Origin of the sequence: Cytobacillus firmus (genome assembly GCF_023657595.1) — a bacterium.
Lineage (GTDB): Bacteria > Bacillota > Bacilli > Bacillales > Cytobacillaceae > Cytobacillus > Cytobacillus firmus_B.
This window is the reverse complement of sequence record NZ_CP098323.1, coordinates 4,144,503-4,259,182: the sequence shown is the minus strand read 5'-3', so window position 1 is coordinate 4,259,182 and position 114,680 is coordinate 4,144,503. Positions and strand designations below refer to the sequence as shown.

The window sequence follows — 114,680 nt, the reverse complement described above, 5'->3', positions numbered from 1 at the left end:
TTGACTTCCGTTTAAAATCATTGGACCATTTCTACAACATGCCTATGCCGCAATGGGGCGGAGATTTAGCGTCATTAAACTTTGATGAAATTACGTATTATGTAAAGCCTTCTGAAAAAACTGAACGCTCTTGGGATGAGGTTCCTGAAGAAATCAAACAAACGTTTGATAAATTGGGTATTCCGGAAGCGGAGCAGAAGTATCTTGCTGGTGTTTCTGCACAGTATGAATCAGAGGTTGTTTACCATAACATGCAGGAAGACCTTGAAGCGAAAGGAATTGTGTTCAAAGATACCGATTCCGCTCTTCGCGAAAATGAAGATATTTTCCGTGAGCACTGGGCAAAGGTTATCCCTCCAACAGACAACAAGTTCGCTGCATTAAACTCAGCGGTTTGGTCTGGCGGATCGTTCATTTATGTTCCTAAAGGGGTTAAAGTTGATACGCCGCTGCAGGCATATTTCCGAATTAACTCTGAGAACATGGGGCAGTTTGAGCGTACCCTAATTATTGTTGATGAAGGCGCACATGTCCACTATGTAGAGGGCTGTACAGCACCTGTTTATACAACAAACTCACTTCACAGTGCTGTTGTTGAAATCATCATCAAAAAAGACGCATACTGCCGTTATACAACCATCCAAAACTGGGCAAACAATGTATACAACCTGGTTACGAAGCGTGCGGTTTGTGAATCAAACGCAACAATGGAATGGATTGACGGAAACATCGGTTCAAAACTGACAATGAAATATCCGGCAGTTATTCTTAAAGGAGAAGGCGCACGCGGCATGACCCTTTCCATTGCATTAGCAGGCAAAGGGCAGCATCAGGATGCAGGTGCGAAAATGATCCACCTTGCACCAAACACGTCTTCAACGATCGTATCGAAATCGATTTCCAAGCAGGGCGGTAAAGTAACATACCGCGGAATCGTTCACTTCGGCCGCAAAGCGGAAGGTGCACGCGCCAATATCGAGTGTGATACGTTAATTATGGATAACCAGTCAACTTCAGATACGATTCCATACAATGAAATCCTGAACGACAACATTTCTCTTGAGCATGAAGCGAAGGTTTCAAAAGTATCTGAAGAACAGCTATTCTACCTTATGAGCCGCGGAGTTTCAGAGGAAGAAGCAACAGAAATGATCGTAATGGGCTTCATCGAGCCATTTACGAAAGAACTTCCAATGGAATACGCAGTAGAAATGAACCGCCTGATCAAGTTCGAAATGGAAGGTTCTATTGGTTAATAATAAATTTTTAAAAAATGATTGAACGGCTATGCCGTTCAATCATTTTTTTGTTTAAGAGACTCTACTAAGGCAGTTAGTCAACCTGTATCTTTCCACTCCAAGTCCTGCCGATTTCTTTATGTCTTCATTTAGGATTTCCATCTTTTATAAAATGAATGATAACTAAAGTGTTAGGTGAAAATAAATAGCAGGTGATGAGTTTATGGAGAATATCATATCTTTCCTTCCAAAATGGGAACATTTATTAGGTGCATGTTTAGCTTTTATAATTCCCTATTCTATTTCCAAAGTTTCAAAATGGTTACGATCAATAAAATCCAGTTAAAGATTTAGCATCCTCTTAATCAAAATTTCTACACCTAAAGTGTAACTTAAAACTTACCAGTCTCGAAAAAATATTTTATGTAAGCAGGTGAGGGAGATGAATCAATGGGCTTGGCTGCAAAAAAAGAAAAAACAAACGAAAAATGCTCATCAACAAGTAAAGATACATGGGACAGATGTATTCTTTTCATCTAGTTTGGATTCTAACCTCGAGCAAATACAAAATATTTTAGGAAATAACCCTGATATCGCGATTCGCAGATTTAATATTGACTTATATAACGTTAAAGCAGCTGTCGTTTTTATTAAAGGGCTTGCCGATAAAGAGCAAATTCATGAACAAATATTAAAGTCAATCATGTTAGAACTTCAAATGCGAGAATGCTATGTAAAACAAGACAGGGCCACCGGCTCGCACATCAAAGAAATCATTAAAGACCATGTTGTAACGCTAACCGATGTCGAAGAAAACAACAAGATAGAAGACTGTGTGATAGGGGTTTTGAATGGAGATACGGCATTACTAATTGATAACGTCGATACATCCCTTATACTTGGAACAAAAAAATGGCCATCAAGACAAATTGAAGAACCAATTACAGAAGCTTCTGTAAGGGGGGCAAGAGAAGGGTTTGTCGAAAATATCTTTGTGAATATGTCTTTAATTCGAAAGCGAATTAGAGATCCCCATTTAGTTTTAGACAAATATACAATCGGACGCAGAAGTCAAACACCGGTTATCATGGCATATATAAAAGATATTACAAATGACAGCATCATCCAAGAAGCTAAAAAACGATTAGAAAAAATTGATATTGACCAAATACTTGAATCGGGGATTATTGAGCAGTTCATTGAAGATGATTTTTTATCACCGTTTCCACAACTCATAACAACTGAAAGGCCGGATAAAGTAGCAAGTGGATTATTAGAAGGACGTGTAGCCATCTTAGTTGATGGGACGCCTTTTGTATTGCTGCTGCCAGTCACGATTACCTCTATTATTCAGGGGCCGGAAGATTATTATGAACGATGGTTTGTTGGCACCCTCATTCGCTTCATGCGGTTTGGAGCAGCGTTTGTCTCTTTATTTGCTCCTTCATTATATGTAGCACTTATTTCGTATCATCCAGGGTTAATTCCAACTGATTTAGTAATTTCGATTGCAGGAAGCAGGGAAGGAGTGCCATTTCCAAGCATTGTAGAAGCATTATTGATGGAAATCACAATTGAAATACTGCGGGAAGCAGGTGTAAGGCTTCCTAAACCAATTGGACAAACAGTTGGAATTGTAGGAGGGCTTGTTATTGGGGAGGCGGCTGTTACAGCGGGCTTAGTCAGCCCAATGATGGTCATTGTTGTGGCAGTTACGGCAATTTCTTCCTTTTCTTTACCGCAGTATGGGGCGGCAATAGCTATTCGAATCTTACGCTTTGGAATGATGCTTTCAGCTGCTGTATTAGGGTTATTTGGAATTATTATGTTTGCGATGGCCATTACGATTCACCTTGTCAAGCTTAAAAGTTTTGGTGTTGAATATACCTCTCCATTTGTTCCGTATCAATTTAAAGATTGGAAGGATGCAATACTTCGATTACCATATAGTGTTCTTAAAGAGAGACCTGAAATGTTAAAACCCAAAGACTCCACTCGGATTAAATAAAGGAAGATCATAGTGAATGGTTCAAACGAAAAAATTACACCTACACAGGCTACAGTCGCTTTAGTAATGACAATCATTGGTGTGGGGATTGTAACATTACCCCGCGTAAGTGCAGAGGAAGTTCAAACGCCTGATATTTGGATCAGTATGCTTTTTAGTGGCGGAATCACATTTGTTGCTGCTTTTTTTATAACCAAGTTATGCCTTCGATTTAAAGGAATGACGATTTATCAATTTAGTCCTATATTGGTTGGCAAATGGGCAGGTCTTGTTTTTAATCTATTTATTATGATGTATTTTATATTAGTTAGTGGATATCAGGCACGATCAATGGCTGAAGTGCTTCGCGCTTATTTGCTGGATAAAACTCCGATAGAAGCAGTGATTATCGTTTATATCGCAGTAGGCGTGTATATCGTGATCAGCGGCATATATCCTATTGTAAAATTGCTTCAAATTTACTTTCCGGTTGTTTTGGTATTTATTTTTTTTATGCTGGGTCTTAGTGTGACAAATGTTGATCTAAATAACCTTCGCCCTGTCTTAGGTGAAGGATTTAAGCCAGTTGTCAACGGGATTAAGCCAACAACTTTATCTCTTGCTGGAATTGAAAGTTTTCTTATTTTAATCGCATATATGCAACGTCCACAACAAGCTATGAAAGCTGCAGCCGTGGGAATATTTATCCCGTTATTTTTGTATATCCTGATCGTAATAGCTGTTATTGGCTCATTAACAGTAGATGAGGTTAGGCAGTTAACATGGCCGACGATCGAACTGGTCAAATCAATTGAAATGAAATTCCTCCTTTTAGAAAGGTTTGAAAGCTTTTTTATCATTCTTTGGGTGATTACAACGTTTACATCCTTTATAATGAATTTTTATTTTGCTAGTTTAGGTTTGAGTCAAGTTTTTAAGAAAGCGTACAAACCTTTTGTGTATGGTCTTATACCATTCATTTATCTATGTGCGATGTATCCGGAAGATATAAATGGAGTTTTTAAATTAGCTGACTATATTGGCAACATGGCCATCATAATTACAGGAATTATCCCCATCCTTTTTTTAATAATTGCCTTCATAAGGAGGAAACGAAATGCGAAGAATTAAAAAAAGCATCTTGATATGCTGCTGCATCTCGATTCTTTTTATGGGAGGGTGTTGGGATCGCGTTGATATTGAAGATATAGGTCTGGCCTGTGGTGTCGGAGTGGATTATCAAGAATCTTCAGCAAAACACATAACTCCTGAATTTACAATTCAAACTGTAGTACCTAAAGTATTGGCTGGAGAGAATGGAGGCGGCGGCAGTCAAGCAGAGCCATTCCAAAACTTAACAATCGATGAGTCCTCTTTATTTGAAGCGGGCCGTGAAGCTTCCACGGCTACAAGTCGCAGTCCGAATTATTCCCATTTAAAAGTATTGGTCATTAGTAAGGAAGCAGCACAATCCATTAATTTGCTCCAATTATTGAATTTTTTCTTTCGCGACCATGAAATAAGACGGACAGTTCATGTATTGATCTCAGAGGAGAGAGCAAGCGAAATATTAAGCATAAAAGGAACAAAGGATCCAGTACCTGCTTTAAAGCTATTGTCTATAACTGAAAATATGAAAACGAAAACAGCAAAAATGCCCCCAAAATTATCCTTAGGCGATTTCTCGGAAAAAATGTCGGCCAGTTCAAGTTTTTTGGTTCAGAAAGTACAAAAATTTAAAGGTGGAGTTCAAATCATTGGGGCAGCAGTTATCAAAGGGAATACACAGAAAATGATTGGGGAGCTTAATGAAGATGAAACCTTTGGCATTAATTGTATTACAGGTGAAGCAAAAGCAGGTGCCGTAACAGGAGTCGATAAAGAAACGGACAAAATCATTACATATGAAATTGATCAGCTAAAAAGTTCAATTAGGCCTAAGGTTAATGGAGAGGACATTTCGTATACAGTAAACATTAATACTGAAGGCCGATTATCTGAAGATTGGATTCCAAACAGTGATGCTTTTAATGAGAAGTTTATTCGAGATGCAGAAAAAACAATTGAAAAAGAATTTATGCGATTAATGGAAGCTGGATTAACCAAGACCCAAAAAGAATTAAAAGTAGATGTCGCTGGATTTGGAGAGAGTTTACGAATCAATCAACCGAAAGTGTGGAAAAAAGTAAAGGGAAATTGGGAGGAACGGTTTCCTGAAGCTTCAATTAATATTAACGTGAAGGTTAACATTAAACAATTCCAGACTCAAGGCAGAAAAATGAATAAATCGAAATAATAAAAGTGCAAAAGGAGCAAAACCTTCAACTAGCTTATACTCGCCCCTTTAATTTATATAAGTAGCAACTTCCCAATATAGGGTAAAATCAGAGGAGTAACAAAATAAGAATACTTCACAGCCATAGGACGCTTTCTTAGAGTTAAGGAGGAAGCGTCTTGTTTTATATATGGCAAGAACTTGGAGTTCAATAAGATCAATGCTTAGCAATCAATTGTTTATTATTTTAAAGGAAGTTTAAAAAATCCTATGGTAAACTGGATTAAAAATCTTGGAAATTGAAACTTTTAATAAATTATAATCATATAGAGTTTCAGTACAAAATTTTCCGTTAAAAGAAAAGTAGAGTAAAAAAACGGAGGTGTTTCAATGATTATCATCGGCGTAACAGGCTGGGGCGACCATGATAGCCTATATACGGGCAATGTTTCACCTAGAGATAAGCTAAAAGAATATGCGGGCCATTTCCCTACTGTGGAGGTGGACTCTGCTTTTTATGCGGTGCAGCCAAAGCGTAACTCTTCCAAATGGGTAAAGGACACGCCTGAATCTTTTCAATTCATAGTAAAAGCCTACCAGGGCATGACAGGTCATCAGAGAGGTGAAATCCCTTTTGAAAGCAAAGAAGAAATGTTTGAAGCGTTTAAAGATTCATTGGAGCCTTATATCGAATCCGGCAAACTGGCTATGGTACTGTTTCAATTTCCGCCATGGTTTGACTGCAAAAAAGCCAATGTCGATTTCCTCCGCTGGTGCAAGGAGCAGATGGGGGATATCCCATGTGCCCTGGAGTTCAGGCATCAATCATGGTTTCGTCCGGAGTTCAGGGAAAGCACATTAAGCTTTATGAAAGAGGAAGACTGGATTCACAGCATCTGTGACGAGCCGCAAGCCGGTGAAGGTTCAGTTCCGACAGTTCTGGAAACAACCAGTACTGACAAGGTGCTCGTTCGTTTTCATGGACGCAATTTTCACGGCTGGCAGAAAAAGAATGCGGACAACTGGCGGGAGGTCCGCTATCTTTACCGCTATAACGAAAAAGAACTGACAGAATGGGCAAAACATCTGAAATTGCTCGAGAAAAAATGTAAAAATGTATTCGTCGTTTTCAACAACAACTCTGGCGGTGACGCGGCAGACAACGCTAAACAAATGATCGAAATGCTGGATATCGAATATCAGCAGCTTGCTCCAAGACAGCTTGATTTATTCTAAAGCGGGTGACAGGCACCTACACCACTTCAGCCAACTGGTATAGGTGCCTGTCACTTTCACCCTTTTCCTTGTCCGCACATATTGTGTAAGGGAAAAGGAAAGGAGTGGGTGCAGGTATGATTGATTTGAAGCCGATTGATATAGATGGCCACACTTTTTTGAGTGTTTCAGTGCAGCTGCCGAAGACCAATCTGCTGGTGGTAACGAATGATAAAGGGTATATCATGTGCGGAGCTCTGGATGTAGCTTTGCTGAATGAGAAGCTTAAGGACCGAAAAGTAATTGCCGGCAGGGCTGTCGGTGTAAAAACGATAGATCAGCTGTTAAATGCCCCGCTTGAATCTGTCACTTATGAGGCGGAGGAACTGGGTATTGTTAAAGGAACCATTGGAAAAGAAGCACTTCTAAAAATGATTTAAAGGCATGCCTGAATAGGGCTGTCTTTTTTTAATGCATGAGCGCTCTGCACATAAATTACTCTATCCGAACGTAAAAACAGGTTATCTTCATATAAATCTTTCTATCCGGAAATATATCATAAACTTACTCTCATGCCGGAAATTTTGTCGTATAATGTAAATAAAACCAAATAATTCCCGAAATATAAGGTAGCACCGAAAAAAGGATAATGGGAGATATATATGAGATTAGCAGCAACCAATACAATTGAGACTGGCAGTGTTTTGGCCAAAGCTATATATAATGACAAGGGTCAGGTCCTTTTGCAAGAAGGTGTGGAGCTGGCTGATAAATTAATACATAAACTGCAGGAAATGGGTATTACCTATGTGTATATTAAGGATTTGCGCACTGAGGATATCCAATATAAGGACCCTCTGACTCCCAAAATGCGCAAACAGGCTATCGAAACCATTGAAACCGTTCTGAAGGAAGTACAAGCAAATAAAGAGTTATCAGGCTCTCTGGTAATTGAGAATGCCTCCAAGCGGCTCTCAGGGCTGATACGTCAGCTACTCATTGAAATAAGGGGAAATAAAGAGCTTCTTACGATCCTATCAGATGTTTATACATATGATCACTATATCTTCACACACTCCCTGAATGTAACTCTGTATTCACTGGCAATCGGGATGAAGCTTCAGCTCCTGCCAAAGGAACTTGAAATCCTGGGGCTGGGTGCTATTCTTCATGATGTCGGAAAGATGAAGGTGCCTGCAGATATTCTTATGAAACCGGGTAAATTGACAGAGGACGAATTTGAATCAATAAAGAAGCATCCGGAAGATGGATTTAATATATTAAGAAAGGTAGAGACGATCCCTCTCCTCGTTGCGCATTGCGCCTTTCAGCATCATGAGAGATTAAATGGTTCAGGCTATCCGCGCGGCCTGCAGGGGAAGGAGATTCATGAATTCGGCAAGATAATTGCGATTGCCGATGTGTTTGACGCAGTAACATCCAACCGCATTTACAGACAGGCTATGCTCCCGCATGAAGGCCTGGAAGTTCTGTATGCAGGGGCCGGAAAATTATTTGATAAGAAAGTCATTGAAGTTTTCCGGCAGGCGGTTGCCGTGTATCCAGTTGGTGTTACAGTCGAGCTGAATGACGGAAGAAAAGGTGTTGTCTGCCGGCAGAATCCGGGTCTCAGCGACAGGCCTGTCATCCGCATACTTGAAGAAAAGGGCAGGAATGTGGAGCCCTATGAAGCGGATTTAGGGCTTGAATTGAATTCTGTTATTACAGGCTGTGATACGACTTTAGTACAACAATAAAGTGAAACTTTCTTCAGTGGGGCTTTTCTTATCCCCCACTGATTGATAGTTGAGGCCCACATGACAAGGAAGGCTTCGTCAGCATGAGCATCGCACGACCAAATGCGTCAGCTTTTGGGAGGAAGTGGGTCACAAAGACGTTGCCACAGGACAAGGAAAGCTACGGCAGCGATACATCGCACGACCGAAAGCGGCAGCTTTTGGGAGGATGTGGCGTTCTTAGTCTTTGTCCTTCTTACTGTCCGTTAGACTGCGATAAACTATTTTAAATTTTTGAGCCTAGTTCCCTCCTTTACAGCATACATATAGCTTGTAAAGGGGGGATTTGTTTTGGCAAAATTTCGCGGCCGGCTGCCCCGGAAAGGTCCTCTTCCATTTCGCTATGTATTTCTTCTGACCTTTGTATTTTTTGTTATTTCAACAGCTGCCGGCCTCTGGATTATCAATGAAGGGCTTAAGCCAACACTCATGAGCTATGCCGATTCACAGACAAGGAAAATTGCATCATTGGTGATAAACAATGCGATTAATAAAAAAATTACCAATGTGATGGATTTAGAAGATATGTTTGAAGCAAGCGAGAGCGGTGTTGTCAGCATAAACGTGGAAAAGCTGAACAGAGTCAAAGCGGAAGTAACCGAACTGGTTCAGGATAATATTAAGAAAGCGGAAAAGGGCGATTTGGATGCGTTGGAGTCCTTTACAGATGTGGAAATCAATACGGAGGAAATGCAGCACTCAAATGGAATTGTCTATTACGTGCCGCTTGGCCAGGCAACCAATAATGCCCTCCTTGGTAACTTGGGTCCCCGTATACCGGTGAAGTTTAATGCAGTCGGTTCCGTTACCTCCAATTTCATAACTGAGACAAAGGATCACGGTATAAATAATGTGGAAGTGAAGGTGCTGGTCCGCCTGGACGTACAGGTTCAAATTATCATTCCTTTTGCCACCAAAATTATCACAGTACAGGAGGATGTGCTGGCGGCTTATGGCATTTACCCGGGAAAGGTCCCGCAATTTTACAATGGCGGAGGGGGCACCTCGCCATCAATAGAAATACCGGCCGGCCAATAACTCTTGCTAATAGGTTAGTATTTTGATAAAATTCTACTATAATTTCATAAAAACCTTATCATATCCGATGGGGTAGAGGTGCAGGATTCAAAAGTACGCTGTGTGAGGATGACAACGACGACCGCAGCCGAAAGGGAATGTTGCCGAAGCAGAATTAGTGAGTCAAAACTAATCATGCTGGGGTTACTTCGAATAGGAGTAACACTGTCATTATGAGGGGAAAGTATGAATATACTTTGTCAAAGCCCATCATAATGGGGAGCTACAGATCGTGATGGAGAAACTAATTACTTCAAAAGAGTAATGATAGATTTTTCTCTATCGTTACTCTTTTTTTATTTTGGTTTTCGTCATCATCCTTGTTGTTTCCCCTGATTGCAAAACGGACATGCCGCATGGCGGTGATCCAAAAAAACAAGAGGAGGACAAGAAATGACTAACACGATTTTCTCCCTGCTGCCGCCTTTGGTAGCAATCGCTATGGTTATCCTGACCAGGCGCGTATTGCTGTCACTGGGAGTGGGGATCGTTACAGCCGCGCTATTGCTGGCTGAATTCAGCATCACAGAAACTTTCAGCATCATTTGGGATGCTGTAAAAGGAATTTTTGTTTCAGACGGAGAGCTGAACACCTGGAATGTATATATTATTCTATTCTTGCTTGTATTAGGAGTTATTACTGCGTTTATATCTATCTCAGGCGGAAGCCGCGCTTTTGGAGAATGGGCGATGAAGCGGGTCAAGACCCGTGCAGGCGCACAGATTGTCGGAGCTGTTTTAGGTATTATCATTTTCATTGACGACTATTTCAATGCTCTGGCAGTCGGTCAGATTTCGCGTCCGATTACAGACCGCCAGCGCGTATCCCGTGCAAAGCTGGCGTACCTGATTGATTCGACTTCAGCACCTGTTTGTGTGGTTTCACCGGTTTCGAGCTGGGGAGCATATATTATTGCGCTGATCGGAACAATCCTTGCTGCACATAATGTTACCGAGTATTCAGCTTTCTCGGCATTTATTCAAATGATTCCCATGAACCTTTATGTATGGGCTACTCTTGCTATTGTATTTATCGTGGCGATAAGAGGCATAGAGATTGGGCCAATGAAAGTGCATGAGAAGCGGGCGGTTGAAGAGGGGCTAGTAATGGATCCTGAGAAGCCGGCACCTGGTGAACTGAAGGACGACCTTCCAACAAGTTCTAAAGGATCTGTTGGTGATCTTGTCTGGCCGATTATAGCTCTTGTTATTGGTACAGTGGGCTCAATGTTTTGGACGGGTTCACAGGCGGTTGAAGGAAATGCGACCGTTTTACAAATATTTGAGAACACGGATGTCTCTAAATCCCTAATCCTTGGTGGCCTGGTGGGTCTATTGGTTTCGCTTGGTTTATTCTTCCGTCAGGCGTTCTCCTTGAAAGGCGTTAATCCAAATGTTTTTGGAAAAGGGGTATGGGAAGGCATTAAATCCATGCTTCCAGCTGTTTATATCCTGCTGTTTGCCTGGGCGATTGTTGATTTAATCGGCCGTTTGGAAACTGGAAAGTATTTAGCCGGTCTGGTGGAAAGCTCAAATATGAGCACATCATGGCTTCCGTTTTTACTTTTCGCCATAGCGGGAATTATGGCTTTCAGTACTGGAACCTCATGGGGATCTTTCGGAATCCTGCTTCCGATTGCTGGAGACATTGCTGCTGCAACAGATATGAATCTGCTATTGCCGGCTATGTCAGCTGTCCTGGCGGGTGCAGTATTCGGTGACCATTGTTCACCGATTTCCGATACAACGATCCTTTCCTCAACAGGGGCAGGCTGTAACCATATAGACCATGTGATGACTCAGCTTCCATATGCCTTGATTTCAGCAGGAATCGCTGCTGTTGGATATCTGGTCATCGGATTTACTGGCAGCACTGTTATCGCATTACTTACAGTAGCTGTTCTTGTAGCGGCATTTGCTTTCCTTGGCCGCGGTAAAAAAGAAGCCTGGCAGGAAAATAGGGCAAGTTAAACACTATAGAAAAAGGCTTTCTCTTTGAGAGAAGGCCTTTTTTTGGTGTTGTCCAACATAAATGAAAAGGTTCCCCCTGAGGGAACCCTTTTATTTATAGGTTATTATTTTTTCTATTTAAGTCTTCATCATCTGTAATGTGTTCACGGCCGCCCTCAAAATGCACTTCTTCTTTCTTGAGATTTTCCTTGACCTGCTGTGTTTCCTCAACTTCCCGTTTGCCTACGACAATTTCTTCGGTGACAACGGGCTTTTTGGAGACTTCCACACGCTCTTCTGTAATAGGAATCCTGATTGTTTCATCGTCCGATATTGGTGAGACGCCGGCGCCATCCGGATCATCCACTTTTCTTCTTTCTACATATACTTCTTCATGCTCGACAGGTATATTTATTGTTTTTTGTTCTTCTACAACGTCCTTCTGGATTTCAACTTCTCCGGCTTGTACACGTTCTTTCGACACATCGAGCTGTTCTTCCCGCAGTTTTAATGATTGCTCATCATCTGCAGTTGAATTTCTTAGTTCATCATATCCGCCTGTGTAAGTGCTGTCCTCTCTGATTTCTGCAGTCCCTGCACCGGAAAAGCCTTTTGGAGTATCCATACTTTCACTGTATAAAATGATTTTCCCCTCGTTCACATACGTTTCATACTTGCGGGCTTCATCCTCTGACATGCCCAGTTCTCTGAACTTTTCACCTGCAGAGTTGCTGCTCATGCGGTCATCATCAAACCAGGATGCCAGACTGTTTAAGAAACCTGCACTTTCACTGCTGTCTCTATTCTTAGTCTCGAAGGTTTCTGTATGAACACCCGTTTTATCTTCAAGAGATGTATCCAGATGTTCAGTCTGTGCAATGATCGAAAGCTCCTGAACAGGGTATCCGTCATTTTGCAGTTCTTGAATGGCATTTACTGCTTCCCTTTGTGAATTATAAACTCCGATAATATTGGTATCCATTTGTAAAAACCTCCTCAGTATTTCATTTATGCTTATGCTATATTTGGAAACTTTTAAGCACATTGGTTATATTCCCGGGGCCACGAAGAACAAACGAGGTTAATTTTAACATTCACAAAATATAATTTTGAATTATCTGAATAAAAAACGAAAGTTTTTAAGTTTTAGGAATAAATTTTACAAAGGAGGTGAGGACAGGGATAACGTGGTCAGTTTTGGTAGGATAACTCCTGACCGGGTGGAATCCAAATGGAAATTAAAATAGGAGTATATTAATTTTTATTGACGCTTTACTGTGGTATTGTACTAAAACTAATTATTTCGAAAAATATTACTATTAGGAAAATAATGTTTTGACAGAATAACAAAAACTAGCTATACTAGGCTTAGTCAGTTTTAATTATCTGAAAATATAAAAAGTTCCCATTGTTCTTTTTAATTGGGAGAATTTACAGGGGGTAGGATTTACTATGGATAATCGTCCGCAGTGGGGATCCAGAGCTGGGTTTATTATGGCAGCCGTGGGTTCAGCAATTGGTCTAGGAAACATTTGGCGTTTCCCGGCAGTTGCTTATGAAAATGGAGGGGGAGCATTCTTTTTTCCATATTTGTTTGCCTTGCTGACAGCAGGTATTCCGCTTTTGATCATGGAATTTACAATTGGCCATAAGTATCGCGGATCAGCGCCATTGTCTTATGCAAGATTAAGTAAAAAATACGAATGGCTGGGCTGGTGGCAGGTCGCCATTTCATTTGTGATTTCAACATATTATGCAGTTATCATCGCATGGGCAATGTCATTTGCAGGCTTCTCGTTTAACCTTAAATGGGGTGACGATCCAAATGGATTCCTCTTTGGAGAATATTTAAAGCTTGCAGAAACGCCTGGAGATGTAGGCGGAATTGTACCAGGAGTATTTATACCATTAGTTATTGTTTGGGTTGTGACGCTTGGAATCCTGTTTAAAGGGATCAAAAAAGGTATCGAAATCGCGAACAAAATTTTTATTCCTGTCCTTGTAGTTTTATTCTTAATTATTGTTGTTCGCGCATTGACACTCGACGGAGCTATTGCTGGTTTGGATGCATTCTTTAAGCCAAACTGGGAAATGATAGCGGATCCTAAAGTCTGGGTAGCGGCCTACGGCCAGATTTTCTTTAGCTTATCAATTGGATTTGCCATCATGGTAACCTATTCAAGCTACCTTCCAAAGAAAACGGATTTGACAAACAGCGCCTTCATTACCGGCTTTGCAAACTCCGGTTTTGAACTTCTTGCTGGTATCGGTGTTTTTGCGGCACTTGGATTTATGGCTGCACAGCAGGGTGTAGGCATTAATGAGGTAGTATCATCAGGTGTGGGATTGGCATTCGTTGTATTCCCGCAGATCATTAACGAATTCCCTGCTTTAAATGGCTTATTCGGTTCTTTCTTCTTCATCTGTTTAACACTGGCTGGCTTAACGTCGTTAATCTCAATTGTTGAAACATTTGTTGCCGGTGTACAGGATAAGTTTAATGTATCTCGTAATAAAGCTGTTCTTGTTGGCGGCGGTTTATCTGCTGTAATTTCCATACTTTTTGCGACTCAGGGCGGTTTATACTTCCTGGATGCGGCTGATTACTTTATCAACCAATTTGGTGTTGCGTTAGCAGGCCTGGTACAGGTTGTTATTGTTGGCTGGGTGCTAAAAGAGCTCAAGAATCTTCAAAATCATGCAGATGCTGTTTCTGATATAAGACTTGGTTCCTGGTGGAAGATATGCTTGACAGCTATTACACCAATCGTGCTTGGCTATATGATGGTTCAAAACATTATTACGAATATTAAAGAGAATTATGAAGGGTATCCTACCAGCTTTCTTCTCTTATCCGGATGGGGAGTAGCAATTGGAGCCATTATCTTAGGATTTGTGTTTATGGCTATTAAAAAGAATGATACACAGACTAAGCTTACAATACCAGCTGATAAGGAGGTATCTCAATAATGTCTATAAGTGCAATTACAATGATGGTGGTTGGGATGCTCATTATCTGGGGCGGCCTTGCAGCAAGTATCATGAATGCTGTGTCCAAAGCAAAAAAAGCTAAATAATAAATGAAGGACTGCCTGGCTAATGGGCAGTCCTTCATTTATTTTCTTCTGGCTTTAATCCGTTCCTGTCTTTCCCATAATCTTAAGTGTGGATATGGATCGTAGGACCATTCAGTATAGCCGTTGTCTTTGTAGATGCCATAATGAAGATGTGGCGGGAATTTGCCTGATGTACCCGGAGGCCCATATCCGGAGCTTCCTACTCCGCCTATCATCATGCCGGGTTCGACGATTTGGCCGACTCTGAGCTCCTTGGCAAACCCGCTTAAGTGGGCAAAATAATGGTAATTGTTATTAATGTCACGGATGCCAATTCTCCATCCTCCATATTTGTTCCAGCCCTTCATTTCCACTATTCCATAGGAGGTAGCCCGGACGGGTACCCCGTAATCAGCAAAAATATCGGTTCCCTCATGAATCCGTCTGCCGCCCCAGCCCCTTGCGTCACCCCAGGTATTTCTGTAGCTGTAATTGCTCCTCAAGGGGACGGGGAAGGCATGATCATCGAGATCAAGGCGGCCGAATTGTTTATAAATTTGGGCTTTGCCGATGACAATGCCAACAGCTTTATCCCGCTTATAATAATTCCACAATCCAATTTTTAAATTATCATGGTCTGTACCATAGGAGAGAAGGAAATTTGCAAAGGAATGAAGAACATCTTCATCACTTTTCAAGCTGGCTTTACCGTCCCCGTCCCCGTCAAATCCTATTCCATTGAAAAATTGAATGGATGCAGGGTTTTCATCAGCTGGATCCGGATTCAGAATTCCCGCCCATTCTTCAGGTTTAAAATAGATTCCTGTTATGCCTTCAGCCTTGGGAATGTCTCTTCTTGACTGCCGGACATTCCTTTCATATTGGTCAATCCCCGCAAGGTAATACCAGGGAATGTTCGTAACAGCTTCTACTCTTTTATATAAGGCCATTCTTTGTTTATATATATCAGCTGCATTTTCTTGCGCACTGACGGTGCATAAGGAAATCAGAAAAAACGATAAGGCCGCAGCAGCGGTAAATATAATACGCACGGAAATCCTCCCTTCTGTGATGGTCTGCTTATATAGTTTGTGATGAATGGATAATTTAATAAATATCAATTAATGGTAATACCAGAATCTTCGGCTTGTCCTCTTCAATTCATTATGATAAAGTGGCATCAGGTGAAGCCTAATCAGCTTAGTCGGAATTGTATGACTGGCTTTTTTAATGGGCAGAAAGTATAAATTCTGAAGTCAGAAAAATGGTCTAGCTCAAGCAGCGTAGCCCCCTCGATGTTTCGGGAGTGGCGGACAAGGGCGCTTGCGCTTTTCTTTACGTCTAGCTTCAGATTAAGGAGTGGGAAAAATGAGCAAGAAAGAAGAGTATTTGCGCAAGCCGGAATGGCTGAAAATAAAGTTGAACACAAATGAAAATTATACTGGCCTAAAAAAAATGATGAGGGAAAAGAATCTGCACACTGTATGTGAAGAAGCTAAATGCCCCAATATTCATGAATGCTGGGCAGTAAGAAGAACGGCTACGTTTATGATTCTTGGCGATGTTTGTACACGTGCCTGCCGTTTCTGTGCTGTCAAAACGGGCCTGCCTACTGAACTGGATCTTCAGGAGCCGGAACGCGTTGCTGATTCCGTGGCTCTTATGAACTTAAAGCATGCTGTTGTAACAGCTGTAGCAAGAGATGATCTAAAGGACGGAGGTGCAGCTGTTTTCGCAGAAACAGTTCGTGCCATCAGAAGAAAAAGTCCGTTTACTACCATTGAAGTATTGCCTTCCGACATGGGCGGTGTTTATGAAAACCTGAAAACACTTATGGATGCCCGTCCCGATATCCTTAATCACAATATCGAAACTGTTGAGCGCCTGACTCCAAGAGTAAGAGCACGTGCGAAATATAAGCGCTCTCTTGAATTTTTAAAGCGTGCAAAAGAAATGCAGCCGGATATCCCTACAAAATCCAGCCTGATGATCGGGCTTGGTGAAACGAAAGAGGAAATCATTGCAGTAATGGATGATTTGCGTGCTCATGATGTTGACATTATGACAATAGGGCAGTACCTGCAGCCATCCAAGAAACATATTAAAGTGCTGAAGTATTATTCACCTGAAGAATTCCAGGAGCTGAAGGACATTGCAATGAGCAAAGGATTCAGCCATTGTGAAGCAGGTCCTCTTGTCCGATCTTCCTACCATGCTGATGAGCAGGTAAATGCGGCAGCTAAACAAAAGCAGATTATGGGAGAAAAGGAAATTCAGCAAGCATAAATTAAAAAGAGTCCAGCGCCATCGCTGGACTCTCTTCTTTGAAAAGGTTTTCTGGGGAGGAAACTTTCCTGTTACCGGTTTCCTGCTTTTTTGACGGTTTCTCCAAGATCATCTTTATCCATATCATCGTTTCTTTCGCCTTGCATTTCACCGTTTTCATTTTCACTTTCACTCATTCTTTCTCCTTGAGGAGATTTAAGCATTTGTTTGATTAACTGGTTAATGCCATTTTCAGCATTACGTCCATCAGAGTCCACTGTTGCATAGTTCTCAACATTTTTCCTTAAAGAGGTATCATCACTTACATAGACATGATACCATCTTGGGACAACAGACATAGCCATCTTCTTGACCTGATCAGCTGTCTGATTTCGGTTTTTTGTGTCAGTATTATATACAATCAGGACTTCTTCATCTGTAACAAGAGTTGAAATATCGTCCACATTCGGAACTTCTGTGCAATATTTCCCGATAATATCTGCAACCTGTTCACGGTCAATGGCAGCATAGTGGTCTGCTGAAACGTTGTCTCCCATAATTGGGCTTTTTTGATGGCGTACATAGCCAAAGTCTTCACCCATATTGTTTCGGCCGTTTTGGCCGTTGCCCATATCCCTATTGTATAAATCAGCACGCTGGTCATTTACATTTACGGTATGACCGGTTTCTTCATAGATATCTTCTTTTGCGGCATTATTTTGGCAGGCAGTCAGTGCAGCCATGCCGCTAATGCCAAGAATGATTAGTGATTTCTTCACTATTAACACCTCCTCATTTATAGAGTTGCCACGTCTAAATTTTTTTCTCTTAGTAATTGATGGGGAATCAGTTATAATTTAAATAAAGACAAAATATTGGTTTGTTTTCATATCATGTTATTTTCAATATAATACTGTTACATATGCTCTTAAAATGAGGTGAAAAAATTGGTTAGCATTAACAATATCAGTTATGAATTGATCCAGGAAGAACGGGATGGTTTCAACGAGGAGGCATTCCGGGCCAGATATAGCGAAATTTTATCCAGATATGACTATATTGTCGGGGACTGGGGATATGGACAGCTTCGTCTCCGCGGTTTTTTCGATGATCAGAGCCAGAAGGCTTCATTTGATACAAAAATCAGCACACTTACAGAATACCTTTACGAGTTCTGTAATTTCGGCTGTGCCTATTTTGTTGTGAAAAAAGTTAAAAGCTAAAAAGGGCAGGGGAAACCCGGCCCTTTTTGCGCATGCGCCTTGCTTAAGTCTCTGTGTATGGCGGTTCTTCGTTTTTATCAGGATCGTCATGCGGAGGGTGCGCACCTGGCATTTGCCGCGGCAAGTTTTGGTGAAGGGACTTGAACTCATAGTTAAAGGCGCTGTAATAGCGCTGGCCCTCCCGCCATGGGGTGCTTTTATTCTCTACCGGTTCATCCGCATTTCTGGGAGCGCCATATGCCCCTTCAGGCAAGTCCTCGGGAATCAGGAAATTCCTTTGGGTTTCCACATTTGAGAAGTCGGTGTATGTGCGTCTTTCTTTATCGTCCATGCCATCACTCCTTAAGAAGTTATAGGAAGCAGGGTCTTTAAAGAAGAAAAAGGAGAACCCACCAAAATAGGTTCCCCTTTAGTATCTGTTTATTATCGTATATTAAACGATTTCCATCAGAAATGATTTAAGGTCCTCTGCATCTTCCTCAGAAAGCTGAAATACATGCTCAAGATAGCCTTCTTCCTTTAAGTCATCTTCTCCTATGATGGCAAAGCGGCTTCCCTGAATATCAAGGACCAATTGTTTGCCGTAATAGCGATCCGAACGAACGATAGCTAAATCGAATCGCTGGTTTTCCCCCATAAAGCTGACAAATCTGGTTTTTGTATCTTCAAGATCATCATATAAGAAAAAGCGTTCTGCCAAATATAACACTCCTTAGTTGTTTTATATACCGATTATAGCATGTCCTTATAAGGTTTATCCCCCCGGAACTGAAATAACTCAATGTGATCCCATTGAAGGTATTGAAAACTTTATATACAATATAAAGGTATAGAGAACTTTAGGATTTCGGGTGGCTGTGACGACACGGATGCAGCCGGATGCTCTAAACCAGGAGCCTGAAATCTTCATAGGAGGAACGAAGCGTTATGTATTTCGTAGACAGGGAAAAGATTGAAGACACACTTGGTTATCTGGAACAGCAAATCTCCCTTTTTGAAGAAGTGAAAGAGTGGACATCCCCTATTGAAAAGGCAGCCTTGGAGCGGATTGCCCAAATTATGATCGAAGCGATCCTTGATATTGGAAATACGATGATAGACGGTTTTATCATGAGGGATCCAGGCAGCTACGATGATATCGTGGATATTCTTGACGATGAAAAAGTAATCAGCAAAGAAATGAGCGAGAGCTTTAAACAATTCATTACATATCGTAAAATGCTCGTCCAAAACTACACAGATGTCAATCATAAGGAGCTAAAAGCAGCGATAAGCAGCCATATCCCTATGATTAAAGAGTTTCCTGACCGGGTCAGAGAGTATTTGATCAATGAACTCGGACCGGTTTCTGCATTTAAACCTCAATAAGGATCGGAGTAATCCGATCTTTTTCTCTAGGGCAGATTAGTCTTGATTAAAGAGAAGGGCGGTGAAGTTATGCATATTGGAGAAAACTCCACAAGAGATATGATTCTGAGGTTAATCAAAACAGCGGGAAAACGATCCATACTGGAAATGGCCCAGAAGTTAGGAATATCCGAAATGGCCGTCAGAAAGCATATTCAGGTTCTTGAAAAGGATGGATTTATTACATCTTCAATCCAGAGGCAAACAAAAGGGCGCCCTTCAAAGCTTTATCAGCTAACAGCAAAAGGAGAAGATCTGTTTCCGAAAAAATACAAGCAGCTAAGTGTTGAATTATTAACCGAATTAAAAAGCATGGGGCAGAGCCATTTAATTACTGAGTTGTTTTCCAGGAGAAAAAGCCGCCTCATACAGCAGTATGAGTTTCAGACAGCGGGGAAATCATTCTCCGAAAAGCTTCATATTCTGGAGGAACTCCTTCTGCTTGAAGGCTTTATGCCGGAAGTTCGGATAGAGGAAGGTCAGGTCCATCTCAAAGAATTCAATTGCCCATATATCGAAACAGCAGAAGAATTTAAACAAATCTGCAGATCTGAAAAGGAATTTATCAAAGATTTTCTTTCTGCTGATAAAGTTGATATCAAGTCCTGCATGGCTGCGGGTGATGGATGCTGTCATTATATAATAGAGCAAGATTAAGCGCGGGCTCCTGTTCATCAAGGAGTTTTTTTTTGTGGGATTGACTGTATCCCCTTAATCATGAAAAATTGCACAATTCACCTCGTTCCTTTAAGATATCCTTTATGGGCGAAAGCCAAGTTAAAAAGCAATAATTATAGGGATACTAATCAAAGCGCAGTTCATTATGGGAGGAATAATTTTGAAAAAATATAAAGGATACTTAATCGATTTAGATGGCACTATGTATCGCGGGACAGAACTGATTAGTGAGGCGGCCGACTTTGTCAAAAAGCTTCAGGAACTGGGTCTGCCTTATTTGTTTGTGACGAATAATTCGTCAAGAACACCAGGCCAGGTGGCGGATAAGCTTGTGAAGTTTGGCATTCCTGCTGAAGAGAGACAGGTATTTACAACGAGCATGGCCACTGCCAGCTACATATATGAACAGCAAAAAGATGCTTCTGTATATGTAATCGGAGAAGAAGGAATAAGGGAAGCGCTGTCTGAAAAAGGGCTAAGCTTTGCAGAGGAGCATGCAGACTTCGTTGTGGTAGGGATTGACCGCTCCATTAACTATGAAAAGCTGTCCATTGCCTGTCTTGCTGTCCGGAATGGGGCAACCTTCATTTCTACAAACGGAGACATTGCCATTCCGACAGAAAGAGGCCTTCTGCCGGGCAATGGCTCACTAACCACTGTCATCACTGTATCGACACAAACTCAGCCTGTTTTTATTGGCAAGCCGGAATCGATTATCATGGAGCAGGCTTTGAAGGTGCTGGGAACTGCCAAGGAAGAAACGCTGATGGTTGGAGATAACTATGATACAGATATCTTAGCAGGAATGAATGCCGGTATGGATACTCTGCTTGTCCATACGGGGGTAACAACGAAAGAATTATTGAAGGGCTATGAGAGGCAGCCGGACTTTGTACTCGATTCATTAGCGGATTGGGACTTCAAATAGGAAAAGGATGGAGAAAAGTCTCCATCCTTTTTTAAAAGATAAGAAAGTATAATTTTAACTTCGAAAAATGTTTAGCTCCAGCGCCTGCCCCGCTCGAGGTAAGGCCCCGGGACAAGGAAGGCTTTGTCAGCATAAACATCGCACGACCGAAAGCAACAGCTTTTGGGAGGACGTGGCGTTCTTAGTCTGCGTTCCTTCGTGGCCAAGGCGCTTGCGCTTTTCTTATTCCGCATTTTCAGCACTATGTGCAAGTCTGCTCGAAGCGGCTGCAGCGATAGCCCCTACAATATCATCAAGGAAGGTGTGGCATCTGCCTGAACTCTTATCGTTCAGATCCTTCAAAATGCCCGGCTTCAATTTATCGATATACCCGAAATTGGTAAATCCGATGGAACCATATACGTTTACTATGGATAAGGCCAGTACTTCATCTGCACCATATAATCCTTCATCTGTAGCGATAATCGATTGCAGCGGTTCCAGGAGTTTCTTTTCCTCGGCCAGCATATCCAGCTGAATTCCTGTCAAAATGGCGTTTTGCACTTCTCTTTTTGATAAAACACGCTCTACATTGTGAATGCAGTCCTTCATCTGCAAATCGGGGTGATATTTCTCCTGGAGGAAGAACACCAAATCAGCTATATCCTGTATTTCGACCCCTCTTTCATGTAGCCATTTACGTGCTGTCTGTTCTGTAAGATTAACTGCTTTTTTTTCTTCATTCATTGGCTTCACCTTTTCTGGTTTATAAGTGATTACGGTAACTTCATCAGGCCTTTAAAAGACCTGTGCTGTTTACTTTTAGATTCTTTTCACTATGTATATACCCTTTTTTTATCAAATATGCCCACTGCCGCTCAAACGGAAAAAATTCATTTTCTATATCATTTCCATGGTGCACAGTCTTATCCAAGAAAACAACAAGTTTTAAAGTCTTCTATCATATATATCCCTTAAAGATCTTTTTAACTTGAGGTGGTTTAATGTTTAGAATGCTTTTGAAAGAACAATTTGGCATAGAAGCAGAAGATACACTCAGAATCGGAAAATATGATGCATGCCGTAAGCAGGGGCATCTTTATTTGCTTGTGCCTGCTGGGCATACAGATGAAGAAGAGCTTGATGAACTGGACCGAATGGCAGAACACCTGTCCAATAGCGGAGATAGAAATATAAGCACTTTTTTGAAAACGAAGGAAGGCAAGCAGTCCATTGACTGGAATGATAGCCGTTTTTGCATTTTAGTTAATCGGCATACCATGAGCAGGAAGCAGAATCAGTTTGGCAGAAAGCTGGCAAAGTTCCATCATAGAGGCAGGAGCATTTCTTTTCCTGTGAAAAAAACGAGCAGAATCGGGCAATGGAAACAGCTTTGGGAACAGCGGCTTGACCAAATGGAAAAGGTATGGAATGAGATGCTATTCCAAAAACCCGAAAATGACTTTGAGAGAATGTTTTTAGAGTCATTTCCATACTATATGGGGCTGGCTGAAAATTCAATACAGTATCTTGTGGATACAGAGCTTGACGATGAACCCGGTATGGCAGACAGCGGAACCGTTTGTCATATTAGATTGACTTCTTCCACCTGGGGAGACAATTATTATATGAAAAATCCATTTGACTGGGTATTTGATCACTCGTCGAGAGATTTGGCGGAATGGACAAGGGAAAAATACTTCCGTAATATCAAAACGTATCAGCCGGAACTCCGCCAATTTTTATCGGAATATCAAAGTGTTGGAGGATTATCCTCTTTTTCATGGCGGTTATACTACGCCCGTCTATTGTTTCCCCTCCATTATTTTGAAACAGTAGAAAATTATTATGGCGCCGATTCTGAACAGCAGAAGCTGGTGCTTCAGGAGCGCCTGCAGAAATATCTCTGGCAGTCTGACGACCATGAGCGCTTTCTGGGAGGGTTTTTCGAATTTGCGGAAGTTCCGATCAAAAAACTAAGGATTCCTCTGGTGAATTGGATTAAGAGCTGAAAAAAGGCAGGGAATTCCCTCTTTCTTGGCGAAAGGAACAGTAAGCTGAGAATGTGAAAAGGGGATATTTCAATGAAACCATATGTATTTATCAGCAGGAAGCTTCCTGAGGATGTTATCGCCATATTAAAAGAAAAATACATTGTTGAAATGTGGGATCGGGAAGATATGCCGGTTCCTTACGATGTATTTCTGCAAGAAGCCGAAAAGGCGGATGCCCTTCTAACCATGCTGTCAGAGCAGGTAAATGAGGAAGTTCTGAAAGCGGGAGAGAAGCTGAAGGTTGTTGCCAATATGGCTGTCGGCTATGATAATGTGGACGTTGAAACAGCAAAGAGGCTGGGAATTACAGTGACCAACACTCCAGAGGTATTAAATGATTCAACCGCCGACCTGACATTTGCACTTGTGCTTGCTGCTGCCCGAAGAATGGTGGAGGCTGCGGAGTTTGTAAAGAAAGGCGATTGGAAGAGCTGGAGCCCGCTCCTTTTGGCAGGCCAGGATGTGCATCATAAAACAATCGGGATTGTGGGAATGGGGAATATCGGTAAAACAGTGGCAAAGCGTGCCGCAGGATTTGATATGGAAATCCTGTATCACAATCGCTCGAGGAAGCTGGATGCAGAACAGGAACTGGGAGCTCAGTACGTTAGCTTTGATGAGCTGCTCGAACGGTCAGATTTTGTTGTCTGTCTGACACCATTGACAGAAGAAACAAGAAATCTATTTAACCGAAATGCCTTCCGGAAGATGAAAAACCATGCTGTTTTTGTGAATGCCTCCAGAGGACCGGTAGTAAATGAACATGATTTATATGAAGCACTGAAGGCAGGTGAAATTGCGGCTGCAGGATTGGATGTTTTTGCGGAAGAGCCAATCGGCGCCGGACATCCGCTGTTAGAGCTGAAAAATGTGGTGGCCATGCCCCATATCGGAAGTGCAAGCATAGAAACGCGCTATAGGATGATGCAGCTGTGTGTGGAAAATATTGATCTTGTTCTTTCGGAAAAAAAACCGAAAACACCGGTGCAATAGAAGTGATGAAGGCATCCATAATGGGTGCCTTTATTGATGGATAAAAAAATTTTAAAAAATTAAAGCGCAATAAACCAGTATGTTAAGCGCTTCCACGTATTATTTTCGGAAAATTGCCTATTGTAAAAATCACTCTTGCCCCCTATAATGTCTACTATACAAATACAAATGTACTTACATAGTGAACACTTTAAGGGGGAGCTAGCGTGGAATCAATCTCAATCGGTTTATTAGGGTTAGGAACAGTTGGATCGGGTGTCGTGCAAATCATTGAGAAACATCAGGATAAGCTTATGCACCAGGTCGGCTGTCCGGTTATTGTAAAAAAAGTTCTTGTTAAAGATGTAAATAAAGACAGAGCCGTTAAAGTGGACAGGAATTTGCTGACGCTTAATCCTGAAGACATTTTAAATGATGCTGATATAGATGTAGTGATTGAAGTAATGGGCGGCATAGAAGAAACCAGAAACCATTTAAAGAAAGCTTTGGATAATGGCAAGCATGTGGTGACGGCAAATAAGGATTTAATGGCTGTTTATGGACCTGAATTGCTGGCTGCTTCTGCTCAAAACGGGTGCGATCTCTTTTATGAGGCAAGTGTTGCCGGCGGCATTCCCATCTTAAGAGGGCTGGTAGATGGTTTGGCTTCTGATAGAATTACAAAAATGATGGGAATTGTGAATGGGACAACGAACTTTATTTTGACTAAAATGAGCAAGAATGGGAGCGCTTATGAGGACGTCCTGAAAGAAGCTCAGGAGCTGGGATATGCGGAAAGCGACCCGACTGCAGATGTGGAGGGCCTTGATGCAGCAAGGAAAATGGCGATCCTGTCTACACTGGGTTTTTCCATGAATATTGACCTTGATGATGTAAAGGTTAAAGGCATTACGGATATTACGGAAGAAGACCTGCAGTACGGCAAGCAGCTTGGGTACATCATGAAGCTGATCGGGATTGCCCATCGGGAGGGGGAGAAGGTGGAAGTAAGTGTCCAGCCGACATTGCTTTCCGAGTCTCATCCTCTTGCATCGGTTCAGGATGAATATAATGCAGTATATGTTTACGGTGAAGCGGTAGGGGAAACGATGTTCTACGGGCCTGGGGCAGGGAGTCTGCCTACAGCTACAGCTGTGGTATCGGATCTTGTTGGGGTCATGAAAAATATGCGTCTTGGCGTCAACGGAAAAAGCGCGGCAGTTCCTCAATATGATAAAAAATTAAAAGATGCAGATGAAATTTATTCGAAGTATTTCTTAAGAATGCATGTAAAAGATGAAGTAGGGACATTTGCCAACATCACATCCATTTTTTCAGAGCATCATGTCAGCTTCGAGAAAATCCTGCAGCTTCCTTTAAAAGAAAAAGGGCTTGCTGAGATTGTGCTGGTTACCCACCAGGCATCCCTTCAGGATTATGAGGATATTTTAGTAAGTTTAAGAGATTTGCCGGCAGTTCAATCAATCAAAAGTTCGTATCGTGTGGAAGGGAGCGCCAGAGTATGAGATGGGAAGGCCTCATAAAGACATATAAAGACTATTTGCCAGTTAGTGAAAATACACCAATGCTTACTTTAAATGAGGGAAATACCCCCCTTATCAGGCTGGATAAACTCTCAAGGGACTGGGGCATTGACCTTTATGTAAAAACGGAAGGAGCAAATCCTACCGGGTCATTTAAAGACAGAGGCATGGTTATGGCTGTTGCAAAGGCGAAAGAAGAAGGAAGCGATGCCATCATCTGTGCCTCCACCGGCAATACCTCTGCAGCTGCGGCGGCATATGCAGCAAGAGCCGGCATGAGATGTGTGGTTGTCATCCCTGAAGGAAAAATCGCCATGGGGAAACTTGCACAGGCTGTTATGTATGGAGCGGAAGTCGTATCTATTGAGGGCAACTTTGACCAGGCACTGGCAATGGTGCGGAAGATAAGCGAAACAGAACCTATTACTCTAGTAAACTCAGTTAATCCATATCGTCTGGAAGGCCAGAAGACAGCGGCCTTTGAAATCTGCGACCAGCTTGGAGGGGCTCCGGATATCCTGGCCCTGCCTGTGGGCAATGCCGGCAATATTTCTGCCTATTGGAAAGGATTTAAAGAATACCATGAAGTGCGCGGCACTGGCCTTCCAAAAGTACACGGAGTACAGGCTGAAGGTGCAGCGGCTATCGTTCATAACCGTGTGTTTGAAAATCCCGAAACGATCGCCACAGCCATCCGAATCGGAAATCCTGCGAGCTGGCATTTAGCCAATGCAGCATTGTCAGAATCAAATGGAAAAATTGATGAAGTCAGCGACGAAGAGATCCTGTGCATGTACCGTAAACTTGCTTCATCTGAAGGCATTTTTGCTGAGCCGGCTTCATGTGCTTCACTTGCGGGAGTATATAAACAGCTTCGCAATGGGGAGATTCCGCATAAAACAAAAGTGGTGGCCATCCTGACTGGGAACGGACTGAAGGATCCTAATACAGCCATTGATTGCAGCCCTGTTAAGCCTGTTTTGCTGCCTAATGATGAAAAAGCAGTTGCGGACCATATCAAGGGAGCCGTTCACATATGAGCGAAGGTGAAATGGTTGTCATTAAAGTACCCGGCAGTACGGCAAATCTTGGGCCAGGCTTCGACTCGATTGGCCTTGCCTTAAATTTATATTTGACGCTTGAAGCAGAGAAGGCAGACAAGTTTGAAATGATTCCTTTATCAGAGCCGCTAAGCATCTACCCATCTGATGAATCCAATTTTATTTTTCAAGTTGCAATGGAAACCGCGAAGAAGTATGGTAGAGAGCTTCCGGGATGTAAAGTCCGCATTTCGAGCGATATCCCTCTCACACGGGGACTTGGGTCAAGCGCTGCAGCCATTGTAGCGGGAATCGAATTGGCTGATGTGCTTTGCGGACTCCAGCTGACACAGTACGAGAAGCTTGAACTGTCATCAAGAATGGAGGGCCATCCTGATAACGCAGGTGCCTCCCTTCTCGGAGGCCTCGTTATTGGCTGCCTGTCAGAGGAAGAGGTATCTGTTCAAAGTATTAAAACTATAGAATTTGATGTTATAGCAGTGGTTCCGAAAAACGAGCTCCTCACAAAGGAATCCAGAGGTGTTCTGCCTTCAGAATGGTCCTTTAGGGAAGCTGTCCAGGCAGGCGCAGTCGGAAATGTCATGGTAGCAGCCTTGCTTAGCGGGAATTACACCCTCGCAGGCAAGATGATGAGCGGAGACTTATTCCATCATCCTTACCGAAAGAAAATGGTTCCGCATTTGGAAGTCATTGAAAAAGCAGCACCTGGGCTCGGAGCATTTGGAGTTGCCTTAAGCGGTGCAGGGCCGGCAGTTCTCTGCCTGGCTGAGACAGGATGTGCTCCCGCGGTGGCAGAAGGGCTTCGGAGGCTGCTCCCGGAAATGGAAATCATGCCCCTTAAAATTGATCAGGAAGGCTGCACGGTTTTAAAAAAAAGCTTAGCTGAGCTGGAGATAGGCCATACAATATAAAAAAAGCGATGTCATGCAGACATCGCTTTTTGCAAAGGAAAAATTAAAAAACTTGTTCTACTTCGACTACACCAGGTACTTCTTCCAAAAGAGCGCGCTCAATACCAGCTTTCAATGTAATCGTTGAACTTGGGCAGCTGCCGCATGCACCAAGAAGGCGCAATTTAACGATGCCATCTTCAATATCCACTAATTCACAGTCCCCGCCATCGCGAAGAAGGAATGGGCGCAATTTATCTAATACTTCCTGAACTTGTTCAGTCATAGTTGTTTGTTCTGCCATGTGAAATCGACTCCTTTCCATACATTTATTATAATCAAATCAGTCTTAAAAATCTATTCAAAGAACGTAATTTCCACTCATTAGGAGAATATTTTTATTAGGCTGCTCATTGTTAATGTTGTAAAATGGAGGGAAGAACAAGTTTTGCATAGGGGGAGAGAAGAGTGAAAAAAGAGATTGAAATCACTGTTTATGGGGCGGAGCAGCTTTGTCCAAGCTGTGTGAACCTGCCATCATCCAAGGAAACTTATGAATGGCTGGAGGCAGCACTATCCCGGAAATTTGCCAATCAGCCTTTTAAAATCGTGTATGTTGACATTCATAATCCACCCGAAGAAGAGGACAAAAAAGAATTCGCACTTAAAGTGATAGAGGAAGATATGTTTTACCCTGTTGTCCTGATTGAGGATGAGATTGTCGGTGAAGGTAATCCAAAATTAAAAACGATCTATGCGGAAATGGAAAAGTATGGTTATCAGACAGTTTAATAAAAAATGAGCATCCAAACGGATGCTCATTTTATTTCTTAACCGTTATGGTATTTATACATCCAAAGTATTCCGGATTTCAGCAGGCGGGCGACGCGGCCTGTGATAGGACGTTCTGCAACCAGACCGAAACCGTGCTTTTTGCCCAGTGATCCAAGAACTCCTTTAAGCTTGATAACTGGCAATGTTTCAGGAAGCTCCTCGCCTTTCCAGCGTTTCAATAGAATTTGAACGATTTGCTCTGCCTGCCCTTCTGCAAGCTGTGCACTTGGTGCATGCGGAAGGCTCGCACAATCTCCTACCACATATACATGTTCATTCCCGGGAATATTGTGATGCTTGGTTAAGACTACTCGTCCTTGCGGGTCCTTTTCCACATTCATATCCCGAACCACTTTGGTCGGCTGGATGCCGGCGGTCCATACGATGGCATCACAGTGGATGGCTTCGTCATGATTATAAAGGGTTTTTTCTTCTACTTTTGTGATATTCGATTGGTTAATGATTTCAACATTATGCTCCAAAAACCAATTTTCAACATAGGTGCTCAATCTTTCGGAGAAGGCGGAAAGTATATGCTTCCCTCTATCAAATAATTTGACTTTTAAATCCGGACGGCTTTCATTTAATTCAGAAGCCAGTTCCACTCCGCTTAATCCTGCACCGACGATTCCAACAACAGAGCCTGGTGATAGATTATTTAAAGCTTCATATGTTCTTCGGGATTTCTCAATTGTCTGTATGCTATATGTGTGAATGTCAGCTCCCGGAACATTATGGTACTTATCTTCACATCCAAGCCCAATGATTATATCGTCATATGAAACAGGATCTTCGCCCTGAAGATATACCTTGTTTTCCTCGATGCTGATTTTTGTCACTTCACCGTATTTAATGGTCAATCTTTGGTGTTCAGGGAAGGATACACGCACATGCTGGTCAGAAATGGTGCCGGCAGCAAGAGCGTAATATTCAGTTTTTAAACAATGATAAGGCACACGATCTATTAGAGTAATAGAGACATCATCGGGAAGCTGGTTAGGCAAAAGTCGGGCAAGCGCCCTCATACCTCCATAGCCTCCGCCAAGTATCACAAGATTTTTCATAGTATATTTCCCCTTTATGTCCGTACTGATTGCTGTTACCGAACCTAAATATAACCGTTATTAGTTATCTTGAAAAAATAAATAAATGATATTATTAACCTCAAACCCATAAAAAGTATAACGAAATTGTGACAAAATCACAACACAAATCAGCAGGAAACTTGACAATAAACGACATGAAGTGGTAATTATGCATACTTATAAGAAATATTAATGAAATCACTTTCTTGCAGAATTCGGGTAAAAAAGGTAGCATTAACAGGGTAGAGAGGTGAAAGATGTGATTAAGCCAATCATCGAATTTTGCATCAGCAATTTGGCCAGCGGCTCTCAAAAAGCGCTTGAACAGCTGGAAAAGGATTATGATCTGGATGTCATAGAATATGGCTGTCTTGGGTATTGCGGCAAATGTGCAAGCACTCTTTTTGCGCTTGTGAACGGAGAAGTGGTAACAGGAGAAACACCAGATGAACTGGTTGAAAATATATATCAATATCTGGATGAAAATCCAATGTTTTAATATAGAAAAGGAGCGATTAAATTCGCTCCTTTTCTTATTCCTTAATTTGCTGCAGTTTTTTGGTCCTGTCTCATTTCATACCAGCGTTCTCTGGCCATTTCAATTAATTTGGGTTCAGTGGAGCGGTTTTGCAGCTCAATTACTTTTGAGAAATATTTAACAGCCTGTTCTGCCTGATGTGTCCTTCGGGATAGCTCCCCGATCAGATAAAAAATCCTCGTTTCTGAAATAGATGATCCTTTAAAATCATCTGACATATAAGACTCCAGATATTCCTTTAGAGAAAGCTTCAAAAAGCGCTGTTCCTGAATATCATTCTTCATATTGCGGTAAAGCCAGGCAAGTCTGACTTGTAAACCAGCCATAATAATATGCTTCTCCCTTTTTAAAGTCCCGCAATATATAGCCAGTTTATAGGTGCTGACAGCAGCATGGATGGATCGATCCTGGCAAAAATCCTGAGGAATCCAGGCTTTTGCTATTTTAGAATGAATCAAGTCCAGGGCTCCCGGCGGGAAATAAGGAGAAAATTCTTCTGATTCAGAGTAGCCGCAGTGCGGACAGGTATTTATATGATATAAAAGAGGGTTCGTGGTTGCATCAGCATAATTAGGGCAGAAATCACTGTCAAATTCAGCTGCTCTTACAAATCTGGAGCGGAGTTTTTTAGTGGTGAAACTCTGTTTGCAGACTCTGCATTCGCATTTTTTATCATAAGTCAGTTTTAATTGCTGCATAGAATGCCACCTCCGGAGATGATGAATGAGACTATTATACCACTATTGATGTAGTTATTGAGTATAAAGAACTATTGTTTAGGATGTATCATAGAAAAATTAAAAAATGTAAAAGCCGCTTAAGTTGAGCACATGCCTGTTACTGTATATACTATGTTTATAGAAGTATCCTTACATGACAGGAGGGAATAACATGGAAAAAGTTGTGGATATAACAGAAGCAGCAGCTTTGCATATAAAAGAAATGATGAAGCAAAATGAGGAAGAAGATGCATTCTTGCGCGTAGCTGTTAAAGGAGGCGGGTGCAGCGGGCTTTCCTATGGAATGGGGTTTGCACACGAAGTCGAGGAAGGGGATATCCAGTCAGAGCACTATGGAATTCAGGTTCTTGTCAGCAAGGAAGACGCACCTATCTTAAATGGCACAAAAATTGATTATAAACAATCCATGATGGGCGGCGGATTCACAATCGACAATCCCAATGCCATAGCCAACTGCGGCTGCGGATCTTCTTTCCGCACAGCTACAAATACAGGTACACCGGAAGAGTGCTAAAAAAACATTACTCATCAAAAGAGGACGGTCCCGAACGGGCCGTCCTTTTCCTATCTTATTTGCCGAACATGGAAGAGCTGTGCATTGGCTGCACTTTTGCTTTTGGATCAATGTAGGATTTTGCATGATTGACGGCAGTTGGCGCTTCACCGAAACCGCAGGCAATAAGCTTAACTTTCCCGTCATATGTGCAGATATCGCCGGCCGCGTAGATGCCTTCGATATTTGTTTCCATTCTGGAGTTAACCACGATGGAATTCTTTTCGATATCAAGACCCCATTCCTTAATTGGGCCAAGCGAGGAAACGAATCCGTAGTTAACGATTACCGCATCAACATCAAATACTTCTTTCTCCTTTGAAGCCACACCTTCAAGTACGACTTGGCTGATTCCTTCACTGTCACCAATAAGCTCAGCAGGAACATAAGGTGTTTTAATTTCTACTTTGGAGTTCTGCAGATTTTCTACACTGTGTTCATGTGCACGGAATTTATCGCGACGATGAACAATGGTGACTTTCTCAGCGATAGGCTCAAGCATTAATGCCCAGTCCACAGCAGAATCCCCTCCGCCGAACACAACGACTTTTTTGCCGGCAAATTGATTTAAATCATCAATAAAGTAATGAAGGTTTTTGCCTTCGTATTGAACGGCACTCTCAAGTTCAAGACGGCGAGGCTGGAAAGCGCCATTGCCGGCAGTGATAATGATAGTTTTTGAATAATGCACTTCTTTATTGGTGGTAAGCTTGAATGTTCCATCAGCCTGCTTCTCCAACTTTTCAACAGACTGCTCAAGTGATACAGTGGGCTCGAATTTAGCCATTTGTTCCTTAAGGTTATCAATCAATTCCTGGGCGCGGACTTTCGGGAAGCCGGCAACATCGTATATGTATTTTTCAGGATAAAGAGCAGATAACTGTCCCCCAAGCTGCGGCAAGCTTTCAATAATCTTTACTGATGCTTGTCTCATGCCCCCGTAGAAAGCAGTGAATAAACCAGTTGGCCCCCCGCCAATAATGGTTATGTCATACACTTTTTGATCTTCTTTCATGCAAAATCCCCCCACGTATGTATTGAAAATTCTATTCTTTATTTTAACATATATCGTTTGAAACCTCACGAATAGAGGTAAATATTATGAATGATAGGAATATTTCGAGTGGAATACATGAAAATAAAAACACGTATATTTTTTTAATTTTTCCTAAAATTTTTAAGTTTTTCGTCTATTTTTTTGGGGTTGAAAAACCCTATGAAGTAGAATAAGATTAATGGAGGAATAATGTTAATATTTTATGACAATTTTTTTGAGTTTTTTTGAACTAATTAGTGAATAAAATCACAAAGTTTTTTTATGTTTTTGGCTATAAAAAATATAAAGCAGTGGAAGATAAGAAAACATTAGAAAATACTTAAAAAAGGTGGAAGTGATACACTTGAGAAAGCCAAAGATTGTAATCCTCGGTGGAGGCTACGGCGGTTTGATGGTTGCAACCCGTTTGCAGAAATCTGTAGGAACAAACGAAGCGGAAATCGTTTTAGTGAACAAGAATGACTACCATTATGAAACAACATGGCTGCACGAGGCATCAGCCGGAACACTTCATCATGATCGTGTACGCTATGATATAAAAGATGTTATTGACCGCAACAAAGTTGAATTCGTTCAGGGCACTGCTCTTGAAATTAAAGCAGAAGAAAAGAAAGTCATTTTGGAAAACGGCGAAATTGACTATGATTATCTGGTTGTTTCACTTGGAGCTGAGCCGGAGACATTCGGTATCAAAGGACTTAAGGAACATGCATTTTCGATTGTCAATGTCAATGCTGCACGTCAAATCCGCGAGCATATCGAATACCAATTTGCTACTTATAATACAGACGCCGAGAAAAAAGATGAGCGCCTGACAATTGTTGTCGGCGGTGCAGGCTTCACTGGCATTGAATTCCTTGGAGAGTTGGCAAACCGTGTTCCTGAGCTTTGCAAAGAATACGATGTGGACTATCATAAAGTGAAAATCATTTGTGTGGAAGCAGCTCCAATGGTTCTTCCAGGCTTTGATCCGGAGCTTGTTAATTACGCTGTATCCCACTTGGAGAAAAAAGGCGTACAATTCATGATCGGAACAGCGATTAAAGAAGCTACTCCTGAAGGAATTATCGTTGGCAAGGGAGAAGATGAAGTAGAAGAAATCAAAGCTGCAACAGTTGTCTGGGCTGCAGGTGTACGCGGAAATTCTATTATTGAAAAATCCGGCATTGAAGCAATGCGCGGCCGTGTAAAAGTTCAGCCTGATTTGCGCGCTCCTGGCCATGATAATATGTTTATCATCGGAGACTGCTCATTAATCATCAATGAAGAAATTAACCGTCCATACCCTCCTACTGCCCAAATTGCTATGCAGCAGGGTGAAGTATGTGCAAGAAACATTACTGCTTTAATCCGTAATAAAACTGATCTTGAAACGTTTACACCGGATATTAAAGGTACTGTATGTTCTCTGGGCGAACATGATGCCATCGGTGTGGCATTCGGAAAGAAAATGGTTGGAACTAAAGCTTCATTCATGAAGAAGATGATCGATAACCGTGCACTTTACATGGTTGGCGGACCATCTCTTGTATTGAAAAAAGGTAAATTCAACGTTCTTTAATCAATCAGCTATCATTTATATATGGGGATGGACTCTAAAGTCTGTCCCTTTTTTTAATGGTGATTTTTTCGTGATAAAATGACGTAAAAGGGGGTGTGTGAATGGGAGTCGAACATAAAAGGGGAAAGGTGTGGCTTGCGGTTTCCGGGCTTGTTATTTCACCTGAAGGCAACTGGCTTGTTGTTAAAAAGAAATATGGAGGGCTTAAAGGCAAATGGTCTCTGCCCGCAGGGTTTGTGGAACCAGGCGAAACGGCTGATGAAGCTGCAGTCCGGGAAATAGAAGAGGAAACCGGGATAAAATGTACAGTGAAAGGCCTGCTTGGATTGCGTACAGGTGTCATAAAAGGAGAAGTCAGTGATAATATGATTTTGTTTTTGCTTGAAGCTGAGCCTGAACAATCATTAAAAGTTCAGGAAAGCGAACTACTCGATGTACAGTATCGCAATCCGAAAGAACTTGCAGATGATCCGGATGCATCAGTTCTTTTAAAATACATATTGGATACTTCGGATTCGTCCATCAAACCTTTAATTAACGGCATTAATCCCGGGGATACTTTCGGCTATACAGCTTATAAATTATTTTTATAATTTTCTGAAATTTAGAGAAAGAACGAGAAATCAGAAGTAAATAATGCTTGTATGCGTTTCCAACGATAGTTTTTCATGAAATATGGAGCTTTTCATTTATTCAAATCCTTGGTATATTATCAGAAAATTCAGTTACGAAAATTCAAAAGGAGATGAATGAAATGACAGCTAAGAAATATGAAAACAAAGAGTGTATGTATTGTTCCGGTAAAGGGTATTTTCAATTACTATTAGGCGGATCTGAAACCTGCAGCTGCTGCGGCGGTACAGGAAAGAAAAAGGAATAAAGTAAAACTTCAATCAGTGGGGGGCTTTATCCCCCACTGATTGTTAGTTGAGGCCCACAGGATAAGGAAGGCTTCGTCAGCATGAGCATCGCACGACCAAATGCGACAGCTTTTGGGAGGAAGTGGGTCACAAAGACGTTGCCACAGGACAAGGAAGCTACGGCAGCGATACATCTCACGACCGAAAGCGGCAGCTTTTAGGAGGATGTGGCGTTCTTAGTCTTTGTCCTTCTTTCGGGCCGTTACATTATAAAGCGAGGCGACTTGCCCAGGGGTGACAAGCATAAGACGAGCAGATGGTGGGAAGTGCTTTTCTTCCCATCAGCTGATCGGCTTATGACCTCGAGCCCCTTGGAGCCGCAGCTAGATTGGGCAGTTTGACCCCACTTTCCTTTGATTCCTCTGAGTCTTGAAGTGGGGGTCTTACTGCCCGTTAGACTGTGATAAAGTCAAACTTCGCGAGCAGCGAAGTTTTTCTTTTCATAACGGGTGTATTGACACACCCGCTTTTCTTGTTGACTCCCCAATCCACAATAAAGTAAACTAATTATTGATGTGTTAAGGGAGGAAACAAGTTCATGCAAATGACGATTTTCGTTTTGCCTATTTCGATGCTTCTGTTTTTTGTGCTGTTTTTTGGAATAGGTTTTATATTAAATATGCTATTAAGAATGTCTTGGATTATGGCTATTATTTATCCCGTAATTGCCATTTTTATCATTGATAAAGTTCGTTTCATTGAGTATTTTCAAAAACCGGAGGAATCGTTTTCCAGTCTTGGAGTAGAAATGTCCAGCCTCGCTTTGGCGGACATCCTTATACTCAGCAGCGGAATGGCAGGCGCCATTGTTGCCGGAATCACGATTAGACTGCTCCGTAAAAAAGGATATCGGATGTTTTAAATTAGTGTTGAAATCTCTGCCGGGTGTGGGGATTTTTTATTTTTTTTGATTAGTGTGATCAAATCGGGCAAGCCTATGGTATTACTGGCTTTATCCTGTCTGTAATTGGCTGATGGAAGCCTTTCTTTCCCATAAGTTATGAATATTTCTCTCGAAGAAGGGAAATGACTAACTTTGGGAGGAGTGTAAAAGATGAACATAATTACAAAATGGATGAAACGTACAGTAATGTCTGCCTTATTTATAGGTGCATTATTGACAACTTTCCATTCGATTTCCGGGGTGGAAGCAAGATCAATTGTACAGCTGCAGCAAAATGCTGAACAAGCTGGCAAAGATGGAAATTCAGATTTTGAACATACATTAAAATCGGTTGGCGTAGCATTTAAGTTTTTGAAGCAGGCCGTGAGCCTGGAACCGAAGATTTCTGCGAGTGAAGCTGTCGCAATTGAACAGGCGCCGACACTGGAGGAATCAATTGACTGGTCGCAGTATCAGAAAAAACAAGTAATTGCTACCGGATATACAGCTTTTTACGAGTCGACAGGAAAAAATCCGGATCATCCGTCCTTTGGCATTACATACTCAGGTGTTAAAGTTAAAAGGGACTTATACTCTACAGTCGCAGCAGATTTAAATGTTTTTCCGATTGGGACGATCCTGTTTATTCCTGATTATGGGTATGGTGTTGTAGCTGATAAAGGCGGTGCCATTAAGGGGAATAAATTGGATCTCTATTATGAAACGGTTGATGATGTTTATAATAATTGGGGAAAGAAAACGCTCGATGTTTACATTGTTGAAATGGGCGATGGAACCCTTACGGAAGAAGATTTAAGGTTACTGAATGAAAATGAAGCCATGCAGGTTTTCAGACAGCAATATATCAAATCTGAGAAAAAATAAACAGAAGACAGGCAAATCCGCAATGAACGGATTTGCCTTTTTGTATTATCAAACAGAAAATGCCTGCGGATGAATCTTTTCTGCTAATTTTATGGCGCCTTCAATCAGCCGCGGTGAAGGCCTGCAATACAGTTCTTCTTCCAAAACCAGGATTCTTTCCTGTTTTACTGCTCCCATTTCACTCCAGCCTGGACGATTCAGGACAATCTCCGGATTCACCTTTTCTCTTCTGACACCGACCCAGGCGAGACAGATATAATCCGGCTGCCGATTCAGGACATCCTCCCAATCAGTCTGGACACTTGCAAGCTCAACATCAGCAAATAAATTCCGTCCACCGGCTATTTCACTGATTTCCGTCAGCCAATTGACCTTGCCAGGAGTAAACACAGGCTTTGGCCACCATTCCCAATAGAGGCTTGGTTTTTTTTCAATCCTGCTTGAGATGTGCTTAAGTTCCTCTATTTTCTCCGTAAACTGTTTAGCCGCCAAAATCCCTCTCTCAGGCATCCCGATTTTTTCAGCAGTAAAAACCAGGTCATTTGCAATATCTGCGAGGCTTTGGGGATTTAAGACAATATGGGGAATCTGCCTTTTTTCAAGCTCTGCTACATTCTTTTCCATGCCGGGTACACTCAGGGAGGCAAGCACAAGGTCCGGTTGCAGTTCCTCCACTTTATCCATGTTAATAGACAAGTCAGGACCCAGCCTGGGCAGATTGGAAATTTGCTCCGGCCAATCCGAATAATCGTCCACGCCGGCAAGCATATCAGTCAATCCCAAGTATTCCACTAATTCAGTATTGCTTGGGCATAAGGAAAGGATTTTCATTTACATCACAACCTTTAGGAAAATAAATAATGAAGCCCTAAAGTTAATAAAATTCCAGTCAGGCCCCCAAAGAGTACTTCTATCGGCTTATGGCCCAGCAGCTCCTTCAATTCTTTCTGTTTTTCCTGGCCAGCTTTTTTCTGCCATGTCTTTGCTTCTTCAACGAATTTATTGAAGTCGGCAACAAGCTGGTTTAATACAATCGCCTGTTCCCCGGCCTGACGCCGCACTCCCGTAGCATCAAACATAGTGATAATGGCAAAAACGGCAGAAACAGCGAAAACAGCAGAGTCCATTCCGGTTTCAAGTGCCACCCCGGTTGAAAGGGCAGTTACTGCAGCTGAGTGTGAGCTTGGCATTCCGCCTGTACTGGTTAAAAGGGACCAATCCACTCTTCGGGTGGCAATAAATTGAATGGGCACTTTTACAAATTGGGCAAAGAAGATGGCTGCCAAAGCAGACCATAGGGGGAAATTTGTCAATAATTCCATGTGAGACCACCTTTGGGTTGTATGATACTCCATCTTTGAATTCTATTCTGCTTTCTGAAGTTGAATCGTGTTCGGACTCTGAGTTTTTTTTGCACTTTTTGTGTCCCAAGTTGAGCCATGTTCGGACTCTGAGTTGTTTTTTGCACTTTTTGTGTCTGAAGTTGAACCGGGTTCGGACTCTGACCAGCTCAATTCAGCAATTTGTGTCCGAAGTTGAACCATGTTCGGACTCTGACCAGCTCAATTCAGCAATTTGTGTCCGAAGTTGAGCCATGTTCGGACTCTGACCAGCTCAATTCAGCAATTTGTGTCCGAAGTTGAACCATGTTCGGACTCTGACCAGCTCAATTCAGCAATTTGTGTCCGAAGTTGAGCCATGTTCGGACTCTGACCAGCTCAATTCAGCACTTTGTGTCCGAAGTTGAGCCATGTTCGGACTCTGACCAGCTCAATTCAGCAATTTGTGTCCGAAGTTGAGCCATGTTCAGACTGTGACCAGCTTATTTCTGCATTTTTTGTCTGAAGTAAAACCATGTTCGGACCTTGACCAGCTCATTTCAGCTTCCTGTGTCCGAAGCTATACCTGGCTCGGATTCTGCAGATTCAGGAACTTCGTAATGTTATACTAACTAATATTCTCCAACAGATTGTTCCTTCCTGCAAGAGGGTCTGCTTTAAGTTTTTGTTAAACCGCGCTTTTTTTGAAAATATGCTGTTGCTGTCAGGGAAAGCAAAAGAATCCATTCAAAAGCATTCACGGCAGCGGCACTCTCAACTGGAATATCGATTGCGCTTCCGATAATCATCAAGACGGAACCCGCAAAAAACCAGAACCATCCCTGTTTGCGCCAAATAAATACAGATGCCGCCAGCAATACGGCGGAAATGATCAGCACCATTATCGGAGGGCCGCCCTTTGCCTCTGCGTTTGAATAGCTTAGAACTCCATATTCCCATTTCGCTTCAAGTTCAAGGCCGAAAGCCTCGGTGAAAATCTCCAGAAGAATCAATCCGGCAGTGAGCAGGTATGCAGCCCCTTTTAGTGTATCTGTTTTTGCCCAATCAATATCAGCTTGTTTTAAAGTATGCCAGGAATATAGAACAAGCAGCGGTGTAAAAAAGGCATGAATCCAGAATCGTGCATAATTCAGTAGCTTTAGAGTATTGCCTTCCCCGATCAAACTACCAGCAGCAAGAATTCCATTATCGTAAATCAATCCGAGAATTACAGGCAGCAGGAAGGCAGCACTAACAGGGCCGCTGTTCTTTACAATGAGAATGGCCCATATAAATAGCAGGATATACCCGGCTGTGAAAGCGGCAAATAATAGAGGATCCATTACATTCTCCTTTCTGTCTCTATTTTCTTTACCCAATAATTAATGATTATATTTAATCTCTTTTCTTTTTGTTAGGCTGTTTTCACAGTTTGTTGCTTGATTGATATATATTATTTGCTGAGTTGATTGGAGCGGAAGGTGCGAGACTCCGGCGGGAGTAGCGGGACAGGTGAGACCCCGCAGACGCGCAGCGTTGAGGAGGCTCACCGCCCGCCCCGCGGTTCGCTGAGCATCCTGGAGCGGAAATCAACGGGCCACATTGCTGATGAAAAACAACGATTTATACGAAAAGAGTTTTTTGTTAAAATGACTAGTACAAGATCCGGAAAATGGAGTGATTTCATGGAAGATTATCCTCTTGAGTACTATGAATTCTTTGTCAGTTTCAATGAAGGTGATTATTACACCTGCCATGATCTTCTTGAAGAAATGTGGATGACTGATAAAGGCAATTTGTTTTTAAAAGGCCTGCTTCAAATGAGTGTCAGCATTTATCACTATGAATATGGCAATGTCAAAGGTGCAAGGCTAATGATGGAGGCTGCACATGAATATTTACAGGCATACAGACCCGGACATTGGGGATTGGATCTTGAGCATGTGTACGCTTTTATTGAAGAATGCCTCTCTATATTTCCGAAAGATATCGACCGTCTTCCATTTGATAAGGTCGGTATTCTTCCTAAATTACCTCAGCTGGTACTGTATCTGAAGGATTAACAAAGCAGAAATTAGATAGTCGAAATAATTCAATATTTTCGATATAATAAGAGATAAATAGATTATGGGGGTGCCAGTATGTTTTCTGTTAAGAAAGAATTTGACGTTTCAGCCGAACAGGAATGCCTGATTGTTGGTGTTTTTGATAAACCAGCCAGGTTTGAGGGAATACTTGCCCGTGCAGATGAACATTTTGAGGGCCATTTGACAGAACTTGTGAAGAGCGGCGATATTTCTGCTAAGAAGAAAGCGATTGCAAAAATACATACTTTTGGAAAAATTGGGGCCAAACGATTTATTACAGTGGGTCTTGGAAAAGAAAAAGAATTCAGCTTTGAAGGTTTGCGTGAAGCTTTAGGAAAGGCATTCAAGGAAGTGAAATCGTCCAAGCTTCAAAATGCCGGTGTTTGTCTTGATACTTTTATTGGCGGTAATGTAGATGCGCTGGATGCAGCACATGCACTAAGCGAGGCGTTTGCCCTTTCCACCTATAAGTTTGAAGATTACAAACAGAAATCAAATGAACCGGAAAAGGAAATTGAGAGTATTGCTGTTTATTGTGAAGCTGCAGATGAAGAAGATGTAAAGGCTTCCCTTACAGTTGGATATGCCCACGGGAAAGGAACGAATTCAGCCCGCACATTAGTCAATCTGCCAGGCAATATGCTGACTGCCACTGACTTGGCAAATTACTCATCTGAACTAGCGTGGAGATACGGATTTGAAGTGGAGATCCTAGAAAAAGAGGACATGCTTAAGCTTGGCATGGGTGCTCTTTTGGCGGTTAACCAGGGTTCGGCAGAGCCTCCTAAGATGATTGTCTTAAAATATCAGGGCAAGGAAGAATGGAAGGATGTTATCGGTCTCGTCGGCAAAGGAATCACCTTCGATACAGGAGGCTATTCCATTAAGCCGAAGGACGGCATAGTCGGCATGAAATCCGATATGGGCGGTGCAGCGGCAGTACTTGGCGCAATGGAAGTCATCGGCGAACTGAAGCCTGAAAAAAATGTTGTCGCAGTCATTCCTTCTACAGATAATATGGTGAGCGGAACCGCGTTTAAGCCGGATGATGTCCTCACCTCCATGAGCGGAAAAACCATTGAAGTCCTCAATACGGATGCAGAAGGACGTCTGGCACTTGCTGATGCAGTAACATATGCGAAGCACCATGGAGCAGACTGCCTGGTGGATGTCGCAACCCTGACTGGCGGTGTCATTGTTGCACTGGGGGAAGAAACAACAGGTGCATTAACCAATAATGAAGAGTGGTTTGAGCAGGTGCTGGAAGCCTCCTATGAAGCTGGCGAACCAATCTGGCGGCTGCCTCTTTTTGAAAAAGATAAAGAAAGAATCAGAAGCAGCAAAATTGCAGATCTGAACAATTCACCCGGACGTGCCGGCCATGCGATCATGGGCGGAGGTTTTGTTGGTGAATTTGCCGAAGACACACCATGGGTGCACCTCGATATTGCAGGTACAGCCACTACAGGAAAAAGCCATGATCTTGGACCAGACGGCGCGACAGGCGTAATGGTGCGTACATTGGCATTGCTGGTTGAAAGATTTGAAACAAAATAAAAGTGAAATCAGAACTCCGGAGCAATCCGGAGTTTTTTTATTCTAGTAAAAATCCTTAGCGGCCGGCTTATCCAAAATAACATCCGTCTGGCGGAAACTCCCATCTCGAATCGGCTTAAAATTATTGACATAAAAAGCACTAGTATGATAATTTAATACATGTGTTTTAGTTCTCTACCGATTTAGCAGACTAAAGTAAAAGTGAAACAATGAATAGAAAGAGGGTTGCATCATGAATGCAGTTATACTTGCAGTTTTGATCATGCTTGTTCTCAGTCTTCTGCGCGTCAATGTGGTTCTTGCTCTTGTGGCAGGTGCATTGGCAGGCGGGCTCGCAGGCGGATTAAGTATAGATAAAACAATTGAAGTTTTTTCAAATGGACTTGGAGGCAGTGCAGAGGTTGCATTGAGTTATGCGTTATTGGGCGGATTTGCCTTGGCCATTTCCGCAACGGGGCTTCCGAATCTATTAGTGGAATGGGTCCTTGACAAGGTTGGGAAAGACGGGGAGTCCAAAGGGAAAACATTATCAAAGGCACTCATCGTATTTTCTATATTATTAATGTCTATTTTTTCCCAAAACTTAATTCCCATTCATATCGCGTTTATTCCCATTTTAATTCCGCCATTATTAAAGGTTATGAATGAGCTGCAAATAGATCGGCGCCTGATCGCGTCTGTACTGACATTTGGTTTAACGGCTCCGTATATTTTGCTTCCTGCAGGCTTTGGCCAGATATTCCAAGGAATACTTGCAGAAAATATGGAGAACAGCGGGCTGCCAGTGGAAATGGCTGACATCCCGAAGGCTATGCTTATTCCAGTAGTTGGTATGGCTGCCGGTCTTTTGGCTGCATTATTTGTTTATCGTAAAAAGAGAGATTATCGTCCATCAGAATTAATTGAGAGGGAAAAAGGCAATTACTCTAAAAAGGGCATTATTTTTTCACTCATTGCAATTGCGGCAGCTCTCATCGTTCAGCTTCAGCTTGATTCGATGATCTTTGGGGCGCTGACAGGTATTATAGTTATTTACATCAGCGGTGCAATTAAATGGAACGAGGCAGATCAGCTTTTAACTGAAGGTATGAAGATGATGGCATTCATTGGATTTGTTATGCTGGCTGCATTCGGCTTTGCTGATGTATTAAAAGAAACAGGTGATGTCGATAGCCTTGTTGCACAGGCGGCTGAGGTAATTGGCAATAATAAATCACTTGCAGCCTTGCTGATGCTTCTTGTCGGCTTACTTGTTACAATGGGGATTGGATCTTCATTTTCCACCATTCCGATTATTGCAACTATATTTGTTCCGCTTGCACTGGAGGTTGGCTTCAGTCCGATGGCAACGATTGCTCTAGTGGGAACAGCCGCAGCTCTTGGAGATGCCGGTTCTCCTGCGTCAGACAGTACATTGGGGCCAACAGCAGGCTTGAATGCAGATGGACAGCACAATCACATCTGGGATACATGTGTGCCAACATTCCTGCACTACAATATTCCGCTCATCCTGTTTGGATGGCTGGCGGCAATGGTCTTATAATCGTAAGCAGCTTCCCGGAAGGGGGCTGCTTTCTCATTTTTTTAGGAAATTATAAAATCGCGATTTGTATATAACTCTGTGGAAGAATTTATCTACGTCTAGCTTCAGCGCCTACCCCCTCGAGGTCACAAGCCTGTCTTGTTTCGGCTCCTAGGGACTCGGGGTCATAAGCCGTTTCCTTTCAGAAGGAAAAACGCCTTCTTACAGGAACCGTCTTATGCCTGTCGTCCCTGGGCAGTCGCCTCCACATTTCGGGCAATCCTCCCAAAAAGGCAAAGAACGCCTTTCCGGAAGGCTCGTCTTGTGCTTGAGGCCCCCAGGACAAGGAAGGCTTCGACAGCAAAAACATCGCACGACCGAAAGCGACAGCTTTTGGGAGGATGGGGGTCATGCAGACGTTGCCACAGGACGTGGCGCTTTTAGTCTGCGTTCTATCGTGGGCAAGGCGCTTCCGCTTTTGTTTTGTTATCAGCCCTTAAAGTAGGGTACGATAAAAGAAATGGAACGGAGGTGGCTTCAGTGTATTTTGGGAAAATCAGAAAACAGACCTCAGACCGGGTACCGCCCAATCAAAATGTGACGACTGCCTTTCCTGTATTGCATTACGGAAATGTTCCGTACTATAAGGATATGAGGGAATGGAACCTGCAAATATTTGGAGAAGTGGATAAGGAATTATCCTTTTCGCATGAGGAGATAATGAACCTTCCTCAGACTCTGTACAAAAATGATATCCACTGTGTCACGGGCTGGTCAAAGCTTGATAATGTCTGGGAGGGAGTCTCCGCCGCAGAAATTGCCAGGCTGGCAGGCGTAAAAGAAACAGCACAATTTGTGATTCTTCATGCGGAAGAGGGCTGGACCACGAACCTTCCCATTAAGGATTATCTAAAAAGCACCAGTCTGCTGGCACATACCCATAACGGTGAGCCCCTTACTCCCGAGCACGGATTTCCGCTGCGGGCCGTGATTCCGCATCTGTATTTCTGGAAAAGTGCAAAGTGGATTAGAGGCGTCGAGTTCTCTAAAACCGACAAGCCTGGTTTTTGGGAGAAGAACGGCTATCACAACTATGGAGACCCCTTTCGTGAACAGCGGTTTAGCTGGGATGATTAATAAGAATAAAAGCGTTGCATACGCTTTTATTCTTATTAAAATCCGAACAGCATTGTGAAAATATTTCTCTTTTTTAATTTCTTCCTGGGCTTCTCCTGATCAAAAACCAGAAGGGTATCAGAAGGGATGTCCCGATTTTTAACAGCTGTCCTGGCTTCAAGAGCCTCAATTCGTTTAAGCAGGCGTGCATTTTCTTTCTGCAGTTCCTCTATTTCGCTGCGGTGCTGAAGCAGCTGATAAGACACCACATCATCTGCTTTTCCATTCAGCCGCTTCTCAAGCTCGCTGATTTTTAAATATATTTTCTCTATTGCCGGAGCGGCAGCTGCTTCTACATGAACCGTACCCTTTCTCGTCTTTTTTCCCTTTACAGTAACGTCCTGCAATATTATCCCCTGATTAAGCTGATCCTGCACCTGTTTTAGCAGGCTAATGTCGTCTTCCGTAAATAAGTAATGACCCAATTCATTTCGTTCCGTGCGGAGTTCCAGTTGTTTAACCCATCGCTGAATAGTGCTTGGTGAAACCCCTAATAATTTAGCAGCAGCACTTGTATTCATACTGATCCCCTCCCGTTTTCACAAGGAATTCTACCCGTTTAACGTGAAGTCCTTCCCGGCTGACAAAACAAGTTTTCTTTCGCTAAAGAAAGTGCGGATTTTACATTTTTTTTATCGCAGTCTAACGGGCAGTAAGACCCCCGCTTCAAGACTCAGAGGAATCAAAGGAGGATAAGCGGGGGGCAAACTGCCCGTAAAGGCCCGATTGGTGAGATACAGTGAAACTTGCCGACGCGCAGGCAGAGGCTTAGTTGAACCAATCGGGTTCGTAGTGTCGATTGATCGAAGCGCTAGCGGAGATCTTAGCGACACTAGAACGCGACTAACAATAAGTGGGGGATAAGGAAAACCCCCACTGATTGAAGTTTCACTTTATTTCTGGTTTTGAAAGTTTTTCTGTGAACCAGCCTATTGTTCCGCCAATAAGAGCACCGCCAATAACATCGGAAGGGTAGTGGTGGCCTGCCCAGATGCGGGCGAAGCCTGTACATGCTGAAACCCACAGCAAAATACGGCCTATAAATTGGTTTCCGTAAAAAATGACGATAGAAGCAGCAAACGAAACTACTGTATGCTTGCTTGGAAAACTTGAGTCTCTTTTGGCTGGAATTAATAGGCCAACCTTATTTTTTATGAAGGGACGGGGCCTGAAATAACAAATTTTTAGAACCTTATTTACAAAGATTGCAATCAGAGAAGCAGCAGCAGCTTTTTTTGCGGCTGTTCTGGAAGGTCCTTTGGCCAGCCACATGCATGCCAGGACAAATAAAAATAAATACCTTGCCCTATTTGATAAAAGAATCATTAAATAATCAATAAATGCTATACGACCGGATAAACGGTTGATTGCCTTGAAAATCTTCAAGTCCATTATTAGTCTCCTTCTGCTCTTGTCATTGTCAGATGCCTGCTTAAGGCTCTCCTGTGATTTCCTATTGTTCATTTGCTTATTATTTGCAGCTAAGCATGAAAAACACCATTTGGGCTAACATAAAAAAATAAAGACCATGCATCAATGGCATGGTCTTAAAACTAAGCAGAAAATAAGTCTCTAAACACAAATGAAGCAAAACCCATATAAGCACTGACAGTGTAGTCGTATATAAAATAATTTGGATAATTCCATAAAGTCATCAAGTTACCTCCTTTAAATATTGAATCCCCTGCGAGGCAGGGGAATGATAAATATTATATTTTTCGCAGTGTAACGGGCAGTAAGACCCCCACTTTAAGACTCGGAGGAATCAATGGAGGAGTTGAAGTTTCACTTTATCCTGATCTTGCTGACAGCCATTTGTCCATATAGTCAGGAACTTTTCCTTCTGAAGTAAGGTTGGCATGCCCGCCCTGAAGGAGATGAAAAGTTTTATCAGCACTGGACACCAGGTCCATGACCGGAAGAATCTGCTCTTTTGGAACAAGTCGGTCATTATCTGACGCGACAGCGAGCAAATTAGCTTTAATATTACTGAGTGCGGCTTTCTTTTCTCCGATCGTTAATGTACCGTTCACAAGCTTATTGTCTTTTAAAAGATCTTGATGGATTTGCTTCAGTGCAGCCCCTGCAAATGGAATATGGCCATTGGTCCAATGGTTAAATCGCTTCCAGCGGGACGCATATGCTTCATCGTCGGCCCTGGCCAGAAGCGATAAATATGGAGAGTAATAGAGGGGGGAAGTAAATAGCCGCATACCTGATTTAATGGCAAAGGCGGGGATAAGTCCCCATGCATCAAAAGTGGTTTCCAGGCTGCCTTCTCCATTTCGCAGTTCATCTGCCCATTTATCAAAGACCGGGACAATGCTGAAATCAACTGGTGCAACAGACAATACTAAGTTTTTGACCGGTTCATCCGCAATGGCCGCATAAATGGCTGCAAAGGTGCCTCCCAGGCAAAAGCCCATCACAGTTATTTCGTCTGCTCCCGAGTGATATAAAGCTCTTTTTACCCCCTTCTGGATGTATTCAGTAATATAATCTTCCATCGTAATGTCTTTATCCTCATAGCCCGGAATCCCGAAATCCAGCAAATAGACATCATACCCGCTGTTAACCAAAGCTTCGATTAAACTGTTCTGTGGTCCCAGGTCTAAGATAAAGGGCTGATTGACAAGTGAATAGACAAGGAAAATGGGGATACTGTATTTTTTGCTGGAAGGGGCATAGTGCCAGAGAGTTGCCTTATTTCTTTTCCATACTGCAGTCCTTGGAGTTAAATTGATCTCCGGATCAGGCTGTAAAAGAGTTTTAACGAATCCAAACAGTTTTTTGGAAGCTGTATTTTGTTCCATTTATTTTTCCGCACTTTCAGCAGGGCTGCCAAGTGCTTTTTTTATTTCCTCAATAGATCTGGCCAAAGCGATGACTTTTTCGTCAATCTGATCCATTTTTTCTTCAGCCTGAACAGTTAGTTTTGCTGCATTTGCCACGTCGGTCTTGGTAGGAAAGTTAAGAGGGATGGATAGTGTTTCAATGGCGTCCCGGAGTTTTTTCATGCTTGCTGCAGTCACCTCGGAACGGGTGACTAAGTTTTTGAAAATATCTTCTTTGTTAATAGAGTTCTGAATAGATTCATTCAGTTCTCTTTCCACTTTTGTCCCTAACTTTTTTATTGCCTGCAATAGGGCTTCTGTATGGTTAATAGACATAAACTTTCTCCTTTCTATGAAGTTAGCTCTGTGAAACCTTAAAGGGATACCGTCATTCCTCCATCTACGACTAATACCTGTCCTGTCACGTAATCAGACGCTTTGGATGATAAAAACACAGCTGCTCCTTTTAAGTCATGTTCGCTGCCAAATCTTCCGGCAGGAATCTTTCTGAGAATGACTGAACTCGATTTTTCAAGGATTTTTGTAATTTTGGTAGGAAAGAAGCCTGGAGCAATAGCGTTTACTTGAATGCCGGCAGGAGCCAATTTTACAGCTAAATCCTTTGTAAGTGCGATAACTGCTCCTTTACTTGTGCTGTAAGGCACTGCATCAAGAAATGCCGAGTGAGTGCCCCTCATTCCATTTACGGAAGAAATATTAATGATTTTGCCGCTTCCCTGCTTCGTCATCACTTTTGCGGCAGCCTGAGAAAATAAAAACAGCCCCTTTAAGTTCACATCCATGACTTTGTCCCATTTATCAGCAGGCAGATCCAGAAAAGGTGCAACCCAGGATGTACCGCTATTATTAATGAGGATATCGATGCTTCCAAATGTCTCCAAGGTTTTTTGGATGACCTTCTGAATGTCTTCTTCCTTGGTGATGTCACATTCGATGGCCAGGGCCTTAACCCCTTTGGCTTCAAGGTTTTTTCTGACATGCTCACATGCTTCAATTCTGCGTGAGCAGATGACAACATTTGCTCCTGCTTCCCCAAGTGCATTTGCCATTTGCTCACCGAGTCCGCGTCCTCCTCCAGTGACAATGGCTGTTTTATTGCCTAAATGAAATAACTCGTTCAATTCCAACGTTATCCCTCCCTTATTTGTTAGTAATAAGCAATCCTGATATTTAAAATAGACTTCGATATAGTATAGACAAGTTCACCTCTTGTGGTGCTAAAATTGTATATTTGCCGTGTCCCAAAAATGTATAAGGAAGACAAAAACAGAAAAGGATGGATAACAAACGGGTGAGGGAGGCGAAAAGGTGGAAAGGGAGCAAATCGAGGAGCTTTTTGAGGAAAGCGGAAATCCCGGTTTAAACAGCAAGCTTGCCTATAAAGTCTGGATGACAGGGGTATGGGAAGAAGAGGGTGAAGACAGAATAGAAGCGTTTTTAAATGCTTATTCTTTTGAAGAAGAAGGAATAATAACTGACGAGTTTCTTTATCACTATCGGATATTTGCCTATATCCACGAGAGAAATGAACTGCCGTTATTTCCATTTTAGGGATACCGCCTAAACAAAAACAAACACAGATCAAGGGACCTGTGTTTGTTTTACATATATTAGCTAGCCTTATTTAACTGCTTATTTGCTGCTTTATAATGATTTTCAAAGAATTCATTAGTATCTTTAACAACCACTTTGCTTAAGAGAATTAATGCAATTAAGTTAGGAATCATCATTAATGCATTTGCCATGTCTGCGAATGCCCAAACAGTAGTTAAGTTGGCCACAGCACCGATGCCAGTTGCGAAGATGTAAATGGCACGGTATCCCATAATTCCTTTTGTGCCAACAAGGTATTCAAAGCATTTTTCACCATATACATACCAGCCGACGATTGTAGAGAAGCCGAAGAATATAACAGAGAATGCAACGATATATTCACCCGCTGTTCCAAGAACATGGGTAAAGGCTGCACTTGTTAATGCCCCGCCGTCAAGGCTGCCGTCATGTGCCACACCTGAGATCAATCCGCCTGTTGTGTCCCAGAAACCAGTCATGATTAGCACAAGGCCGGTCATCGTACAAACCACGATTGTAACAATAAATGTTCCAGTCATCGCAACAAGAGCCTGTTTTACAGGATGGTCTGTCTTTGCGTTCCCTGCAATTAGCGCTGCGGTACCAAGACCGGCTTCATTAGAGAAAATACCCCTTGAAACACCATTCTTGATTGCTTCGGATACGACAACACCGACAAAACCGCCTGTCGCTGCTACCGGATTGAAGGCATAGTAGAAGATAGTCTGGAAACCAGGAATGATTTGATCATAGTTAACAGCGAGTATCAGTAATGCTCCGCCGATATATAGAACAGCCATGACTGGAACAAAGAATCCTGCTACAGTACTGATGCGCTGAATGCCGCCAAAGATGATTAAGGCAGCCAACACAGCAAGTACGACACCTGTAACCCAATTATTAATCCCAAAAGAAGTATCCATAACAGCGGCAATCGTATTCGATTGAACACTGTTCCCGATGCCCAGTGCTGCAAAAGCGCCAAAGACTGCAAAGGCAACTGCAAGCCATTTAAACTTTTTGCCGAGGCCGCGTTCCACATAATACATCGGTCCGCTGGAGTACTCGCCATTTGCATTTTTTACACGGTATTTCATTGCCAGTAATGCTTCGGCATATTTGGTTGCCATTCCAAGCAAACCAACAACCCACATCCAGAAGATAGCTCCTGGTCCGCCGAGTGTAATCGCGGTGGCAACACCGGCGATATTACCATTACCAATGGTTGCTGCAAGAGCTGTCATAAGAGCCTTAAAGTTACTGACATCTCCTTCATCATTGGATGAAGCCTGTCCTTCTTTTGTAAATCCTAATTTAAATGCATATATCAGTCTTCTGAATTGAAGACCCTTCAGCATGAATGTTAAAAGAACACCCGTACCAAACAGCAAAATCAAACTTGGTGTGCCCCAGAGCACCCCGTTAATTTTATTAAGCGTCTCAAGCATAAATCATCGCCTCCTAGATGTTAACGCTTTCAAATACTGTAAGTAAAACTATTAATATGTGCTTTTTTTGTGAGCATGTCCTATTGTAAAATTATCTGAATATAACTTCAAGTCAAATTTAAAAAGTAAAACTATTAGAAATTTTATAAAAACAGGGAGGGGCCCCGCTCGAATTTTGTCGAATAGGCATGAGGGCTTTGGTAGAGTACAGGGTGGCATTGAGGTATAATATAATAGGATAGAAAAAGTGCAGTTTAAAGAAGTTTTACGATTGGGTGATAATTAAAATGGAAAAAGATCCGTTTAAGAGGGCATTTAGTGATCTGGAGGAATTGGTAGATAAGATCCGCGATGTCCTGGAATGCCCTGTTACAATAGAAGATGTTAATCATCGCCTGCTGGCATACAGTACACATGATGACCAGACCGATTCCGCAAGAATCGCTACAATCATCAGCAGAAAGGTTCCTGAGAAGGTGATTAATCGTTTATGGAAGGAACGTGTGATTCCGCAGCTGATGCAAAGCGGCGAACCGCTTAGAATACCTGAAATAAAGGAGATCGGACTGGGAAATCGGGTAGCCATTTCAATACGTAATCATAATGAAGTATTAGGCTACATCTGGGCAGTTGAAGAAGAAGCCGCTTTAACAGATAGCAAGCTGAATATGCTAAAGCTGGCCGCACAGTCTGCAAGGACGGAAATGTTAAGATTAAACGCCCAGAAGAAAAAAAGAGCTGAAGGCTACCGGGATTTTTTCTGGGAACTGCTAACCGGCCGTTTTCATACCCATGATGAAATCTCAGACAGATTTGAGGATTTAAGCATAAAACCGCCATCACCTTTTGCTGTGCTAGTCTTTAGGTTTAAAGAAGAGGTTACCTCTAAAATAGAGCAAAAGATCATCTATCTGATCACGACAAGCCAAAAGGTTCATATAACCTTCCATGCCGCGATGGGGAATGAATTCGTTATTTTAGCAGTGCCGCCTGAACCTGCTCTAGCTGAAAATACTTTTATTGAATTCATCCAGTTTTTCATTGATCAAATGAAATCACGTTTTGGCATCGATCATATTACCGGGGCAACAGGAACAACTTATCAGCACTTTGAAAAAGTGGAAAAAAGCTATCAGGAGGCATTGCAGGTCCTGCGTCTTAAAGAACAATTTCCGGAAGAGATCCATCATATTTATAGCTATCAGCAGCTTGGCCTTTTCCGCTACCTTGATGCCATCCTTGAAAAGAAACGGCAGGAACCGTATGAGCACCCTGCTATCGAAAAGATTACTAAATATGACCTTGAGCACCGGACCAATCTGCTCACTACTCTTGAAGCCTTCATCGATCATGACAGCAATGTGAATGAAACAGCTAAAAAGCTGCATATTCATATGAATACACTGAATTACCGATTAAAGAGGATAACCGATATTGGGAAAGTTGACTTGAAGAATACAAATACAAAATTTTCTTTATATCTTGAACTAAAAATCCGGAGAATGGAAAAGAAGAGCCCCCATTTGTAGATTTTCACAAATGGAGGCTCTTTTATTTTACCGATTTAACAATGACAGCGCTTTACTTAAATTATTATACTGACAATAGTAAATATCATAATTGATAGATTGAAAGGGGATTTTTCCATGATTATTGGAGTACCTAAAGAGATTAAAAATAACGAAAATCGTGTTGCTGCGACACCAGCAAGCGTTGACGCATTAGTAAAGTCCGGACATAAAGTATTAGTAGAAATCGATGCAGGAATTGGAAGCGGTTTCACTAACGAAGATTATACTGAAGTAGGAGCCGTTATCGTAGATACTGCTGCAGAAGCATGGGCAGCTGAAATGGTTATGAAGGTTAAAGAGCCGCTAGCTTCCGAGTATGGCTATTTCCGTGAAGGATTGGTTCTTTTCACATACCTTCACCTTGCAGCAGAGCCTGAGCTTGCAAAAGCATTAACTGAAAAAGGTGTTACAGCGATTGCTTATGAAACAGTGGAAGTAAACCGCACATTGCCTCTTCTAACTCCAATGAGTGAAGTTGCAGGACGCATGTCTGCTCAAATTGGAGCTCAATTCCTTCAGAAGACGAATGGCGGAATGGGAATCCTTCTTGCAGGTGTTCCAGGGGTATCACGCGGAAAAGTTACCATCGTTGGCGGCGGTGTGGTTGGAATCAACGCAGCGAAAATGGCAATCGGACTTGGCGCACAAGTTACAATCATCGACTTAAGCCCAGAGCGTCTGCGCCAGCTTGACGATATTTTCGGAAACAGCATCCAAACTTTAATGTCTAATCCTTTCAACATTGCAGAAGCCGTAAAAGATGCTGACCTGGTAATTGGTGCGGTTCTGATCCCGGGAGCGAAAGCGCCTAAACTTGTAACAGAAGAAATGATTAAAACAATGAAGCCTGGTTCAGTAGTTGTTGACGTAGCGATTGACCAGGGCGGTATTTTCGAAACTGTTGATCACATTACAACTCATGACAATCCAACATATGATAAGCATGGCGTTGTTCACTATGCTGTTGCAAACATGCCTGGTGCAGTTCCAAGAACATCTACAATTGCTCTTACAAACGTTACAATCAACTATGCTCTGCAAATTGCAAACAAAGGTGTTGTAAAAGCGATTGAAGACAATGCAGCACTAAAACTTGGCGTAAACGTTGTAAACGGAAGCATCACATACCCAGCGGTTGCTAAAGACCTTGGCTATGAGTATGTATCTGTCGAAGATGCGTTTGCTAAAGTAAAAGCAGCTAACTAATATACCAAAAATCCCCTTGGCCAAAAGGCTAAGGGGATTTTGTTTTGTGCAGTCAGGGCGCCTTCCGTTTTTCTAGTGCTGTCTAGCTCCAGCGCCTGCCCCCTCGAGGTCACAAGCTTGTCTAGTTTCGGCTCCTAGGGACTCGGGGTCATAAGCCGTTAACTTTCAGAAGGAAAAAACACCTTCTTACAGGAACCGTCTTATGCCTGTCTTCCCTTGGCAGTCGCCTCCACATTTCGGGCAATCCTCACAAAAAGGCAAAGGACGCCTTTATGGAGGCTCGTCTTGTGCTTGTCGGGGGTGGACAAGGCGCTTCCGCTTTTCCAGTGTTGTCTAGCTCCAGGCGCCATCGGCTCGAGGTCATAAGCCAATCCGTCCAAAAGGTTAAAGAACAACCTTTTAGCCGGCTCGTCTTATGCTTGAGGCCCGCAGGACAAGGAAGGCTTCGTCAGCATAAACATCGCACGACCAAAAGCGACAGCTTTTGGGAGGATGCAGGTCATGCAGACGTTGCCACAGGACGTGGCGGTTTTAGTCTGCGTTCCTTTATAAGCGGGCGCCTTCCGCTTTTCTAGTGCTGTCTAGCTCCAGCGCCTACCCCCCTCGAGGTCACAAGCCAATCCTCACAAAAAGGCAAAGGACGCCTTTCCGTGAGGCTCGTCTTGTGCTTGTCGGGGGTGAGCAAGGCGCTTCCGCTTTCCTGGCCGCCCACTCAAAATAAGGACATCTGCATATTAAATAGAGAAGGGATTGAAAATGAAGGAGGTTACCCTGCATGTATTATTATAGAGGCCCATATAGAAACGGGAACGAAAGGTTTTTCTTTTTAGGAGCTCCTTTCGTCGGCGGCTTGCTTGGCGGTTTCCTGGGAGGCGGGCTGGGAGCAGCTTTATTTGCTCCACGTCCATTTTACGGCCCTCCGCCTCCACCGCCTTTCTATGGCCCGCCAGGAGCACCATATGCCCCTTACGGCGGTGGCGGATACCCTGGCTATGGCCCATATGGAAACCCATATTACCGCTAAACACGTGGGAAGCTCTCTTGATTGAGAGCTTTTTTATTTACATCCATCTCAGTTTTAACGTTAAATCACAGCATTTCTGAGGATCCTCTTTGTCTGATTCGAAATGAAGTCTTAGCCCGTCGGGGGTATAGTCAACAGTAGGGACTCGCGAGATGCCTGTCGATTTCAGCAGGTTTTCGACTGCCGCCTTGTTGGACTGCTGGGCCGCTGACATCAGTTCATAAGAAAACTTTTTTGACTCTGCCATATTTACAAGCAATGTGCTGGCATCTCTCATGAGGACCTCCATTTTTTTTGCAGAGCTCATGAACATTTGGGGATCTACAGCAGGCAAGGTCCTGTAGAAATGCACAGGGTGATAATAAGTCTGATAGGCCTGGGGATAAGTCCAGCAGCTTTGCTGCTGAGGATTATATCCGGGCTTTGGATAGCGAAAATAATAATAGGGGTACATTCGGTTCTGCCCCTTTCGATTAATAATAAATGCACGCATTCCCAATATATGAAAACAAGGCTTTTCCTATGAAGGAACAAAATTGTTTCACACAAAGGTTAGGCATAGGAGGTGGATAGGAAGAGAATTTTTTAAAAGGATTGATATTATTAGAAAAGGGGTAAAAGAAGGGAATGAAGAATATATTAGTGTGGTAAATAATTGTGCATAGCTTACATAGATAGGAGGCCCCGAATGGAACTGGAACTGATTTTGGAAATCATTGAAAATAACGGATATTTGGGGCTGTTTCTCTGGCTTTGGGTAGGAGTTTTTATTTTTCCTGTGCCAAATGAATTGATTGTTATGACTGTTGGACTTTCTTCCTCTTTAAAAACGCTTCACCCTGCGCTTGCATTCATCGTCATTTATCTTGGCATTTTGGCGGCATTGTCAACCTGTTATACCATCGGGCGTTTGGTCGGAAGGCCTTTGCTAAAGTACTTTCATAAAAGCAAAAGGATGTCTAAAACGATTGATTCTTCTTTAAAGTTAATGGAAAAGTATCATGCCTTTTCCCTCTCCTTCAGCTATTTTGTTCCGGGTATCCGAAACTTCCTCCCTTTTTTATACGGCTTCAGTAAATTGCCATTTAAAAAATTCGCTTTATTTGCATACAGCGGCGCACTGATATGGCTGTCTTTAGCCTTCGCGATCGGCTACGTATTTGGAGATCATATTGACACTATCATCAAGCATGAAAAAGAAATACTGATTGGCCTGGCAGGCTTTGCTGCAATCTTCCTTATTTTCCGCATTACCAGAAAAAAACGCGGGAAGGAGCAGGAAAAGCTGCATGATCAGGGGCTGGGATTATAATATAAAAGGCAGCCAGATGCTGCCTTTTATATGTCTAGCTCCAGCGCCTACCCCTCGAGGTGTCGGGGGTGGGCAAGGCGCTTGCGCTTTTCTAACTTAGTACTGATTGCGGTGCTCTACCAGGTCGATGGCTCCAAGTACGATATGGGCGAGCCCAAAACCAACGATGGTATCTGATAACATATTGTTTGTTCTGCGGTTTTGTTTCATTGCATAGCCTGCCGCAGTAACAGCGGTGCCGAGAACAGCCGGAATTAATCCTTCGCGTACACGATCCATGACGGTCACCTCTTTTTTGAGATTGTCCAAGAGGACATCCATAGTTTGTTCTTATATAATGAAGTATAGTATGACAACATTTTACATAGCGAAAGGGGATTGGGGAATGGAATTGAAAGGTACTCTAATCGAAACACTCGGAATGGAAATCGTGTCACTTGAAAAAGGCCGTGTTGTTGCCACTATGCCTGTTGATGAACGCACCCGCCAGCCGTTTGGCCTCCTGCATGGAGGGGCATCTGTCGCCCTTGCAGAAACTGTTGCAAGCATCGGAGCATTTGAACTTTGCGACAAAGAAACGGAGTCCGTGGCAGGGCTTGAGATCAATGCTAACCATATACGTGCCAAAAAAGATGGGATCGTGACGGCTGTCGCAACAGTGCTGCATCAGGGGAGAACTACAATGGTCTGGGATATCAAAATAACAGATGAAAATGACAAACTGGTTTGCACATCAAGATGTACCATGGCAGTAATAAAAAGAAAATAAATAATAAAAAACCGCAAGAGGATTTCTCTTGCGGTTTTCCTATTTATCGCAGTCTAACGGGCAGTAAGACCCCCACTTCAAGACTCAGAGGAATCAAAGGAGGATAAGCGGGGTCAAACTGCCCAATCCAGCTGCGGCTCCTAGGGGTTCGAGGTCATAAGCCAATCAGCTGATGGGAAGAAAAGCACTTCTCACCATCTGCTCGTCTTATGCTTGTCACCCCTGGGGAAGTCGCCTCGCTTTATAATGTAAAGGCCCAAAAGAAGGACAAAGACTAAGAACGCCACATCCTCCCAAAAGCTGCCGCTTTCGGTCGTGCGATGTATCGCTGCCGCAGCTTTCCTTGTCCTGTGGCAACGTCTTTGTGACCCACTTCCTCCCAAAAGCTGTCGCATTTGGTCGTGCGATGCTCATGCTGACGAAGCCTTCCTTGTCCTGTGGGCCTCAACTAACAATCAGCGGGGAGAAAAGCACTCCCCGCTGATTGAAGTTTCACTTTATCGCAGTCTAACGGGCAGTAAGACCCCCACTTCAAGACTCAGAGGAATCAAAGGAGGATAAGCGGGGGCAAACTGCCCAATCCAGCTGCGGCTCCTAGGGGCTCGAGGTCATAAGCCAATCAGCTGATGGGAAGAAAAGCACTTCCCACCATCTGCTCGTCTTATGCTTGTCACCCCTGGGCAAGTCGCCTCGCTTTATAATGTAAAGGCCCGATTGGTTCAACTAACAATCAGTGGGAAAAAACTCCACTGATTGAAGTTTCACTTTATGATTGTTCCTTGCTGCTTGCCTTTTTCATATGTGGTGCATCTTTCAAGTCATCCTGTACACTTTTATCCCATAGCTCTACACCGGAGTTATAAGCTGCCCGGGCAATTAAATGCCCGGCTACAGGTGATGTCATGAAGATGAATATAATTCCGAGCAGCACTCTGGAATTGAAAAAGCCATCTTTAACATAAAAGAACAGCAGGGCTCCAAGCAGTATGGACATAACCCCCAGTGTAGCGGACTTTGATGCCGCATGGTTCCTGGTATAAACATCAGGAAGCCTGATAACGCCATATGCAGCGACAAGGCTTAAAAAAGCACCCAGTATAATCAGCACAATAATGACAATATTAGCGATCTCGTTCATTTTCGATAATAACCCCCTTCTCCAGATATTTAGAGAAGGCTACGGTCCCTATAAAGGCAAGAATCCCGATCAGAAGGATAACCTCCACATAAGCACTTGTATTAAGGGCGATAGAAATCAATGCAACAATTGCAACAAGATTTATGCCAATAGCATCAAGTGCAACCACACGGTCTGGCGTGGTCGGCCCTTTAATCACTCTGTAGATCAACCCGATGGTGGCAGCCGAAATGATAAGGATGGCACTTAGAACAACAGTATTCAGCATTACCGGCTCACCTCCAAGATTGCTTTTTCAAACGAGTTCCTGATAGAATCAATGGTTTCCTCTGCATCTTCAATATCAATTGCATGGATGTAAAGAATCTTATTATCCGGAGAAACGTCTACAACCAATGTCCCCGGAGTCAGTGTGATCAAATTCGATAGCACTGTTATTTCCCAGTCCTTTTTCAGAACAGTAGGGTAGGCGAAAATGCCTGGCTGCATATCAAGTTTGGGTCTTAACAATACTTTAAGCACGCCGATGTTCGCTAAGATAAGCTCTTTGATGAAAAGAAACAAAAGATTGATTACCGCTACAACTCTTAATAGATAAAAGCGTGAATCGAAAAATCTTCTGAAAGTAAAGATGATGAGCAGGCCAAAAAGGTATCCTTTAAGGAACGCAACCGGTTCGTATGATCCTGTTAAAAACATCCACATAAACCCAAGGAACACATTTAATAATATTTGAAATGCCATACTCAATACTCCTTTAAAACTGCTTCAATATATATTTCCGGATTTGCAAGAGTTTCAGCAGCCTGTAAGATATACGGATAAACGTACTCCGAGCCGGCTCCGTAGAAAACGGCAATGATAACAAGGATTACCGGGGCAATCAACATTTTGCCGACAGGTACTTTGTCTTCCCCTTTATAGGCGCGAGGTGTACCCCAAAAGCCATTAATGAAGACTTTCATGATTGAAAACAGCACAAGAAGACTGGACATTAAAACAATCCCTGCTCCCCAGTAATGTTCTGCTTCGAATCCTCCTTTAACAATTAGAAGCTTTCCAACAAACCCGCTTAACGGAGGAATTCCCGCAAGAGCAAGCGCTGCGATGAAGAAGGTCCATCCCAGACCGGGATAGCGCTTGATCAGCCCGCTTATCTTATGCAAATTGCTTGTTCCGGCAATTGCAATCACGATGCCGGCAAGTAAGAATAGAGCCGCCTTAATAATCATATCATGAATCAAATAGAAGATTGACCCGGTAAGGGAATCAGTCGTCATAGCTGATACTCCAAACAAAATTGCCCCTACAGCAATGATGATATTGTAGATGATGATTTTCTTAATATCCCAGTAGGCAATTGCCCCAATGACTCCTGCGATGATCGACATAATAGCCAAAAAGCTTAAGAGCTGATGGGTAAAGCCAGTATCGTGATAAAAGAACAGCGTATAGGTTCTTGTAATGGAGTAAACTCCGACCTTTGTCAGCAGCGCTCCGAATAAAGCCAAAACAGGAGCAGGCGGTGCATAGTAAGAGCCTGGCATCCAGAAATATAAAGGAAAAATGGCGCCTTTCAATCCAAATACGATTAAAAATAGTACAGCAATCACTGTAATGATTCCTGGGGGATTCCCTTGGCTTGCTTCGCTGATGCGGACGGATATATGCGCCATATTAAGCGTTCCTACTACAGAATAAAGATAGGCAACAGCTATAACAAACAGAGCGGAAGATATTACATTCACAAGGATGTATTTAATGGACTCCCTAAGCTGTGCCTTCTTTCCGCCTAATACAAGCAAAACATACGAAGCCATCAGCATAACCTCGAAAAATACGAAAAGGTTGAAGATATCCCCTGTTGTAAAGGCACCGTTTACGCCAACAATTAAAAAGTTGAATGCAGCATAATAGTAAAACTTCTCTCTGGCTTCCCCGATGCTCCAAAATGAATAAATCAGACATAGAAATGCGATTATACTGGTTGTAAGCACCAGCAGAGCTGACATCATGTCAGAAACAAGCGTGATCCCAAACGGAGCCTCCCAGCTTGAAACATCCAGCGTTTGGATCCCGCTGACTCGGACCTTCTGAACCAGCAGGGCTGAGAAAATGATCGCAATCACTGATGAAATGCCTGCAATCCATCTTTGCAGCATGATTCTTTTAGAAACGAAGATGAGAAGGACACCTGTAACTAAAGGGATCAGGATGGGCAATATTAAAAAGTTAATCATTTCCTTCAGTTCCTCTCATTCGATCCATATTATCAGTGCCAAGCTCCTGGTAGGCACGGTATGCCAGAACCAGGAAAAACGCAGTGACCCCGAAGCTGATTACAATTGCCGTCAGGATAAGAGCCTGAGGAATTGGATCAGTATAGGGTGCTTTTTCACCCAGCAGCGGGGCAGATCCTTCTTTTAAACCGCCCATCGTTAATATCAGCATATGTGCTCCATGGCTTAAAAGCCCGGTTCCGACAATAATGCGCAGCAAGCTTTTTGACAGCATGAGATAAGTAGCTGACATAAATAAAATTCCAATTACGAAAGCCATTAATATTTCCATTATTCATCCTCTCCTATCGTTTGAATAATGGTCATCGTAACGCCAACAACAACCAGAAAAACACCAAGGTCAAACAGTGTAGCTGTATGGAGGGAAGTGTCCCCCAGAACTGGCAGGTCAATATGTCCAAAGGCATGGGTAAGGAAAGGGACATTAAATAGCAATGCTCCCGTCCCTGTACCAATGGCAAAAAGAAGTCCGACTGCAATCATGTGAATATAATTGACAGGAAGAATCTTAGAGACAGTTTTCATATCAAAAGCCAGCAGCAGCAGCACGATTGCCCCCGATGTCAGCAAACCCCCAACAAATCCGCCGCCCGGCGTATAATGGCCGGCAAAAAAGATATGGATAGAGAAAAGAACAATGAGAAACAAAACTACTTTCGTAGCAGTCTGCAAAATAATATCATTTGTTTTCATTTTTCTTTCCCCCTTCCAGGCGAAGTTTGATCATTGCAAATATTCCAAGAGCTGCAATTCCAAGAACCGTAATTTCAAACATGGTATCAAAACCACGGAAATCAACAAGAATAACGTTTACCATGTTTTTCCCGGCTGCCTCCTTATACGTATTCTCGACGTAATATTGCGCAATTGAAGGAAACATCTTATTGCTGTGCGCAGATAGGGCAATCATCGTTACAATTGCACCCACTCCAACAGAAATAAGGGCATTCGTCATTTTAAATCCCATCCGCTCCTCATGCCGGAGCTTTGGCAGATGGTAGAAAGCCAGCAGGAACAAAGAGACAGAAATAGTTTCGATTACAAGCTGTGTTAATGCAAGGTCAGGGGCCCTGAAAATAACAAAGAACAATGAAACGGTATATCCGACTGCCCCCAGCAGAATGATGGATGTCATTCTGGACTTTACAAAAAGAATGGAAATAGATGCAGCAGCGATGACTAATGCCAGCAGGACCTCAGCATAATGGATGGTTGCCACATCGCTCGTATCGAATTTAAAAGCATCTTTCAGAACCAGGGTGGCAGCCAGAGCAACAATGAAAAATGAAAAAATATACACAAGATAGGTTCTGATGAATCCGTTCATATATAATCTTGTTAAGTTGAAGGAAGCCCTCTGTGATACTTCCAGCATAGAATCGTAAAAACGATTCAGAGCCAATTTTTCAGGGAAGAAATCATATACTCTTCTCCACTTTGGCAGAGTGACAAAGAGCAGAATTCCCAATGTAATAACACCTAAAGTCATGAACAGTTCAGGCGTAAATCCATGCCAGAAGTATATATGAGTATCATATACATACCCTTCAACAGGCATGATGGCTGCCTGTGCCGGAGAGATGAGCGTGTTTGAAATAATATTAGGGAAGAAACCGATAATGATAACTAATGAAGCCAGGATAATGGGTGAAATCAGCATCCCGATTGGAGCTTCATGCGGTTTCTTTTCTAATTGTTCAGGCTGGTACTTTCCTGTGAACGTTTTGAATACAAGGATCATGCTGTAAATGAACGTGAATACACTTGCCACCCAGGCAATAACAGGGAACAAGAATCCCCATGTATCCAAATTGAAAATATCCATTTCCAAAACACGGACCATACCTGTGAAGAACATTTCCTTACTTAAGAACCCATTGAAAGGCGGAAGCCCTGCCATGGAAAATGTGCCGATGATCGCCAAAGTAAAGGTAATCGGCATAAAGTTCATAAGACCGCCAAGCTTGCGGATATCACGGGTTCCGGTTTCATGATCGACAATTCCGGCTACCATGAAGAGACTTCCTTTAAAGGTGGCATGGTTGATCAAATGAAAAACAGCAGCTGTAGTGGCAACCGTAAAATAACTGTCATCCACTGTTTCAAAGTGAAGCGCTGCAGCGCCGATGCCGAGAAGGGACATGATCATCCCCAGCTGGCTGACTGTTGAGAAAGCCAGAATGGCTTTAAGGTCAGTCTGTTTGACAGCTGAAAAGGAACCCCAGAATAAGGTTGTAATGCCAAATCCAGCAATGAGCCAGAACCAGAGCGAATGCTCAGCAAATACCGGACTCATACGTGCTACTAAATAAATGCCGGCTTTAACCATCGTTGCCGAGTGCAGATATGCACTGACGGGTGTTGGAGCTTCCATGGCATCCGGCAGCCAGATGTGAAATGGAAACTGCGCGGACTTGGTAAAAGCCCCAAGCAAAAAGCAAAGGAGAGCAGGAACGAATAATGAATGTGAAAATATCTCATCTGATCCAGCGATAATTTCCGAAATGCTGAATGTGCCTGTCATCAAATAAAGAAGGATGATGCCTCCAAGCATAGAAAGACCGCCGAAAACGGTAATGATCATCGACTTCTGTGCGCCATATCTTGATTTCTCTCTGTGGTACCAATACCCGATTAGCAGGAATGAAGAAAAACTCGTGAATTCCCAGAAAGTATAAAGCACAATCAGGTTATCAGATAGGACAACCCCAAGCATGGCTCCCATAAATAGAAGCAAGTACACATAAAAGGTGTTCAGTTTTTCTTTATTTTTATCAAGGTAATAGATGGAATACAGAACAACCAATGATCCTATTCCGGTAATCAGCAAAGCAAAAAGCAAACCGAGACCGTCTACTTTTGCCGTGAAATCAATCCCCAGAGCGGGTATCCACGAAAAAGACTTTGTGACGGACTGCTGATTGGAGGTGATGGATAAATAAGAAATAAAATAACTGAATAAAAGGATTGGCAGAGGAAGTACAAACCAACCCGTATGTATCTGCCTGAACAGCTTGTACGCAATAGGCACAAGGATGGCAAGCAAAAATGGTGAAATTATTGCCAGGTGAAGCAAAGACAAGACATTACCCCCTTTAAATTAATTGCGAGTTATTCAACAAAGTATCCTATCAGGCAGCTTGATGAAGCCGCTATATGGCATCTAACGGTTCAGGATGGATATTTGGAATAATGTATTTTTCTTCCGCAGAATGTATAATCTATTCCTGCAATTAGTAAGCGCTTAATAAAAGTTTTTCCACCTTCCCCCATATTATCCAGCCAGGGCAGGCATGACAGTCGTGCCATATTCATCATTACTATCCGTTCATGCACCTCAGAACAAATTATAACCTAAAAAGAAAGTCTGTGCATTCTTCCAACCCTTATCGTTAAAGGATTTATCCATTCTTATTAAATAGGTAGAAACACGAATGTATCAGGAAAAATTTTTTTGAAAAAATATATAAAAAGAAAGCACATTTGTATAAAAAATCATTCATTCAAGCACACTATTAGTAGGTGGTGTTATGCATGATTAAACATAAAATTTCAGCAGCCATTACAATCTTTGCCCTGCTGTTTGCAGGCGCCTGGATATTGAACCACCAAACAAAAAGGGAATTCTATATTCCGGCAGACGAAGAAGTGGTCGAATTATTACCTGCAGATTATAAAATGGAAGCTGGAAAAGAACAAAAGCTGAAGGTGTTTGAGCCTAGGGAATATGTGAGGATACAGACGGCTTCATAAGAAAAAGAGGGTGTGCTTTGGCACATCCTCTCTTTCTGCTGTATTAAGTTTTACTGCGGCCGCGGTTTTGGAAAATCATGATGGCTAGCGGAACCGTAATGATAAAGGAAAGGAAGAATAGGAGGAGTAACTTGGAGAAGGGGGTAATGCTTTTTTCGATATTATCAACATACCGTTCAAAAAACTCCCTGATTGATTCATTGCCAAGCACATTGGATGCTGTCAGAAATTCTTTTTTGTCAAAATCATAATAAAAGAAATCTTTTTTCTTAAATATAAATAAGTCATCCCGTTTTTGTTCCAATTCCAAAAAAACAATGCCGATATGGGAAGTATATCTCTCAATAACCTCTTCATTTTCTGATGTTTGCGGGTCATCAGATGTAACGATCTTTGTTACCTGTCCCTGCATTCCGTACGCATCGATGACTGAAAAGGAGTTTTCGCTGTAATAATGGACTGTGCTTCGAAGCTGTTCCTCGAGTATGTCTTCAAACTCTTTTTCAGCATCAGCAGCTTTCGCAGGCATTAGGGATCCCACGAACAGCAGGACTGCAAACAAAAAACAGCACATTCCTTTTTTCATACCCTGCCCCCTTTATCTCTATTTGTCTCTTAAGATTACTAGAATATGGTTTATGTTTATGCTGGGAAGAATGGAAATATACAGCTTGCCGGGCGGGTTATTCCATAATAGATAGCTAGATAAGGAGAGCGATGGAGAAATTCCAGCATAAAAGCAATTTGATCAGAAAATTTAAACATTTCATGCTATAATATAAGAAATTAAGTCCGTTAAATCTTAAGGGAAAGCAGGTGAAAACATGGGGGAGGAACATCAATACTTATTTATTGATTTTGAGTTTACCATGCCTGATAAAGGCAATGCTTTCAGAGGTTTTTTTCCGGAAATTATCGAAGCCGGCATTGTATCAGTTATCAGCAATCAGGTTTGTGAAGAGTTCTCTTCATATGTAACTCCTGTCCGGTTTCCGATATTGTCCGAGCGATGCAAATCCTTTCTGCATATATCACAGGACCAAGTAGATCAGGGAATGGATTTTCTTGAATTGGTCAAGAAAATGAAGGATATGAACAGAAATCGTTCCTGCACAATCGTTACGTGGGGAAATATGGATATGAAGGTGCTTAGAAATAATTGTATCCAGGCTGGAGTGGATTTTCCATTCAGGGGCAGGGAAGTGGATCTTTCGATGGAATATAAGCGATTCTTTGGGGACCAAAACCAGACAGGATTATGGAAAGCAGTTCAGGAATACGGCAAAGAAGGAACCGGAAAACATCACCGAGCACTGGATGATGCCTTGACGACTTACAATATTTTCAGACTGGTAGAAAAGGATAAAAAGTATCTGCAAAGGCCGGAGCCTACAACAATTGGCGACCGGGTGGATTTCTCGAAGCTGTTTAATAAATTTGCCTGACAAGCCAAATCCATCAAAGCGATTTGGCTTGTATTCATTTTACTTAAAATAATCTTTCCCCAATGAGTCGAGATTTCTTATGCTTTGCTCAGCCCATGGAGAAGAATCTCCTTCCAGCTCCGTTCTCATTCTATCCAGTGCTATTTGAAGCGAATCCTTATAATCTGGTATTTCTTCTGCGAAAGGCTTTACCATTTGCTTAGGCACATTCGTCTGCTCTCTGTATGCAAGTGCGCGGCGTTCATGAAAAAGCATCACGTCCGCTTCTTTAGGATTATGCAAATCGCCCTGCATGGGATGCTTTAGGACCCCAAGCACTCTGACCAGGTAATGCTGCGGCCGGATATCTGTCACTTCCCCGATATACTTGCCTGTTTTATAGATGGCTGTTACTTTGTCGCCTATCTTTACTTCTGCCAACCTAACCTCTCCTTTTTCATTTTCTTTAGCCCTATTATGAAGCCTGAAAAAACAAAGTGCAAATTTTCAATAAATCAGGTAAGCTAAAAAATGATTAGTTTTTTATAGGAGGCTGAAAAATAATGAAATGGCGAATGTTAACTCCCATTCTAATTCTGATGTTTATCCTGTCAGCATGCGGGACAAGCACTGAAAAAGAAGCGGACAATGCAACTGGCTCTGAGACTGAAGAAAACCAGACAAATAACCAGTCAAGTGAAACTCCAGACAATTTTCCGCAGCTGACTGAAGAAGTGCAGGGAAATGAAAGACTGGTGGAAATGCAGACATCAAAAGGGAATATTAAAATTAAACTTTTCCCGGACCAGGCCCCGAAAGCTGTTGAAAATTTCATTAAGCACAGTGAAGATGGCTACTACGACGGCTTGATTTTTCACCGTGTCATTCAGGACTTTATGATTCAGGGCGGCGATCCTGAGGGAACCGGCATGGGCGGAGAAAGCATTTACGGTGAAGCATTTCAGGATGAATTCTCCAATGAGCTCTATAATATTCGCGGAGCTTTATCCATGGCGAATTCCGGTCCAAACACAAACGGAAGCCAATTCTTTATTGTTCAGAACACGGCACTTGATCCAAGCCTGAAAGAACAAATGGAAAAGGCCGGCTATCCGGAAGAAATCATTAAAGCTTATGAAAAAGGCGGTACACCTTGGCTTGACAATAAGCATACTGTTTTTGGACAGGTTGTTGAGGGAATGGATGTAGTCGACAGCATTGCAGCGGTTGAAACAGCCGAACAGGACAAGCCTGCGGAAGATGTGGTTATTGAAAAGATCGAGGTATTGAAATAAGTTCATTGGACTGTGCAGCCTTTGCTGATATAATAATTTAATGGACACTGCTTTTAGCAGAAAGGATGGATTAGAATGCTGCAATGGTATGTACTGTCACTGTTTTTGTATTTTCCTGAAGATAAATCAGAATACGGCCCGGCAGCTTTAACGTTTGCCATCTTCTTAATTGGGGCCATTCTTACCATGAGATTAATTATCCGTGTATCAAGGCGCGAAGCAGCCAAAGCGAAAGAGCTTGAAGAGCGCATTGACAGGCAAAATAGACAAGAGGGGAACAGCTGAGCGGCTGTTCTTCTTTTTTTGTGTAAGATCTAGCCTCAGCTTCCAGGAGTCGGGGGTGAGCATGGCACTTGCGCTGCTCTTGTTTATTAATAAAGTGATTGGGCAACACTAAAGGCAAATTGTCTTGATGGAGGATTCAATCATGAGAAAAGGCTTGATGCTTGGTGTTTTTCTTCTTCTGTCCGGCTGCGGGGAAGAGAATATTACAAATACAGAAGTCGAAATGTATAATGCTGCAGGTGATTCATTAGGCACCATTAAGGTGCAGGAACAAGCGAGCGGAGTAAAATTGACCGGTGATCTGAGCGGGCTGCCGCCGGGGGAGCTTGCTATCCATATCCATGAAGAAGCAAAATGCGAACCCCCTGATTTCAAATCCGCCGGAAATCATTTCAATCCTGATAATAAGGAGCATGGTCTGCTTCACCCAAAAGGATCCCATGCGGGTGATCTTCCCAACTTGATTGTCGAGGATGACGGCAAAGTTAAGATTGATTTTATGGCGCCTCAGGTCACATTAAAAGAAGACAAAACTTCATTGCTGACAAAGGAAGGGACCTCCATTGTCATCCATGACGGGCCGGATGATGGCATGACCCAGCCGGCAGGAGATTCCGGAGAACGCATTGCCTGCGGCCGTATTTCAAAAGATAAAAAAGAAGAAGGGCAGAAAAAAGCACAGGATGATCAGTCAACAAAAGAATAAATAAGTGAAGGCTTTCCGGGAAGGGAAAGCCTTTATCACTGGGAATTTTTCCGGACGATCCGTATAATGGAGTTAACCGTATAATGGAGTTAACCTTATAATGGAGGTTGGTTAAATGGGAATTTTCGATGGCTTTATCGGCAATGCCTCTGAAGCGGACATTAAGGAGGTACAGGACGAATTTTCAGCCGTCCTTGCCCCAAGTGAACAGGTTGAAAAAGCCTACAGGCTGGTCCGTGATTTATTCATTTTTACAAACAAGCGCCTGATTCTGGTGGATAAGCAGGGAATCACAGGGAAAAAAATTGAGTATCACAGCATCCCTTATAAAAACATTACCCATTTTAGCATTGAAACCGCAGGCAGCTTCGATCTGGAGGCCGAATTAAAAATTTGGATCTCAGGATCAGACGAACCGATTGAAAAACATTTTAATAAAAACTTGAACATCTACGAAGTGCAGAGCGTGCTTGCTGAATATGTACTATGAATCCCCTTGCTTTTTAAAACCAAGGGGATTTTGCTTGTAGTCTTGGAGGAGTTTTCATAAAATTAAATTATCTTAATAAAGGATGTGAGTGATGATAAACAAACTCCGTATCGAACCAAAGGAGCTGGAAATCCTCCGTTTTCTCTCCCGCCGCCTGAAGCTGCCTTTGAAAAATGAAAAACAGTATCTGCATCTAGAGAAGGGCTATGCAGGCGAGCAGCATTTTGACAGGGAGCTACAGGACTTACCAGACTCTTGTATTATTTTAAATGATCTATTGCTGGAAAACAGCAATACCCACTTCCAAATCGATACCCTCCTTATCGCCGGCAGCACTCTATTTGTCTTTGAAGTAAAAAACTACGAGGGTGACTATTGCATAGAAAATGAAAGATGGTACTCCCTTCCGTCCAAAACAGAAATAAAAAATCCCCTTCTTCAGCTGCAGAGATGCGAAACACTTTTGCGAGGACTCCTAAAAGAACTCGGCTTTCATCTTCCCATCAAATCACACCTGATCTTCATTAACCCCGGCTTTCAGCTTTATCAGGCTCCACTAAATATTTCCGCAGTATTTCCTTCACAGCTAAAACGATTTCTTACAAAATTAAAAAATACTCCAACTGCGGCGAAATCCAGAAACATGAAGCTCGCGGAGCAGTTAAATGCCCGCTGTATGAAAGAGAACCCCTACATAAGAATACCAGAATATAACTATGCCCAATTGCGGAAAGGGATCCCGTGTGATTCGTGTTCCTCGTTCTTGACCCCCTTTACTCAAGGATACTTAACGTGCGGGGAATGTGGTTTGAAAGAAAAGGCAGACACTGCGATACTGCGTTGTGTGAATGAATTTAGGGTTCTGTTTCCAGATAGGAAAATTACTACAAATACGATAGTGGATTGGTGCGGAGGTGTAGGGTCTGGGAAGACTGTGCGGAGGATACTAGTGAGAAATTATGAGAAAAAAGGAGGGGGAAAGCTTCATATTATCAAAGAAGGTAAAAACAGGAGAAGAGGTTTGAGGTGATTAAGTAATTAATCAGAGGGGATAACGCCCAAAAGTGGAGCGGCCAAAGAAACTGGTAGTTAATCAGAGGGAATAACGCCGAAGAAGGAGAGCGACTAAAGAAAATGGTAATTAATCAGAGGGGATAATGCCCAAAAGTGGAGCGACCAAAGAAAAATGGTAGTTAATCGGAGGGAATAACGCCGAAAAGTGGAGCGGCCAAAGAAACTGGTAGTTAATCAGAGGGAATAACGCCGAAGAAGGAGAGCGACTAAAGAAAATGGTAATTAATCAGAGGGGATAATGCCCAAAAGTGGAGCGACCAAAGAAAAATGGTAGTTAATCGGAGGGAATAACGCCGAAAAGTGGAGCGACCAAAGAAACTGGTAGTTAATCAGAGGGGATAATGCCGAAGAAGGAGAGCGACTAAAGAAAATGGTAATTAATCAGAGGGGATAATGCCCAAAAGTGGAGCGACCAAAGAAAAATGGTAGTTAATCGGAGGGAATAACGCCGAAAAGTGGAGCGACCAAAGAAAAATGGTAGTTAATCAGAGGGAATAACGCCGAAAAGTGGAGCGACCAAAGAAAAATGGTAGTTAATCGGAGGAAATAACGCCGAAATGGAGAGCGACTAGAGAAACTGGTAGTTAATCAGAGGGAATAACGCCGAAAAGTGGAGCGACCAAAGAAAAATGGTAGTTAATCAGAGGGAATAACGCCGAAGAAGGAGAGCGACTAGAGAAAATGGTAATTAATCAGAGGGGATAACGCCCAAAAGTGAAGCGACCAAAGAAATATGGTAGTTAATCAGAGGGAATAACGTCCAAAATGAAGAACGACCAACGAAAAGGGTACTTAATCAGACCGGCCACCGCAATCTCGCACAACGCAAAAAGCACGGCCTTCCAGCCGTGCCTCCACACACTATTACTCAAAGGCCCGCTTCAGCCTATCCAGTCCCTCCGCCAATACTTCATGCGTGCAGGCAATGTTCATCCGGACGAAGCCTTCACCGCCCTGGCCGTATTTCGGGCCAGGCTCCAATGCGAGTTTTCCTTTTTCCAAAAGCCTTTGGCGCAGTTCGGCATCACTTAATCCCAATTCGCGGCAATCCAGCCATAGGAGATAGGTGCCGTCCGGCTCCATCAGGCGAATACCGGGAAGGTGCTCACCAATAAATTCAGCTGCTGTTCGCTTATTTTCAGCGAGATAATCCATAAGACCATCGAGCCATTCTTCGCCATGGCGGTAAGCTGCCTCCATGCCAATGATGCCGAAGGCCGACAGCGTAAAGAATCCTTGCTTGTGCTGTTCTGCCTGGAATGCCTTTCGCAGCTTCTCATTGCTAATAATGGCAGCTGAAGCCTGGATCCCTGCAAGGTTCCAGGTTTTTGTCGGAGCTATGCAGGTGACCGTAATGTCTGCAAATTGTGGATCCATTGAAGCAATGGGATAATGCTTATGGCCTTTATAAATTAAATCAGAATGGATTTCATCGGAAAGAATAAGGCAATTATATTTTACGCATAGCTCCCCTATTTTCCTAAGTTCCTCTTCTGTCCACATGCGGCCTCCAGGATTGTGCGGATTACATAGGAGGAATAGTTTCACTCCTTCTTTCAATTTGTCTTCAAAATCGGCAAAATCAATTTCGTACCGGCCGTTCTCGAGCTTCAGCTGAGAATTAACGACTTTGCGGCCATTCTGTTTAATCATCTCAAAGAAAGGAGTATATACGGGAGACTGGAGCATTACTTTCTCCTCTTTTTCCGTAAAAGCCTGGATCGCAGTTGCGATGGAGGGAACCACTCCCGTGCTGTATAAAATCCACTCATTATTAATTTTCCAGCCATGCCGCCTGTAAAGCCACTGTCCGATAGAGTCTGCGGTTGAATCAGGAGCAAATGTGTATCCGTAGACTCCATGAGCTATTCTGTCCTCGATGGCTTTTTTTACTTCCTCGGGTGGCTGAAAATCCATGTCCGCTACCCACATCGGCAATACATCGGATCTGCCGAAAACCTCCCTGGTCCGATCCCACTTAACAGAAGCTGTATTTTCCCTGCTGATTTTTTGATGGAAATGAAAACGATCCAACTCTGTCACCGCCTTTAGAATTCTTTTATGTATCCTGACTCTATGATATGATATTGATGCTAAAAATTAAAATATTGCGGCTTCGTTCAGCCGAATAATAATCAGGTGATATAAATGGAAATTCAGCAAACGAATCTTTTGCTTGTTTATACACTGGATCAGTGGGATCCATTTAGAGTTGGGCCGGGCAACTATGACACTGAAATTGCAGATTCAGTTCAGGCAGTCCATGATTTGGATGATCAGGTGAAATTAGCCAGAAAGATTCAATCCATATATGAATTTTCCTTTGAGGAAATCATTCCATTGGAAAATTGCATAGAAATCTCCGGGCGTCTTCTTGAAATCAAGAATAATGGCTCCTGCGCTATGTAAAGTGAAAAAAGGCAGCTCTCCGACCCGGGGGCTGCCTTTTTCATCTGCACACTTGAACGGAATTTACAAAACTCCGAATGTGCTTTAGAACATCTTCCGGCCGCTCTTCCGGCACGAGATGACCGGTATCTTTTAACACCACCAGTTTGGAATTCTTTAAATCTTTATTCAGCCGTTTTCCGATATGAAGCGGAACGACCCTGTCGTGTTCTCCCCATATTAGAAGGCATGGTGTTTCTATTTTCCTTAATGCAGCAGCAGGCATATCGCCTTCCCTGTCGCGAATCATCCTGGTTAAGGCCCGGAAAATATCGTCTTCTAAAAAGGGCGACAAATAGCCATAGAGCATTTCATCATCAATCATGGAATGATCGTAAACAACATTTTTTAAATTCTGTTTTACCCCTGAGCGCTGAAGATATAATTTCACATACAGATGAAAGAACGGTATGTAGCTTGAAAAGATGATATGCGGCTTCATTCGTTTCATATACCCGGAACTGCACAGCAGTACGGCCTGGTCAACCAGATCAGGGTTGGAATGTGCAACATTTAATACAATCTGTCCTCCCATGGAATGCCCTATTAAAGTGACCTTTTCAAAGCCCAGTTTTTCTGATAAGCGGATAACCGTATCAGCCAGGTTTTTATAGGAGTAGACGAACTGCTGGGATTTCCCGCTTTTGCCGAAGGGCGGTAAATCCATCGAAACCACATTGAATTCCGTTTGCAGCAGAGGAATCAGCCTGCGAAAGCTAAAGGTGGACGAAAGAAAACCGTGCAGCAGAACCAGGGTATTCCTGGAGGACTCATGCTTATAGTATTCATAATAAACATCTGTTCCATTAATTGGCTCTGTTCCTGAAAATGTCGCTTGTTCCATGGGCCTTCCCCCTCCTAGACTCAGTTTCACAGTATTTTCCCCTTAATCTTAATCTTGACACATATGATTTTAAAGAAATTAATAAATAATGAAAGTGACACATTTATTTTTCGAAGTTTTTGCTATAATAGAACTATTTTATAGAGTAAATCACTAAAGGATGGGAGCGACAAGTAGTGAAATTAACTGAAAAGCAAATCGAAGTTCTTGAAATTTTAGAAAATAACAGTGCGCGAATCCCTGTTGAAGACATTGCGAAAATGGCTCAATTAAATGTGGCGGAAACTGAAACCATTTTAGATAAGCTCGAGGAAATGAAAGTGCTTGTGCGTTTTAATTCTGTTATTGACTGGTCAAAGGTGGATGGACATGAGGGAGTTACCGCTATGATTGATGTGAAGGTCGCTCCAAAGCGCGGGGTAGGATTCGATGAAGTTGCACAGAGAATTTACCGTTTCAAAGAGGTGAGGTCTGTCTATCTAATGTCCGGCGCCTATGATCTTTCTGTCATCATTGAGGGCCGTTCCATGAATGAGGTAGCCCGATTTGTATCAGAAAAGCTGTCGACTCTTGATTCCGTCTTGTCGACAACAACACACTTTATTCTAAAAAAATATAAGCATGACGGCACTATTTTTGAACAAAATGAAGATGACAAACGAATTGTGGTGTCACCGTAATGAAGGGAACAAAGTCTTATTTATCCAAAACGGTAGAAGAGCTGAAGCCTTCCGGGATTCGCCGCTTTTTTGACCTTGCTGCAGGAATGGAAGGAGTCATTTCCCTTGGGGTGGGTGAACCTGATTTTATCACACCCTGGTCAGTGCGTGAAGCAGCCATCCTTTCACTTGAGCAGGGATATACCTCTTATACGGCTAATGCCGGGTTAATGGAGCTGCGGGAGGAAATTGCAGATTATATGCAAAAAAGCTTCGGAGTTTCTTATTCACCCCAAAATGAAATTATCGTTACGGTGGGAGCGAGCCAGGCATTGGATATATCTCTAAGGGCAATCCTTGATCCGGGTGATGAAGTAATTGTGGTTGAACCAAGCTTTGTTTCCTATGTTCCCTTAGTAACTCTTGCGGGAGGTGTGCCTGTGCAGGTCCAGACTTTAAAGGAGAATGGGTTTAAGATTCTGCCTGAGCAGCTGGAAAACGCAATAACCGGCAGGACTAAAGCCATTATGCTTTGTTCGCCCAATAATCCGACTGGAACAATGTTATCCGGAGATGAACTGAACGCAATTGCACAAATAGCTGAAAAGTACGACTTGCTGGTTCTTTCTGATGAAATATATGCAGAGCTTGCTTATGATGATGAGTATACGAGTTTTGCCGCCATCAGAGAGATGAAGAAAAGAACAATCTTAATTTCGGGATTTTCAAAGGGGTTTGCCATGACAGGCTGGAGATTGGGGTTTGTCTGCGCTCCTGAGGAGATCTCGCAGGCAATGCTGAAAATTCACCAATATGCGATGATGTGCGCACCTACGATGGCACAGTTTGCTGCACTTGAAGCCTTGAAGACTGGCAGATCAGATGTTGAGGTTATGAAAAAGAGCTATAAGCGCAGGCGGAATTATTTTGTTCAGTCTCTAAATGAACTGGGATTAACCTGCCATATGCCGGGTGGAGCCTTTTATGCTTTCCCATCTATTGAAAGTACGGGACTTTCTTCTGAAGAATTTGCAGAAAAACTGCTGCTGGAGGAAAAGGTAGCGGTCGTGCCAGGCAATATTTTTGGCGAAAGCGGGGAAGGCCATGTGCGCTGCTCTTATGCCACCTCCATGGAACTTCTGCAGGAAGCGATCAAGAGAATTAGCCATTTTATAAAGCAGAATCAGAAAGCATAAAAAAAGGACAATCCACAACAGATTGTCAACTTCAAAAAGGGGGGAATACTAGAAAGCCTTATACTTCAAGGCTAACCAGTATTCCCTTTTTATATACTCTCTTTTATTAAACTTTTTGATCATATTTAATTTCATATAGCATTTGCATGACACGGAGGAAATCTTCCTCACTGAATTCCTTAGCTTTCCTTAAGATAAGCTTTGCTTTTTTTGTGCCAATTTCACGCACAAGCTGTTCGATTTCATAATCGATTCCTGACTGGCCCTTCTGCATTTCCTGTTCAAGCAGTTCGGAAGCTGGAATATCCAGGGCTGTTGAGATTTTTAAAACAGTCTGTGTATCAGGAATCTGATCTCCATTTTCGTATTTTGCAATCGTACCCGTCCCCACTCTCACCTTTAATGCGAGCTGCTGCTGGGTCATATTTGCGCGTTCGCGGCAAGCTTTAATGTTATGGCCTATATTTGACATATCCATCACTCCCACTAACAATTTCTTCTATCTTTATTTTATCATGTTAAACGCATGATCCTTTTTGTACTTCATGAACATTTAGTTAACAAACAAATAGAATGTCTACATATTGTTTGCGGATTGTTTTATTATAATGAATGAAAGTCTGTGATTCCCAATGGGATTAAAATGTCTGGGGTTTCCATTTGAATTCCTTTTGATATTTTGATCAAGTTGTGATATAATTTCTTATTGCGTATAAAGAGATAAAATTTGAATTTAAATAGGAGTGTTTTCATGTCTGAGAAAATCGAAGTAGGCAGTGTTATTACAGGAAAGGTAACGGGTATTCAGCCATATGGTGCGTTCGTAGCATTAGATGAGAATACACAGGGATTAGTCCACATTTCCGAAGTGACTCATGGTTTCGTAAAAGATATTAATGAGCATCTTAAAGTGGGCGATGAAGTAAAAGTGAAGGTTCTTTCTGTTGACGAAGCAGCAGGAAAAATCGGTTTATCAATCCGTGCAACAGAAGAAGCGCCACAAGCAGAAACGAAAGCAAGAAAGCCTCGCAAGCGCCAGGCAGCTCCAATCAAAATGGAAGACGAATCTGCACAGGGATTCAATACACTTAAGGATAAGCTCCAAGAGTGGATTGACCAGTCCCAGCGCGAGGATCTTATTAAGAAGTAATAAAAATGAAAACCGGGTTTTGCTGCCCGGTTTTTTATTTTTATTTGATGCAAAAAATATTTGCTTTTGTATGCAAAATGAGCGGGCGCTCGACAATATATTTTGCATGCTTACTTACATAAAACCGATGTAAATTAAATTTTTTTAGGGTAAATAGTCTGAAAAATGCTTGAATTTTATATCTTGGCATTAATCTTGCAATAGTTAAACCAACAGACGTGTAACTTTAAAAGGAGGAACATTATGAAAGAAACAACAGGAAAGAAAATTCCCTTCTGGTTTGCAGTGCTGCCGCTGCTGGTAATGATTGCTGCAATGATTATTACGATTGTTAAGTTTGAAGGGAGCCCACATGTGCCTTTAATTGCCGGAACAATTGTATCCGCTTTCATCGCATGGCGTTTTGGCTATAAATGGAACGATATTGAGGAGGGCTTCTATAAAGGCATTAAGTTAGCGCTCCCGGCAATTCTGATTATTATAATGGTCGGTTTGACAATTGGCTCCTGGATTGGCGGAGGAATTGTAGCGACCATGGTCTTTTACGGATTAAAGCTAATGACTCCATCCATGTTTTTAGTCTCAATTTGTATTATCTGTGCCATCGTCACTCTGGCAATCGGAAGTTCATGGTCTACAATGGGAACGATTGGCGTCGCCGGAATGGGAATTGGGATCAGCATGGGCATTCCGGCTCCAATGGTGGCGGGAGCTATCATCTCAGGCGCCTATTTCGGAGATAAAATGTCACCCCTGTCAGATACGACTAATTTGGCTGCAGGAATTACTGGTACAGATCTTTTTGAACATATAAAACATATGTTTTACACAACCCTTCCAGCGCTGGCCATTGCCATTATCGCTTACTGGTTTTTGGGAAGGCAATTTGGCGGGGATGATTTGAATAATGATAAAATTTCTGGTGTCATGAATGTTTTAGCGGAGAACTTTGTCATCTCCCCTTGGCTATTATTGGTTCCTTTAATTGTTATAGGATTAGTGGCAAAAAAAGTTCCTGCATTGCCCGCGCTTGCTATTGGTGTTTTCCTTGGCTGGCTTTGCCATATTTTTGTACAGGGGGGCGCTGCAGGGGATGCTGTGAATACACTCCAGGGCGGGTTTTCGATTGAATCAGGAAACACGATGGTGGACGAGCTATTTAATAGAGGCGGCATTGACGATATGATGTATACTGTGTCCCTTACGATAGTGGCGATGGCATTTGGAGGAGTTATGGAGCAGACCGGGATGCTAAAAGCCATTGTTGAACAGATCCTGAAATTGGCCCGTTCAGCAAGAAGCTTAGTAGCCACTACCGTGCTATCTGCTTTCTTTACCAATGTAGCCGCTGCAGAGCAGTACATTTCCATTCTGCTGCCGGGCAGAATGTACACACAGGCATTTAAGGATAAAAATCTGCAATCTAAAAATCTTTCGCGGGCCCTTGAAGATGGAGGTACCGTCACGTCCGTTTTTGTTCCTTGGAATACCTGTGCGGTGTTTATCATGTCAACTCTGGCGGTTCATCCATTTGAATATGCACCATACGCGATTTTAAATTTCACTGTGCCGATTCTGGCTATTGTCTTTGCGATGCTTGGCTACAAAATAACATTCATGAGTGATCAGGAACGAAAAGAAATGGAAGAGAAAGATCAATTAGCTTCTTAAATCTCAGGCTCCGTACCCTCGGAGTCTTTTTTGTTTTTTGAGAAGATAATAGGGTAAAGGTAAATTGATTTAGACTGTAAAATTTTGAATAGGAGCTGTCAGTTAGCAAAGAATATAGTTTGTTGAAAGGAGAGATAAATATGGCAGAGCAGACACTTTACGAAAAAGTAGGCGGCGGAGAATCTATTGAAAAGGTTGTCGATTATTTTTACGAGGAACTGGTATTGAAGGATCCGACCGTCAATCAGTTTTTCGAGCATACCGATATGGTAAAGCAGAAACGCCATCAATCCAAGTTCATCAGTTATGCTCTGGGAGGGCCTAATCAATATTCAGGCAATTCCATGGCAAAAGCACATGAGGGCATGAATCTGCAGCCGGAACACTTTGATGCGATTGCCAGGCATCTGCATGATGCACTTGCGCATTTTGGAGTGAGTGAGAGGGATATCGATGAAGCTTTGACTCGTGTTGCAGCGCTTCGGGACGATATTTTATACAAATAGGCTCCCCGTGGGGAGCTTTTCGTTTTTTATCGCAGTCTAACGGGCAGTATGACCCCACTTCAAGATTCAGAGGAATCAAAGGAGGATAAGTGGTGGTCAAACTGCCCAATCCAGCTGCGGCTCCTAGGGGCTCGCTTGTCACCCCTGGGCAAGTCGCCTCGCTTTATAATGTAAAGGCCCGAAAGAAGGACAAGACTAAGAACGCCACATCCTCCCAAAAGCTGCCGTAGCTTTCCTAGTCCTGTGGCAACGTCTTTGTGACCCGCTTCCTCCCAACAGCTAACGCTTTCGGTCGTGCGATGCTCATGCTGACGAAGCCCTCCTTGTCCTGTTGGCCTCAACTAACAATCAGTGGGGGATAAGGAAAACTCCCACTGATTGAAGTTTCACTTTATTCGGTTTTTGGCAGGTCCTCACGCCGGATTCAATCAGCTGTTTTCTTTCCTGACTCCGTACTTCCTCAGCCTATATTGAAGATTTTGCCGGCTCATGCAAAGGGATTTTGCGGCTTGGGTTATATTATTGCCATGGTGTTTAAGGACTTTCTTTAGATAGTAGGTTTCGGCTTCCTGTATATATTGTTCAAGTGATTTAATAGGCTTGTTTTTCTGAATCAGCAAATCCTCCAAATGACCGGTTTCGTTCGGCTCCTCCTTGAATTGCGGCTTATTCCGGAAATGAAGAGGCAAATGCACATAGCTGATGGTTTCTTCCTGATCAATCAGATTCATGGCTCCTTCGATAATATGCTCCAATTCCCGTACATTGCCCGGCCAATCGTATTGCTCGAATTTGCTCATTACTTCTTCATTGATTTCCGCTACATTCATTCCAAAGAGCTGATTGTATTTTTCTATGAAAAATTGTGCAAGATCCCGGATATCCTTTCTTCTCTTTCGGAGAGGCGGAATGAAGAGGGAAACAACACTCAGCCTGTAATATAAATCTTTTCGCAGGCGGTCTTCTGAGATAGCATCAATCGGGTCTTCGTTAATGGTTGCTATAATTCTAACATCTACTGTCCGGTCCTTCGTATCACCGACCCTGCGGACCGTTTTTTCCTGTAAAACTCTCAATAGCTTTGCCTGCAGGGATGGATTAAGTGAATTGATTTCATCAAGCAGCAAAGTCCCGCCATTTGCCTGTTCAAACAATCCAGGCCTTTCAATGGAGCCTGTAAATGCACCTTTTTTTGTGCCAAATAGAAGACCCTCTATCAGACTGTCTGGAAGAGCAGCGCAATTTTGAGAGATAAATGGTTTTGAAGATCGGCTGCTGCCATTATGGATGCTTTGGGCAAAGAGCTCTTTTCCTGTACCGGTCTCTCCGATAATCAGGACAGAAGAACTAGTCCGGGTTGCTCTTTTGCTCGCTTCAACCACTTCATTGATCTCGTCACTTGAGCCAATTATACTATCGAAAGTATAGCGGGTGTCTCCGCGTTTATTCATATTTTCTCTGATCAGCTTTTCAAGCTTGGTTACATCACGTGCGATTTCCATAGCGCCAATCTGTTCGCCATCTTCCATAATTGGAAAAGTATTATTAATCGTGGTAATTTCCTGCCCCTTATTGTTAAAATAGGTTTGTTTGGCATTTTTAATTTTGCTGCCATTTTTGAGCGCCTGAAGTAAGGTGCTGTCTTCGTTTTGGTTGAAAGAAAACACATCCAGAAGATTTTTATCCAATACATCTTCATAATCCATGCCTTCTATTTGAGCCATTTTTTTATTGTAGAAAGTTGTTCTTCCTTCCTCATTCACTACGTGGACACCAACATCTATTTCATCTAAAATCCGCTGAAAGATCTTGTTTTTTAGTTGGAGCTGTTCAATTTCCCTGTGATTCATTGTAATCTCCTTCACTCGGCAGTTTATTCAATAGTATATATTTAATTGAATATATGCAATGAAAATTTGCACAAGAAACATTGGGTTTTCTAAAAAAACGCAAAAAAAATTTGCTTCCAGCTTATAAGAATTGTCATTTATCAGCTTTTTATATTTGGCACAGTTCTTGCATTATAAAATGGTGGATGAAAAACGAATTTATTAAAGGGGGATGGCATCATGGTACAGCCGTACAAACATGAACCTTTCACAAATTTTAAAACAGAAGAAAACCGTGAAGCGTACTTACAGGGATTAAAAACAGTCGAAAGCTATTTAGGACAGGATTATGATCTATTAATTGGCGGAGAGCGCATTTCTACTGAAGATAAAATTGTATCAATCAATCCTTCTAATAAAGAAGAAGTCGTTGGCCGTGTGTCAAAGGCAAACCGCGATCATGCGGAAAAAGCGATGCAGGCTGCAGTCGAAGCGTTCAAGACTTGGAGAAAAGTAAAGCCGGAAACACGCGCAGATGTGCTATTCAAAGCAGCTGCGATTATCCGCCGCCGCAAGCATGAGTTTTCTGCCCTATTAACGAAGGAAGCAGGGAAGCCTTGGAACGAGGCAGATGCTGATACTGCAGAAGCGATTGACTTCCTTGAGTACTATGCACGCCAAATCTTAGAAATCAAAGACGGTGTTCCAGTCAATAGCCGTCCGAACGAATATAACCGTTATGACTACATTCCATTGGGAGTGGGGATCATCATTTCTCCTTGGAACTTCCCGCTTGCGATCATGGCCGGTACAACTGTTGCGGCAATCGTGGCAGGAAATGCTGTTCTTTTAAAGCCAGCTTCTACAACTCCAGTTGTGGCTGCGAAATTCGTTGAAGTGATGGAAGAAGCAGGCCTTCCGAAGGGCGTTCTGAACTTCGTGCCTGGCAGCGGTGCGGAAGTGGGCGACTACCTGGTTGACCATAAAGATACCCGCTTCATCTCCTTCACAGGATCACGTGACGTTGGTCTTCGCATCAACGAGCGTGCATCTAAATTAAACGAAGGCCAAATCTGGCTGAAGCGTGTCATCGCTGAAATGGGCGGTAAGGACACAATCGTTGTCGACAAAGAAGCAGACCTTGAATTGGCGGCGACTTCCATCGTGGCTTCTGCATTCGGATTCTCCGGCCAGAAGTGTTCAGCATGTTCACGTGCGGTTATCGTAGAAGATGTCTACGATCAGGTGCTTAACCGAGTGGTTGAACTGACTACCGAATTAACACAGGGCAATCCTGAAGACCAAAGCAATTACATGGGTCCAGTGATTGACCAGGGCGCATTTGACAAGATCATGAGCTATATTGAAATCGGCAAAGAAGAAGGCAAGCTGATGGCAGGCGGAGAGGGCGACAGCTCGAAAGGCTTCTTCATCAAGCCGACTGTATTCGCAGACCTTGCCCCGGATGCACGCTTAATGCAGGAAGAAATCTTTGGACCTGTCGTTGGCTTCACAAAGGCAAAGGATTTCGATCATGCGCTTGAAATCGCCAACAACACCGAGTACGGCTTAACAGGAGCAGTGATCACACAGAACCGAGAGCACATCCAAAAAGCGCGCGAAGATTTCCATGTTGGAAACCTATACTTCAACCGCGGCTGTACAGGTGCGATTGTTGGATACCAGCCATTCGGCGGATTCAACATGTCAGGAACAGACTCCAAAGCGGGCGGACCTGACTATATCCTGCTTCACATGCAGGCAAAGACGACTTCTGAAATGTATTAAAATCTGTAAAGTATGTATGGGATATTTAATATCCTGTACATGCTAAAACCTTAAATAGTTTAAAGAAGAATAGCTTAACGTTACAATAAAAAGGACTATTCTGAAAAAGGAGGAATTTTAATTGACTGAAGCGACAAAATCAAAATCACTAATTGAACAAACTGAAAAATACGGTGCACACAACTATCATCCGCTGCCAATCGTTATTTCCAAAGCGGAAGGTGTTTGGGTGGAAGACCCTGAAGGAAATAAATATATGGATATGCTAAGTGCATATTCAGCTGTAAACCAGGGGCACCGCCATCCAAAAATCATTCAGGCGCTGAAGGAACAGGCAGATCGTGTAACATTAACTTCACGTGCTTTCCATAACGATCAGCTTGGACCATGGTATGAAATGATCTGTGAACTGACAAATAAAGAGATGGCTCTCCCTATGAACACAGGGGCAGAAGCAGTCGAAACGGCAATTAAAGCTGCACGCCGCTGGGCTTATGACGTAAAAGGGGTTGCAGATAACCAGGCGGAGATCATTGCTTGTGTCGGAAACTTCCATGGCCGTACAATGACAGCGGTTTCCCTTTCTTCTGAAGAAGAATATAAGCGCGGATTCGGACCAATGCTTCCAGGCATTAAGCTGATCCCGTACGGAGACCTTGACGCTCTTAAAGAAGCAATCACTGAGAATACGGCAGCTTTCTTAATTGAGCCGATTCAAGGTGAAGCTGGAATTGTGATTCCTCCAGAAGGCTTCTTGAAAAAAGCATTTGAAACTTGCAAGGAGAACAATGTTTTATTCATTGCAGATGAAATTCAGGCAGGCCTTGCGCGTTCCGGTAAAATGTTTGCCTGCGAATGGGAAGATGTAGATCCTGACATGTACATTTTAGGGAAAGCGCTTGGAGGAGGAGTATTCCCGATTTCGTGTGTGGTTGCGAATAAAGATGTTCTTGGGGTATTTAATCCAGGATCCCATGGCTCAACATTTGGAGGAAATCCAATGGCTTGTGCAGTTTCAGTTGCTTCAATGGACGTATTGGTTGAAGAGAAGCTTGCAGAGCGCTCGCTTAAGCTGGGTGAATATTTCATGGGCAAATTAAAAGAAATTAATAATCCTGTCATTAAAGAAGTGCGCGGCCGCGGCTTATTTATTGGTGTTGAGCTGAATGAGCCGGCACGCAAATATTGCGAAGAGCTTAAAGAACAAGGTTTGCTTTGCAAAGAAACGCATGACACAGTTATTCGCTTTGCCCCGCCTTTAGTCATTTCTGAAGAAGAGCTTGATTGGGCAATAGAAAGAATCAATAAAGTATTAAGCTAATACAAATTTACGGACGTTGGCCCCTGTATCTGAATTTGTGATGCAGGGCCTCCGGTGATGGAGTATTGCTGTAATTTTCCTAAATATTAAAATCAAGAGGTGCCATGATGGGAGCTGCAGGAGTAGCTGGGAAAGTATCTGAACAAAAAATGGAAGAGGCTTTAAATTTATTTACTTCAACCCAAGTTGTGATCAAGGAAGCTTTGAACAAGCTCGGCTATGGGGATGAGGTGTATGAGCTGCTGAAAGAGCCGCTGAGAATGCTCACAGTAAGAATTCCGATAAGGATGGATGACGGATCGATAAAAATTTTTACCGGCTACAGATCACAGCATAATGATGCGGTGGGACCGACAAAGGGCGGTGTCCGTTTTCATCCTGAAGTAAATGAAGATGAAGTAAAAGCATTATCCATGTGGATGAGTTTAAAGTGCGGAATTGTGGATCTTCCTTATGGAGGAGGGAAAGGCGGCATCATTTGTGATCCCCGTTCCATGTCAATGGGGGAGCTGGAACGCTTAAGCCGAGGTTATGTTAGGGCAATCAGCCAGATCGTTGGCCCTACAAAAGATATACCTGCTCCGGATGTTTATACGAATTCACAAATCATGGCCTGGATGATGGATGAATACAGCCGCCTCCGTGAGTATGATTCTCCCGGATTTATCACAGGCAAGCCTCTTGTTCTCGGCGGGTCACAAGGAAGGGAAAAGGCTACTGCACAAGGGGTAGTGATCTGCATCGAGGAAGCTGCGAAAAAGCGCGGCATTTCCATTGAAGGAGCACGTGTGGCTGTTCAGGGATTTGGAAATGCAGGAAGCTTCCTGGCAAAATTCATGCATGATGCAGGCGCTAAAGTGGTCGCCATTTCAGATGCCTATGGTGCTCTATATGATCCGAATGGACTGGATATTGATTACCTTCTTGATAGGCGCGATAGCTTTGGAACGGTAACGACCCTTTTCGATAACACTTTGACAAACGAAGAATTGCTTGAACTTGATTGCGATATCCTGGTTCCTGCGGCTGTGTCCAATCAGATTACCGCTGCAAACGCTCATAATATTAAGGCTTCCATCATTGTAGAAGCAGCAAATGGCCCAACCACTCTTGAAGCTACAAAAATTCTTTCAGACCGGGAAATCCTGCTTGTTCCTGATGTTTTAGCAAGCTCAGGCGGTGTAACCGTATCCTATTTCGAATGGGTGCAGAACAACCAGGGGTACTATTGGACTGAAGATGAAGTTACAGAAAAGCTTGAAAAAGTGCTTGTTCAGGCTTTCGATAATGTTTACCAGACTTCACAGCAGAGAAAGGTAAATATGCGTTTAGCTGCTTACATGGTCGGCGCAAGAAAAATGTCTGAAGCCTCCCGCTTCAGAGGCTGGGTTTAATCCGGTATATAAATACTGATTCATTAAAAAAATCCTTGCACACAAAGTGCAAGGATTTTTTTGCATATATTAACGGGTTGGCCTAGTTTCAGGTTCTCTTTCCAGTTCTTCATTCGGTTTGAAGAGAAGGCCAAGGTTGATTAGGCCGGCGATGCCCACCAGGCCATATATGATTCTTGAAAGGGCTGAATCCTGGCCGCCGAAAATAGCTGCCACCAGATCAAATTGGAAAAATCCGATTAAACCCCAGTTTATAGCGCCAATTATTGTTAGTACCAGTGCAATACGCTGTATGCCACTCATGGTGTTTCCTCCTTATAGTATAGGTTCACTATTATGTTGCTGCACGAGAATAAAAAATATTCATCTTAATATTCGTTAAGGGCCATAATGTAAAGGAGTCCGAATATCGAATCATACTTTTTGCAATAGCTGAAAATTTGAAAGATAATGATGGGGAAAAGGAGATGGTGATATGCAAAATTTTACCTTTTATAATCCGACAAAATTAATTTTTGGGAAAGATCAGCTGTCTCAATTGCAAACTGAAATTCCTCAGTACGGCAAGAAGGTGCTTGTTGTATACGGCGGAGGAAGCATTAAGCGAAATGGTTTATATGATAAAGTGATGGCTGAGCTAACTGAAATTGGTGCTGAAGTATTTGAATTGGCAGGGGTTGAGCCTAATCCAAGAATCTCTACGGTTCGAAAAGGTGTTGAAATCTGTAAAAATGAAGGTGTTGATTTCCTGCTGGCTGTTGGCGGCGGAAGTGTAATCGACTGCACCAAGGCTATAGCTGCCGGTGCTAAGTATGATGGCGATGCCTGGGATCTGGTTATTAAGAAAGCATTTGCTGCAGAAGCTCTGCCGTTTGGAACGGTTCTTACACTAGCTGCTACCGGATCTGAAATGAATGCCGGATCTGTTATTACGAATTGGGAAACAAACGAAAAATACGGATGGGGAAGTCCTGTGACATTTCCTAAGTTTTCAATTCTTGATCCTGTTAATACGTTCACAGTGCCAAGAAATCAAACGGTGTATGGTATTGTCGATATGATGTCCCATGTGCTGGAGCATTACTTCCATCTTGAAGAAAATACTGATTTTCAGGATCGCATGTGCGAAGCCCTGCTGACTACCATAATGGAAGCAGCTCCTAAGCTTCTTGAAAACCTTGAAAGCTATGAGCATCGTGCAACCATTTTATATTCCGGCACGATGGCGTTGAATGGAATCTTGAACATGGGCTATCGCGGTGACTGGGCAACGCATAATATTGAGCATGCCGTATCGGCTGTTTATGATATTCCTCATGGCGGCGGCCTTGCTATTCTGTTCCCGAACTGGATGAAGCATAATCTGAACGTGAAGCCTGAACGCTTTAAACAGCTGGCTGTCCGTGTATTTAATGTGGATACGGCAGGAAAAACGGATGAAGAGGCAGCGCTTGAAGGGATCGAAAAGCTTCGTGAATTCTGGAGCAGAATTGGGGCGCCTTCCCGCCTTGCTGATTATGACATCGATGACAGCAAGATCGAATTGATGGCAGACAAAGCGACGGTCAATGGAGAGTTTGGCAATTTCGCGAAATTAAATCATGCCGACGTAGTTTCAATCTACCGCGCTTCTTTATAACATTCAGAATGGACTCTGCCAATGCGCGGGGTCCTTTTACATTTTCTCCCGTCGTCATTTATCGCAGTCTAACGGGCAGTAAGACCCCCACTTCAAGACTCAGAGGAATCAAAGGGGGATAAGTGGGGGTCAAACTGCCCAATCTAGCTGCGGCTCCTAGGGGCTCGAGGTCATAAGCCAATCAGCTGGTGGGAAGAAAGGCACTTCCCTCCAGCTGCTCGTCTTATGCTTGTCACCCCTGGGCAAGTCGCCTCGCTTTATAATGTAAAGGCCCGATTGGCGAGATACAGTGAAACTTGCCGACGCGTTAGGCAGAGGCTTAGTTGAACCAATCGGGTTCGTAGTGTCGATTGATCGAAGCGCTAGCGGAGATCTTAGCGACACTAGAACGCGACTAACAATCAGTGGGGGATAAGGAAAACCCCCACTGATTGAAGTTTCACTTTATGTGTAAAAAATATGTCAAAATTGGACACGCTTACAATATGGGATGATTCTTGATTAACTTTGGTGCTTTCGTTAAAGTGGAATAGAGATGACAGCAAATAATAAAAGCTGTTTAAAATTGAGAAAAATTGGAGGACATTCATGACACACGTTCGTTTTGATTACTCAAAAGCACTTCCTTTTTTTGGCGAACATGAAATTACATATTTGCAGGATGCAGTGAAGGTTGCTCACCACTCCCTTCATGAACAAACTGGAGCTGGCAGCGACTATTTAGGCTGGATCGATCTGCCTTCAAACTACGATAAAGAAGAGTTCTCCCGCATTCAAAAAGCGGCTGAGAAAATTAAGAATGATTCCGATGTTCTTATTGTCATTGGAATTGGAGGATCCTATCTTGGAGCGCGTGCGGCTATAGAAATGCTTCAGCACAGCTTTTATAATGCACTTCCAAAAGAAAAGCGCGGTACTCCGCAGGTACTGTTTGCCGGCAACAATATCAGTTCATCTTACATGAAGGATTTAATGGATCTGCTTGAAGGAAAAGATTGGTCCATTAATGTGATCTCCAAATCAGGCACAACAACTGAGCCGGCATTGGCTTTCCGTATTTTCCGCAAAATGCTCGAGGAAAAATATGGTGTGGAAGAAGCGCGTAAACGAATTTATGCTACGACCGACAAAGCGAGAGGTGCTTTAAAAACTCTTGCGACAGAAGAAGGCTACGAGTCATTTATTATTCCTGATGATGTAGGCGGCCGCTATTCTGTTCTTACAGCAGTAGGTCTTTTGCCGATAGCTGTCAGCGGTGCAAACATTGAAGATATGATGAGCGGTGCTGCACAGGCGCGCGAAGACTTCAGTAAATCAGAGCTTCAGGAGAACGCAGCCTATCAGTATGCTGCTGTCCGCAATGTTCTTTATAACAAAGGCAAAACGATTGAAATGCTGATCAACTATGAACCAGGTCTTCAATATTTTGCAGAGTGGTGGAAGCAGCTGTTCGGTGAAAGTGAAGGAAAAGACCAGAAAGGAATTTTTCCTTCATCAGCAAACTTCTCCACTGATCTTCATTCATTAGGCCAGTATGTGCAGGAAGGCCGCCGCGACCTTTTTGAAACGGTTATCAAAGTGGAAGAATCACGCCATGAACTTACCATTGAAGAGGCCGAAAATGATCTTGATGGTTTGAACTATCTTGCGGGTGAGACTGTCGATTTTGTGAATAATAAAGCTTTTGAAGGAACCATGCTTGCACACACAGACGGCGGAGTGCCAAACCTGATCGTTTCCATTCCAAAAATGGATGCCTATACATTTGGCTATCTGGTTTACTTCTTTGAAAAAGCCTGTGCAATGAGCGGCTATCTTCTGGGAGTGAATCCATTTGACCAGCCTGGTGTTGAAGCATATAAAGTGAACATGTTCGCCCTTTTAGGAAAACCAGGATTTGAAGAGAAAAAAGCTGAACTTGAAAAGAGATTGAAGTAAAGGTGAGAAGCGTCTGCCTGCGGGCAGGCGTTTTTTATTGGAGATAACAAAGTTCCATCTAATTCCTGACATTGCATTCATGATATCCCCCGCTTTGGAGAAACTAAGCAAAAAGCGAAAAAGGGGATGGATTCAGTGATTGAGATACCTTCAAAAGTGGAAGGAAAGCATTTTGATTTATATAAGCTGGAGCAGGCTTTGAAGCCAATTGGTTATTCGATTGGCGGGAACTGGGACTATGATCACGGTTCTTTTGACTATAAAATTGATGATGAGGTGGGGTACCAGTTCTTAAGGGTCCCATTTAAGGCAATTGATGGGCAGCTTGATGATCCAAGCTGTACGGTGGAGATAGGCAGGCCGTTTCTGCTTTCCCATAAGTACCAGCGTGGTCTGGATGACCACGCTTATACCGGAAATTTCAGCGCCTCCTTTGATCAATTCTCGGAGCCTGTGGATAAGGACGCCAGTTTTCCGGAAGAATTTATTGATCTCGGCAAAGCGCTTGTCGAAGAGCTGGAGTCTCTTTTATTAAGAGATTAACCAAGAATAACAATCAGCTGGTCCTGCTGAAGAATTTTAAATGGCTGGGGAGGATTAACCAGGGTTTCCTCCCCTCTTTTAACACCTAAAAGGAGGATGCCTTCATTCATAAGCTCTGCACTAAGTTCAGCAAAGGTTTTATTTTCTATTTCTTCCGATGCAGGCTGAAACGTTAATTTTCGTTTATCTAGCTGTCCCAGCAAATCAAGAAAAGAGGTAACGAGCTCCTGGGAAGATATGCTGTTGATCATAACGAAGCTTGTGAGCACATTCGTCTGGACAATTTCATCAGCCCCCGCTCTTTTGGCATTTGCTGCCTGTTCAGAAGTTAATATTTCCACGATGCATTGAACATCCCGATTCAACCCTTTGATTGCCAATAAGGTTAAGATTGAATTCATATCAGCATGCAATTCATCTTTATTCTGATCTGCTGTAATGATGACTTTTTGCGCGTCAAATATATTTGCCTTCATGAGGACATCATCTCTGTTGGCGCGTCCCTGAATAAAATGTACATTATTATGGGGGACAGGATTTGATTTTAATGTTTCATCGATTAAAGCAATGGAATGGTTCATCCCATCGCCCCCGAGTGTATTAACGATCTCCCGTGCCCGTTCATTCCACCCGATCACAACAATATGATTTTTGCCCCGATATTCAACTTTTCCTTCCAGAAAGTCATTCTGCCGGGTCACTGCGGCTGTTGCGAGTGAAATAAAATATGTAGACAGAAAGCCCGCTCCTGTTAAAATAAGCGCAATTCCTATAATGCGACCGGCTGTGCTTGTCGGATATAAATCTCCAAATCCCACGGTGGAAGCTGTAACCACAGCCCACCAGATTCCATCAAAAAAGGTCGGAAAGGAAGAGGGCTCTATAATATGTATTAATCCGCCAAAAAGAAAGATCACCAACAGGGCAATTAACAGAATCCTGATTACTAAAGGCAGACGGATGAAACTGTAGTAAATGTGCTGAGGCATAAAACATCACTCCTAATATAAACCATGGTGTTAAAAAAAACGGGAAATTAAAATATAAAAAAAGCCATGCCAGGTATATACTTAATTAAGTATATCGTCTATTGCACGGCTCAGCAGTTGAATATCCTTTGATATTTCATTTTTCACGTTGTCAATCTCGCACCTTTCATATTCATCCATGAGAAGGGAGAGTTCTCTCTTTAGTATGACAGCCTCGTGTTCAACATCCATGATGACTCCCTCCTTTAGGGGTATAAAGGACTAACAGGCAGTTAGTTAAATTTATTTGTAATGTTACAATTATGTTACCCGGATTCTTTACAATTTAAACGGTAAAAACGTCAATTATTAAACAAGAAATTTAGAACGAATATAGTTTACCCTCTTATTTTGCATGTAAACACATTGGCTTTAATGAATAGCTGGCAAGTAAAAAACAAAAAATCCTCGTGGTATACCCGAGGATTCTTAGAGACAGTTCTATTTTCGGATCAAGCTGTAAACCGAGGCCCCTATCAGATCTCCGGCTTCTTTCATCCGCTCGGCACTAATGTGCTCGATGGAATCCAGCGGAGTATGATAATACGGCTCAAGATTGGCTGTGACAGGCTCCCGTCTGATAAAGTTAACAGCCGGGATGCCTGCATCATGAAAAGAAACATGGTCGGATGCGCCCCGCTGATAAAGTACTAATTCAGATGGTGTGCCAATGCGCTCTGCAGTAGCAAGAGCAGTTTCTGTTGCAATATTTTCCTGGCCATCAAGGGTATTTATGTAAATCGCGGTTGCATTTTCCCATGCTGTACCTACCATATCCATATTGAAGTTTGCGATGCTCCGCTCTACCTCATTGCCGCTCAGCTGGCTGACATAATGCTTAGAACCAAGAAGCCCAATTTCTTCTGCGCCTACAAATGCGAAACGCAATTCTTTGTCAGCAGGATAACTTTTCAGAACTCTCGCCAGCTCTAGGGCAACAGCAGTACCTGATGCGTTATCGCTTGCCCCTGGAGCAAATGGGACACTATCAAAATGCGCAGAAATGTGGACAATATCATTTTCCCCGCCTTTATTAGGCTTAGGGTTCTTGATGGCAATAATGTTTTGCGATTTTATGTTTTGAAATCTCTTTACAGTCAGCGTTACCGTTTTGTTTTGTGATGCAATATCTTGAAGGAGTGCTTCTCCGCTTGCTTTCGTTATGCTTCCCACAGGAATAGTATAGGGACCTCCGATTGAGGGATTCATAGGTGCCGGCTGATCCACATTATTGTAAAGGAGGACCCCTGCAGCACCGGCATTTACTGCATTTGAAACTTTTTCAGAGAAAGGGATATCTCCGCGTGAAATGAGTGCTATTTTTCCTGATGCTTCCTCTGAGAAATCAGCTGCCCTGCCTAATCCGGCATCATATAATTCAGATGTAATTCCTTCTTCATGCGTCGATCCTGACCCGGAAGGAATGGTTACAAGAACCTCCTTCAGATCACTGGTATGCAAACCTCCAGCCATTTTATCAGGAATGCTGAACTCTTGTGTTTCGACTGTGTAGCCATATGACTCAAGGCGTTTGCGAATGAAATTTGCTGCTTCCTTTTCCGCTTCCGTTCCTGCAACCCGCGGACCGATGGTTTCTGATAAATACCTGACATCCTCCATCATGCGAGCTGCATCTACCCTTGCGATTACCTTCTGATCAAACGCTTTTGAGCTGGGGTTTTCTGCCTGGCTTTGTGCTGCCTCAGCACTCTGTACAAATTTAACAGGCACCCCATACAAGCTTGAAGCTGTCAGAACCGCTGCAAGCATCACAGAAGCTGCTTTCTTTCCAACTTTCATCTATTATTCCCCCCTCGACTAGTAGTCCAGCTATATGTATTCGCTTACATAGCTCTGCTTCCTTTTATCAAAGGGTAAAACGAATCGATTATCCCAGCAGATTTATTAATAATGGGAAAAAAGGAAGATATTAACTTTTTAAATTCGAGGAAATGGCAGCTGTAAAGTACTATATCTAAGATTCATACTTTTTTAGTCATGACTTTTGGAGGGGTCCGGTGGCTTGTTATCCCTTTTATTTTGGAAAATACAGGTCTTTCGGCTATCGAAACTTAAGTGATTATAATCTATTCTGAAAATTATAAAGTTTTATATAAGGGAGGATTTTTTATGAAAAAAGCTGCTTTAAAAGTGTTCATAACGTCAGCTATCGCTTTCCCGCTGATTGCCGGCGGGGCTTTGCCTTCAATTGGTAAAGACAGCCACAGCAGCATTGCCTCAGCTGAAACACAGATTAAAGTCGAAAATGGCATGACTCAGCCCGTTTTTTCCCTGGACGATGCCATTGTCGAAAGGGTTTTTGTTGAAACAGCAACAGACAGTGATTGGGATGGAAAGCTGGATCGGGTACGTGCAGATATTATTAGGCCAAAAGAAACAGAGGAAGGGTTAAAGGTTCCAGTTATTTATGAAATGAGCCCTTACCGTTCCGGAATTAAAGGTGTCCCGGTTTATGATGTGGATACAGAACTTAACACTGTGCCTGGAAAAGGGAAAGAAAAGGGGGAAAAGGGAAAACCGCAGGCAAATCTCCCGGGGTATTATGATGATTATTTTGTGCCCAGAGGCTATGCGGTTGTTCTGGCGGAAAGTGTAGGGACAGGCCTTTCTGACGGCTGCCCTACAACCGGGGATGAACATGAAATCCTTGGATCACGGGCTGTAATTGATTGGCTGAATGGAAGAACAAAAGCTTTCAATGCAGAGGGACAGGAAATAAAAGCTGATTGGTCAACAGGAAACGTTGGGATGACAGGAGTTTCCTATAACGGAACACTGCCAAATGCTGTGGCTGCCACTGGAGTGGAAGGCCTTAAAACAATTGTGCCCATTGCTGCAATCAGCAGCTGGTATGACTATTATCGTTCAAACGGTGCTGTGATTGCGCCAGGCGGGTATCAGGGTGAAGATGCGGATAATATGGCGGAAGCGATTTTAACCAGGAAAAGCCCTGAAGCATGCAGCAATGTCATAAAAGAATTAACGGAAGGCCAGGACAGGGAAACCGGTGATTATAATGAATTCTGGAGTAAAAGAGATTATACAAAGGATGCAGATCAAGTAAAAGCAAGTGTCTTTATTGTCCATGGATTAAATGACTGGAATGTTAAAACAAAACATTTTTCAGATTGGTGGCAGGCACTTGGCGAGAATGATGTTCCAAGGAAAATGTGGCTTCATCAGGGCGGCCATTCCAGCCCCTACAGCTTTAGACGTGATGTATGGCTTCCGACTTTAAATAAATGGTTTGATTACTGGCTGTATGATATAAAAAATGATGTCATAGATGAACCAATGGTTGATATTCAAAGAGAAGATAAGATATGGCATACAGAGGACAACTGGCCGGCTAAAGGAACCTCAGGCGCAAAATTGCATTTTAAACCGGCTTCCGATGGAGGCGGCAGCTTAGAATCGCAGCCTGTACCAAATAAGAACAAGAAAAACCAGCATTTTGTGGACGATGCAGCAATTAAGGCTGAAGAGCTGGCTTTGAATCCGGATTCTGCATTGGCTAATAGGCTTGTCTATTTGACTCCGCCTTTAGAAAACGATATTCGCATGAGCGGAACGCCAGAGGTTCAAATTCGTGCAAGCATAGACCGTAAAACAGCCAACCTAACAGCCCTCCTTGTTAAATATGGGGAAGGAAAGCCGGAAATTGTTACAAGAGGGTGGATGGATCCTCAAAACCTTCACAGCGAAGATAGATCCACCGGGCTTACACCGAACCGTGAATATACATTTACATGGGATATGCAGCCGGATGATTATGTGTTTAAAAATGGTGATCGTCTGGGAGTAGTTGTTTTATCAAGCGATTATAACTATACAATCAGGCCAAAGGCAGGCGCGAAAATAACCATCGATCCGGAAAGAAGTCATATAATGCTTCCTGTGCAGGGTGGAGTTAAAGCATTTAAGTAGAAAATAGAGGGATCATTTCTTGGTCCCTCTTTTCTATTTTAATAGACTGTTTTAGGAAAATAGTAGCATTGCCACAATTGAACTAATTGAATTAAAATAAGTTTTATCTTATAAATATACAAAGAATGTATCTGGAGGTACATAATGAATAAAAAGAAAGTTTTTTCAGGAGTTCTGGCAGCAAGTATTTTGGCATCTGTTCCATTAAGTTCCGCTCATGCAGTTAGTCCGAAGTGGGTCAATGTTAATGTGTCAGAGGAAAAGGACGGAAGTTTATTCAATAGCGAAAACTACGACTTTATGAAATTCTCAGTAATTGGGACAAAACTTGCAGAAATTGAAAAACAGTCTAATAGAGTGAAGGTGGAGGTAAAAGGAACTTCCGCTGATGGAAATCCACTCTATGTTGTCACCATTGCAGACCCTGGTGCACACGGCAAGTTCGGCAAATTTCAGTCTTTAAGAAAGCAAATGTTCAAAAACCCTGAAAAAGCCCAGGATTGGATTGCAAAAAATCAGGACTTTAAAGTTCCAATCATGATCAATGGATCGATCCATGGCACAGAGTTTGTGGGAAGCGATGCAGTCATGCAGCTGATTGAACGTTTTGCCACGCAGAATGACGAGCAGACAAAGGAGATTCTGGACAATAACATTCTAATTTTTAATGTGGTGCAGAACCCGGATGGCCGTGTGGATGCAACCCGTTTTAACGGTGAAGGAATTGATTTGAACCGTGACTTTATTACGCAGTCACAGCCTGAAACGCAGGAGACGGTATCTTTAATTAAAGAGTGGAATCCGATGGTGTTCCTTGATACTCACGGGTATGTGAAAAATTATGCGCCAAACAAACAGGGGTTGATTGAACCTTGTACACCGCCTCATAATCCAAACTATGAGTATGATTTATACCAAAAATGGGCTAATGATCAGGCGGCAGCTATGGAAGCTGAAATTATGGGGGACAAGGCTCTCTACACAGGCGCTCTTTATCAGAAAATGGAAGGCACCTATATTCCTCAGCGGGATGATTCAGCAGGCTGGGATGATTACCCGCCGATTTTCACACCGATGTACGCCATGTACCATGGTGCTTACGGCCATACGCTTGAAGCTCCGACAAATGATGAAGATGGCGTACGCTGGATGTACAATGCCATTATGGGAGCATTAAAATATGCAACAGAAAATAAGGACCAAATGATTACCGATCAAATTGAAATGTTTAAGCGCGGTATTAACTTTGATCACCCTTTCCATGAAGAGGGATATTTCCCAAAAGCGTACGTCCTGCCTGTGAATGAGAATGATCCAACAGTAACAAATAAGGCTGTGAATCATTTAATTAAGAATGATATCGAGGTTGAACAGGCTTCACAAGCCTTTACATCTGATGGAAGGACCTATCCGAAAGGCACTTATATCGTACCGATGGATCAGGCAAAGGCTGGACTGGCAAACACCATGCTTTGGGATGGAGAGGACATAACTGATGATACACCTGCCATGTATGATATTTCTGCCTGGAGTCTTCCGGAGCTATGGGGCTTTGAAGCGATCGCAGTACAAAGTGATGTAAAGGCAGCGGCTTCGAAAGTAAATAATGTAATAGAACAGGGCTCAATCAGCGGAAAAGGGCCTTATATAATTCCAAACAGCTCAGTGAAAGCAGTTCAGCTCGTGAACACGCTTCTTAAGCAAGGGGTAATGGTTAAACGCGACAGTGAAGGTAACTTCTACGCTGAGGAAACAGCAAATGCCATTTCAGCAGCTGTTAAGGATTCTGGCCTTAAGATTACTTCCGGGAAGGTTCCTGCTGAAGCTAAGGCAATTAGCGAAATAAGCGTAGCCATCTTAAAAGATGGGGGCATGAACAAGGCACAATCTCATTCAGGAACAAAACTGGCACTTGAAAGATTAGGCTTTAGTGTCACGGAATTAACTCCATCAGAAGTAGCGAATAACGGTCTTGCCTCACAAGATGTATTTGTTTACAGCGGAACGGAAAATTTAATTTCTTTAAATTTAAGCAATGCCAATAAAGAATTTGGCCTTAAAAATCAGGAAGAGCTGGCTGCATTTAAAGCATATGTAGAAAGGTTCGTTTCTGAAGGCGGAAAATATATTGCTGTAGGCGCCGGTGCTTCCCGTGCCACAAAGACTCTTGGCCTGACTGACGATGTTATTAATACTGGGGGATCCAACAGCAATGGAATCATTAAGGTAGATTATAAAGGCATTGGCGCATCAGCAGGCTACACTGGGGATGACCTTGGATTTGTTTACCGTCCAGTCTGGTATACTGGCACAGAAAATGATGAAGTGCTGGCAGCCATTGCTGATGAAGAAAATTTCTTTGTTGCCGGACACTGGAAAAATCACAGTGCAGCACAGGGCCAGGCTATCATGGTAAAAGAGCAGGATAAGGATGTTACACTAATCGGCCTTGAAGCGGGCTTCCGGGATCACACGGATTATCTCTTCCGATTGCTTTCAAACTCTATTTTTGAGGAGTAATTCGTTTTTCCGCGGCCGAATCATTTGACTAATATATGCATAAAACATATAATTAAGCTAACAAAATAGTTCGGATTCTTCCTAAAGGGGAGTAGCTTTCAAGTAGAGTCGTCAATACGGGATTTTAAATCTCCGGCTTTACTGGCAACAGATGTTGTTTGCGAGACCTTTACCATTTATTTGGTAAGGTCTCATTTGTTTTTAAGGCGCTGAGACCAATAAATGGCTCAGTGCCTTTTATTTTTTTAGGAGAGTCTGGAACAGGGAGGTTTAATAATGAAACTGTATTATGAGCTTGCAGACAGTGTAAAATTTTCAAGAAGTCTTAATTGGACCAGACTTCTTGAAATGGACGACAGCCTGGAATTTATTGGGGCGGGGAGAAGTGCCTTTGCTTTTAGGATTAAAGAAACCAATCTTGTATTAAAAGTCTTTTTTCCGGAATTTAAAAGAATTGCCAGGGAGGAAGCAGAGATCTACAGGGCATTGCCTGACCATCCATACTACCCTTCTTTATATGACTCTGGAGATAACTATATAGTCATTGATTATGTACAGGGGCTTACTCTGTTTGATTGTCTTGCGCAAGGGGTACCAATAAAAGAGGAGACAATAAGAGAAATTGATGAAGCCTTAAAACTGGCGAGGGAAAGCGGGCTAAATCCCTCGGATATTCACCTGCGCAATATTATTCTTACAGAGGATGGGCGTATTAAAATCATTGATGTTGCCCGATTTAAGCAAACAAAGAATTGTACACAGTGGGATGACTTGAAGCATGCATTCTATAAATTTTACAGAAGAAGATATTTTCCAAAGAAGATCCCTGTATTAATTATGAATACAATTGCGGCTCTTTATAAAAAGCGAATTGTTCGTTTGGGTTCATAAACAGTTTATTTGATAACGCATTTTTCTTTTGAAATAATAAAGTCCATAAAACATAAAGGGGCAGGTATCCATGAAGGTTCTTATCGTCGGAGCAAACGGGCAAATTGGGAAGCAGCTTGTCAAGCTGATAAATGAAGAGGATAAACATACAGCAAGAGCTATGGTCAGAAAAGAAGAGCAGGTCAGCCAGTTTGAAGAAATGGGCGTGGAAACGGCATTAGCAAGCCTTGAAGGATCAGTTGATGAGTTGGCTGAAGCAGCCAAAGGCTGTGATGCGATTGTTTTTACTGCAGGTTCAGGCGGAAATACCGGCTATGACAAAACTCTGCTGATTGACCTGGACGGAGCCGCAAAAACAATTGAAGCGGCAGAGAAGGCCGGGGTGGACCGGTTTATTATGGTCAGCGCTATCCAGGCAAATCATCGCGATAAGTGGAGTGAAGCGATCAAGCCTTATTACGCAGCAAAGCATTATGCCGACAGAATGTTGGAAAACAGCAGCTTGAACTACACAATCGTACGTCCGGGCGGCCTGACAAATGATCCGGGAACCGGCAAAATTAAAGCAGCGGAAAACTTGGAGCGGGGCTTCATTCCCCGTGAGGATGTAGCTAAAACCCTTTATGCTGTGCTGGATAAGGAAAATACCTATAAGCGGGCATTCGACCTGGTATCAGGCGATGAAGATCCAGAAATGGCAGTGCAAAAAATATAACTCTTTCCCGGTGTGTATGCACCGGGATTCTTATTGGATTCGGCTCTTCAATATACATTATTCATTGGCGAGATTATGAAGTATGGAAACGAAGGACTCAAACTGATGATTGCAAGAGGCTGGATGGAGAATCCGCCGGAATCTGAAGATAGGAAGTCATTCTACAAGTTAGATAGATAAATAATCTGTTGAAACGCGGCATTGGCAAATTCCAATGTCCTATTCGTTTTAATCTATGCTCAAAAGGGAATAGGGAGCTGTAAAAGGAATTACATAGTTTCATATTTTCCTCATATAAATGTTGTTTAAGTGTCACAGCTGTTAGGCTGGAACTGTGGGATAATGTGATGTAGTGAGCATTCAAGAGGAGTGAGTGAATGTATAAAAAACAGGAACGTATTTTGATGTGGCTTGCTTTTACAGTGGCTATCATTATGGGACTTTCTTTTATTGGACGTATTTTTGCAGGATAGGAAAAGGAGAATGTTAAATGGGGAATGAAGAATCAGTTTTTTTTAGCCGTGTTTTAACAGAGCTGACATTATCCTTTCATATCATATACGCAACTATTGGTGTCGGCATCCCGCTCATGATTATGATAGCGCAGTGGGTGGGAATCAAAAAGCAGGATGAACATTATATTCTGCTCGCCAGAAGATGGACACGCGGTTTTGTCATTACTGTGGCTGTCGGAGTTGTTACCGGCACTGCCATCGGCCTGCAGCTTTCATTGCTGTGGCCTAACTTTATGGAACTTGCAGGCAATGTCATTGCGCTTCCTCTGTTTATGGAGACTTTTGCTTTTTTCTTTGAAGCGATTTTTCTTGGAATCTATCTCTATACTTGGGATCGGTTTGAGAATCAGAAGAAGCATTTGCTTTTATTAATCCCAGTTGCAATTGGGGCATCATTCTCAGCAATTTTCATTACAATTGTAAATGCATTTATGAACGCGCCGCAGGGATTTGATATTGTGAATGGGCAGCTTGTAAATGTTAACCCGGTACTTGCGATGTTCACTCCTGCCATGCCGACAAAGGTGGCGCATGTCCTATCCACTGCCTATATGACATCAGCGTTTGTTCTGGCATCAATAGGTGCTTATCGGCTTTTGAAAGGTTCGAATCATATTTACCATAAGAAGGCATTAATGCTTACAATGAAAATCGGATTGATTTTCTCAATTGCTACAGCGGTAATTGGTGACTTCTCGGGAAAATATCTTGCAGAATACCAGCCTGAAAAACTGGCTGCTGCTGAATGGCATTTTGAAACAGAAGAAGGGGCGCCGTTAATGCTTTATGGTGTTCTTGATGAGGGTGAAGTGAAGTATGCAATTAAGATTCCATATGCACTCAGCATTCTTGCACACAGCAATCCGAATGCAGAGGTGATCGGACTCGATCAATTTCCTGAAGATGAAATTCCGCCGCTTTATATTCATTATTTATTTGACCTTATGGTGACCATCGGCATGTGGATGACGGCACTATCACTCATCTATGTGATGGGCACCTGGTTTAAAATGCGCTTTGTTTCGGCGAAATGGTTCCGCTGGCTGATTGTTTTGGGCGGGCCGTTATCAATCATTGCGATTGAAGCGGGATGGTGGTTTGCGGAAGTGGGCCGGCAGCCGTGGATTCTCCGGGGCATTATGCGTACTGAAGATGCTGCGACTTCAAGCGGCCAGGTAGACCTTATGCTTCTGCTGTTTGCAGGATTATATCTCGTGCTGGCAATCGGAAGCTTCATTGTCCTCACCAGAATGTTCCGCAAAAATCCGGTCGAGCAGGAATTGGCCGACCGTGAGCTGGAGAAAGAAGGTGAGCTTCGATGACGCTTGAGATCCTCGGAATTTCCGTCTTATGGCTGTTTCTATTCGGCTATGTCATCGTTGCGTCTATTGATTTTGGAGCGGGATTTTTCAACGCATACAGTCTATTCCGTGGAAAACAGCATATTTTAACGCGAATTATACAGCGCTATCTATCACCGGTTTGGGAAGTTACAAATGTATTCCTGGTGTTCTTCTTCGTTGGCATTGTCGGATTCTTCCCAAAAACTGCCTACTATTATGGAACGATCCTGCTGGTGCCGGCAAGCATTGCCGTAGTCCTGCTTGCCATTCGCGGTTCTTATTATGCTTTTACCACCTACGGTGGACTTAGACAGAAAAGGTGGACCTATCTGTATGGTCTATCAGGTCTTTTCATTCCTGCATCCCTGTCCATAGTCCTGACCATTTCAGAAGGCGGATTCGTTAGTGAGAGTGCAGCCGGACTGGAGCTTGACTATTGGACATTGTTCACCAGCCCGCTGACATGGAGCATTGTAGTGCTGAGTATAACAGCAGTACTATATATATCAGCAGTGTTCCTTACCTGGTATGCCAATAAAGCAAACGATGAACCGGCCACAGACCTGCTTAGAAAATACGCTCTTATTTGGGCAGTGCCTGCTATCGTTACAGCGACAGGCATCATTGTTGAACTGAGGGATCACAACCCTGAGCATTTCAGCAGATTAATGGACCTGTGGTGGCTGTTCGGCATCTCATTCCTGCTGTTTGCGGGAACGGTCTATCTAATATGGAAGAGAAGGTACTACGGTCTTGCATTCGGGCTGCTGACAGGGCAATTCTTTGTGGCTTTCTTTGCCTATGGGATCTCACATTATCCGTATCTCCTTTATCCATACCTGACCATTTATGACGGTTTCACAAATGAAGCTATGGCCATCGCCCTGGTCATTGCCTTCATAGCAGGCCTGGGATTGCTTCTGCCATCCCTTTATCTGCTGCTCAGACTGTTTCTGTTCAATAAAGACTATGTTCAGGGGAATCGTGATGACCATGCATAGGAGGGGAAATCATGGCTGAATTTGTGATGTTTTATGCACCGTTTATCGTGATCTTTGGTTCCATCGCTGCTGCTTTTTGGCTGGCGGGGAAGGATGAGCGGATAGAGGAATGAAAGGAATCCAGCTCACTTTTTGGGCTGGTTTTTTTGTGAAGAACTGACCAGGCAATCGCAGGACAAAGCTATTTTGGTTTTGGCCAGTCAATTTGATGGCGTTGCAGGGGAAAGGATGCTATATCAATATCTAGAACATGCACTTCAAAGAGAAAAATACCAGTTATTAAGTGCGTAAGCTAAGTTCTACTCAATCTTAAATATATTTTTTACAATAGTTTAACATGCCCTCAAGAATGTATTAAAGTTCCTTAAGTAAAATAGCAGTAAAGAATATCCAGGAGGGGTTGCATGAGGATTGCTGTTGCAGGTACAGGTTATGTGGGTTTGATTACTGGGGTTTGTTTAGCAGAAATGGGACATCACGTGGTTTGTACGGATATCAGGGAGGAGAAAATCCAGCTGCTGAAAACGGGGCGGTCACCAATCTTTGAGCCAGGGCTCGAACCAATGCTGAAACAGAATCTTTCCAATGGCCGTTTGGATTTTACAGCAAATCCCAAAACTGCTTATAAAGATGCAGACATCATCTATATTGCAGTGGGAACACCAGAAAACGAAGATGGAACAGCAAACCTTGATTACATACATGCAGCAGCGTATACAATTGGAGTCAGCATTGAAAAGGATGTCATCGTCTGTACAAAAAGCACGGTGCCTGTCGGGACAAATGAGAAAATCAAAGAAATTATTCAAAGCGTAAACCCTCCTCCTCTTCAGGCAGAGGTTGTTTCTAACCCAGAATTCCTGCGTGAAGGCTCTGGAATTATCGATTTTTTCAATGGTGACCGAATTGTAATAGGGACTGAATCCCGGGAAGCGGCAGCCATAATGGAAAAAATCTATCTTCCTCTCAAGATACCAATAATGAAAACAGATACGAGAAGTGCTGAAATGATTAAGTATGCCTCCAATGCTTACCTCGCAACCAAAATTAGTTTTATAAATGAAATAGCAGAAATTTGTGAAAAAGTGGGAGCGAACATCGAAGAAGTAGCATATGGCATAGGGCAAGATAAGAGGATTGGACCGCATTTTCTGCAAACGGGAATTGGCTACGGCGGCTCCTGCTTCCCAAAAGATACAAAAGCGCTTGTCCAAATTGCAGGGAATGTAAAACACAAATTTGAGCTTCTCGAATCGGTTATAAAGGTGAACAACCGCCAGCAGGCTTTAGCTGTCCTTAAAGCTAAAGAGATAGTGGGATCCCTAAAAGGCAAAAGAGTGGCTCTGCTGGGTTTGGCGTTCAAGCCTGATACAGATGATACCAGGGAAGCAGCATCCTTGGCCATTGTAAAAGCTCTTCTCGAAGAAGACGCTAACATTATTGCCTTTGATCCTGCTGCGATTCCCAATGCCAGAAAGGTTTTTGGGAATACAATTGAATTTACGATGGATATAAATTTAGCCATTGAAGATGCTGACATAGCGATTATTGCAACAGAATGGGACCATATCAAGCATTTTCCACTAGAAAGGTATACAGAGAGGATGAAATCTGCCATCATCATTGACGGAAGAAATTGCTACTCTCTTCAGGACATCAGCAAACATCCCATCACCTATTTCTCAATTGGAAGGCCTGCAATTATAGACCAGCCAAAAAGAATCAAAAATTGATCTTCCATAGGCAAATACTAAATGTCCAGCAAACTCTTTATGTGACCACTCTTTTTCTTCAGGCCACACTACAGCTGTTTTTTCTGTCATTGTACCTTTTGTTACTCATGCCAGCACTTTCTTACATTCTTTTTTCCCTTGGCGGTTCTTGCAGGACTATCTCGGGTTTACCTGGATGGCACTACCCTACAGATGTACTTGCAGGCGGTGTACCCGGCACTGCAACAGGCATTCTAAGTTACTCGTTCATTCTTTAAAAAAGAAGCGGGAAGTTCAAAATGGCAAGGAGGATCATATGAAAATTGCCTTTTTCACTGATACCTTTTATCCTGACATCAATGGAGCCGCCAGAACGCTTAAAAGATTTACAGACTATTTAAGCGACCGAAACATAGCAGTAAAAATATTTGCACCTGCAAATCAGCCAGATGAGTATGTTCCGTCCCATATTCACAGATTTAAAAGCGCTTCTTTTTTCCTATATCCAGAATGCCGGGTAGCTTTCCCAAATTACTTTCAAATCAAGGCGGAATTGGAAAAGTTCAACCCTGATTTAATTCATGTTGCTACTCCTTTTAACCTGGGCCTGAGCGGCATCTACTGTGCAAAAAAATTAAATATCCCCCTAGTAGGTTCCTATCATACAGATTTTGATTATTATCTTGAATTCTATGATCTTAAATTTCTATCCAGTATACTCTGGAAATACATGACATGGTTCCATAGCACCTTTAAAAAAACCTTTGTTCCCTCCACCGAAACATTACAGCAATTACAGCAGCACGGTTTTACAAACCTGGAAATTTGGCCGAGAGGTGTCGACTGCCAGCTATTTCACCCTTACTACGATAAGCTAAACGTCCGGCAGCAATATTCCATCCGAAAAAAATATCTTCTGACCTATGCAGGAAGGCTGGCACCTGAAAAAAATGTAGAGCTCCTTCTGGATATTGCAAAATCACTCCCGCCACATATTAGAGAAAATATTCACTGGCTAATTGTTGGGGATGGTCCATTGCGTGAACAGATGCAGACACATGCCACGGAAAATATGACATTTACGGGCTATCTCACAGGCAAGCAGCTCGCGGAGGTATATTCAGCTTCAGATATATTCGTCTTTCCATCACCTACAGAAACATTTGGCAACGTCGTCCTCGAGTCCCTTGCAAGCGGCACACCCGTTATTGGAGCAAACTCAGGCGGAGTGAAAAGCATTATTCGAGATGGAGTAACAGGACACTTGTGTGAACCGGGAAACGTACAGGGATTCTCTGATGCCATCATAAACCTTCTTACAAACCATAAAGTGAGGACCCAAATGGGATTTGAAGGCAGGGATCATGCGCTGACTCAGAAATGGGATAAAATCTTTAATGATTTAATAGGGCATTATGAAACGGTTATTGGGGGGAGCAAGGAGAAGAGGTATGCGTGAAGATCAAGTATTTGACCCTTGCTTTATGCAGGGGTTTCTTCAGGTTGTTGAGAAGTTAGAAAAATAAAATTATTAAGTAAAATAGCCTAGAAGTTGTTGACATTGGATTTGGGCGGTGGTATTTTTATTTTAAGGTTGTTCTTTATATAGAACTAATTGAACTTTTTATAGAAAATCAGACTGATAGCAAAATTTATTCATAATTTGTGGATAACTGTGTAGTTATATAAATATCGCTTTGTGTTCTTTTTTAAGAACGCTTAGTGTGTAATAGTGAATACATAATGTTTTCAGGAGGCAATAATGAGTGCAATCGCTGGTATTTACAACCTAAACGGAGAACCGGTTTCTATCGAACAAAGCAGCGGAATGATGAAGGCTTTCGAAAAATTCCCTGCGGACGATATACAGACATGGCATAAAGAAAACATCTTCCTGGGCTGCCACGCCCAGTGGATCACACCCGAATCCATCGGCGAACAGCTGCCATTCTATGACTACCAAAGACAGCTCGCCATCACAGCAGACGCCATCATCGACAACCGTGAAGAACTCTTCGAAAGACTCCAAATAGACCGGGAAGACCGAAAAAAAATCACAGACAGCCAGCTGATCCTGCTCGCCTACCATAAATGGGGAGAAGAATCTCCTAAATTTCTGGTTGGGGACTTTGCCTTTATGATTTGGGATGAGAAAGAGCGGAAAATGTTTGGGGCGCGTGATTTTTCTGGGGCTCGGACACTTTATTATTTTAGGGATAATCAGAGGTTTGGGTTTAGTACGACGATAAAACCCTTACTATCACTTCCATTTGTAGCAAAAAAGTTAAATGAACAATGGATAGCTGAATATTTAGCAAACCCGGGAATGTTTGAATCAGTTGATTCATCTATAACTGTTTATAGCAACATTCTACAGCTACCGCCATCTCATTCAATTTATGTTGAAAACGGGGTAATTTCTTTAAAGAGATATTGTACATTAACAGATGGAACAAAATTAAAATTAAATTCTAATGAAGACTATGTGGATGCTTTTCGAGAAGTCTTTCAAACTGCTATTCAATCAAAGATTCGCACACATAAGAAGGTAGGTGGAAATCTAAGTGGGGGTCTTGATTCAGGTTCCGTTGCATCTTTTGCCGTCAAAGAGCTGCATAAGAAAAATAAAAAGCTCTATACATTTAGCTATGTTCCTGTAGATGATTTTGTTGATTGGACACATAGAAGCAGAATAGCTAATGAAAGGAAGCTTATTGAGTCAACTGTAAATTATGTTGGTAATATTTCACCGAACTACTTAAGCTTTGAGAATAGGAGCCCCTACTCCGAAATTGATGAGTGGTTGGAATACTTAGAAATGCCCTATAAGTTCTTTGAGAATACCTTTTGGTTAAGAGGAATCTATGAAGAGGCAAGCCACCAGGGGGTAGGAATTTTATTAAATGGTCAAAGAGGAAATTGGACAATATCTTGGGGGAGAACTTTCGACTACTATGCTCTATTAATAAAAAATCTAAAATGGATAAGGCTCAATCAGGAAATGAAAAAATACAGTCAAATTATAGGAACAGGAAGAAAACGTATTTTGTCTGTAATTAACAAAAAACTAATTCCATTCATGTATCAGCACCATCCATTAGATAAAGAGTTTCCGATGTTTATTAATAAAGACTTCGCCTTTAAAACAAAAGTTTTAGAAAAACTGAAAGAGCATGGAATTGATCCAACAGGTAGAGTCGGCACAAATGCTTATAAAATAAGAATGCAACAGTTTCAAAGATTGTATTATTGGAATACAACTGGTACATATAGTGCTAAGTTATCCTTGCGTTATGGACTTCTTGGTAAAGACCCAACAAATGATTTACGTGTTATTCGCTTTTGTTTGTCAGTTCCTGAAGAGCAATATGTGCTTAATGGGCAAGATAGAGCTTTAATTAGGAGATCTACAAAAGGATACTTGCCAGATGATATACGCTTGAACATGCGTACAAGAGGAATCCAAGGAGCTGACGGTGTTCACCGAATGAAGAAGGACTGGGGAATTTTTGTTAAAGAAATTGAGCAATTATTAACAGATCCACTCATGCGAGAAATAGTAAATATTAAAGTAATAGAAAAGTGTATTTCTAGAATTGGAAATGACCCAAAACCTGAAAATGCATTTATGTTTGAATTCAAAGTAATAATGAGGAGTTTAATTTTATATAGGTTCTTAATGAGGATCAACTGAAGGGAGGTGACAATATGAAAAAAAATTGGCAAAAACCTGAGTTAGAAATACTTAACATAAAAATGACAATGGCAGGACCAGGGATAGCTACACCTGATGATGTCCAACCTGATCCTGATGCACCGGAGCATGATCAGGTGCACTATAGTTAATGCATAACAAGTCTTACCTAATTTACTGCCCTCGTGCCACCAATTGGATGAGGGCTTTATTAATCGAAAGTCAACAATAAATAGCTTAGTTTTTAATAATTAAAAGTCATAATAACCATGGGGGTAGTATGCAATTTACTCTACAAAAAGAGTGTTATAGAGCATTCGGACTAAACATTCAAAGTGAAATACCCTTACCAGAGTTACCCATTTTAACAAATTCAAGTGAAGAATTTGATACTGTAATTCAATTAAGGGATTTAAAGGAATTATGGAATAAAGAACCAGAACCGAACTGCTATTTTAAAGTGAGTGAAAATTCAGTCCTATTTCAGATACCTGATACCGCTATTTTTTTAGTGGAAAATGGAGAAAGAATTATTGTCTCCCCAAGGGATGGAGCAAGCGAGGATAAAATCCGGCTTTATGTTTTAGGTACTTGTATGGGGGCCCTTTTAATGCAAAGAAAAATTTTGCCTCTACATGGAAGTGCCATTGCGATTAAAGGGAGGGCATATGCAATCGTGGGTGATGCAGGTGCGGGTAAGTCAACTCTGGCTTCAGCCTTTTTAAACAAAGGATACCAATTATTAAGCGATGATGTCATACCGATAGCTCTCTCAAAAGAAAATATTGCTATGGTTACTCCTGCTTATCCGCAGCAAAAACTCTGGCAGGAAAGTATAACTGCATTTGGTATGGAACCAACAAAATACAAACCAATTTTTGAAAGAGAAACAAAATATGCTGTTCCAGTAACATCTCGGTTTTCATCTGAGTCAATTCCTTTATCAGGTGTAATCGAACTTGTGAAAACAGATAGCAATGAGATTGAATTAATTCCACTCTCTGGTCTGCAGCGAATATATACATTGTTTAATCATACTTATCGCAATTTCTTAATTGACAGATTGGGACTAAGAGAATGGCATTTTAGTTTGACATCGAATCTTGCTAATAAAATCGAGCACTACCAATTACAACGGCCAGTTAACCGATTTACAGCAAGTGAACTAACATTCTTGATTTTAAATACAATTGAAAGAGGAGAAAAAGAATGATTACAAATCAAAAAATCTCACTAGAGCAAAAAGTTATACAAGGAAAAGCCAATATTGTTAGTAATATGGGTAGTGAGAAAGTGATGTTAAGTATCGAAAATGGAAAGTATTATAACTTAGGAGAGATGGGAGGATGCATATGGGACTTGATGAATGTACCAGTTAACATTGTACAAATAATAACGATTTTGATTTCTAGGTATGATGTAGATCGTAAGGAATGTGAGGAGCAGGTAATCTCCTTTTTGAATACGTTATTGGATGAAGGCCTAATAGAAGTTATTGCCTAGATTAGAATTGGTATTTTTGAGGGGAAAACATATGAAAGTTTTATCCAAGCTAAATACGTTTTTATTCTTAGGTCCAAAAACAAAACTGCTTTTTTTGGAAGCCTTTCTTTTTTTAGGGTGGGCTCGTATTCTAAAAATGATACCTTTCAAAAAAGTAGCTCCTTCTTTAGGAGATCAAATGTATGAAACATCTGTTAAATATATTGCTGCCGATAATGAAAAAATTAAGAATGTTTCACATTCTATCCATATTATGAGTAGGTATACTTTCTGGGAAAGTGAATGCCTTGTTAAAGCAATAGCTGCAGCGAAAATGCTTGAAAGGCGAAATATAGATAGTACTCTTTATTTGGGAACCGCAAGAGATGAAGATGGAACAATGATTGCACATGCATGGCTGCGAAGCGGTCCTTTCTATGTTTCAGGTTCTGAAGGGATAGAAAAATTTACTGTCGTGGGTATGTTCGCTAGAAGGATTAGCAGTAATCAATCAGAAGGGGAAAGTTATGAACAATAATTTAAATCTCGATCTTTCAAAAGTTCCTAAAGAACTAAAACTAATACTCGAAGTTATTAATACTGAAAATCAAGGAAGTATTTCTTTTGAACGATACGTGGATATCGACTGGAATGTATTTCTCCAACTAGCTTTACATCACCGCCTCTATCCATTGCTATATTTAAAAATAATAAAAATGGATCCTAGTTGGATGCCTTCGAAAACGCTTGAGTCCCTGTCCAGGTACTATAAAAAAAACACCTTCCAGATGCTTCAATTGTGTGGAGAAATGGAACAGCTAAATAAATTATTTATGGAACATGAAATACGCCCTTTATTTTTAAAAGGTCCTGTTCTTGCTGCCGATCTTTATGGAGATATTTCAATGCGAACATGCGGAGACTTGGATATTCTTATCCCAATCGGGGATTTAGAAAAAGCTAATGCCCTTCTTGGAGAACTAGGATATGAACAAGATGAGTATATACAAACCTTATTAAGTGATTGGAAATGGAGGCATCATCATTTCACTTATTATCATCCCTCTAAAGGAACAAAAGTTGAAATTCATTGGCGACTTCATCCTGCTCCCAGCAAAGAGCCAAATTTTAATGAGTTGTGGGAAAGAAAAAGGGAAAGTTCAATTACCGGCTATCCAACATACTTTTTGGGCAAAGAGGATTTGTTCTATTTCCTTGTTACACACGGTGCACGTCATGGCTGGTCACGTTTGCGCTGGCTGATAGATATTCATCAGATCGTGAAGAATGGCTTGAATTGGGGAGCTGTTAATAAATTATTAAAAAGGTTTCACACCGGTCATATAGGGGGACAATCTCTAATTCTTTCATCACAATTGTTAAATTCAACATTAAATCCACAAATTCTGCCATTAATAAAGAGTGATCGCTCATATAACCTAGCAAAAGAAACAATATTTTATTTTGAAAAGATGGTGAACTTACATACAGACCCAGTACCTGAGGACATATCAAAATATCATACAAATTACTTGTTTTCACTGATGTCCTTTCAGCAAAAGTTCATTTTTCTTTTAAGTCTGCTGCACCCTTATTATACCGATGCAGAGACACTGCCTTTGCCCAAAAAATTTCATTTCCTGTATTATCCACTCCGTCCTGTCCTATGGGTTTGGAGAAAAACGAGGAAACAAGCATTATCTTAGGGGGGGGTTATGATGAAACAAGTTTTATATTTTTTCAAACAGTTATATTCCTACTCTGGGAAAAAACTATATATAAACCTCCTAGGTATGGTTCTTATTAGTTCTCTAGATGGAGTTGGCTTATTGCTGCTAATTCCGGTCATTAGTTATAGTGGTATTGTAAACTTTGAGGGAGGGACCTTGGCTGCAACAAAGGCCCTTTATTTTCTTCAGCAAATTCCAACCACATATGGGTTAGCCTTCATACTTTTAATGTTTTTGCTAGTTAATATTCTTCAAAATTTGCTTCAACGATATGTGACGATTCAAAACGTAAAGGTTCAGCATGGGTTTGCCCGATACTTAAGAATGGAGATTTATAGGGATTTGCTTCATGCGAATTGGGGATTTTATGTTAAAAAGAGGAAATCAGATCTCATAAATACAATTACTTCTGAATTGGCCCGTGTTCATGCTGGTACAAATATATTTTTACAGTTTATTACTGCCATTATTTTCACATTTATTCAAATTGGTATTGCTTTTTTATTATCACCTGAAATCACATTATATGTATTATTAAGCGGTTTGATTTTATCTGTTTTTTCCCGGGGATTCATAAAAAGATCCCGTTTACTTGGCGGGAAAACGTCTGAACTAGGGAGGATTTTTTTAGCAGGTGTTACAGATAATTTTAATGGAATAAAAGATATTAAAAGTAACACAATGGAACAATCCCGTATGAGTTGGTTTCAGTCAATTACACAGAGCATGTACGATGAACAAATGGAATATATAAAGCTAAAAACCGCTTCACAATTCTATTACAAAGTTGCTTCAGCTGTATTCATTTCTATTTTTATTTTTTTATCTGTGAATCTGTTTAATTCGCAGCCCGCTCAGTTAATGCTGATTATTATTATTTTTACAAGGTTATGGCCAAGAGTGACGGGGATTCAATCAAGCCTTGAACAAATAGCGACCACCATCCCAGCTCTAAAAGCAGTTATCCAATTAAAAAGTGAATCTCAGGCATCTAAAGAATTAGATGCTTTAGAATTTCAAAAAATAACGCCTCTAAATGTTATGAATGGAATCGAGTGTAAAAATGTATTTTTTCGGTATACCCAAAACGAAAATGTATACGCCTTGAATAGGATTAATGTATTCTTTCCTGCAAATCATATGTCAGCGGTAGTTGGGAAATCCGGAGCTGGCAAAAGTACTTTGATTGACCTATTAATGGGACTAAACCAGCCTGAAAAAGGCGATATTCTAATAGATGGAATTCCGTTATCAAAGGAAAACCTCTTAGCGTTAAGACGTTCGCTCAGTTATGTCCCCCAGGATCCATTTCTATTTAATACAACGATTAGAGAAAATCTAATGTTGATTCAGCCAAATGCAACTGAGGAAGAGATTTGGGAAGCTTTAGAGTTTGCTTCAGCTGACTTTGTTAAAAATCTTCCTCAAGGAATTGATACCCTTATTGGTGATAGGGGAATAAGATTGTCCGGTGGTGAACGTCAGCGTCTTGTCCTTGCGCGTGCTATTTTACGGAAACCATCGATCTTAGTATTGGATGAAGCAACAAGTGCACTAGATACAGAAAATGAAACAAAAATTCAAGAATCACTTGAAAAACTAAAAGGGAAAATGACAATAATTGTAATTGCTCACCGTCTTTCTACAATAAGAAACGCAGATCAAGTAGTGGTGCTGGATAAAGGAGAAATAATCCAAAGAGGTGAGTTCGGCAAGCTGGCAAGTGAAAAGAATGGGATGTTTAGCAATCTACTCGGAAAGCAAATGGAAACCGCGCTATAAAATTATCAGAAAAATTTGTATGTTGGTATTGACTTGTTCTTTATAGAGAACTAAAATAGGGATATGATAAAAATTTCCTATTAATTCTGGTGTAAAACCTATAAAAGTTGTTATCTAGAATTTTTTTTGATCTAACAGTTCTTTATTCAGAACAATTGAAAACATACCAATAAGGTGGTTACTATGAATCATTTTCAAGATCAAAGAGTAGCTAAAGAAATTAATTTAAAAGATCTGTTTAGGGTAATAAAAAAACGTATTTGGATTGTAATTGTTTTTGCTGTTATAGCAACAGCAGCTGGGTGGTTTTATAGCAATGCTAACAAGACGGTTCCATTATATGAAACTTCGACAAATATCATAATAAACGCTGAGACGGGTTATCGAAATACTTTACAGGTAATTATTAAAGACACAATAGTATTGGAAAAAGTAATTAGGGAACTGGAACTTCAGAGTTCACCGAGTTCACTTGCTGGCAGTATTAATGTAGGCAGCATAGATGATACCCAAGTAGTAAAAATCACTGTTACTGATACCAATCCAACGAGAGCTGCGGATATTGCCAATACAACTGCCAAAGTATTTATTGAAGAAATTCCCAACATAATGGGATTCGAAGATGTGAGAGTTTTGTCAGAAGCAAAAATAAATCCGATACCAATTAATGAAGATAATCAAAATAAAATTATTATTGCCGCTTTCATCTTTGGGATTATTGCAGGGATTGGTTTAATCTTCTTAATTGACTCTCTTGATGATTCAATTAAATCTGAAAAGGATATTGAATCTGTACTCGGCATCCAAGTGTTGGGAAGCGTTTCAAAAATAAATAAAAAGAATGTAAACAAAAGAAAGAACAGACAAACAAAATTAGAGTTTAGAGGTGAAACGATTGGTTTTAAGTAAAAGAAAATCAGAATCAGCCGTTAAGAAACGGAACTTGATTGCCTACACGAACCCTGAATCGATCATTTCTGAACAATATCGGACTATACGAACAAATCTCTATTTTATTAACGGAGAGAGAAAAAGCAATACTTTGCTGATAACTTCACCAGGAAAATGGGAAGGGAAGTCTACGACAGCTTCCAATATTGCCGTATCAATGGCCCAGCAAAAAGAAAAGGTTCTCCTTATTGATGGGAGTTTAAGAAACCCAAGTGTGCATCATATTTTTAAGACAGCCAATAATACCGGTTTAACAGATATTCTGACAGGAAAGGTCAGCTTTGAAGAAACAGTTCTATCTTCAGAAATTGGCAGCCTGGATATTCTAACAAGCGGCACAATCCCTTTTAATCCTGCTGAATTACTTGCATCAGAAATGATGAAACAGCTGCTGCAAAAAGTAAGCTCCCTTTACGACATCATTTTAATCGACTCTCCCCCAGTACTCGAAGTAACTGATACAAAAATTCTCGCCAATTTAAGTAATGGTGTTGTTCTGGTAGTTAGGAAGGACAAAACAAAAATGGAAAGTGCTATCGAGTCAAGAAAAGTTTTAGAGTATGCAAGATCAAAGATTGTCGGAGTTATTTTAAATGAGAAAAGCTAGTAAAAAAGTAGTATGTTCAGCTAGGAGCTGACATATATTTTTTAAAGATTTTGTTCGTTATTTAGAATTAAATGTTCTTTAATGTGGCGATGTCTCCTTGCCGTTATCAATGGAGGCACTCGGTCATGCTGTGGGTTGAAAGACCTTAGACGCCGGTCGTCGAAAGTGTGATGTGAGGAGGGGTTGAATGCCCCAATTATTAATAAAAATCTTCATAATAAGGTTTGGTCTAAACCCTATTATGAAGGTTTTTATTATTTATCAAAGGAGATGCAGGAATGAAAGAGATTGATAAATTTCCAAAGTCAATTAAGAAGGCTGTAAGGTATATAAAACAAGATGCTACTAGAGAACAGCTGGAAGAGATCAGGAAGCTGGTTGAATACGCCATACAGCGAAGAAATATAACGCTTGAATAAATGTAATCGAAAATCATGTAAAGGAGGGAAAACATGTCGTATCGACAAAGACTGTCGCTGTTTATTTTGGCTGATTCTTTTATTGTTTTGTCTGCCATTTTCCTGGGACGATTTTTAGTAGATGCCAGCATTTATGTGATTACTTTGCCTGTTTTAATTAGCTCCATCGGCATTATAGTAAGTCATCATTTATTTTCATTTAAATTTAAAATCTATCATAAAGCATGGGAGTATGCCAGTATTGGTGAATTAATCATCATTTTTAAAGTGGTTAGCTTATCCATTTTGACAGCAGTCCTGATCCAGCAAATACTGCTGCAGGAAATTTACTACAGGCTCCTGGCTGTAACCTGGCTGCTGCAAATGCTTCTTATTGGTGGATCAAGATTCTGCTGGAGAATTTATCGCGACAATTACTTAATAAAAAATAACAACAAAAAAAGGACCCTCATAATTGGCGCTGGTTCAGCCGGGACGATGGTAGCCAGGCAGTTATTAAAAAATAATGAAGCCGAACTGCATCCAATTGCTTTTATCGATGATGACCGCAGAAAGGATCAATTGCATATTCTAGGGTTACCTGTTGTCGGCGATATAACGCAAATACCTGAAACAGTAATTAAATTAGGTATTGAGAACATCATCATCGCCATTCCATCACTAAGCAGAAAAGAGTTAAGTTTGATTTTTCAGGAATGCGCTAAAACGAAAGCCAAAACCCAGATTCTGCCGATGCTGGAGGACCTGGTGACAGGGAAAATATCTGTGAATGCTTTCCGGGATGTAAAGGTTGAAGACCTTCTGGGAAGGAGTCCTGTTGATTTGGATATAGAATCTATATCTGAATATGTAACGAACAAAACAGTTTTGGTGACAGGTGCAGGCGGCTCAATTGGCTCTGAAATCTGCCGTCAAATATCAAAATTTAAACCGCAAAGGCTTGTGCTTTTGGGACATGGGGAAAATAGCATCTATTCCATTGAACTTGAGTTAAAAGAGAAATTCAGCCATCTGCCAATCGAGTTCTTGACGGAAATAGCTGATTTGCAGGACGCAAAAAAAATGATGTCTGTAATGAGTATGTACCAACCTGATGTGGTATATCATGCTGCTGCCCATAAGCATGTGCCTCTTATGGAGAGAAATCCCGAAGAAGCGGTTAAGAACAATATCATTGGTACCAGGAATGTCGCAGAAGCGGCCAGCTGGCATGGAGTGAAAACCTTTGTCATGGTCTCTACCGATAAAGCGGTTAATCCAACAAGTGTAATGGGTGCGTCCAAGCGTCTCGCTGAAATGATTGTTCAAAATATGGATCAAAACAGTGAAACGAAATTTGTTGCTGTCCGTTTCGGCAATGTCCTGGGATCACGAGGCAGTGTCATTCCCCTATTTAAAAAGCAAATCGAAAAAGGTGGACCGGTAACTGTCACACATCCCGATATGGTTCGCTATTTTATGACCATTCCCGAGGCATCAAGATTAGTCATACAGGCAGGTGCTTTAGCAAGAGGAGGGGAAATATTTGTGCTGGATATGGGAGATCCGGTAAAAATAGTAGATCTTGCAAGAAACTTAATCAAATTATCGGGTCATTCTATTGAAGAGATTGGGATAAAGTTTACTGGCATCAGACCCGGAGAGAAGCTTTTCGAGGAATTGCTAAAGGACGATGAAGTACAGGAGCAGCAGGTATATCCAAACATTTATATTGGAAAAACGGCAAATCTTTATCTCGAGGACATAGATGAAATCATACAAACCTATCATTCCCTTGATAAGGGAGCTTTAAGAGAAACACTTATTAATCTGGCAAACAACAAAGCTGCAATGCCAGAGCCGGTTATGTCAATCTCAAGTTAAGAAAGGCGGATTATATAATGAAGAAAGTAAGAAAAGCCATAATTCCTGCAGCAGGTTTGGGAACGAGATTCTTACCTGCAACAAAAGCCATGCCCAAGGAAATGCTGCCAATCGTTGATAAGCCAACAATTCAGTACATAATAGAGGAAGCCATTGAAGCAGGCATTGAAGATATCATTATTGTAACCGGAAAAGGAAAAAGGGCAATTGAAGATCACTTTGACCATTCCTTTGAATTAGAGCAAAACCTTCTAGAAAAAGGAAAGCTTGAGTTATTAAATGAAGTGCAAAAGTCATCACAGATGGCGGATATCCATTACATTCGCCAAAAGGAGCCAAAGGGGTTGGGCCATGCCATATGGTGTGCACGCAAATTCATTGGAAACGAGCCTTTTGCAGTTTTGTTAGGTGATGATATCGTGCAAGCCGAAAAGCCTTGTCTAAAGCAAATGATTGAACAATACGAGAGATACAATGCATCAATCCTTGGAGTACAGCAGGTTGCAAATGAAGAAGTGTCCAGATACGGAATTGTGGATGGAAACGAAATTGGGAATCGCTTTTACAGTGTTAATAACCTGGTGGAAAAGCCAAGGCAGGATGAAGCCCCTTCAAACCTTGCAATTATGGGAAGATATATTCTAAACCCTAGAATTTTCGAAATTTTAAGTGAACAAAAACCTGGAGCAGGCGGAGAGATCCAATTAACAGACGCCATTGCCGGCTTGAATTTGCATGAAGCGGTTTACGCTTATGACTTTGAAGGTGTCAGATATGATGTCGGCGAAAAAATGGGCTTTATCCAAACTACGATTGAATTTGCTTTAAAGCGAGGAGAATTAAGGAAAGATCTTTTAGATTATCTATCAGCTGTTCTTGATAGACAATTAATCAAATAGGGAGAAGCCTATGAGAAAAAAGGTGTTATTTTGTGCAACAGTTGACTACCATTTCAGTGCTTTCCATTTGCCTTATCTAAAATGGTTTAAAGAACAAGGATGGGAGGTTCACGTCGCAGC

General features: G+C 42.1%; 118 protein-coding genes, 1 pseudogene and 1 riboswitch (2 of these 120 cut by a window edge). Of the genes and pseudogenes, 81 read left to right on the top strand and 38 right to left on the bottom strand.

Annotated features, from left to right (window positions below; all coding sequences use genetic code 11):
- The 9 genes from sufB to NAF01_RS21485 all read left to right on the top strand — a co-directional run.
- Window positions 1-1,256, top strand: the 3' portion of a protein-coding gene (gene sufB, locus NAF01_RS21525) for a Fe-S cluster assembly protein SufB (RefSeq protein ID WP_048008472.1). It extends 142 nt beyond the left edge of the window; only the last 1,256 of its 1,398 coding nucleotides appear in the window; its start codon lies off the left edge, out of view; its stop codon occupies window positions 1,254-1,256.
- Window positions 1,257-1,680: 424 nt separating this feature from the next.
- A complete protein-coding gene (locus NAF01_RS21520) occupies window positions 1,681-3,246 on the top strand; it encodes a spore germination protein (protein ID WP_250801098.1) in 1,566 nt (521 codons plus the stop codon).
- 12 nt (window positions 3,247-3,258) lie between these two features.
- Window positions 3,259-4,356, top strand: a complete 1,098-nt coding sequence (locus NAF01_RS21515; RefSeq protein ID WP_250801097.1) for a GerAB/ArcD/ProY family transporter — start codon at window positions 3,259-3,261, stop codon at window positions 4,354-4,356.
- Window positions 4,343-5,521, top strand: coding sequence for a Ger(x)C family spore germination protein (locus NAF01_RS21510; protein WP_226618473.1), 1,179 nt, complete (start codon window positions 4,343-4,345; stop codon window positions 5,519-5,521). Before NAF01_RS21515 ends, NAF01_RS21510 begins: the two co-directional genes overlap by 14 nt.
- A gap of 369 nt (window positions 5,522-5,890) precedes the next feature.
- Window positions 5,891-6,736, top strand: coding sequence for a DUF72 domain-containing protein (locus NAF01_RS21505; RefSeq protein WP_250801096.1), 846 nt, complete (start codon window positions 5,891-5,893; stop codon window positions 6,734-6,736).
- Between the two features lie 116 nt (window positions 6,737-6,852).
- The gene (locus NAF01_RS21500) at window positions 6,853-7,155 is read left to right on the top strand and encodes a YunC family protein (RefSeq protein ID WP_035329361.1); all 303 of its coding nucleotides are present in this window, start codon (window positions 6,853-6,855) and stop codon (window positions 7,153-7,155) included.
- 222 nt (window positions 7,156-7,377) lie between these two features.
- Window positions 7,378-8,472 carry an HD-GYP domain-containing protein gene (locus NAF01_RS21495; protein WP_048008477.1) on the top strand — a complete coding sequence of 365 codons (1,095 nt, stop codon included), beginning with the start codon at window positions 7,378-7,380 and terminating at the stop codon, window positions 8,470-8,472.
- A 330-nt stretch (window positions 8,473-8,802) separates the two neighbouring features.
- Window positions 8,803-9,549, top strand: coding sequence for a sporulation protein YunB (gene yunB, locus NAF01_RS21490; protein ID WP_048011994.1), 747 nt, complete (start codon window positions 8,803-8,805; stop codon window positions 9,547-9,549).
- Between the two features lie 65 nt (window positions 9,550-9,614).
- A riboswitch (Lysine riboswitch) is annotated at window positions 9,615-9,822 on the top strand.
- A gap of 159 nt (window positions 9,823-9,981) precedes the next feature.
- A complete protein-coding gene (locus NAF01_RS21485) occupies window positions 9,982-11,559 on the top strand; it encodes a Na+/H+ antiporter NhaC family protein (RefSeq protein ID WP_197218624.1) in 1,578 nt (525 codons plus the stop codon).
- 94 nt (window positions 11,560-11,653) lie between these two features.
- Here NAF01_RS21485 and NAF01_RS21480 read toward each other — a convergent pair whose 3' ends face one another.
- Window positions 11,654-12,520 carry a YsnF/AvaK domain-containing protein gene (locus NAF01_RS21480; protein ID WP_250801095.1) on the bottom strand — a complete coding sequence of 289 codons (867 nt, stop codon included), beginning with the start codon at window positions 12,518-12,520 and terminating at the stop codon, window positions 11,654-11,656.
- 470 nt (window positions 12,521-12,990) lie between these two features.
- Between NAF01_RS21480 and NAF01_RS21475 the strand changes: the two genes are divergently transcribed.
- Window positions 12,991-14,508 carry a sodium-dependent transporter gene (locus NAF01_RS21475; protein ID WP_197246757.1) on the top strand — a complete coding sequence of 506 codons (1,518 nt, stop codon included), beginning with the start codon at window positions 12,991-12,993 and terminating at the stop codon, window positions 14,506-14,508.
- Window positions 14,508-14,615, top strand: a complete 108-nt coding sequence (locus tag NAF01_RS21470) for a methionine/alanine import family NSS transporter small subunit (RefSeq protein WP_156185225.1) — start codon at window positions 14,508-14,510, stop codon at window positions 14,613-14,615. The genes NAF01_RS21475 and NAF01_RS21470 overlap by 1 nt, the downstream gene beginning before the upstream one ends.
- Window positions 14,616-14,653: 38 nt before the next feature.
- Here NAF01_RS21470 and NAF01_RS21465 read toward each other — a convergent pair whose 3' ends face one another.
- The gene (locus NAF01_RS21465) at window positions 14,654-15,646 is read right to left on the bottom strand and encodes a M23 family metallopeptidase (protein WP_222499117.1); all 993 of its coding nucleotides are present in this window, start codon (window positions 15,644-15,646) and stop codon (window positions 14,654-14,656) included.
- Window positions 15,647-15,962: 316 nt separating this feature from the next.
- Between NAF01_RS21465 and lipA the strand changes: the two genes are divergently transcribed.
- Window positions 15,963-16,880, top strand: coding sequence for a lipoyl synthase (gene lipA / locus NAF01_RS21460; RefSeq protein WP_048011989.1), 918 nt, complete (start codon window positions 15,963-15,965; stop codon window positions 16,878-16,880).
- A gap of 71 nt (window positions 16,881-16,951) precedes the next feature.
- On the opposite strand, the gene NAF01_RS21455 is transcribed toward lipA, so the two are convergent.
- Window positions 16,952-17,638 (bottom strand): YhcN/YlaJ family sporulation lipoprotein, encoded by a 687-nt coding sequence (locus NAF01_RS21455; RefSeq protein ID WP_226618468.1) that lies wholly within the window; start codon window positions 17,636-17,638, stop codon window positions 16,952-16,954.
- A 168-nt stretch (window positions 17,639-17,806) separates the two neighbouring features.
- Between NAF01_RS21455 and NAF01_RS21450 the strand changes: the two genes are divergently transcribed.
- Window positions 17,807-18,082 (top strand): YutD family protein, encoded by a 276-nt coding sequence (locus NAF01_RS21450; RefSeq protein ID WP_048011987.1) that lies wholly within the window; start codon window positions 17,807-17,809, stop codon window positions 18,080-18,082.
- A 43-nt stretch (window positions 18,083-18,125) separates the two neighbouring features.
- Here the strand turns inward: NAF01_RS21450 and NAF01_RS21445 are convergent, their stop codons facing one another.
- Both NAF01_RS21445 and NAF01_RS21440 read right to left on the bottom strand, forming a co-directional pair.
- Window positions 18,126-18,413 carry a hypothetical protein gene (locus NAF01_RS21445; RefSeq protein WP_035331961.1) on the bottom strand — a complete coding sequence of 96 codons (288 nt, stop codon included), beginning with the start codon at window positions 18,411-18,413 and terminating at the stop codon, window positions 18,126-18,128.
- Window positions 18,414-18,515: 102 nt separating this feature from the next.
- Complete coding sequence (locus NAF01_RS21440; RefSeq protein WP_035331963.1) at window positions 18,516-18,782, bottom strand: DUF3055 domain-containing protein; 267 nt, start codon at window positions 18,780-18,782, stop codon at window positions 18,516-18,518.
- 227 nt (window positions 18,783-19,009) lie between these two features.
- Between NAF01_RS21440 and hepT the strand changes: the two genes are divergently transcribed.
- From hepT to NAF01_RS21425, 3 genes are all read left to right on the top strand, one after another.
- Window positions 19,010-19,450 (top strand): type VII toxin-antitoxin system HepT family RNase toxin, encoded by a 441-nt coding sequence (gene hepT, locus NAF01_RS21435; RefSeq protein ID WP_226618467.1) that lies wholly within the window; start codon window positions 19,010-19,012, stop codon window positions 19,448-19,450.
- Between the two features lie 42 nt (window positions 19,451-19,492).
- Window positions 19,493-20,146 carry a helix-turn-helix transcriptional regulator gene (locus tag NAF01_RS21430; RefSeq protein ID WP_250801094.1) on the top strand — a complete coding sequence of 218 codons (654 nt, stop codon included), beginning with the start codon at window positions 19,493-19,495 and terminating at the stop codon, window positions 20,144-20,146.
- Window positions 20,147-20,327: 181 nt separating this feature from the next.
- A complete protein-coding gene (locus tag NAF01_RS21425; protein ID WP_250801093.1) occupies window positions 20,328-21,095 on the top strand; it encodes a TIGR01457 family HAD-type hydrolase in 768 nt (255 codons plus the stop codon).
- Window positions 21,096-21,317: 222 nt separating this feature from the next.
- On the opposite strand, the gene NAF01_RS21420 is transcribed toward NAF01_RS21425, so the two are convergent.
- Complete coding sequence (locus NAF01_RS21420) at window positions 21,318-21,821, bottom strand: phosphatidylglycerophosphatase A family protein (RefSeq protein WP_048011984.1); 504 nt, start codon at window positions 21,819-21,821, stop codon at window positions 21,318-21,320.
- Between the two features lie 257 nt (window positions 21,822-22,078).
- Here NAF01_RS21420 and yutH point away from each other — a divergent pair, with 257 nt between their 5' ends.
- The 5 genes from yutH (at window position 22,079) to thrB (ending at window position 27,616) form a co-directional block, all read left to right on the top strand.
- Window positions 22,079-23,086: a spore coat putative kinase YutH gene (gene yutH, locus NAF01_RS21415; RefSeq protein ID WP_250801092.1), complete on the top strand. Its 1,008-nt coding sequence runs from the start codon at window positions 22,079-22,081 to the stop codon at window positions 23,084-23,086.
- A 72-nt stretch (window positions 23,087-23,158) separates the two neighbouring features.
- A complete protein-coding gene (locus NAF01_RS21410; RefSeq protein ID WP_163142593.1) occupies window positions 23,159-24,121 on the top strand; it encodes a 2-hydroxyacid dehydrogenase in 963 nt (320 codons plus the stop codon).
- Window positions 24,122-24,327: 206 nt separating this feature from the next.
- Entirely contained in the window at window positions 24,328-25,626 is a 1,299-nt protein-coding gene (locus tag NAF01_RS21405) for a homoserine dehydrogenase (RefSeq protein WP_048011981.1), read from the top strand.
- Complete coding sequence (gene thrC, locus NAF01_RS21400) at window positions 25,623-26,684, top strand: threonine synthase (RefSeq protein WP_163142596.1); 1,062 nt, start codon at window positions 25,623-25,625, stop codon at window positions 26,682-26,684. Before NAF01_RS21405 ends, thrC begins: the two co-directional genes overlap by 4 nt.
- A complete protein-coding gene (thrB, locus tag NAF01_RS21395) occupies window positions 26,681-27,616 on the top strand; it encodes a homoserine kinase (protein WP_250801091.1) in 936 nt (311 codons plus the stop codon). Before thrC ends, thrB begins: the two co-directional genes overlap by 4 nt.
- Window positions 27,617-27,659: 43 nt before the next feature.
- Here the strand turns inward: thrB and NAF01_RS21390 are convergent.
- Window positions 27,660-27,881: pseudogene (locus tag NAF01_RS21390) on the bottom strand (NifU family protein); the annotation flags it as partial.
- Window positions 27,882-28,063: 182 nt separating this feature from the next.
- On the opposite strand from NAF01_RS21390, the gene NAF01_RS21385 reads away from it, so the two are divergent.
- Window positions 28,064-28,387: a YuzD family protein gene (locus tag NAF01_RS21385; RefSeq protein ID WP_197218644.1), complete on the top strand. Its 324-nt coding sequence runs from the start codon at window positions 28,064-28,066 to the stop codon at window positions 28,385-28,387.
- 38 nt (window positions 28,388-28,425) lie between these two features.
- On the opposite strand, the gene NAF01_RS21380 is transcribed toward NAF01_RS21385, so the two are convergent.
- A complete protein-coding gene (locus NAF01_RS21380) occupies window positions 28,426-29,493 on the bottom strand; it encodes an NAD(P)/FAD-dependent oxidoreductase (protein ID WP_163142605.1) in 1,068 nt (355 codons plus the stop codon).
- A 280-nt stretch (window positions 29,494-29,773) separates the two neighbouring features.
- Here NAF01_RS21380 and NAF01_RS21375 point away from each other — a divergent pair, with 280 nt between their 5' ends.
- Entirely contained in the window at window positions 29,774-30,013 is a 240-nt protein-coding gene (locus NAF01_RS21375; protein ID WP_035331977.1) for a YuzB family protein, read from the top strand.
- A gap of 41 nt (window positions 30,014-30,054) precedes the next feature.
- On the opposite strand, the gene NAF01_RS21370 is transcribed toward NAF01_RS21375, so the two are convergent.
- Window positions 30,055-30,750, bottom strand: coding sequence for a DUF2225 domain-containing protein (locus NAF01_RS21370; protein WP_250801090.1), 696 nt, complete (start codon window positions 30,748-30,750; stop codon window positions 30,055-30,057).
- Window positions 30,751-30,943: 193 nt separating this feature from the next.
- On the opposite strand from NAF01_RS21370, the gene NAF01_RS21365 reads away from it, so the two are divergent.
- Window positions 30,944-31,306 carry a HesB/IscA family protein gene (locus NAF01_RS21365; RefSeq protein WP_250801089.1) on the top strand — a complete coding sequence of 121 codons (363 nt, stop codon included), beginning with the start codon at window positions 30,944-30,946 and terminating at the stop codon, window positions 31,304-31,306.
- Between the two features lie 55 nt (window positions 31,307-31,361).
- On the opposite strand, the gene NAF01_RS21360 is transcribed toward NAF01_RS21365, so the two are convergent.
- Window positions 31,362-32,360: an NAD(P)/FAD-dependent oxidoreductase gene (locus NAF01_RS21360; protein ID WP_250801088.1), complete on the bottom strand. Its 999-nt coding sequence runs from the start codon at window positions 32,358-32,360 to the stop codon at window positions 31,362-31,364.
- A gap of 385 nt (window positions 32,361-32,745) precedes the next feature.
- Here NAF01_RS21360 and NAF01_RS21355 point away from each other — a divergent pair, with 385 nt between their 5' ends.
- The 5 genes from NAF01_RS21355 (at window position 32,746) to NAF01_RS21335 (ending at window position 36,651) form a co-directional block, all read left to right on the top strand.
- Window positions 32,746-33,963, top strand: a complete 1,218-nt coding sequence (locus NAF01_RS21355; RefSeq protein WP_048010923.1) for an NAD(P)/FAD-dependent oxidoreductase — start codon at window positions 32,746-32,748, stop codon at window positions 33,961-33,963.
- Between the two features lie 101 nt (window positions 33,964-34,064).
- Entirely contained in the window at window positions 34,065-34,556 is a 492-nt protein-coding gene (locus NAF01_RS21350; RefSeq protein WP_250801087.1) for an NUDIX domain-containing protein, read from the top strand.
- Between the two features lie 161 nt (window positions 34,557-34,717).
- The gene (locus NAF01_RS21345; protein ID WP_159867914.1) at window positions 34,718-34,843 is read left to right on the top strand and encodes a YuiA family protein; all 126 of its coding nucleotides are present in this window, start codon (window positions 34,718-34,720) and stop codon (window positions 34,841-34,843) included.
- Window positions 34,844-35,421: 578 nt separating this feature from the next.
- Window positions 35,422-35,745, top strand: coding sequence for a YuiB family protein (locus NAF01_RS21340; RefSeq protein ID WP_048009796.1), 324 nt, complete (start codon window positions 35,422-35,424; stop codon window positions 35,743-35,745).
- 192 nt (window positions 35,746-35,937) lie between these two features.
- Window positions 35,938-36,651: a 3D domain-containing protein gene (locus NAF01_RS21335; RefSeq protein WP_284709489.1), complete on the top strand. Its 714-nt coding sequence runs from the start codon at window positions 35,938-35,940 to the stop codon at window positions 36,649-36,651.
- A 48-nt stretch (window positions 36,652-36,699) separates the two neighbouring features.
- Here the strand turns inward: NAF01_RS21335 and NAF01_RS21330 are convergent, their stop codons facing one another.
- The 3 genes from NAF01_RS21330 to NAF01_RS21320 form a co-directional block, all read right to left on the bottom strand.
- A complete protein-coding gene (locus NAF01_RS21330) occupies window positions 36,700-37,482 on the bottom strand; it encodes a cobalamin-binding protein (protein ID WP_197249303.1) in 783 nt (260 codons plus the stop codon).
- Between the two features lie 14 nt (window positions 37,483-37,496).
- Window positions 37,497-37,973, bottom strand: a complete 477-nt coding sequence (locus tag NAF01_RS21325; protein ID WP_035331991.1) for a divergent PAP2 family protein — start codon at window positions 37,971-37,973, stop codon at window positions 37,497-37,499.
- A 674-nt stretch (window positions 37,974-38,647) separates the two neighbouring features.
- The gene (locus NAF01_RS21320; RefSeq protein WP_250801086.1) at window positions 38,648-39,313 is read right to left on the bottom strand and encodes a hypothetical protein; all 666 of its coding nucleotides are present in this window, start codon (window positions 39,311-39,313) and stop codon (window positions 38,648-38,650) included.
- A gap of 342 nt (window positions 39,314-39,655) precedes the next feature.
- Here NAF01_RS21320 and NAF01_RS21315 point away from each other — a divergent pair, with 342 nt between their 5' ends.
- The 4 genes from NAF01_RS21315 to NAF01_RS21300 all read left to right on the top strand — a co-directional run bounded on the left by NAF01_RS21315 (window position 39,656) and on the right by NAF01_RS21300 (window position 44,273).
- A complete protein-coding gene (locus NAF01_RS21315) occupies window positions 39,656-40,033 on the top strand; it encodes a DUF309 domain-containing protein (protein ID WP_197205237.1) in 378 nt (125 codons plus the stop codon).
- A gap of 78 nt (window positions 40,034-40,111) precedes the next feature.
- Window positions 40,112-41,614 (top strand): leucyl aminopeptidase, encoded by a 1,503-nt coding sequence (locus NAF01_RS21310; protein WP_250801085.1) that lies wholly within the window; start codon window positions 40,112-40,114, stop codon window positions 41,612-41,614.
- A 232-nt stretch (window positions 41,615-41,846) separates the two neighbouring features.
- Window positions 41,847-43,157 carry a Na+/H+ antiporter family protein gene (locus tag NAF01_RS21305; protein ID WP_250801084.1) on the top strand — a complete coding sequence of 437 codons (1,311 nt, stop codon included), beginning with the start codon at window positions 41,847-41,849 and terminating at the stop codon, window positions 43,155-43,157.
- Window positions 43,158-43,676: 519 nt separating this feature from the next.
- Entirely contained in the window at window positions 43,677-44,273 is a 597-nt protein-coding gene (locus NAF01_RS21300; RefSeq protein ID WP_250801083.1) for a sulfite oxidase-like oxidoreductase, read from the top strand.
- Between the two features lie 35 nt (window positions 44,274-44,308).
- Here NAF01_RS21300 and NAF01_RS21295 read toward each other — a convergent pair whose 3' ends face one another.
- From NAF01_RS21295 to NAF01_RS21275, 5 genes are all read right to left on the bottom strand, one after another.
- Entirely contained in the window at window positions 44,309-44,833 is a 525-nt protein-coding gene (locus tag NAF01_RS21295; protein WP_197249309.1) for a MerR family transcriptional regulator, read from the bottom strand.
- 367 nt (window positions 44,834-45,200) lie between these two features.
- Entirely contained in the window at window positions 45,201-45,704 is a 504-nt protein-coding gene (locus tag NAF01_RS21290) for a phosphatase PAP2 family protein (protein ID WP_226618459.1), read from the bottom strand.
- Between the two features lie 398 nt (window positions 45,705-46,102).
- Complete coding sequence (locus NAF01_RS21285; protein ID WP_226618458.1) at window positions 46,103-47,125, bottom strand: alpha/beta fold hydrolase; 1,023 nt, start codon at window positions 47,123-47,125, stop codon at window positions 46,103-46,105.
- Window positions 47,126-47,482 (bottom strand): hypothetical protein, encoded by a 357-nt coding sequence (locus NAF01_RS21280; RefSeq protein ID WP_076258166.1) that lies wholly within the window; start codon window positions 47,480-47,482, stop codon window positions 47,126-47,128. It abuts the gene before it with no gap.
- Window positions 47,483-47,520: 38 nt separating this feature from the next.
- Window positions 47,521-48,294 (bottom strand): SDR family oxidoreductase, encoded by a 774-nt coding sequence (locus tag NAF01_RS21275; RefSeq protein ID WP_197249312.1) that lies wholly within the window; start codon window positions 48,292-48,294, stop codon window positions 47,521-47,523.
- Between the two features lie 181 nt (window positions 48,295-48,475).
- Between NAF01_RS21275 and NAF01_RS21270 the strand changes: the two genes are divergently transcribed.
- Entirely contained in the window at window positions 48,476-48,718 is a 243-nt protein-coding gene (locus tag NAF01_RS21270; RefSeq protein ID WP_197249313.1) for a hypothetical protein, read from the top strand.
- Window positions 48,719-48,777: 59 nt separating this feature from the next.
- Here NAF01_RS21270 and NAF01_RS21265 read toward each other — a convergent pair whose 3' ends face one another.
- Window positions 48,778-50,187: an alanine/glycine:cation symporter family protein gene (locus tag NAF01_RS21265; RefSeq protein ID WP_197249314.1), complete on the bottom strand. Its 1,410-nt coding sequence runs from the start codon at window positions 50,185-50,187 to the stop codon at window positions 48,778-48,780.
- A gap of 287 nt (window positions 50,188-50,474) precedes the next feature.
- On the opposite strand from NAF01_RS21265, the gene NAF01_RS21260 reads away from it, so the two are divergent.
- The 3 genes from NAF01_RS21260 (at window position 50,475) to NAF01_RS21250 (ending at window position 53,988) form a co-directional block, all read left to right on the top strand.
- Window positions 50,475-51,716 carry a PucR family transcriptional regulator gene (locus NAF01_RS21260; RefSeq protein WP_250801082.1) on the top strand — a complete coding sequence of 414 codons (1,242 nt, stop codon included), beginning with the start codon at window positions 50,475-50,477 and terminating at the stop codon, window positions 51,714-51,716.
- Between the two features lie 117 nt (window positions 51,717-51,833).
- A complete protein-coding gene (gene ald, locus NAF01_RS21255; protein WP_076258171.1) occupies window positions 51,834-52,964 on the top strand; it encodes an alanine dehydrogenase in 1,131 nt (376 codons plus the stop codon).
- Window positions 52,965-53,739: 775 nt separating this feature from the next.
- The gene (locus tag NAF01_RS21250; RefSeq protein ID WP_163144902.1) at window positions 53,740-53,988 is read left to right on the top strand and encodes a hypothetical protein; all 249 of its coding nucleotides are present in this window, start codon (window positions 53,740-53,742) and stop codon (window positions 53,986-53,988) included.
- A gap of 37 nt (window positions 53,989-54,025) precedes the next feature.
- Here NAF01_RS21250 and NAF01_RS21245 read toward each other — a convergent pair whose 3' ends face one another.
- On the bottom strand, window positions 54,026-54,265 hold the full coding sequence (locus tag NAF01_RS21245) for a YuzC family spore coat inner layer protein (RefSeq protein WP_250801081.1): 240 nt from the start codon (window positions 54,263-54,265) through the stop codon (window positions 54,026-54,028).
- 411 nt (window positions 54,266-54,676) lie between these two features.
- Between NAF01_RS21245 and NAF01_RS21240 the strand changes: the two genes are divergently transcribed.
- The gene (locus NAF01_RS21240) at window positions 54,677-55,300 is read left to right on the top strand and encodes a DedA family protein (protein ID WP_048012006.1); all 624 of its coding nucleotides are present in this window, start codon (window positions 54,677-54,679) and stop codon (window positions 55,298-55,300) included.
- Window positions 55,301-55,396: 96 nt separating this feature from the next.
- On the opposite strand, the gene NAF01_RS21235 is transcribed toward NAF01_RS21240, so the two are convergent.
- Window positions 55,397-55,579 (bottom strand): hypothetical protein, encoded by a 183-nt coding sequence (locus NAF01_RS21235; RefSeq protein WP_048012007.1) that lies wholly within the window; start codon window positions 55,577-55,579, stop codon window positions 55,397-55,399.
- A gap of 106 nt (window positions 55,580-55,685) precedes the next feature.
- Here NAF01_RS21235 and NAF01_RS21230 point away from each other — a divergent pair, with 106 nt between their 5' ends.
- Window positions 55,686-56,069 (top strand): hotdog fold thioesterase, encoded by a 384-nt coding sequence (locus NAF01_RS21230; RefSeq protein WP_048012008.1) that lies wholly within the window; start codon window positions 55,686-55,688, stop codon window positions 56,067-56,069.
- A 766-nt stretch (window positions 56,070-56,835) separates the two neighbouring features.
- Here NAF01_RS21230 and mnhG read toward each other — a convergent pair.
- The 7 genes from mnhG to NAF01_RS21195 are packed head-to-tail and all read right to left on the bottom strand — an operon-like array spanning window position 56,836 to window position 62,589.
- Window positions 56,836-57,207 carry a monovalent cation/H(+) antiporter subunit G gene (gene mnhG / locus NAF01_RS21225; protein WP_248349475.1) on the bottom strand — a complete coding sequence of 124 codons (372 nt, stop codon included), beginning with the start codon at window positions 57,205-57,207 and terminating at the stop codon, window positions 56,836-56,838.
- Window positions 57,191-57,475 carry a Na(+)/H(+) antiporter subunit F1 gene (locus NAF01_RS21220; RefSeq protein WP_159344920.1) on the bottom strand — a complete coding sequence of 95 codons (285 nt, stop codon included), beginning with the start codon at window positions 57,473-57,475 and terminating at the stop codon, window positions 57,191-57,193. The genes mnhG and NAF01_RS21220 overlap by 17 nt, the downstream gene beginning before the upstream one ends.
- Window positions 57,475-57,951 carry a Na+/H+ antiporter subunit E gene (locus tag NAF01_RS21215; protein WP_197249318.1) on the bottom strand — a complete coding sequence of 159 codons (477 nt, stop codon included), beginning with the start codon at window positions 57,949-57,951 and terminating at the stop codon, window positions 57,475-57,477. Before NAF01_RS21215 ends, NAF01_RS21220 begins: the two co-directional genes overlap by 1 nt.
- Before the next feature lie 2 nt (window positions 57,952-57,953).
- Complete coding sequence (locus tag NAF01_RS21210; protein ID WP_248349474.1) at window positions 57,954-59,447, bottom strand: Na+/H+ antiporter subunit D; 1,494 nt, start codon at window positions 59,445-59,447, stop codon at window positions 57,954-57,956.
- Window positions 59,440-59,778: a Na(+)/H(+) antiporter subunit C gene (locus NAF01_RS21205; protein ID WP_248349473.1), complete on the bottom strand. Its 339-nt coding sequence runs from the start codon at window positions 59,776-59,778 to the stop codon at window positions 59,440-59,442. The genes NAF01_RS21210 and NAF01_RS21205 overlap by 8 nt, the downstream gene beginning before the upstream one ends.
- On the bottom strand, window positions 59,778-60,200 hold the full coding sequence (locus NAF01_RS21200; RefSeq protein ID WP_250801080.1) for a Na(+)/H(+) antiporter subunit B: 423 nt from the start codon (window positions 60,198-60,200) through the stop codon (window positions 59,778-59,780). Before NAF01_RS21200 ends, NAF01_RS21205 begins: the two co-directional genes overlap by 1 nt.
- Complete coding sequence (locus NAF01_RS21195) at window positions 60,187-62,589, bottom strand: Na+/H+ antiporter subunit A (RefSeq protein ID WP_250801079.1); 2,403 nt, start codon at window positions 62,587-62,589, stop codon at window positions 60,187-60,189. Before NAF01_RS21195 ends, NAF01_RS21200 begins: the two co-directional genes overlap by 14 nt.
- Before the next feature lie 452 nt (window positions 62,590-63,041).
- On the opposite strand from NAF01_RS21195, the gene NAF01_RS21190 reads away from it, so the two are divergent.
- On the top strand, window positions 63,042-63,260 hold the full coding sequence (locus tag NAF01_RS21190) for a hypothetical protein (protein WP_048011699.1): 219 nt from the start codon (window positions 63,042-63,044) through the stop codon (window positions 63,258-63,260).
- Window positions 63,261-63,303: 43 nt separating this feature from the next.
- Here NAF01_RS21190 and NAF01_RS21185 read toward each other — a convergent pair whose 3' ends face one another.
- Window positions 63,304-63,846 carry a hypothetical protein gene (locus NAF01_RS21185; RefSeq protein ID WP_226620220.1) on the bottom strand — a complete coding sequence of 181 codons (543 nt, stop codon included), beginning with the start codon at window positions 63,844-63,846 and terminating at the stop codon, window positions 63,304-63,306.
- Window positions 63,847-64,084: 238 nt separating this feature from the next.
- Here NAF01_RS21185 and kapD point away from each other — a divergent pair, with 238 nt between their 5' ends.
- On the top strand, window positions 64,085-64,705 hold the full coding sequence (kapD, locus tag NAF01_RS21180; RefSeq protein WP_226620221.1) for a 3'-5' exonuclease KapD: 621 nt from the start codon (window positions 64,085-64,087) through the stop codon (window positions 64,703-64,705).
- Between the two features lie 39 nt (window positions 64,706-64,744).
- Here the strand turns inward: kapD and NAF01_RS21175 are convergent, their stop codons facing one another.
- Window positions 64,745-65,125, bottom strand: a complete 381-nt coding sequence (locus tag NAF01_RS21175; protein WP_250801078.1) for a kinase-associated lipoprotein KapB — start codon at window positions 65,123-65,125, stop codon at window positions 64,745-64,747.
- A 122-nt stretch (window positions 65,126-65,247) separates the two neighbouring features.
- Between NAF01_RS21175 and NAF01_RS21170 the strand changes: the two genes are divergently transcribed.
- From NAF01_RS21170 to NAF01_RS21150, 5 genes are all read left to right on the top strand, one after another.
- Window positions 65,248-65,979: a peptidylprolyl isomerase gene (locus NAF01_RS21170; RefSeq protein WP_284709488.1), complete on the top strand. Its 732-nt coding sequence runs from the start codon at window positions 65,248-65,250 to the stop codon at window positions 65,977-65,979.
- Between the two features lie 75 nt (window positions 65,980-66,054).
- Window positions 66,055-66,264 (top strand): hypothetical protein, encoded by a 210-nt coding sequence (locus NAF01_RS21165; RefSeq protein ID WP_035332039.1) that lies wholly within the window; start codon window positions 66,055-66,057, stop codon window positions 66,262-66,264.
- Window positions 66,265-66,406: 142 nt separating this feature from the next.
- The gene (locus tag NAF01_RS21160) at window positions 66,407-66,970 is read left to right on the top strand and encodes a superoxide dismutase family protein (protein WP_197218663.1); all 564 of its coding nucleotides are present in this window, start codon (window positions 66,407-66,409) and stop codon (window positions 66,968-66,970) included.
- A gap of 115 nt (window positions 66,971-67,085) precedes the next feature.
- On the top strand, window positions 67,086-67,460 hold the full coding sequence (locus tag NAF01_RS21155) for a PH domain-containing protein (protein WP_035332043.1): 375 nt from the start codon (window positions 67,086-67,088) through the stop codon (window positions 67,458-67,460).
- A 91-nt stretch (window positions 67,461-67,551) separates the two neighbouring features.
- Complete coding sequence (locus tag NAF01_RS21150; protein WP_250801077.1) at window positions 67,552-68,490, top strand: nuclease-related domain-containing protein; 939 nt, start codon at window positions 67,552-67,554, stop codon at window positions 68,488-68,490.
- Between the two features lie 908 nt (window positions 68,491-69,398).
- Here NAF01_RS21150 and NAF01_RS21145 read toward each other — a convergent pair.
- A complete protein-coding gene (locus NAF01_RS21145; RefSeq protein ID WP_250801076.1) occupies window positions 69,399-70,568 on the bottom strand; it encodes a MalY/PatB family protein in 1,170 nt (389 codons plus the stop codon).
- A 114-nt stretch (window positions 70,569-70,682) separates the two neighbouring features.
- Here NAF01_RS21145 and NAF01_RS21140 point away from each other — a divergent pair, with 114 nt between their 5' ends.
- Entirely contained in the window at window positions 70,683-70,943 is a 261-nt protein-coding gene (locus NAF01_RS21140) for a DUF1871 family protein (protein WP_163144912.1), read from the top strand.
- A 40-nt stretch (window positions 70,944-70,983) separates the two neighbouring features.
- Here NAF01_RS21140 and NAF01_RS21135 read toward each other — a convergent pair whose 3' ends face one another.
- The gene (locus NAF01_RS21135) at window positions 70,984-71,826 is read right to left on the bottom strand and encodes an alpha/beta fold hydrolase (protein WP_163144913.1); all 843 of its coding nucleotides are present in this window, start codon (window positions 71,824-71,826) and stop codon (window positions 70,984-70,986) included.
- 176 nt (window positions 71,827-72,002) lie between these two features.
- Here NAF01_RS21135 and NAF01_RS21130 point away from each other — a divergent pair, with 176 nt between their 5' ends.
- Window positions 72,003-72,506 carry an Lrp/AsnC family transcriptional regulator gene (locus tag NAF01_RS21130; RefSeq protein ID WP_048011708.1) on the top strand — a complete coding sequence of 168 codons (504 nt, stop codon included), beginning with the start codon at window positions 72,003-72,005 and terminating at the stop codon, window positions 72,504-72,506.
- Window positions 72,506-73,681: an aminotransferase gene (locus NAF01_RS21125; RefSeq protein WP_163144914.1), complete on the top strand. Its 1,176-nt coding sequence runs from the start codon at window positions 72,506-72,508 to the stop codon at window positions 73,679-73,681. The genes NAF01_RS21130 and NAF01_RS21125 overlap by 1 nt, the downstream gene beginning before the upstream one ends.
- Window positions 73,682-73,787: 106 nt before the next feature.
- On the opposite strand, the gene NAF01_RS21120 is transcribed toward NAF01_RS21125, so the two are convergent.
- On the bottom strand, window positions 73,788-74,153 hold the full coding sequence (locus tag NAF01_RS21120) for a helix-turn-helix domain-containing protein (RefSeq protein ID WP_250801075.1): 366 nt from the start codon (window positions 74,151-74,153) through the stop codon (window positions 73,788-73,790).
- A gap of 279 nt (window positions 74,154-74,432) precedes the next feature.
- On the opposite strand from NAF01_RS21120, the gene yugI reads away from it, so the two are divergent.
- From yugI to NAF01_RS21105, 3 genes are all read left to right on the top strand, one after another.
- A complete protein-coding gene (gene yugI / locus NAF01_RS21115) occupies window positions 74,433-74,831 on the top strand; it encodes a S1 domain-containing post-transcriptional regulator GSP13 (RefSeq protein WP_197249325.1) in 399 nt (132 codons plus the stop codon).
- Between the two features lie 243 nt (window positions 74,832-75,074).
- Entirely contained in the window at window positions 75,075-76,502 is a 1,428-nt protein-coding gene (nhaC, locus tag NAF01_RS21110) for a Na+/H+ antiporter NhaC (RefSeq protein ID WP_197249326.1), read from the top strand.
- A 140-nt stretch (window positions 76,503-76,642) separates the two neighbouring features.
- Window positions 76,643-77,008, top strand: coding sequence for a group I truncated hemoglobin (locus NAF01_RS21105; RefSeq protein ID WP_048011712.1), 366 nt, complete (start codon window positions 76,643-76,645; stop codon window positions 77,006-77,008).
- Window positions 77,009-77,436: 428 nt separating this feature from the next.
- Here the strand turns inward: NAF01_RS21105 and NAF01_RS21100 are convergent, their stop codons facing one another.
- Window positions 77,437-78,858, bottom strand: coding sequence for a sigma-54 interaction domain-containing protein (locus NAF01_RS21100; RefSeq protein ID WP_250801074.1), 1,422 nt, complete (start codon window positions 78,856-78,858; stop codon window positions 77,437-77,439).
- A gap of 219 nt (window positions 78,859-79,077) precedes the next feature.
- Here NAF01_RS21100 and pruA point away from each other — a divergent pair, with 219 nt between their 5' ends.
- The 3 genes from pruA to NAF01_RS21085 all read left to right on the top strand — a co-directional run bounded on the left by pruA (window position 79,078) and on the right by NAF01_RS21085 (window position 83,340).
- The gene (gene pruA / locus NAF01_RS21095) at window positions 79,078-80,625 is read left to right on the top strand and encodes an L-glutamate gamma-semialdehyde dehydrogenase (protein ID WP_250801073.1); all 1,548 of its coding nucleotides are present in this window, start codon (window positions 79,078-79,080) and stop codon (window positions 80,623-80,625) included.
- A gap of 121 nt (window positions 80,626-80,746) precedes the next feature.
- On the top strand, window positions 80,747-81,946 hold the full coding sequence (locus NAF01_RS21090) for an ornithine--oxo-acid transaminase (RefSeq protein WP_159344935.1): 1,200 nt from the start codon (window positions 80,747-80,749) through the stop codon (window positions 81,944-81,946).
- Between the two features lie 149 nt (window positions 81,947-82,095).
- Window positions 82,096-83,340: a Glu/Leu/Phe/Val family dehydrogenase gene (locus NAF01_RS21085; protein ID WP_250802512.1), complete on the top strand. Its 1,245-nt coding sequence runs from the start codon at window positions 82,096-82,098 to the stop codon at window positions 83,338-83,340.
- Window positions 83,341-83,409: 69 nt separating this feature from the next.
- Here NAF01_RS21085 and NAF01_RS21080 read toward each other — a convergent pair whose 3' ends face one another.
- Window positions 83,410-83,643, bottom strand: coding sequence for a DUF378 domain-containing protein (locus NAF01_RS21080; protein ID WP_048012022.1), 234 nt, complete (start codon window positions 83,641-83,643; stop codon window positions 83,410-83,412).
- A gap of 172 nt (window positions 83,644-83,815) precedes the next feature.
- On the opposite strand from NAF01_RS21080, the gene NAF01_RS21075 reads away from it, so the two are divergent.
- From NAF01_RS21075 to NAF01_RS21065, 3 genes are all read left to right on the top strand, one after another.
- Window positions 83,816-84,979 (top strand): iron-containing alcohol dehydrogenase, encoded by a 1,164-nt coding sequence (locus NAF01_RS21075; protein ID WP_226620228.1) that lies wholly within the window; start codon window positions 83,816-83,818, stop codon window positions 84,977-84,979.
- 588 nt (window positions 84,980-85,567) lie between these two features.
- Complete coding sequence (locus tag NAF01_RS21070) at window positions 85,568-86,917, top strand: glucose-6-phosphate isomerase (protein WP_163145290.1); 1,350 nt, start codon at window positions 85,568-85,570, stop codon at window positions 86,915-86,917.
- A gap of 135 nt (window positions 86,918-87,052) precedes the next feature.
- Window positions 87,053-87,460, top strand: a complete 408-nt coding sequence (locus NAF01_RS21065; RefSeq protein ID WP_226620230.1) for a YugN-like family protein — start codon at window positions 87,053-87,055, stop codon at window positions 87,458-87,460.
- On the opposite strand, the gene NAF01_RS21060 is transcribed toward NAF01_RS21065, so the two are convergent.
- From NAF01_RS21060 to NAF01_RS21050, 3 genes are all read right to left on the bottom strand, one after another.
- A complete protein-coding gene (locus NAF01_RS21060) occupies window positions 87,457-88,449 on the bottom strand; it encodes a potassium channel family protein (protein ID WP_197212855.1) in 993 nt (330 codons plus the stop codon). The genes NAF01_RS21065 and NAF01_RS21060 overlap by 4 nt on opposite strands.
- Before the next feature lie 81 nt (window positions 88,450-88,530).
- Window positions 88,531-88,680 carry a hypothetical protein gene (locus NAF01_RS21055; RefSeq protein ID WP_197205270.1) on the bottom strand — a complete coding sequence of 50 codons (150 nt, stop codon included), beginning with the start codon at window positions 88,678-88,680 and terminating at the stop codon, window positions 88,531-88,533.
- 249 nt (window positions 88,681-88,929) lie between these two features.
- Entirely contained in the window at window positions 88,930-90,288 is a 1,359-nt protein-coding gene (locus NAF01_RS21050; RefSeq protein ID WP_226620231.1) for a M20/M25/M40 family metallo-hydrolase, read from the bottom strand.
- 330 nt (window positions 90,289-90,618) lie between these two features.
- Here NAF01_RS21050 and NAF01_RS21045 point away from each other — a divergent pair, with 330 nt between their 5' ends.
- The 23 genes from NAF01_RS21045 to NAF01_RS20945 form a co-directional block, all read left to right on the top strand.
- Window positions 90,619-92,436: a Xaa-Pro dipeptidyl-peptidase gene (locus NAF01_RS21045; RefSeq protein ID WP_226620232.1), complete on the top strand. Its 1,818-nt coding sequence runs from the start codon at window positions 90,619-90,621 to the stop codon at window positions 92,434-92,436.
- Between the two features lie 144 nt (window positions 92,437-92,580).
- Entirely contained in the window at window positions 92,581-94,956 is a 2,376-nt protein-coding gene (locus NAF01_RS21040; RefSeq protein WP_226620233.1) for a M14 family zinc carboxypeptidase, read from the top strand.
- Between the two features lie 276 nt (window positions 94,957-95,232).
- Entirely contained in the window at window positions 95,233-95,847 is a 615-nt protein-coding gene (locus NAF01_RS21035) for a protein kinase family protein (protein ID WP_226620234.1), read from the top strand.
- 70 nt (window positions 95,848-95,917) lie between these two features.
- Window positions 95,918-96,562: an SDR family oxidoreductase gene (locus NAF01_RS21030; protein WP_197249298.1), complete on the top strand. Its 645-nt coding sequence runs from the start codon at window positions 95,918-95,920 to the stop codon at window positions 96,560-96,562.
- 12 nt (window positions 96,563-96,574) lie between these two features.
- The gene (locus tag NAF01_RS25015) at window positions 96,575-96,742 is read left to right on the top strand and encodes a DUF3231 family protein (RefSeq protein WP_226620235.1); all 168 of its coding nucleotides are present in this window, start codon (window positions 96,575-96,577) and stop codon (window positions 96,740-96,742) included.
- Window positions 96,743-97,052: 310 nt separating this feature from the next.
- The gene (locus NAF01_RS21025) at window positions 97,053-98,399 is read left to right on the top strand and encodes a cytochrome ubiquinol oxidase subunit I (protein ID WP_048011876.1); all 1,347 of its coding nucleotides are present in this window, start codon (window positions 97,053-97,055) and stop codon (window positions 98,397-98,399) included.
- Window positions 98,396-99,421 carry a cytochrome d ubiquinol oxidase subunit II gene (locus NAF01_RS21020; RefSeq protein ID WP_197212840.1) on the top strand — a complete coding sequence of 342 codons (1,026 nt, stop codon included), beginning with the start codon at window positions 98,396-98,398 and terminating at the stop codon, window positions 99,419-99,421. Before NAF01_RS21025 ends, NAF01_RS21020 begins: the two co-directional genes overlap by 4 nt.
- Window positions 99,422-99,432: 11 nt before the next feature.
- Window positions 99,433-99,534 carry a cytochrome bd oxidase small subunit CydS family protein gene (gene cydS / locus NAF01_RS25115; protein WP_413227282.1) on the top strand — a complete coding sequence of 34 codons (102 nt, stop codon included), beginning with the start codon at window positions 99,433-99,435 and terminating at the stop codon, window positions 99,532-99,534.
- Window positions 99,535-99,825: 291 nt separating this feature from the next.
- The gene (locus NAF01_RS21015) at window positions 99,826-101,154 is read left to right on the top strand and encodes a UDP-glucose dehydrogenase family protein (protein ID WP_226620236.1); all 1,329 of its coding nucleotides are present in this window, start codon (window positions 99,826-99,828) and stop codon (window positions 101,152-101,154) included.
- 295 nt (window positions 101,155-101,449) lie between these two features.
- On the top strand, window positions 101,450-102,592 hold the full coding sequence (locus tag NAF01_RS21010; RefSeq protein WP_226620237.1) for a glycosyltransferase family 4 protein: 1,143 nt from the start codon (window positions 101,450-101,452) through the stop codon (window positions 102,590-102,592).
- A 303-nt stretch (window positions 102,593-102,895) separates the two neighbouring features.
- Window positions 102,896-104,827 carry an asparagine synthase-related protein gene (locus NAF01_RS21005; RefSeq protein WP_226620238.1) on the top strand — a complete coding sequence of 644 codons (1,932 nt, stop codon included), beginning with the start codon at window positions 102,896-102,898 and terminating at the stop codon, window positions 104,825-104,827.
- Window positions 104,828-104,841: 14 nt separating this feature from the next.
- Window positions 104,842-104,979 carry a paeninodin family lasso peptide gene (locus NAF01_RS21000; protein ID WP_226620239.1) on the top strand — a complete coding sequence of 46 codons (138 nt, stop codon included), beginning with the start codon at window positions 104,842-104,844 and terminating at the stop codon, window positions 104,977-104,979.
- Window positions 104,980-105,107: 128 nt separating this feature from the next.
- Entirely contained in the window at window positions 105,108-106,040 is a 933-nt protein-coding gene (locus NAF01_RS20995; protein ID WP_226620240.1) for a phosphoenolpyruvate carboxykinase (ATP), read from the top strand.
- Window positions 106,037-106,330 (top strand): lasso peptide biosynthesis PqqD family chaperone, encoded by a 294-nt coding sequence (locus NAF01_RS20990; RefSeq protein ID WP_226620241.1) that lies wholly within the window; start codon window positions 106,037-106,039, stop codon window positions 106,328-106,330. Before NAF01_RS20995 ends, NAF01_RS20990 begins: the two co-directional genes overlap by 4 nt.
- A gap of 31 nt (window positions 106,331-106,361) precedes the next feature.
- A complete protein-coding gene (locus NAF01_RS20985) occupies window positions 106,362-106,847 on the top strand; it encodes a lasso peptide biosynthesis B2 protein (RefSeq protein WP_226620242.1) in 486 nt (161 codons plus the stop codon).
- Window positions 106,837-108,015: a nucleotidyltransferase domain-containing protein gene (locus tag NAF01_RS20980; RefSeq protein ID WP_226620243.1), complete on the top strand. Its 1,179-nt coding sequence runs from the start codon at window positions 106,837-106,839 to the stop codon at window positions 108,013-108,015. Before NAF01_RS20985 ends, NAF01_RS20980 begins: the two co-directional genes overlap by 11 nt.
- Before the next feature lie 12 nt (window positions 108,016-108,027).
- Window positions 108,028-109,821 carry an ABC transporter ATP-binding protein gene (locus tag NAF01_RS20975; protein ID WP_226620276.1) on the top strand — a complete coding sequence of 598 codons (1,794 nt, stop codon included), beginning with the start codon at window positions 108,028-108,030 and terminating at the stop codon, window positions 109,819-109,821.
- 183 nt (window positions 109,822-110,004) lie between these two features.
- A complete protein-coding gene (locus tag NAF01_RS20970) occupies window positions 110,005-110,730 on the top strand; it encodes a YveK family protein (protein WP_226620244.1) in 726 nt (241 codons plus the stop codon).
- The gene (locus tag NAF01_RS20965) at window positions 110,717-111,379 is read left to right on the top strand and encodes a CpsD/CapB family tyrosine-protein kinase (protein ID WP_226620245.1); all 663 of its coding nucleotides are present in this window, start codon (window positions 110,717-110,719) and stop codon (window positions 111,377-111,379) included. Before NAF01_RS20970 ends, NAF01_RS20965 begins: the two co-directional genes overlap by 14 nt.
- A 278-nt stretch (window positions 111,380-111,657) precedes the next feature.
- Window positions 111,658-111,798, top strand: a complete 141-nt coding sequence (locus tag NAF01_RS20960) for a hypothetical protein (RefSeq protein ID WP_226620246.1) — start codon at window positions 111,658-111,660, stop codon at window positions 111,796-111,798.
- A gap of 33 nt (window positions 111,799-111,831) precedes the next feature.
- A complete protein-coding gene (locus NAF01_RS20955; protein WP_226620247.1) occupies window positions 111,832-113,661 on the top strand; it encodes a nucleoside-diphosphate sugar epimerase/dehydratase in 1,830 nt (609 codons plus the stop codon).
- A gap of 17 nt (window positions 113,662-113,678) precedes the next feature.
- Window positions 113,679-114,560: a UTP--glucose-1-phosphate uridylyltransferase GalU gene (gene galU, locus NAF01_RS20950; RefSeq protein ID WP_226620248.1), complete on the top strand. Its 882-nt coding sequence runs from the start codon at window positions 113,679-113,681 to the stop codon at window positions 114,558-114,560.
- A 10-nt stretch (window positions 114,561-114,570) separates the two neighbouring features.
- Window positions 114,571-114,680, top strand: the start of a protein-coding gene (locus NAF01_RS20945; protein ID WP_226620249.1) for a glycosyltransferase family 4 protein. Its footprint extends 1,042 nt past the window's final position; the window shows 110 of its 1,152 coding nt (coding positions 1-110); the start codon lies at window positions 114,571-114,573; the stop codon falls past the right edge of the window.

Bases quoted from the DNA above. Each gene is read 5' to 3' on its own strand.
- NAF01_RS21520 (WP_250801098.1), top strand. From the start codon at position 1,681: ATGAATCAATGGGCTTGGCTGCAAAAAAAGAAAAAACAAACGAAAAAT.
- NAF01_RS21510 (WP_226618473.1), top strand. From the start codon at position 4,343: ATGCGAAGAATTAAAAAAAGCATCTTGATATGCTGCTGCATCTCGATT.
- NAF01_RS21505 (WP_250801096.1), top strand. From the start codon at position 5,891: ATGATTATCATCGGCGTAACAGGCTGGGGCGACCATGATAGCCTATAT.
- NAF01_RS21500 (WP_035329361.1), top strand. From the start codon at position 6,853: ATGATTGATTTGAAGCCGATTGATATAGATGGCCACACTTTTTTGAGT.
- NAF01_RS21495 (WP_048008477.1), top strand. From the start codon at position 7,378: ATGAGATTAGCAGCAACCAATACAATTGAGACTGGCAGTGTTTTGGCC.
- NAF01_RS21485 (WP_197218624.1), top strand. From the start codon at position 9,982: ATGACTAACACGATTTTCTCCCTGCTGCCGCCTTTGGTAGCAATCGCT.
- NAF01_RS21480 (WP_250801095.1), bottom strand. From the start codon at position 12,520: ATGGATACCAATATTATCGGAGTTTATAATTCACAAAGGGAAGCAGTA.
- NAF01_RS21475 (WP_197246757.1), top strand. From the start codon at position 12,991: ATGGATAATCGTCCGCAGTGGGGATCCAGAGCTGGGTTTATTATGGCA.
- NAF01_RS21470 (WP_156185225.1), top strand. From the start codon at position 14,508: ATGTCTATAAGTGCAATTACAATGATGGTGGTTGGGATGCTCATTATC.
- lipA (WP_048011989.1), top strand. From the start codon at position 15,963: ATGAGCAAGAAAGAAGAGTATTTGCGCAAGCCGGAATGGCTGAAAATA.
- NAF01_RS21445 (WP_035331961.1), bottom strand. From the start codon at position 18,413: ATGGACGATAAAGAAAGACGCACATACACCGACTTCTCAAATGTGGAA.
- hepT (WP_226618467.1), top strand. From the start codon at position 19,010: ATGTATTTCGTAGACAGGGAAAAGATTGAAGACACACTTGGTTATCTG.
- NAF01_RS21420 (WP_048011984.1), bottom strand. From the start codon at position 21,821: ATGAATGAAGAAAAAAAAGCAGTTAATCTTACAGAACAGACAGCACGT.
- yutH (WP_250801092.1), top strand. From the start codon at position 22,079: ATGTTTAGAATGCTTTTGAAAGAACAATTTGGCATAGAAGCAGAAGAT.
- NAF01_RS21410 (WP_163142593.1), top strand. From the start codon at position 23,159: ATGAAACCATATGTATTTATCAGCAGGAAGCTTCCTGAGGATGTTATC.
- thrC (WP_163142596.1), top strand. From the start codon at position 25,623: ATGAGATGGGAAGGCCTCATAAAGACATATAAAGACTATTTGCCAGTT.
- thrB (WP_250801091.1), top strand. From the start codon at position 26,681: ATGAGCGAAGGTGAAATGGTTGTCATTAAAGTACCCGGCAGTACGGCA.
- NAF01_RS21380 (WP_163142605.1), bottom strand. From the start codon at position 29,493: ATGAAAAATCTTGTGATACTTGGCGGAGGCTATGGAGGTATGAGGGCG.
- NAF01_RS21370 (WP_250801090.1), bottom strand. From the start codon at position 30,750: ATGCAGCAATTAAAACTGACTTATGATAAAAAATGCGAATGCAGAGTC.
- NAF01_RS21365 (WP_250801089.1), top strand. From the start codon at position 30,944: ATGGAAAAAGTTGTGGATATAACAGAAGCAGCAGCTTTGCATATAAAA.
- NAF01_RS21360 (WP_250801088.1), bottom strand. From the start codon at position 32,360: ATGAAAGAAGATCAAAAAGTGTATGACATAACCATTATTGGCGGGGGG.
- NAF01_RS21350 (WP_250801087.1), top strand. From the start codon at position 34,065: ATGGGAGTCGAACATAAAAGGGGAAAGGTGTGGCTTGCGGTTTCCGGG.
- NAF01_RS21345 (WP_159867914.1), top strand. From the start codon at position 34,718: ATGACAGCTAAGAAATATGAAAACAAAGAGTGTATGTATTGTTCCGGT.
- NAF01_RS21340 (WP_048009796.1), top strand. From the start codon at position 35,422: ATGCAAATGACGATTTTCGTTTTGCCTATTTCGATGCTTCTGTTTTTT.
- NAF01_RS21335 (WP_284709489.1), top strand. From the start codon at position 35,938: ATGAACATAATTACAAAATGGATGAAACGTACAGTAATGTCTGCCTTA.
- NAF01_RS21330 (WP_197249303.1), bottom strand. From the start codon at position 37,482: ATGAAAATCCTTTCCTTATGCCCAAGCAATACTGAATTAGTGGAATAC.
- NAF01_RS21325 (WP_035331991.1), bottom strand. From the start codon at position 37,973: ATGGAATTATTGACAAATTTCCCCCTATGGTCTGCTTTGGCAGCCATC.
- NAF01_RS21320 (WP_250801086.1), bottom strand. From the start codon at position 39,313: ATGGATCCTCTATTATTTGCCGCTTTCACAGCCGGGTATATCCTGCTA.
- NAF01_RS21315 (WP_197205237.1), top strand. From the start codon at position 39,656: ATGGAAGATTATCCTCTTGAGTACTATGAATTCTTTGTCAGTTTCAAT.
- NAF01_RS21310 (WP_250801085.1), top strand. From the start codon at position 40,112: ATGTTTTCTGTTAAGAAAGAATTTGACGTTTCAGCCGAACAGGAATGC.
- NAF01_RS21305 (WP_250801084.1), top strand. From the start codon at position 41,847: ATGAATGCAGTTATACTTGCAGTTTTGATCATGCTTGTTCTCAGTCTT.
- NAF01_RS21295 (WP_197249309.1), bottom strand. From the start codon at position 44,833: ATGAATACAAGTGCTGCTGCTAAATTATTAGGGGTTTCACCAAGCACT.
- NAF01_RS21290 (WP_226618459.1), bottom strand. From the start codon at position 45,704: ATGGACTTGAAGATTTTCAAGGCAATCAACCGTTTATCCGGTCGTATA.
- NAF01_RS21285 (WP_226618458.1), bottom strand. From the start codon at position 47,125: ATGGAACAAAATACAGCTTCCAAAAAACTGTTTGGATTCGTTAAAACT.
- NAF01_RS21280 (WP_076258166.1), bottom strand. From the start codon at position 47,482: ATGTCTATTAACCATACAGAAGCCCTATTGCAGGCAATAAAAAAGTTA.
- NAF01_RS21265 (WP_197249314.1), bottom strand. From the start codon at position 50,187: ATGCTTGAGACGCTTAATAAAATTAACGGGGTGCTCTGGGGCACACCA.
- NAF01_RS21260 (WP_250801082.1), top strand. From the start codon at position 50,475: ATGGAAAAAGATCCGTTTAAGAGGGCATTTAGTGATCTGGAGGAATTG.
- ald (WP_076258171.1), top strand. From the start codon at position 51,834: ATGATTATTGGAGTACCTAAAGAGATTAAAAATAACGAAAATCGTGTT.
- NAF01_RS21250 (WP_163144902.1), top strand. From the start codon at position 53,740: ATGTATTATTATAGAGGCCCATATAGAAACGGGAACGAAAGGTTTTTC.
- NAF01_RS21245 (WP_250801081.1), bottom strand. From the start codon at position 54,265: ATGAGAGATGCCAGCACATTGCTTGTAAATATGGCAGAGTCAAAAAAG.
- NAF01_RS21240 (WP_048012006.1), top strand. From the start codon at position 54,677: ATGGAACTGGAACTGATTTTGGAAATCATTGAAAATAACGGATATTTG.
- NAF01_RS21235 (WP_048012007.1), bottom strand. From the start codon at position 55,579: ATGGATCGTGTACGCGAAGGATTAATTCCGGCTGTTCTCGGCACCGCT.
- NAF01_RS21230 (WP_048012008.1), top strand. From the start codon at position 55,686: ATGGAATTGAAAGGTACTCTAATCGAAACACTCGGAATGGAAATCGTG.
- mnhG (WP_248349475.1), bottom strand. From the start codon at position 57,207: ATGAACGAGATCGCTAATATTGTCATTATTGTGCTGATTATACTGGGT.
- NAF01_RS21220 (WP_159344920.1), bottom strand. From the start codon at position 57,475: ATGCTGAATACTGTTGTTCTAAGTGCCATCCTTATCATTTCGGCTGCC.
- NAF01_RS21215 (WP_197249318.1), bottom strand. From the start codon at position 57,951: ATGGCATTTCAAATATTATTAAATGTGTTCCTTGGGTTTATGTGGATG.
- NAF01_RS21210 (WP_248349474.1), bottom strand. From the start codon at position 59,447: ATGATTAACTTTTTAATATTGCCCATCCTGATCCCTTTAGTTACAGGT.
- NAF01_RS21205 (WP_248349473.1), bottom strand. From the start codon at position 59,778: ATGGAAATATTAATGGCTTTCGTAATTGGAATTTTATTTATGTCAGCT.
- NAF01_RS21200 (WP_250801080.1), bottom strand. From the start codon at position 60,200: ATGAAAACAAATGATATTATTTTGCAGACTGCTACGAAAGTAGTTTTG.
- NAF01_RS21190 (WP_048011699.1), top strand. From the start codon at position 63,042: ATGATTAAACATAAAATTTCAGCAGCCATTACAATCTTTGCCCTGCTG.
- NAF01_RS21185 (WP_226620220.1), bottom strand. From the start codon at position 63,846: ATGAAAAAAGGAATGTGCTGTTTTTTGTTTGCAGTCCTGCTGTTCGTG.
- kapD (WP_226620221.1), top strand. From the start codon at position 64,085: ATGGGGGAGGAACATCAATACTTATTTATTGATTTTGAGTTTACCATG.
- NAF01_RS21170 (WP_284709488.1), top strand. From the start codon at position 65,248: ATGAAATGGCGAATGTTAACTCCCATTCTAATTCTGATGTTTATCCTG.
- NAF01_RS21165 (WP_035332039.1), top strand. From the start codon at position 66,055: ATGCTGCAATGGTATGTACTGTCACTGTTTTTGTATTTTCCTGAAGAT.
- NAF01_RS21160 (WP_197218663.1), top strand. From the start codon at position 66,407: ATGAGAAAAGGCTTGATGCTTGGTGTTTTTCTTCTTCTGTCCGGCTGC.
- NAF01_RS21155 (WP_035332043.1), top strand. From the start codon at position 67,086: ATGGGAATTTTCGATGGCTTTATCGGCAATGCCTCTGAAGCGGACATT.
- NAF01_RS21150 (WP_250801077.1), top strand. From the start codon at position 67,552: ATGATAAACAAACTCCGTATCGAACCAAAGGAGCTGGAAATCCTCCGT.
- NAF01_RS21140 (WP_163144912.1), top strand. From the start codon at position 70,683: ATGGAAATTCAGCAAACGAATCTTTTGCTTGTTTATACACTGGATCAG.
- NAF01_RS21135 (WP_163144913.1), bottom strand. From the start codon at position 71,826: ATGGAACAAGCGACATTTTCAGGAACAGAGCCAATTAATGGAACAGAT.
- NAF01_RS21125 (WP_163144914.1), top strand. From the start codon at position 72,506: ATGAAGGGAACAAAGTCTTATTTATCCAAAACGGTAGAAGAGCTGAAG.
- NAF01_RS21120 (WP_250801075.1), bottom strand. From the start codon at position 74,153: ATGTCAAATATAGGCCATAACATTAAAGCTTGCCGCGAACGCGCAAAT.
- yugI (WP_197249325.1), top strand. From the start codon at position 74,433: ATGTCTGAGAAAATCGAAGTAGGCAGTGTTATTACAGGAAAGGTAACG.
- nhaC (WP_197249326.1), top strand. From the start codon at position 75,075: ATGAAAGAAACAACAGGAAAGAAAATTCCCTTCTGGTTTGCAGTGCTG.
- NAF01_RS21105 (WP_048011712.1), top strand. From the start codon at position 76,643: ATGGCAGAGCAGACACTTTACGAAAAAGTAGGCGGCGGAGAATCTATT.
- NAF01_RS21100 (WP_250801074.1), bottom strand. From the start codon at position 78,858: ATGAATCACAGGGAAATTGAACAGCTCCAACTAAAAAACAAGATCTTT.
- pruA (WP_250801073.1), top strand. From the start codon at position 79,078: ATGGTACAGCCGTACAAACATGAACCTTTCACAAATTTTAAAACAGAA.
- NAF01_RS21085 (WP_250802512.1), top strand. From the start codon at position 82,096: ATGGAAGAGGCTTTAAATTTATTTACTTCAACCCAAGTTGTGATCAAG.
- NAF01_RS21080 (WP_048012022.1), bottom strand. From the start codon at position 83,643: ATGAGTGGCATACAGCGTATTGCACTGGTACTAACAATAATTGGCGCT.
- NAF01_RS21075 (WP_226620228.1), top strand. From the start codon at position 83,816: ATGCAAAATTTTACCTTTTATAATCCGACAAAATTAATTTTTGGGAAA.
- NAF01_RS21070 (WP_163145290.1), top strand. From the start codon at position 85,568: ATGACACACGTTCGTTTTGATTACTCAAAAGCACTTCCTTTTTTTGGC.
- NAF01_RS21060 (WP_197212855.1), bottom strand. From the start codon at position 88,449: ATGCCTCAGCACATTTACTACAGTTTCATCCGTCTGCCTTTAGTAATC.
- NAF01_RS21055 (WP_197205270.1), bottom strand. From the start codon at position 88,680: ATGGATGTTGAACACGAGGCTGTCATACTAAAGAGAGAACTCTCCCTT.
- NAF01_RS21050 (WP_226620231.1), bottom strand. From the start codon at position 90,288: ATGAAAGTTGGAAAGAAAGCAGCTTCTGTGATGCTTGCAGCGGTTCTG.
- NAF01_RS21045 (WP_226620232.1), top strand. From the start codon at position 90,619: ATGAAAAAAGCTGCTTTAAAAGTGTTCATAACGTCAGCTATCGCTTTC.
- NAF01_RS21040 (WP_226620233.1), top strand. From the start codon at position 92,581: ATGAATAAAAAGAAAGTTTTTTCAGGAGTTCTGGCAGCAAGTATTTTG.
- NAF01_RS21035 (WP_226620234.1), top strand. From the start codon at position 95,233: ATGAAACTGTATTATGAGCTTGCAGACAGTGTAAAATTTTCAAGAAGT.
- NAF01_RS21030 (WP_197249298.1), top strand. From the start codon at position 95,918: ATGAAGGTTCTTATCGTCGGAGCAAACGGGCAAATTGGGAAGCAGCTT.
- NAF01_RS21025 (WP_048011876.1), top strand. From the start codon at position 97,053: ATGGGGAATGAAGAATCAGTTTTTTTTAGCCGTGTTTTAACAGAGCTG.
- NAF01_RS21020 (WP_197212840.1), top strand. From the start codon at position 98,396: ATGACGCTTGAGATCCTCGGAATTTCCGTCTTATGGCTGTTTCTATTC.
- cydS (WP_413227282.1), top strand. From the start codon at position 99,433: ATGGCTGAATTTGTGATGTTTTATGCACCGTTTATCGTGATCTTTGGT.
- NAF01_RS21015 (WP_226620236.1), top strand. From the start codon at position 99,826: ATGAGGATTGCTGTTGCAGGTACAGGTTATGTGGGTTTGATTACTGGG.
- NAF01_RS21010 (WP_226620237.1), top strand. From the start codon at position 101,450: ATGAAAATTGCCTTTTTCACTGATACCTTTTATCCTGACATCAATGGA.
- NAF01_RS21005 (WP_226620238.1), top strand. From the start codon at position 102,896: ATGAGTGCAATCGCTGGTATTTACAACCTAAACGGAGAACCGGTTTCT.
- NAF01_RS21000 (WP_226620239.1), top strand. From the start codon at position 104,842: ATGAAAAAAAATTGGCAAAAACCTGAGTTAGAAATACTTAACATAAAA.
- NAF01_RS20995 (WP_226620240.1), top strand. From the start codon at position 105,108: ATGCAATTTACTCTACAAAAAGAGTGTTATAGAGCATTCGGACTAAAC.
- NAF01_RS20990 (WP_226620241.1), top strand. From the start codon at position 106,037: ATGATTACAAATCAAAAAATCTCACTAGAGCAAAAAGTTATACAAGGA.
- NAF01_RS20985 (WP_226620242.1), top strand. From the start codon at position 106,362: ATGAAAGTTTTATCCAAGCTAAATACGTTTTTATTCTTAGGTCCAAAA.
- NAF01_RS20980 (WP_226620243.1), top strand. From the start codon at position 106,837: ATGAACAATAATTTAAATCTCGATCTTTCAAAAGTTCCTAAAGAACTA.
- NAF01_RS20975 (WP_226620276.1), top strand. From the start codon at position 108,028: ATGAAACAAGTTTTATATTTTTTCAAACAGTTATATTCCTACTCTGGG.
- NAF01_RS20970 (WP_226620244.1), top strand. From the start codon at position 110,005: ATGAATCATTTTCAAGATCAAAGAGTAGCTAAAGAAATTAATTTAAAA.
- NAF01_RS20960 (WP_226620246.1), top strand. From the start codon at position 111,658: ATGAAAGAGATTGATAAATTTCCAAAGTCAATTAAGAAGGCTGTAAGG.
- NAF01_RS20955 (WP_226620247.1), top strand. From the start codon at position 111,832: ATGTCGTATCGACAAAGACTGTCGCTGTTTATTTTGGCTGATTCTTTT.
- galU (WP_226620248.1), top strand. From the start codon at position 113,679: ATGAAGAAAGTAAGAAAAGCCATAATTCCTGCAGCAGGTTTGGGAACG.